This window comes from Pedobacter psychrodurus, assembly GCF_004331735.1.
In the GTDB taxonomy this organism is placed as follows: domain Bacteria; phylum Bacteroidota; class Bacteroidia; order Sphingobacteriales; family Sphingobacteriaceae; genus Pedobacter; species Pedobacter psychrodurus.
In genome coordinates this window covers 1-115,343 of the sequence record NZ_SJSO01000006.1, presented here as the reverse complement: position 1 = coordinate 115,343, position 115,343 = coordinate 1, and the positions used below count along the sequence as shown (strand labels likewise).

General features: G+C 37.5%; 84 protein-coding genes, 2 tRNA genes and 1 pseudogene (1 of these 87 running past the window's edge). 58 read left to right on the top strand and 29 right to left on the bottom strand.

Translation table 11 applies throughout. The annotated features are described in order from the left end of the window. The 16 genes from EZ456_RS08915 to EZ456_RS08840 form a co-directional block, all read left to right on the top strand. Window positions 1–155 carry the 3' portion of a cytochrome c oxidase subunit 3 gene (locus EZ456_RS08915; RefSeq protein WP_131529347.1) on the top strand. The gene continues 412 nt to the left of window position 1, outside the view, so only the last 155 of its 567 coding nucleotides appear in the window; the start codon falls outside the window, past its left edge; its stop codon occupies window positions 153–155. Window positions 156–186: 31 nt separating this feature from the next. Further along, window positions 187–921, top strand: a complete 735-nt coding sequence (locus EZ456_RS08910) for a cytochrome c oxidase subunit 3 (RefSeq protein ID WP_131529345.1) — start codon at window positions 187–189, stop codon at window positions 919–921. Between the two features lie 25 nt (window positions 922–946). Then, window positions 947–1,300, top strand: coding sequence for a cytochrome C oxidase subunit IV family protein (locus EZ456_RS08905; protein WP_131529343.1), 354 nt, complete (start codon window positions 947–949; stop codon window positions 1,298–1,300). Next, window positions 1,300–1,995, top strand: coding sequence for an SCO family protein (locus tag EZ456_RS08900; RefSeq protein WP_131529341.1), 696 nt, complete (start codon window positions 1,300–1,302; stop codon window positions 1,993–1,995). Before EZ456_RS08905 ends, EZ456_RS08900 begins: the two co-directional genes overlap by 1 nt. Window positions 1,996–2,074: 79 nt before the next feature. Continuing rightward, window positions 2,075–2,611: a DUF420 domain-containing protein gene (locus EZ456_RS08895; protein ID WP_131529339.1), complete on the top strand. Its 537-nt coding sequence runs from the start codon at window positions 2,075–2,077 to the stop codon at window positions 2,609–2,611. Between the two features lie 188 nt (window positions 2,612–2,799). Next, on the top strand, window positions 2,800–3,399 hold the full coding sequence (locus EZ456_RS08890; protein WP_131529337.1) for an RNA polymerase sigma-70 factor: 600 nt from the start codon (window positions 2,800–2,802) through the stop codon (window positions 3,397–3,399). Window positions 3,400–3,461: 62 nt separating this feature from the next. Next, window positions 3,462–4,622 carry a FecR family protein gene (locus EZ456_RS08885; RefSeq protein ID WP_131529335.1) on the top strand — a complete coding sequence of 387 codons (1,161 nt, stop codon included), beginning with the start codon at window positions 3,462–3,464 and terminating at the stop codon, window positions 4,620–4,622. 349 nt (window positions 4,623–4,971) lie between these two features. Next, on the top strand, window positions 4,972–8,574 hold the full coding sequence (locus EZ456_RS08880; RefSeq protein WP_131529333.1) for a SusC/RagA family TonB-linked outer membrane protein: 3,603 nt from the start codon (window positions 4,972–4,974) through the stop codon (window positions 8,572–8,574). A gap of 15 nt (window positions 8,575–8,589) precedes the next feature. After that, window positions 8,590–10,059 carry a RagB/SusD family nutrient uptake outer membrane protein gene (locus tag EZ456_RS08875; protein WP_131529331.1) on the top strand — a complete coding sequence of 490 codons (1,470 nt, stop codon included), beginning with the start codon at window positions 8,590–8,592 and terminating at the stop codon, window positions 10,057–10,059. A gap of 18 nt (window positions 10,060–10,077) precedes the next feature. Further along, window positions 10,078–11,538 (top strand): zinc-binding metallopeptidase, encoded by a 1,461-nt coding sequence (locus EZ456_RS08870; RefSeq protein ID WP_131529329.1) that lies wholly within the window; start codon window positions 10,078–10,080, stop codon window positions 11,536–11,538. Window positions 11,539–11,556: 18 nt separating this feature from the next. Then, window positions 11,557–12,867 (top strand): DUF4302 domain-containing protein, encoded by a 1,311-nt coding sequence (locus EZ456_RS08865; RefSeq protein WP_165501287.1) that lies wholly within the window; start codon window positions 11,557–11,559, stop codon window positions 12,865–12,867. A 363-nt stretch (window positions 12,868–13,230) separates the two neighbouring features. Continuing rightward, window positions 13,231–13,614 carry a hypothetical protein gene (locus EZ456_RS08860; RefSeq protein WP_131529325.1) on the top strand — a complete coding sequence of 128 codons (384 nt, stop codon included), beginning with the start codon at window positions 13,231–13,233 and terminating at the stop codon, window positions 13,612–13,614. Between the two features lie 101 nt (window positions 13,615–13,715). Next, window positions 13,716–13,988 carry a hypothetical protein gene (locus EZ456_RS08855; RefSeq protein WP_131529323.1) on the top strand — a complete coding sequence of 91 codons (273 nt, stop codon included), beginning with the start codon at window positions 13,716–13,718 and terminating at the stop codon, window positions 13,986–13,988. 4 nt (window positions 13,989–13,992) lie between these two features. Continuing rightward, the gene (locus EZ456_RS25085; protein ID WP_165501286.1) at window positions 13,993–14,391 is read left to right on the top strand and encodes a DUF983 domain-containing protein; all 399 of its coding nucleotides are present in this window, start codon (window positions 13,993–13,995) and stop codon (window positions 14,389–14,391) included. A gap of 129 nt (window positions 14,392–14,520) precedes the next feature. Beyond that, window positions 14,521–15,180: a DUF2461 domain-containing protein gene (locus EZ456_RS08845; protein ID WP_131529321.1), complete on the top strand. Its 660-nt coding sequence runs from the start codon at window positions 14,521–14,523 to the stop codon at window positions 15,178–15,180. A 97-nt stretch (window positions 15,181–15,277) separates the two neighbouring features. Continuing rightward, window positions 15,278–16,117, top strand: a complete 840-nt coding sequence (locus EZ456_RS08840) for an OmpA/MotB family protein (protein ID WP_131529319.1) — start codon at window positions 15,278–15,280, stop codon at window positions 16,115–16,117. An 857-nt stretch (window positions 16,118–16,974) separates the two neighbouring features. On the opposite strand, the gene EZ456_RS08835 is transcribed toward EZ456_RS08840, so the two are convergent. Continuing rightward, the gene (locus EZ456_RS08835; protein WP_131529317.1) at window positions 16,975–19,566 is read right to left on the bottom strand and encodes a hypothetical protein; all 2,592 of its coding nucleotides are present in this window, start codon (window positions 19,564–19,566) and stop codon (window positions 16,975–16,977) included. Window positions 19,567–19,806: 240 nt separating this feature from the next. On the opposite strand from EZ456_RS08835, the gene EZ456_RS08830 reads away from it, so the two are divergent. From EZ456_RS08830 to EZ456_RS08815, 4 genes are all read left to right on the top strand, one after another. Continuing rightward, window positions 19,807–33,270 (top strand): Ig-like domain-containing protein, encoded by a 13,464-nt coding sequence (locus EZ456_RS08830; RefSeq protein ID WP_131529315.1) that lies wholly within the window; start codon window positions 19,807–19,809, stop codon window positions 33,268–33,270. Window positions 33,271–33,307: 37 nt separating this feature from the next. Further along, window positions 33,308–34,309 (top strand): PorP/SprF family type IX secretion system membrane protein, encoded by a 1,002-nt coding sequence (locus EZ456_RS08825; RefSeq protein WP_131529313.1) that lies wholly within the window; start codon window positions 33,308–33,310, stop codon window positions 34,307–34,309. An 11-nt stretch (window positions 34,310–34,320) separates the two neighbouring features. Then, on the top strand, window positions 34,321–36,321 hold the full coding sequence (locus tag EZ456_RS08820; protein WP_131529311.1) for an OmpA family protein: 2,001 nt from the start codon (window positions 34,321–34,323) through the stop codon (window positions 36,319–36,321). A 449-nt stretch (window positions 36,322–36,770) separates the two neighbouring features. Continuing rightward, window positions 36,771–39,569 carry a lantibiotic dehydratase gene (locus tag EZ456_RS08815; RefSeq protein WP_131529309.1) on the top strand — a complete coding sequence of 933 codons (2,799 nt, stop codon included), beginning with the start codon at window positions 36,771–36,773 and terminating at the stop codon, window positions 39,567–39,569. Here the strand turns inward: EZ456_RS08815 and EZ456_RS08810 are convergent. After that, a complete protein-coding gene (locus tag EZ456_RS08810) occupies window positions 39,566–40,681 on the bottom strand; it encodes a sensor histidine kinase (RefSeq protein WP_131529307.1) in 1,116 nt (371 codons plus the stop codon). The genes EZ456_RS08815 and EZ456_RS08810 overlap by 4 nt on opposite strands. A gap of 146 nt (window positions 40,682–40,827) precedes the next feature. Between EZ456_RS08810 and EZ456_RS25080 the strand changes: the two genes are divergently transcribed. Both EZ456_RS25080 and EZ456_RS25075 read left to right on the top strand, forming a co-directional pair. Then, window positions 40,828–40,977 (top strand): hypothetical protein, encoded by a 150-nt coding sequence (locus EZ456_RS25080; protein ID WP_165501285.1) that lies wholly within the window; start codon window positions 40,828–40,830, stop codon window positions 40,975–40,977. A gap of 52 nt (window positions 40,978–41,029) precedes the next feature. Beyond that, window positions 41,030–41,170 (top strand): hypothetical protein, encoded by a 141-nt coding sequence (locus EZ456_RS25075; protein WP_165501284.1) that lies wholly within the window; start codon window positions 41,030–41,032, stop codon window positions 41,168–41,170. Between the two features lie 54 nt (window positions 41,171–41,224). Here EZ456_RS25075 and EZ456_RS08805 read toward each other — a convergent pair whose 3' ends face one another. Then, a complete protein-coding gene (locus EZ456_RS08805) occupies window positions 41,225–41,968 on the bottom strand; it encodes a LytR/AlgR family response regulator transcription factor (RefSeq protein ID WP_131529305.1) in 744 nt (247 codons plus the stop codon). Window positions 41,969–42,337: 369 nt separating this feature from the next. Between EZ456_RS08805 and EZ456_RS08800 the strand changes: the two genes are divergently transcribed. Both EZ456_RS08800 and EZ456_RS08795 read left to right on the top strand, forming a co-directional pair. Beyond that, the gene (locus EZ456_RS08800) at window positions 42,338–42,712 is read left to right on the top strand and encodes a hypothetical protein (protein ID WP_131529303.1); all 375 of its coding nucleotides are present in this window, start codon (window positions 42,338–42,340) and stop codon (window positions 42,710–42,712) included. Between the two features lie 21 nt (window positions 42,713–42,733). After that, window positions 42,734–43,228, top strand: a complete 495-nt coding sequence (locus EZ456_RS08795) for a type I restriction enzyme HsdR N-terminal domain-containing protein (RefSeq protein ID WP_131529301.1) — start codon at window positions 42,734–42,736, stop codon at window positions 43,226–43,228. Between the two features lie 144 nt (window positions 43,229–43,372). On the opposite strand, the gene htpG is transcribed toward EZ456_RS08795, so the two are convergent. The 10 genes from htpG to EZ456_RS08745 all read right to left on the bottom strand — a co-directional run bounded on the left by htpG (window position 43,373) and on the right by EZ456_RS08745 (window position 56,151). After that, window positions 43,373–45,259, bottom strand: a complete 1,887-nt coding sequence (gene htpG / locus EZ456_RS08790) for a molecular chaperone HtpG (protein ID WP_205945057.1) — start codon at window positions 45,257–45,259, stop codon at window positions 43,373–43,375. A 380-nt stretch (window positions 45,260–45,639) separates the two neighbouring features. Then, window positions 45,640–46,200, bottom strand: coding sequence for a hypothetical protein (locus tag EZ456_RS08785; protein ID WP_131529299.1), 561 nt, complete (start codon window positions 46,198–46,200; stop codon window positions 45,640–45,642). 177 nt (window positions 46,201–46,377) lie between these two features. Next, window positions 46,378–46,941 carry a hypothetical protein gene (locus tag EZ456_RS08780; protein WP_131529297.1) on the bottom strand — a complete coding sequence of 188 codons (564 nt, stop codon included), beginning with the start codon at window positions 46,939–46,941 and terminating at the stop codon, window positions 46,378–46,380. 150 nt (window positions 46,942–47,091) lie between these two features. Then, complete coding sequence (locus tag EZ456_RS08775; RefSeq protein ID WP_131529295.1) at window positions 47,092–47,655, bottom strand: hypothetical protein; 564 nt, start codon at window positions 47,653–47,655, stop codon at window positions 47,092–47,094. A gap of 1 nt (window position 47,656) precedes the next feature. Beyond that, window positions 47,657–49,069: a hypothetical protein gene (locus EZ456_RS08770; RefSeq protein WP_131529293.1), complete on the bottom strand. Its 1,413-nt coding sequence runs from the start codon at window positions 49,067–49,069 to the stop codon at window positions 47,657–47,659. 169 nt (window positions 49,070–49,238) lie between these two features. Next, entirely contained in the window at window positions 49,239–49,631 is a 393-nt protein-coding gene (locus tag EZ456_RS08765; protein ID WP_165501283.1) for a response regulator, read from the bottom strand. 116 nt (window positions 49,632–49,747) lie between these two features. Continuing rightward, a complete protein-coding gene (locus EZ456_RS08760; RefSeq protein WP_225876503.1) occupies window positions 49,748–50,611 on the bottom strand; it encodes an N-acetylglucosamine kinase in 864 nt (287 codons plus the stop codon). 17 nt (window positions 50,612–50,628) lie between these two features. Beyond that, a complete protein-coding gene (locus tag EZ456_RS08755; protein ID WP_131529289.1) occupies window positions 50,629–51,939 on the bottom strand; it encodes a TolC family protein in 1,311 nt (436 codons plus the stop codon). A gap of 1 nt (window position 51,940) precedes the next feature. Next, the gene (locus EZ456_RS08750) at window positions 51,941–55,051 is read right to left on the bottom strand and encodes an efflux RND transporter permease subunit (RefSeq protein WP_131529287.1); all 3,111 of its coding nucleotides are present in this window, start codon (window positions 55,049–55,051) and stop codon (window positions 51,941–51,943) included. A gap of 2 nt (window positions 55,052–55,053) precedes the next feature. Further along, on the bottom strand, window positions 55,054–56,151 hold the full coding sequence (locus EZ456_RS08745) for an efflux RND transporter periplasmic adaptor subunit (RefSeq protein WP_131529285.1): 1,098 nt from the start codon (window positions 56,149–56,151) through the stop codon (window positions 55,054–55,056). A 426-nt stretch (window positions 56,152–56,577) separates the two neighbouring features. On the opposite strand from EZ456_RS08745, the gene EZ456_RS08740 reads away from it, so the two are divergent. Beyond that, entirely contained in the window at window positions 56,578–58,356 is a 1,779-nt protein-coding gene (locus EZ456_RS08740; protein ID WP_225876502.1) for a M61 family metallopeptidase, read from the top strand. Between the two features lie 132 nt (window positions 58,357–58,488). Here EZ456_RS08740 and EZ456_RS08735 read toward each other — a convergent pair whose 3' ends face one another. Continuing rightward, window positions 58,489–58,953, bottom strand: coding sequence for a hypothetical protein (locus tag EZ456_RS08735; protein WP_131529281.1), 465 nt, complete (start codon window positions 58,951–58,953; stop codon window positions 58,489–58,491). Between the two features lie 252 nt (window positions 58,954–59,205). Here EZ456_RS08735 and EZ456_RS08730 point away from each other — a divergent pair, with 252 nt between their 5' ends. From EZ456_RS08730 to EZ456_RS08710, 5 genes are all read left to right on the top strand, one after another. After that, the gene (locus tag EZ456_RS08730) at window positions 59,206–60,981 is read left to right on the top strand and encodes an AMP-dependent synthetase/ligase (RefSeq protein WP_131529279.1); all 1,776 of its coding nucleotides are present in this window, start codon (window positions 59,206–59,208) and stop codon (window positions 60,979–60,981) included. Continuing rightward, window positions 60,953–62,674 carry a gamma-glutamyltransferase gene (ggt, locus tag EZ456_RS08725; protein WP_131529277.1) on the top strand — a complete coding sequence of 574 codons (1,722 nt, stop codon included), beginning with the start codon at window positions 60,953–60,955 and terminating at the stop codon, window positions 62,672–62,674. Before EZ456_RS08730 ends, ggt begins: the two co-directional genes overlap by 29 nt. 81 nt (window positions 62,675–62,755) lie before the next feature. Further along, entirely contained in the window at window positions 62,756–65,092 is a 2,337-nt protein-coding gene (locus EZ456_RS08720; RefSeq protein WP_131529275.1) for a GAF domain-containing protein, read from the top strand. 315 nt (window positions 65,093–65,407) lie between these two features. Then, window positions 65,408–67,117, top strand: a complete 1,710-nt coding sequence (locus EZ456_RS08715; protein ID WP_205945056.1) for a DUF885 family protein — start codon at window positions 65,408–65,410, stop codon at window positions 67,115–67,117. A 409-nt stretch (window positions 67,118–67,526) separates the two neighbouring features. Further along, complete coding sequence (locus EZ456_RS08710; RefSeq protein ID WP_131529273.1) at window positions 67,527–68,849, top strand: DUF6089 family protein; 1,323 nt, start codon at window positions 67,527–67,529, stop codon at window positions 68,847–68,849. Between the two features lie 247 nt (window positions 68,850–69,096). Here the strand turns inward: EZ456_RS08710 and EZ456_RS08705 are convergent, their stop codons facing one another. Further along, the gene (locus EZ456_RS08705) at window positions 69,097–70,074 is read right to left on the bottom strand and encodes a hypothetical protein (RefSeq protein ID WP_131529271.1); all 978 of its coding nucleotides are present in this window, start codon (window positions 70,072–70,074) and stop codon (window positions 69,097–69,099) included. A gap of 110 nt (window positions 70,075–70,184) precedes the next feature. Between EZ456_RS08705 and EZ456_RS08700 the strand changes: the two genes are divergently transcribed. The 8 genes from EZ456_RS08700 (at window position 70,185) to EZ456_RS08665 (ending at window position 79,143) form a co-directional block, all read left to right on the top strand. Next, entirely contained in the window at window positions 70,185–70,619 is a 435-nt protein-coding gene (locus EZ456_RS08700) for a MarR family winged helix-turn-helix transcriptional regulator (protein ID WP_055903221.1), read from the top strand. 76 nt (window positions 70,620–70,695) lie between these two features. Continuing rightward, complete coding sequence (locus tag EZ456_RS08695) at window positions 70,696–73,101, top strand: 3-hydroxyacyl-CoA dehydrogenase/enoyl-CoA hydratase family protein (RefSeq protein ID WP_205945055.1); 2,406 nt, start codon at window positions 70,696–70,698, stop codon at window positions 73,099–73,101. Window positions 73,102–73,170: 69 nt separating this feature from the next. Next, a complete protein-coding gene (locus tag EZ456_RS08690) occupies window positions 73,171–73,542 on the top strand; it encodes a four helix bundle protein (protein WP_131529268.1) in 372 nt (123 codons plus the stop codon). A gap of 143 nt (window positions 73,543–73,685) precedes the next feature. Beyond that, window positions 73,686–74,861 (top strand): acetyl-CoA C-acyltransferase, encoded by a 1,176-nt coding sequence (locus EZ456_RS08685; protein WP_131529266.1) that lies wholly within the window; start codon window positions 73,686–73,688, stop codon window positions 74,859–74,861. 69 nt (window positions 74,862–74,930) lie between these two features. Beyond that, window positions 74,931–75,302 (top strand): four helix bundle protein, encoded by a 372-nt coding sequence (locus EZ456_RS08680; RefSeq protein ID WP_131529264.1) that lies wholly within the window; start codon window positions 74,931–74,933, stop codon window positions 75,300–75,302. Window positions 75,303–75,491: 189 nt separating this feature from the next. Then, window positions 75,492–77,285 (top strand): acyl-CoA dehydrogenase family protein, encoded by a 1,794-nt coding sequence (locus EZ456_RS08675; RefSeq protein WP_131529262.1) that lies wholly within the window; start codon window positions 75,492–75,494, stop codon window positions 77,283–77,285. 379 nt (window positions 77,286–77,664) lie between these two features. After that, window positions 77,665–78,111 carry an FKBP-type peptidyl-prolyl cis-trans isomerase gene (locus EZ456_RS08670; protein ID WP_131529260.1) on the top strand — a complete coding sequence of 149 codons (447 nt, stop codon included), beginning with the start codon at window positions 77,665–77,667 and terminating at the stop codon, window positions 78,109–78,111. A gap of 162 nt (window positions 78,112–78,273) precedes the next feature. Further along, the gene (locus EZ456_RS08665) at window positions 78,274–79,143 is read left to right on the top strand and encodes an FKBP-type peptidyl-prolyl cis-trans isomerase (protein WP_131529258.1); all 870 of its coding nucleotides are present in this window, start codon (window positions 78,274–78,276) and stop codon (window positions 79,141–79,143) included. Here EZ456_RS08665 and EZ456_RS08660 read toward each other — a convergent pair. Both EZ456_RS08660 and EZ456_RS08655 read right to left on the bottom strand, forming a co-directional pair. Continuing rightward, window positions 79,133–80,473, bottom strand: coding sequence for a cryptochrome/photolyase family protein (locus tag EZ456_RS08660; protein ID WP_131529256.1), 1,341 nt, complete (start codon window positions 80,471–80,473; stop codon window positions 79,133–79,135). The two genes, EZ456_RS08665 and EZ456_RS08660, sit on opposite strands and share 11 nt — an antisense overlap. Window positions 80,474–80,536: 63 nt before the next feature. Continuing rightward, window positions 80,537–81,439 (bottom strand): TIGR01777 family oxidoreductase, encoded by a 903-nt coding sequence (locus tag EZ456_RS08655; protein ID WP_131529254.1) that lies wholly within the window; start codon window positions 81,437–81,439, stop codon window positions 80,537–80,539. Between the two features lie 170 nt (window positions 81,440–81,609). On the opposite strand from EZ456_RS08655, the gene EZ456_RS08650 reads away from it, so the two are divergent. From EZ456_RS08650 to EZ456_RS08635, 4 genes are all read left to right on the top strand, one after another. After that, window positions 81,610–82,884, top strand: coding sequence for a DASH family cryptochrome (locus EZ456_RS08650; RefSeq protein ID WP_131529252.1), 1,275 nt, complete (start codon window positions 81,610–81,612; stop codon window positions 82,882–82,884). 210 nt (window positions 82,885–83,094) lie between these two features. Continuing rightward, a complete protein-coding gene (locus tag EZ456_RS08645) occupies window positions 83,095–85,890 on the top strand; it encodes a 2-oxoglutarate dehydrogenase E1 component (RefSeq protein WP_131529250.1) in 2,796 nt (931 codons plus the stop codon). Between the two features lie 89 nt (window positions 85,891–85,979). Further along, window positions 85,980–87,221, top strand: coding sequence for a 2-oxoglutarate dehydrogenase complex dihydrolipoyllysine-residue succinyltransferase (odhB, locus tag EZ456_RS08640; protein WP_131529248.1), 1,242 nt, complete (start codon window positions 85,980–85,982; stop codon window positions 87,219–87,221). 103 nt (window positions 87,222–87,324) lie between these two features. Beyond that, window positions 87,325–87,684, top strand: coding sequence for a ribosomal maturation YjgA family protein (locus EZ456_RS08635; protein WP_131529245.1), 360 nt, complete (start codon window positions 87,325–87,327; stop codon window positions 87,682–87,684). A gap of 171 nt (window positions 87,685–87,855) precedes the next feature. Here EZ456_RS08635 and EZ456_RS08630 read toward each other — a convergent pair whose 3' ends face one another. The 6 genes from EZ456_RS08630 to ileS all read right to left on the bottom strand — a co-directional run bounded on the left by EZ456_RS08630 (window position 87,856) and on the right by ileS (window position 94,214). Beyond that, the gene (locus EZ456_RS08630; RefSeq protein WP_131529244.1) at window positions 87,856–88,536 is read right to left on the bottom strand and encodes a 3-keto-disaccharide hydrolase; all 681 of its coding nucleotides are present in this window, start codon (window positions 88,534–88,536) and stop codon (window positions 87,856–87,858) included. A 238-nt stretch (window positions 88,537–88,774) separates the two neighbouring features. Next, a complete protein-coding gene (locus EZ456_RS08625; RefSeq protein WP_225876501.1) occupies window positions 88,775–89,227 on the bottom strand; it encodes a DUF4269 domain-containing protein in 453 nt (150 codons plus the stop codon). Window positions 89,228–89,386: 159 nt separating this feature from the next. After that, the gene (locus EZ456_RS25305) at window positions 89,387–89,623 is read right to left on the bottom strand and encodes a hypothetical protein (RefSeq protein ID WP_131529240.1); all 237 of its coding nucleotides are present in this window, start codon (window positions 89,621–89,623) and stop codon (window positions 89,387–89,389) included. Between the two features lie 173 nt (window positions 89,624–89,796). Beyond that, on the bottom strand, window positions 89,797–90,399 hold the full coding sequence (locus tag EZ456_RS08615) for a lipoprotein signal peptidase (protein WP_131529238.1): 603 nt from the start codon (window positions 90,397–90,399) through the stop codon (window positions 89,797–89,799). After that, on the bottom strand, window positions 90,399–90,782 hold the full coding sequence (locus EZ456_RS08610; RefSeq protein WP_109930839.1) for a TraR/DksA family transcriptional regulator: 384 nt from the start codon (window positions 90,780–90,782) through the stop codon (window positions 90,399–90,401). Before EZ456_RS08610 ends, EZ456_RS08615 begins: the two co-directional genes overlap by 1 nt. A 30-nt stretch (window positions 90,783–90,812) precedes the next feature. Beyond that, the gene (gene ileS, locus EZ456_RS08605; protein WP_131529236.1) at window positions 90,813–94,214 is read right to left on the bottom strand and encodes an isoleucine--tRNA ligase; all 3,402 of its coding nucleotides are present in this window, start codon (window positions 94,212–94,214) and stop codon (window positions 90,813–90,815) included. A gap of 83 nt (window positions 94,215–94,297) precedes the next feature. Between ileS and EZ456_RS08600 the strand changes: the two genes are divergently transcribed. Then, window positions 94,298–94,486, top strand: coding sequence for a hypothetical protein (locus EZ456_RS08600; protein WP_131529234.1), 189 nt, complete (start codon window positions 94,298–94,300; stop codon window positions 94,484–94,486). Further along, entirely contained in the window at window positions 94,483–94,755 is a 273-nt protein-coding gene (locus tag EZ456_RS08595) for an isoleucyl-tRNA synthetase (RefSeq protein WP_131529232.1), read from the top strand. Before EZ456_RS08600 ends, EZ456_RS08595 begins: the two co-directional genes overlap by 4 nt. 171 nt (window positions 94,756–94,926) lie before the next feature. Here the strand turns inward: EZ456_RS08595 and EZ456_RS08590 are convergent, their stop codons facing one another. Next, window positions 94,927–96,462, bottom strand: a complete 1,536-nt coding sequence (locus EZ456_RS08590) for an IS1182 family transposase (RefSeq protein WP_131529230.1) — start codon at window positions 96,460–96,462, stop codon at window positions 94,927–94,929. A gap of 672 nt (window positions 96,463–97,134) precedes the next feature. Between EZ456_RS08590 and EZ456_RS08585 the strand changes: the two genes are divergently transcribed. From EZ456_RS08585 to EZ456_RS08560, 6 genes are all read left to right on the top strand, one after another. Beyond that, a complete protein-coding gene (locus tag EZ456_RS08585; RefSeq protein WP_131529228.1) occupies window positions 97,135–97,800 on the top strand; it encodes a DUF6134 family protein in 666 nt (221 codons plus the stop codon). A gap of 1 nt (window position 97,801) precedes the next feature. After that, on the top strand, window positions 97,802–98,806 hold the full coding sequence (locus EZ456_RS08580; protein ID WP_131529226.1) for an SDR family NAD(P)-dependent oxidoreductase: 1,005 nt from the start codon (window positions 97,802–97,804) through the stop codon (window positions 98,804–98,806). 123 nt (window positions 98,807–98,929) lie between these two features. Continuing rightward, window positions 98,930–99,721, top strand: a complete 792-nt coding sequence (locus EZ456_RS08575; protein WP_131529224.1) for an SDR family NAD(P)-dependent oxidoreductase — start codon at window positions 98,930–98,932, stop codon at window positions 99,719–99,721. 174 nt (window positions 99,722–99,895) lie between these two features. After that, window positions 99,896–100,462, top strand: coding sequence for an RNA polymerase sigma-70 factor (locus EZ456_RS08570; RefSeq protein WP_205945054.1), 567 nt, complete (start codon window positions 99,896–99,898; stop codon window positions 100,460–100,462). A gap of 4 nt (window positions 100,463–100,466) precedes the next feature. Then, complete coding sequence (locus tag EZ456_RS08565) at window positions 100,467–101,417, top strand: FecR family protein (protein WP_131529222.1); 951 nt, start codon at window positions 100,467–100,469, stop codon at window positions 101,415–101,417. Between the two features lie 6 nt (window positions 101,418–101,423). Beyond that, window positions 101,424–103,280 (top strand): LA_2272 family surface repeat-containing protein, encoded by a 1,857-nt coding sequence (locus EZ456_RS08560; RefSeq protein ID WP_131529220.1) that lies wholly within the window; start codon window positions 101,424–101,426, stop codon window positions 103,278–103,280. A 23-nt stretch (window positions 103,281–103,303) separates the two neighbouring features. Here EZ456_RS08560 and EZ456_RS08555 read toward each other — a convergent pair whose 3' ends face one another. Then, window positions 103,304–103,915: a hypothetical protein gene (locus EZ456_RS08555; protein ID WP_131529218.1), complete on the bottom strand. Its 612-nt coding sequence runs from the start codon at window positions 103,913–103,915 to the stop codon at window positions 103,304–103,306. 69 nt (window positions 103,916–103,984) lie between these two features. Further along, window positions 103,985–106,336: an efflux RND transporter permease subunit gene (locus EZ456_RS08550; RefSeq protein WP_225876500.1), complete on the bottom strand. Its 2,352-nt coding sequence runs from the start codon at window positions 106,334–106,336 to the stop codon at window positions 103,985–103,987. Window positions 106,337–106,459: 123 nt separating this feature from the next. Here EZ456_RS08550 and recO point away from each other — a divergent pair, with 123 nt between their 5' ends. The 8 genes from recO to EZ456_RS08510 all read left to right on the top strand — a co-directional run bounded on the left by recO (window position 106,460) and on the right by EZ456_RS08510 (window position 112,699). Then, a complete protein-coding gene (gene recO, locus EZ456_RS08545; RefSeq protein ID WP_131529216.1) occupies window positions 106,460–107,185 on the top strand; it encodes a DNA repair protein RecO in 726 nt (241 codons plus the stop codon). Window positions 107,186–107,280: 95 nt separating this feature from the next. Further along, window positions 107,281–107,358, top strand: a tRNA-Val gene (locus tag EZ456_RS08540). Window positions 107,359–107,599: 241 nt separating this feature from the next. Continuing rightward, a tRNA-Val gene (locus EZ456_RS08535) sits at window positions 107,600–107,674 on the top strand. Between the two features lie 112 nt (window positions 107,675–107,786). After that, entirely contained in the window at window positions 107,787–108,044 is a 258-nt protein-coding gene (locus tag EZ456_RS08530) for a GIY-YIG nuclease family protein (protein ID WP_131529214.1), read from the top strand. Between the two features lie 602 nt (window positions 108,045–108,646). After that, window positions 108,647–109,984, top strand: coding sequence for a DUF3472 domain-containing protein (locus EZ456_RS08525; protein ID WP_131529212.1), 1,338 nt, complete (start codon window positions 108,647–108,649; stop codon window positions 109,982–109,984). 121 nt (window positions 109,985–110,105) lie between these two features. Further along, window positions 110,106–111,017, top strand: coding sequence for a UbiA prenyltransferase family protein (locus EZ456_RS08520; RefSeq protein WP_131529210.1), 912 nt, complete (start codon window positions 110,106–110,108; stop codon window positions 111,015–111,017). Between the two features lie 84 nt (window positions 111,018–111,101). After that, window positions 111,102–111,728, top strand: a complete 627-nt coding sequence (locus tag EZ456_RS08515; RefSeq protein ID WP_131529209.1) for a class I SAM-dependent methyltransferase — start codon at window positions 111,102–111,104, stop codon at window positions 111,726–111,728. Window positions 111,729–111,802: 74 nt separating this feature from the next. Further along, complete coding sequence (locus EZ456_RS08510) at window positions 111,803–112,699, top strand: NAD(P)/FAD-dependent oxidoreductase (RefSeq protein WP_131529207.1); 897 nt, start codon at window positions 111,803–111,805, stop codon at window positions 112,697–112,699. A gap of 15 nt (window positions 112,700–112,714) precedes the next feature. Here EZ456_RS08510 and EZ456_RS25070 read toward each other — a convergent pair whose 3' ends face one another. The 3 genes and pseudogenes from EZ456_RS25070 to EZ456_RS08500 form a co-directional block, all read right to left on the bottom strand. Then, window positions 112,715–112,879 carry a hypothetical protein gene (locus EZ456_RS25070; RefSeq protein ID WP_165501282.1) on the bottom strand — a complete coding sequence of 55 codons (165 nt, stop codon included), beginning with the start codon at window positions 112,877–112,879 and terminating at the stop codon, window positions 112,715–112,717. Between the two features lie 210 nt (window positions 112,880–113,089). Continuing rightward, window positions 113,090–114,541 carry an amino acid permease gene (locus tag EZ456_RS08505; protein WP_131529205.1) on the bottom strand — a complete coding sequence of 484 codons (1,452 nt, stop codon included), beginning with the start codon at window positions 114,539–114,541 and terminating at the stop codon, window positions 113,090–113,092. Between the two features lie 528 nt (window positions 114,542–115,069). Further along, window positions 115,070–115,343, bottom strand: a pseudogene (locus EZ456_RS08500) (hypothetical protein); the annotation flags it as partial.

Genomic DNA, 115,343 nt, shown 5'->3' with positions numbered 1-115,343 from the left:
GCGGTGTTTGCCTTATTATTAATGCTTTAGCAGGAAGTTATAAAAGCCTGCCTGTTGCCAAAGTCCAGTACAGAATGGAAATTGCTTCTATTTTTTGGCATTTTATAGATATATTATGGATATATCTGTATGTTTTTTTACTTTTGAACCGTTAAATTTGTTAACAAACTATTATACTATTTCCAAATGAATGCAGTATCACAATTAGATCAAGTTAAAACCGGACCATGGAATGGTGGTCGTTCTCCGTGGTCGGTAGAATATGGTAAAATCATGATGTGGTTTTTCCTTTTGTCAGATGCTTTTACCTTTTCATCTTTATTGATCTACTACGGCGCTCAGCGTTTTTCTAAATTAACATGGCCGGCTCCGGATAAGGTTTTCCAATCTATCCCAGGTATTGCAGAACACGGTGCTCCATTAGTTTTCGTAGGTATCATGACCTTTATCTTAATCATGAGTTCGGTAACCATGGTTTTAGCTGTAGAGGCAGGTCACAGACGTTCTAAAAAAGAAGTTATCGGCTGGATGATTGCAACCATCATTGGTGGTTTCATGTTCTTAGGCTGTCAGGCAATTGAGTGGACTCACCTATTCCATGAAGGATTTAATTGGGGAGCTAATCCAGCCTCAGGAAAAACAGGACAAGCAGCTATTGCAGCCTTGCAGCCATTTTTTAAAGATGGGGAAGTTTCTATTGTTGCAGCACAACAATTTGCCAACTTATTTTTTACCATTACAGGTTTCCACGGTTTCCACGTATTTAGTGGGGTAATCATTAACATCATCATCTTAATCATGACGATTAATGGAACTTTCGAGAAGAGAGGACATTATTTAATGGTGGAGAAAGTGGGTTTATACTGGCACTTTGTTGATTTAGTTTGGGTGTTCGTATTTACATTCTTCTATTTGGTTTAATTTATCATATTATAAAAATATTTTTATGTCAGAGCACTCACATAGCACAGAAGGCCACGGCCACGATGACCATGCAGGTTTATCAAAAGGTAAAATCTGGAAAGTTTTCGGTATCCTTTTATTAATTACAGTTATAGAGTTTATTATCGCGTTGGTTTTTATTCCTAAAGGATATATGACCCAACATGTTGGTAATTATGTTTATATCGCATTAACACTGTTAAAAGCATTTTATATTGTAGCTTATTTTATGCACTTAAAATATGAGAAGCTAGGTTTACAGCTTGCATTAACGGTTTCATTTGTGTTCATTATTTACTTTATTGTTTTAATGTTAATAGAAGGTGGGTTTTTAAACATCCACATGATGAACCATTAATGAAAAGAAGTCCTATAAAAAAGGTAATAATCCTGGTAAGCATTTTAGCTATACCGGGATTTTTGTTTTTTTACTTATTGCCACAGTTTGCAAAGAACAGGTATAAGCGTTTACCCATCTTTGGGGACAAAGTGGTTGCATCAACTTTTCATAGCGTAAAAGGCAAAAAAATACCAGATACAATTTACCACCTGGTTCCTGACTTTAAACTCCTAAACCAGCATAATGATACCGTTACCTGGAAGTCGCTCAAGAACAAGATTGTGGTGTTGAATATGTTTTATACCAGTGCAAACAATCAAGGAGCAAGTAAGTATATTAAAAAGTTATCTGAAGGCTATGAGCAGAAACCTTTGGTTAAGTTTTTAAGCCTGTCTGTCGATCCACTCGATGGAAGTAAAATAAAAGATTTTGCCGAACAGTTTAAAGCGAAAGTTGGGAAATGGGATTTTCTGGTTGGCGATACGATTCAAACTTATCCGCTAATTAGAAAGGGTTTATTACTCGATGTAGTTGCAGATGAAAAGAATGAGAAAACCAATTTCATTTTTAGCAATAAAATAGTGCTTATCGATAATCTACACCGTATACGCGGTATTTATGAGGCCGATAATGCCGAAGCAAACGCCAGGTTAGAAGATGAAATAAAAGTACTTATCGCCGAGTATTTAAGAAACGTTAAAGACGGTAGGTAATTAGTCTGAAGTCATTAGTCGGGAGTCCGAAGTCGATAGTTGAATACAATAATAATATAAAGAGAATTATAAAATACTCATGGAAAATAGTCCGATCGAGAAAAAATATAGCAAGTGGATCATTATTCTTTCCATTTTAATACCGATAGTTGTAGCCTTTTTATTTGTAGTAAAATTAAAGGATCTGGGAGTTGATGCGCCAACTTTACCTTTTTTACCACCAATATACGCCACCATTAACGGAATAACAGCTATACTGTTGATTGTTGCGGTATGGGCCATAAAAAATGGCAAAATACAATTACATCAAAATCTAATGAAAGCCGCTATTGGCTGCTCCCTATTGTTTTTGGTCATGTACATAGCCTATCATATGACTACACCATCTACCAAATTTGGAGGTGAGGGTGCCGTTAAATATGTCTACTTCTTTATTTTGTTAACGCATATCCTATTGTCAATAGTCATTATTCCATTAGTATTGGTTACTTATGTAAGGGCATTGGCAGAACGTTTCGATCGTCACAGAAAAATTGCACGGATTACTTTTCCACTATGGCTGTATGTTGCCTTAACTGGAGTGGTAGTTTATTTGATGATTTCACCATATTATTAATATTAAACCTGTTGGTTAGAAGATATCAAGAAAGCCTTACACTAAAAATGTAAGGCTTTTTTAGTTATAGCTAGGTTTGATCTTGACAACCATTTGTTTTAACCCATTTTTTTGTCACTTTTATGTATATTATATCACACAAATAAACACTTATAAATTTGTAGGTGAGTAGGCAGATCGACTAATTTATGGCGCTAGGAAGGATAGAAGATGAACGTAAGCTTATAGAAAAAATCGTAGGAGGAGATGAGCAGGCTTTTTCTGTTCTTTTCTTCAAATATCTTCCTGTACTCCAAATTTTTGCCACTAAGTTTACAAAATCTGATGATGCGGCAGAAGAAATTATTCAAGATTCGTTTTTAAGGGTTTGGCTAAATCGTGATAAATTAGCAGAAGTAGATAATGTAAGAGCCTATCTATATAAATATGTTTCTAATGAATGTTTAAGCTACCTGCGTAAGAAATTAAAAGAAGATAGAGTTATTGATGCATTTACTGCCAAACAACAAAATAGCCATAACAATACTATAGAAACTATTAATTTAAACGAGGTAACGAAAATTATTGCTATTGCTGTCGATAAATTACCTGATCAGCGCAAAAATATATACCAATTGAGCAGACGCGATGGTAAAACCATACCTGAAATTGCAGAAATACTTAATATCTCGCCTAATACGGTTAAAAACGCCCTAGTAATTGCCTTAAAATCGATACGGATACAGCTCGATCAACACGGGATTGTGTTCTTTTTTCCAATTGTTTTTTTCTTTTTGAAAATAAAATAGAAAAAAATTAATATCCCGATAGTCCTAATTTTCTTTTGCTGCTTCTTAGTATCAGAATCTTTATGGAAGAACGTATACCTTATCTCTTACAACAGTTTACTGCTAAGACCTTAAGTCAGGCCGAAAGGGAAGAGCTTTTAGTTTTGGCAGAAAATAATACATCATTGCTTTCTGACGAAATCGTGAAAATGATTATCGCAGAAGAAGAGCATGCAGTTCATGTTGTGGAGGAAAAATGGAATCCAATTCTAAATAAAATTCTGGCGGTAGACAAACCAACCCGATCGCCTAGACGGATTTTAATGAATAGCTTAAAATGGGCTGCCGCTGCAGTTGTTTTTATTGTGTTTTCGGTAACAGCTTACATCTCTATACAGAAAAAGAAAGAGCACGTTTTTGCTACTGATGTGGCACCGGGAAAAAATAAAGCTATTCTCACCTTGGCCGACGGAAAGAAAATTTCACTTTCAGATGCGATAAAAGGTGATATAGCCAAAGAAGCGGGTTTCTCTATCACGAAAACTGCTGATGGCCAGTTGGTGTATAATGTAGTTGGATCAGAAAATGTAAATGATACCAGATTAAATACCATTTCGACGCCGAACGGTGGCGAGTGGCAAATCCAGTTACCTGATGGTTCTACTGTTTGGCTAAATGCAGCATCTTCTATCCAGTATTCGTTAAATATTGGAACCGCTAAACAGCGCTTGGTGAAATTAGATGGTGAAGCATATTTTGAAGTTGCTAAAAATGTAGCACATCCTTTTATTGTTGAAACCGATAAACAAGCTGTTGAGGTATTAGGTACGCACTTCAATATTAATAGCTATAAAGATGAAAGGGTAACTAAAACCACTTTGTTGGAAGGAAGTGTACGTGTTTCGCATAATACTACCAATGAGAGCGAGGTGCTTAAGCCTGGAGAACAATCGCTAGTATCTGTTTCGGGTATAGCTATAAAAGAAGTAGATGTAGATGAAGCAATAGCATGGAAAAACGGCTATTTTATGTTTAATAACGAAAGGCAGGAAAGCATTTTACGCAAAATTGCGCGTTGGTACAATGTTGAGATAGAATATGCCGATCAGGATGCAAAAGAGGTGATGTACTATGGTACGGTAAGTCGTTTTGAAAAAATTTCGAAAGTGCTAACCAAATTTGAGCAAACTGGTGAAGTACGTTTCGATATTAAAGGCAATAAAGTTATTGTCTATAAAGAATAACCGGAAAAAGATGAAGACGTAACTAACCTTTATCTCTAAAAAAAAAACTAATTAATCAACAATAACCTAAAAACCACTAACAACTAATGAATATACTTCGACAAAACTCCTGACGATTCAAAAGTTGAATAAATAAAAAAGGAGTGCTTGCAACACCCCCTTTATTATCTGTTTAGCTATTCCGTAAACCGGAATCGATTAAAATCAATTATTTCTTGGATAACCGCGAAACGCTTTTGGGCGTCTAAACTTTATTGCGCTTCGCACAAAAACAGACTATTAAATGTACAAAATTTATATTAGAATTTTATGTACGCATCGACGCTACATACCTAAATTGCTATTTATTATGAAGTTAGTTACGGTCATATTACTTGCCTCGCTAATACAGGTTAGTGCAGCTTCATTTGGCCAGCTGGTTACATTAAAAGAAAAGAATGTAACATTCGAAAAGGTTTTTAGAGAGATCAGAAAACAATCTGGTTATGATGTTCTTTTATCAACTAATAAAATTAAAACCTCAACTACTTTAAATGTAGATTTTAGTAATTCTACTGTTGAAGAGGTGATGGACAAAGTTGTTTCAGGTAGAGATTTAAGCTATACTGTAGAAGACAGAACAATTTTAATTAAATTAAAAGAAAAGTCTGTTTTTGATAAGGTATTAGGCTATTTTGTTGCAGTACAAGTAACGGGAAAGGTAAAAGATAAAAACGGAGCAGTACTTCCTGGTGTTAGTGTTAGAGAAAAAGGGGTAGCGAATGCTGTATCTACAAGTGCCAACGGAGATTATTCAATTTCGGTAAAAGAAGGTGCTACTTTAGTTTTTAGCTTTATTGGATATAAAACAATAGAGGTTGAAGTTGGATCTAAAACCTCTATAAATGTTGTATTAGAAGAAGATGCAAATGAACTCAAAGATGTAAATATTATTTCAACAGGTTATCAGAATTTAAACAAGAAATTATTTACTGGGGCTGCTACAGCATTAAAGGGAGCTGATGTTAAACAAGACGGTATTACTGACGTAAGTCGTATGCTCGAAGGTCGGGTAGCTGGGGTTTCAGTACAAAATGTTTCTGGTACTTTTGGTGCAGCACCAAAAATCCGTGTTCGCGGTGCAACCTCAATTACTGGAGATAATAAACCACTATGGGTAGTTGATGGTGTGATTTTGGAAGATGTTGTTAATATTTCCAATGAACAGTTATCATCAGGAGATGTAAGTACATTGATTGGATCTTCTGTAGCTGGTATAAATGCTGACGACATTGAATCATTTAATATCTTAAAAGATGCGGCTGCAACTGCACAATATGGTGCACGCGCAATGAACGGTGTTGTGGTTATAACAACAAAGAAAGGACGTATCGGTAAACCATTAATCTCTTATACAGGTAACTTTTCTACCTATTTAAAGCCTACGTACGACAGTTATAATATTATGAATTCTTCTGATCAAATGTCTGTTTACTCAGAGCTGGCTCGCAAAGGATGGCTAAATCATTCTAGTGCTTCGAGAGCAGCAGACGGAGGTGTTTTTACTAAAATGTATCAATTAATTAATACATACGATGCAAGTTCAGGTACATTCGGTCTAGCAAATACCCCCGAAGCAAGAAATTCATTCTTATCTCGCTATGCAACGGCAAATACAGATTGGTTTGATGTACTTTTCAAAAACTCTTTAATGCAAGAGCACGCCATTAGTGTTTCGTCAGGAACTGAAAAATCTCAACTATATTTTTCAACCAGTTATTTAAACGATAATGGTTGGGCTATTGGAAATGATGTAGAACGTTATACTGCAAATGTTAACGCTGTATTTAATCTTTCAGATAAACTTTCAGTTAATTTTATTACCACAGGATCAATCCGTAACCAAAAAGCACCAGGCACGGTGGGACGTGTTAGTAATCCTGTTGAAGGAACCTATTCTAGAGATTTTGATATTAATCCTTTTAGTTATGCCTTAAATACAAGTAGAACTCTAACTGCATTTGATCAAAACGGAAACAGGGAAAACTTTACAAGAAACTTTGCAAATTTTAATATCCTGAATGAGTTGGATAATAATTCGTTGGACTTAAGTATGTTGGATTTTAAACTCCAAGGTGGTTTGGGCTATAAATTTGTGAAGCACTTCAAGTACGATTTCTTAGCATCGATGCGATATGTAAAAAGTGGTAATGAGCATAAGGTAAAGGAAAACTCTAATATGGCAAACGCCTATAGAGCAAATGGTGATTCTTATATTCAAGACAATAATCGATTCTTGTTCCGTGATCCGGAACATCCGGAATTACAACCTGTTGTTGTACTTCCTTATGGTGGGTTTTATAATACAACTGATGATTTTCTTAAATCGTATATGGTTAGAAACTCTATAGAGTATGATAATACCATCAATGAAAAACACTTAATTAATGTTTATGCTTTTCAGGAAATGAGAATGGCTGATCGCCAAACGAGGAGCATGATAGGGTATGGTTATCAATACGATAAAGGTGGAGTTCCATTTATTGATCCAAATATAGTAAAACAGGCTACTTTGAATAATTTGAATTATTATTCGATGAATCATAGATACGACCGTTTCGCCGCATTTATGACAAGGGCGGCCTATTCTTATGATGGTAAATATTCGTTCAATGCTACTGGTAGATACGATGGTTCAAACCAGTTGGGAAGTTCGGCTACGGCTAGATGGTTACCTACCTGGAATATTTCTGGTGCCTGGAATATAGATAGAGAGAAATTTTTCGAAAATGAAAGACTGATGAAAATCTTAAACCGTGCTACCATTAGAGCGACGTATGGTTTAACAGCAAGTTTGGGTAGTGCTACCAACTCGGCATTGGTTTTAAGGAATGGAAGTGCTTTAAGGCCGTATACGAGTGAAACAGAATCTGTTATGAATATCGAGTATATAGAGAACAGTGATTTAACATGGGAAAAACAGTATGAGACTAACATCGGTCTTGATTTGGGCTTTTTTAAGGATAAGTTAAATATAACTGTTGATTTGTATAATAGGAACGGGTTCGATTTAATTAGCCCATTAAGAACTTCAGGGATTGGCGGACAGTATTTAACTACTGCAAATTATGCTGATATGAATACTAAAGGTATCGAGGTAACTTTGAGTGGACCAATTATTAAAACTGCTGAATGGAGCTGGAGAAGTAATTTTAACTTTGGCTATAACAAAAATAAGGTTACTAAACTTTCAAGCCCTCAAAGTATATTCAGTTTGGTAACTGCAGATGGTGGACCTCTGCAAGGCTTTCCATACCGTGGATTGTACTCTGTAGATTTTACTGGTTTAAATCATGATACGGGAATCCCTGAATTTATCAATGAAAAGGGTGAGAAAAGTGGTGATGTTTATATGCAAAGCCTTGAACCTAAATACCTAAAGTATGAAGGTCCAACAGACCCAAAATTGACGGGTGGTTTTTATAATAGTGTGAGTTATAAAGGATTTACTTTTGGCTCTTTATTTACTTTCTCTGCAGGAAATAAAATTAGGCTAAACCCTGTTTTTGCCACTTCTTATTCAGATTTAGATGCTTTACCTAATGAGTTTAAAGATAGATGGACCTTACCAGGTGATGAATTGAAGACAAATATCCCATCTATTCTTGATGTTGAAGCAGCAGCTAATATTGATGGAACATATCCTTATAATACCTATAACTACTCAACAGCTAGGGTGGCAGATGGAGGTTTTATTCGTTTAAAACAATTATCGCTGTCGTACGCATTGCCTGCAAGAATCCTAAAAACTATTGGCGCAAACAATGCATCAATAAGTGCAGTGGCGAATAATTTTTGGTTAATCTATTCTGATAAAAAACTTAAAGGACAGGATCCAGAATTTTTTGCGTCAGGTGGTGTAGCGTTACCAATTCCCAAACAGTATACGCTTTCTCTAAAAGTTGGATTCTAATTAAATTGAAAAGAAATGAAAAAGAATAAAATATTCATATATATCGCATGCTCAAGCTTACTGCTATCTTCGAGCTGTAAAAAATTTTTAGAGCATCAACCAGATGATCGAACTGAGTTAAACAGTTCTGTTAAAGTAGCCGAATTATTAGCCAACGCATATCCACATGGCAATTATCTTGCCTTTGCAGAGGCAATGAGCGACAATGCCGGTGATAAAGGTACAACAGGTAGAGATTTACCAAATTCTTCTCCATGGAATTATATAGATCAGATAGATGCTACATCGGAAGATACGCCGCCATTTTATTGGAATTCTTGTTATAAAGCTATTGCTGCTGCAAATTATGCATTGGAGGCCATTGATAAAGCTGGCAATACTGCAGAATATTCTGCAAGTAGAGGAGAGGCATTGGTTGCAAGGGCGTACGTACATTTTATGTTAGTAACCTTTTTTGCTAAAGCCTACGATCCAGTAACTGCAGCGTCTGATCCTGGAGTCCCATATGTAACATTGCCACAGAAAATAGTTGAAGGTAATTACACAAGGGGAACTGTTGCTAGCGTTTATGCTAATATAGAGAAGGATTTATTGGAGGGCTTACCTTTAATTAAAAACAATTCATATAGAGTTCCTAAGTATCACTTTACTACACAAGCAGCTCATGCATTTGCGACCCGGTTTTATTTATTTAAGAAAGATTACCAAAAAGTAATTGACCATGCAAATGCGGTTTTTCCGGGAACGACGATTGCGGACAATTTAAGAGCATGGAATACTGCCTATAATGTATTAGGATATTATGAATTACAAGCGCTATATACCAATTCTACGGAACCATCAAATTTATTATTACAAGAGGCTAATTCTTATTGGGGAAGAAACTATGCAGGCTACAATTTTGGATTAAGTTCTGGTGTAAGAGCAACGGTTTTTAATGCAGGTAATAATCCAACAGGAAAAGCCTTGGCCATGACGACTAAAATTTTTGGGGGTAATGAAACCGTTTATAATATTCCAAAATTTAGAGAGCATTTTGTAAAACAAACCATCAGTGCCAATTTTGGAGATGCTTATAACATGGTGCCTTTATTAACGGCAGAAGAAGTATTATTTAACAGAGCAGAGGCAAATATCATGTTAGGTAATAATAGTCAGGCAATTGCTGATCTTGATATTTATTTATCAAAACGAATTGTTGGTTATTCTGCTACCGCTGATAAATTCACCGAAAATAAAGCAACATCTTTCTTTCCAACTTTAACCGTAAAAGATGCATTGGTAGGTACTGTTCTGAATTTTAAACGCCAAGAATATATGCATGAGGGTTTAAGGTGGCTAGATATTGTAAGATTAAAAATTCCAATATCACATGTGTCGGCAAATGGTCAGACTACAATTTCATTAGGTGCAAATGATCCAAAAAGATTAATTCAAATTCCACAAGACGCGATAGCGGCTGGTTTAGCTGCTAATCCTCGTTAGTTATAATATAAGAATATTATGAAAAAGAAATTATTATTATCCATAGTTGCTTTGGCAACAATCTTTTTGGCAGGATGTAGCAAAAAAGACGATTTAAGCGCCAACCTAGTTGGCCTCGGAGGAGATACCTGGGCAAAGGGCCCAATAGATGAGTGGATCAGTACAAATTATACAACTCCTTATAATATTGAAGTTAAGTATAAGTGGGATCGATCTGAATTAGGTGAAATCTATAAAAATGTTGTTCCCGTTAAAGAGGAATTAGTAGTGCCTATAATGGATATCATAAAGAAAACTTGGATTGATCCCTATGTTGCAGTAAAAGGCGCAAACTTTATGAAAACTTATACGCAAAAACAGTTTTATTTAGCGGGGAGTCCATCTTACAATAGTAATGGGACAATTACTTTAGGAACAGCGGAAGCAGGCAGAAAAATTGTCTTACTTGATCTAAACACTTTTAACCCGGCGAATAAACCAGCAGTTAAACAAATTTTACATACTATGCACCATGAGTTTGGGCATATTTTAAATCAGAATATTGCTGTAACTCCTGATTATCAAAGAATAACGCCATCTGATTATACTGCTACATGGTTTAATATTTTTAGAGGTGCTTATTCATCTACAGCTGCATTAGATAAAATACTGTATGAAAATGATTTCTGGGGTAAGGGCTTTGTAACGCCATATTCAAGATCAAATAAAGATGATGATTTTGTTGAGACGCTATCAACATTACTGGAAGGTGGCGCTGCTAATTTTGATAATATTATTAACAATCTTTTTATTTACGACGGTTTGTATATTAAAAGGAATGGTAAAGGTGTTTATGAACAGAATACAGACGCTAGATCTAAGTTGCTAAGAAAAAAAGCTATCGTAATTTCTTATATGAAAGATAGTTGGGGTATAGATTTGACGGATTTACAGAATAGAACACAGGCTGCTATTGAGGCACAATCTCCAACTGCAGATTTTAATAACTTATTAGGCCCAGGAAAAACTTATGGTACAATTTCCATAAACCCTCAAAAATTAACAGGTTTGTCAGCCAAATTCTTAACAACTTATAATACTGCAAATACAACTTTACAGGCAGGTAATCCACAAACCAACAAAGGATATTACATAGATAATATTTCATTGATTTTTACTGCGGCTAATAAAGTTACCCTAAGAGTCAACTTTATGGATCCTACCGCAGCTTTGGGTGTTGGTTTTAATGGTGATTTTGATTATAACATAAACAATGTTAATGGAACTATAACAATGACTTATGCAAGCCTGCAACCAACTACAGTAACCTATGGTAATGCAAGAATTATAGAAACCTATATTCCAACTTTGTTGGCATATTTTAATAATCAACAATTTAACATTCGTTGGGTTGATGATATTATCCCGCAATCGAAAAGCATATTGGGCGGTCTTGTAAAAACAACAGATCCAACTTCTTACTTATTTGGAACATTGTAATAATTTAAAACAAAAATGATGAAAAAGAATCTATTATATATACTCTTATTTTCATTAGCCTTCGGCTCTTGTAAAAAAGATCCAACAGAGCCACTTATTGGAAATACGGATGAAAGACTATCTGCAACCTTAGCAGAATACCAGGCACAGTTAGTTAGTGCGCAATTTGGATGGAAAGGATATTTATTAACAGATAATAAAACGCCAGCTACCTTTCTATTTAATTTTAATGATAAGAACAGAATAACGATGACTGCAGACTACCGCACTACATCAGCTGAAAGTTCTTATCGTTTAAAGGCTTTGCAAAAACCAACATTATTATTTGATTCTTATTCTACCTTGCATTTAATTGCTGACCCAACTTCGAGCGTTTTTGGGGGTACAACTGCTGCGGGTTATTATTCAGATTTTGAATTTGCCTTCTTATCATCAAGTACAGATACTATAAAATTGGAAGGAACATTTAATAAAAGCAAACTCATTCTAATTAGGTCTAAATCCGCAGCAGAAAGTAGTGCAATATTTACTGTGCTTAATAATGTTGCAGCTACAGCTTCTAAAATTAGAACATATTTTAAAAGGACGACTATTGGGGGAATAGAATGTGAAGTGAAATGGGACCCCGCAGCGCAAATATTGGCTTTTTCTTATTTGGATAATGGAAGCCTTAAAACTGTAACCTCGAACTATTATGTTTCTGGCTCATTTGTTACGCTATATGAACCATTAGTAATTGGCACAACAACGGTTAAACAAATAAGTGATGTTGTATATGATGCAGCGGCATTAGCTGTAAATGGAAACATTAATGGTAGCGCTATTCAAATTAAAGAGGCCATCACACCTTTGAAACTTGACGTTGGCGCTGCACAAAGGTGGTACAATCAGATGTTCGCTAATTCTAATGGTACTTGGGTTTCTGATAAAGCTTTTCATGCAAACGGCCTTGATGATTTTTGTAATTTCAAAAATGTAGCAGGTTATCAAACTTTATGGTATGCTGGCCCAACGGTTTTTGGTGGAACAAGTGAGGGATTGATTGCTTTTGTTAACAATGCATTGGGAGCTCCTTATGCATTATCAAGAAATCCATTTGGTATCAATTCAGGAATAGCTAGGTTTACATTGGGTACCAACGCAGGTACGTTTACGGGAACTACTGCAATTGCTCAGGCAATGACGGCTGCAAGAGCGATTTTGTACGGTGGAGCAACGGTAGGTAGTGCTCAAGACTGGTATCTGATTCCTACATCTGATACTGGAAAAAACTATGATATGGTTAGGGTTTCAGATGCTCAAGCTTGGATTAGCTGGAGGCCAAGATAACTTAGCAATGATTTCTTAAAAAAAAATTAAATTGGAATCTCAAAATTGATTTTATATAAGTTGTGCCAATATTAATAGCCCGTTATTAGGAGGCTTCTACCGTACAGCAGACTTAAGCTCTTTCATATATGGAACGCTATAAATAATTAATATCTAATTTTAATCTTTCTCTCCCGTAACCCTCATCCTAAAAAGTGAGGGTTTTTTTTTGCCTTTATTTTTTTAAGGTAATCTGTTGTGCTTTTTTGCAATTGTTTCATCAACAATGATTTAACTTGGTGTAAATACTTGAATTATTATTGATTTACCAGGTAATTGTGTATGTTTAGTTGTAATTTTTTTTAAACCTAAAAATTTATATCTATGAAAAAACTATTATTATTTCTCGTATTGGGTGCATTTTCCATCTTTGGATTATCTTCTTTTCAGTCGCTCTCAAAGAAAACAGTTCAAAGTAACAATGACCCTGTCCTTATCGTTGTTAATGTTGATGGCTACTACGGTGAATTATACTTTGATGATGCGACTGATCAATTTTTAAGTGGAAGCGTCAGTAAAGAAATTCCTAATGGAGGCGGGGCTTATAGAATGTATACGATTAATTCAGTAAGTGGGAGTCTCTCTCGTTCATTAATTAACAACCAGGTTACCCATTTTGATGGCGATATTTATGGTACTTCTGGCACTAGTTTCGCTGTTACTTTAACTTTAAATTCGAGTAATAATGCCGCATTAACTGCGCAATAGAAATAATTATGCCCACTCAAACCCTCACCCTAAAAAGCGAGGGTTTTTTTATGACATAATTTTTAAACCCCTCCAAACGTTTATGCTTATATTTGTAACGAATGAAGAAGAAAGCAATTTTTATCCTGTTTGTATTGGCACTAACATTTGCAATAAGCACCAATGTTAATGCCCAATGTTCTATGTGTACCATTAATGCCGAGCAAGGTGTTAAAAATGGGAATACACAAACAGCAGGCTTAAATACCGGAGTATTATATCTTTTATCTCTTCCCTATTTAATGGCTGTTATTGTTGGTGTGGTTTGGTATAAAAAATACCGCAAAAAGAATATTCACCTCAACATGAAAAAAGAACCTTTTAATCTCAATTAAAAGCATGGCTGAGCAAACTACCTCAAAGCTTTATGCCATTGTACATTGTAAATGTCCGCATTGCCGCAGAGGAGATATTTTTACAGGCAGTATGTACGGCTGGAACATTCAGCATACCAAAGAAATCTGTGGGCATTGTGCACAACGTATAGAAATTGAACCTGGTTATTTCTATGCAGCCATGTATGTAAGTTATGCGATGAATGTAATCGAAATGCTTTTTGCCAGTTTTATTACCTATTTAATTTTCGGTCCGCTTACAGATGAAACTTTCTGGCCTTATCTGATTGTTATTTTTGCAGGCTGTTTTATCCTGTATCCGTTTAACTATCGATATTCGAGAATTATTCTACTCCATGTTTTATCGCCAAACATTAAGTATAAGCCATATTACGATAAATAAGTCGGGAGTCCGAAGTCCAAGGTCGGAAGCCAAGGAGTATAGGTTAACTGCTGGAACTGTTTGATAGCCATTTAGCCTATTGACCATGAACTATCAATCATTTTAAATATAATTTTTTAATTTTCAGGGATGTTAAAAAAAGAAACCCTTAGTTTTATAAAAGACGTAGCGGAGAATAATAACCGCGAATGGTTTGCCGCTAACAAAAACGTTTATGAAGATGCAAAAGCCAATGTACTGGCACTTGTAGCTGCCATTATCCCCGAATTGGCGAAAATAGATCCAATGCTTCCGGCAGAGATGGACCCAAAGAAGTGTCTTTTACGCATTTATCGCGATGTGCGTTTCAGCAAAAATAAAGATCCTTATAAAAATAACTTCGGCATTTGGTTCTCTACCAAAAAAGGAGGTAATGAGCCTGGTTATTATCTGCACATTCAACCTGAGAAAAGCTTTATTGCCGGTGGATACTGGATGCCAGATGCACCTCATTTAAAATTGATCAGACAAGAGATAGATTATAATATTGGCGATTTTAAAGAAATTATTGACAACGCAGCCTTTAAGAAAAACTTTAAATTAGGTGTAGATAACGCACTTAAAAATGCACCCAAAGGTTATGATCCGGCAGATCCAAACATCGAATTTTTAAAGTTGAAAAGCTTCGAGGCCACCACAAAAATCGATGATGAAGAATTTTTAAAACCAAACCTCGTTAATAAGTTGATAAGTTCTTTTAAAACAGTACAACCATTAGTTGCATTTTTACGGAACGCCATTGAGCAATAATCAACCGTTAATTCTCAATGACCAATAACCAACAATAATCAATGTTCAAACTATAAAAGGTCTTGATACCTGATACTCAAATCTTGATAATAAAAATATGAAAAATACCTTTCTTGCATTTGCTCTTCTCTTGTTTATCTCTTCAATAAGTTCATGTGTTGTTTTATCGCCTAAAAAGTACAAAGCCTTATTGGGCACTAAAGATTCGCTATATACGGCTTTTAACGAAGGCTTAATTAAGATCGAAAACCTAGAAAAAGAAGTAAATAAGCTAAAAAAGGATACCACCTTAATGGCTGAAGAACTTCGCGATCTGCAAAAGAATAACAATGAAATGGATGCGAGCTATAAAAAGCTTAAAAATAATGCGTCATCAGAAATTACCAAACTATCAGGCGATTTAGCTGCTCGCGAAAAACGTTTAAAGGAAGTAGAAGAAGTTTTGCGCAAACGTGATGAGGCAACCAATGCACTGAAAGAAAAACTTCAACAGGCTTTATTGGGTTTCACCAAGAGTGGTTTAACCGTAGAGATTAAAAATGGTAAAGTTTATGTTTCGCTAACCGATAAACTGTTGTTCCCTTCGGGAAGTATTATTATCGATGAAAAAGGGAAACAGGCCCTTACCCAATTGGCCAACGTATTAAAGCAACAACCGGAGATAAACATAGCTGTTGAAGGTCATACCGATAACCAGAAAATTAACAACCTGGGACAGATTAAAGATAACTGGGATTTAAGTGTGTTGAGGGCCACCTCTGTAGTCCGTTATTTAACGGAGAATGGGAAAGTAGAAAGCGTAAGGATGACAGCTACAGGCAAGGGCGAATTCCAGCCGTTGGGCACCAATGCAAATGCAGATGGAAGGAGCAAAAACCGAAGAATAGAGATTGTGCTTTCACCTAAATTGGATGAACTTTATAATCTGATTAAATAAAAAATACTTGCATAAGTGGGAGAGTCTTGTTATTATGTAATGGATAATCCTATCGGTTGGTGTCTCACCGACCTAAAATTAATGATTTTTTTTGTGATTGGAAAATGAAGGTGCAGTAGCTCTTGTAGACCTCTAGCCCCGCCATTCGCTAATTCCGATGAAGAATCGGAACCGCTCCTGTCGGGTTTAGAGACAAAGGTTTGTGCACGCAACAACCCCGAAAATGAAATGCTGCTTAGCCACCTAGCCCCGGTTGAAGTGTTACCCTGCAGCAACGAGGTACGAGGAAGCGAAGCGTAAAAGCGAAAAACGGGAGCACACTTCTTATTTTGCACAGGTTTTGCGCTCCAAATGGAATAGAAGTATTTAAGAATATGAAATGAGTGGCTTGCGGTTCTTGGAGGCTTTTAGCCCCGCCATTTGCTAATTCCGATGAAGAATCGGAACCGCTCCTGTCGGGTTTAGAGACAAAGGTTTGTGCACCCAACAACCCCGAAAATGAAATGCTGCTTTAGCCACCTAGCCCCGGTTGAAGTGTTACCCTGCAGCAACGAGGTACGAGGAAGCGAAGCGTAAAAGCGAAAAACGGGAGTACACTTCTTGTTTTGCACAGGCTTTGCACTCCAAATGGAATAAAAGTATATAAGATTAGGAAATGATTGGCTTGTGGTTTTTAGAGAAAAAGCCGTATCATAAATATAGATTGTCATCCTGTCCAAAGGACTCCTACGGAGAAGCTGTCGAAGGAATTGTTTAAATATCCAGAAAGGCGTTTCGACTACTTGTCCCGATTCATCGGGAAGCTCAATGTGACAAATTCGAATGGAATTACAAATATGAATGATACAGCCTGTTCTTTACAGGTTTTGGTGCCGGCGGTAAGATTTTAAAATCTTAAAGGTATGTTCGAACTCATGACTGCTTAGGTTAGAATAATCGGGCATAGAGAGCTTATGCACTGTTAAAAAATTTAGCAGTTCTTTAATTACGTTCGATACTTCTTCTGATTCTTCCGTATGTTTTAGGGTATCGATCTTACTTAATAACAGGGCAATCTCGAACATCTTAAAATCATTCTTTCCCGTAATATCCAAGCCAATATTAGTTTCTATAAGCGCTTGTTCGTAATTATGTGTGGCGTTGTAAAAATTGGCTTTAAAAACACTAAAGCTGGCCAAAATAAAATTAGTATAATAGGTATAATCGCTGCTGATGATTTTATCAACGAATTGTATAATGCGCTGTGCTTTTTTGAAATAGTTGAGCTTGATGTAGGTTTGACCTAAATGGAGCAATAAGAAAGGAGAGAAAACCGAATGTCTTACATAAAAAATATTGGGGTATTTAGTCAAAATGGCCATGATAAAGCGGTGGCATTCTGCATAGCTTTTCTGAGAGAATAAAGTAATCAATACCAATCGGTAGGAGAGTATTTCGGCAGAAGTAATCTCTTCATTTTTTTGTGGTTTACTCTGATCTATCTCCTGGCAAAGTTTTATTATTTTATCTTCGAGGGTTTTACTCTCGTTAGGCTTATTAACCAGGTTATTGTAGAAATAAAGAATTAAATCATAAGGATTAATTGGGAACAGTTCGCTTAATCTTTTGTAGTTCCGCTTTAACAGCTGCATGGTATTGGCTAAAGCTACTTTATCCACATCAATAAGATTAACGTTGCATTCTATTACATGCAGCATAATCTGAACGTCTTCATTTAGTACGTTCTCCGAAATGGTTTTGATGGTTTCCTTATACAGGTTGCTCATGGTCCGCCCTGTAGCCATAATGTCGATAAAATCGATCCCAATGCTTAACTTATTGAAGTTAGAATTGGGTTTGCAAAGTTCGTATTTAGACACATAACAGATAAAATCGAAAGCACTGTTTTTTTCACTGTTAGTAAATGGCAGCCTGAAAATGCTTTTCAAGGCTGCAATCTCATTCCGGGTGATGCAGAACCTGATTGCCCAGTTAAGTATGTGGTCTCTTCGGGAGGTTTGGCCAGGGAAACTGTTTAAGATATGCTCGAAAAATGATTTACAAGGCCTATATTCAAACTTATCAGTGATCTGTATAAATAGAAAATAGGTATAAATATCGTCGTTTAAAAAACGGACAATTTCTGTAGGAATGGTTGTACTTAACCTTTTTTCTTCAATGATAATCCCGGCGTGTAAAAGTTCTTCGTATGCATCGGGATAACAATTGATATAACTCAGGATTTTTTCTTTAGATACCCTTAATTTCTTATTTCCTTCTGAAATGCAATCGCTTATTTTTTTTAGGAGAAATACTTTTTCGGTGCTTTTTTTTGCCAGAAATACGCGCTTTTCTAAGAAATAGCTAATTAATTCGTAACATAATAAGGGATTACTCAGCTCAAGATGGTGGTTCTCATCCTTAAGCTTGAAATAAACCTGTAACCAGAATGGCGTTTTAAACTGAGTTAATAGGGGAGGACTTACGTCTGCCCGATTGATAATTTTGTTTTCTATATGGCTTAAGGTGTAGAGTACCTCGTCAGCATTTAGCGATGGCACATTACTTAGGGTTTCCTCATCATAAAATAAGCCCGTATACCAGGCTTTAGTTAAAGATGCAGAACCATAAATAGCGGGCTGAAGATTAATCCAACTATTCGTTCGCAGGCCAAATATGAGCTTAACAAAGTTGTTTTCTTCAATGCTATATAAAAAGTCGATAAACGTTTTAAAATAATTACTTCTTGCTAAATGTTCATCAATACCATCAACAATAATAATGAAACGGCCTTCTCTCTTTTCGGGATTTTTTTTAAAAAAACTGATTAACTCGGTAAGACTCCCGAATTTAAATTCTTTTAAAAACCAGTCTTTTAAAGTATCTCCATTTTGGATAATGGTATTAATACTGGTAGAGTTAACCAATAAAATGATATCGTTTTTGTAGAGTGCATTTTCTGATAAGAAAAAATACTCTACCATGTGTGCAAGCAGTATCGATTTTCCCTGACCTGGTTGAGCACTTATAGTTGTAAACTGATAATTGTTTTTTAAGAAATAATCAAAATCAGGATAAAAAAAACTTCTGTTAGCGGTAGCATTAAATGGAACGCCAGAATTATTTTTTTTGGCAATTAACGATATCTCTGTAATGGCATGTGCTTTTAGCTTTAAATCCTGCCAGATACTCTGTACAGAGGTAGTTTGATTTTCCTTGTCTTTACTAAATGAATCCCAGTCGTTATAGCCAATATATTGTGATAAGCTGTTTAAAGTAAATAAAGAGAATTTATGTAAGGTGTTCGCAAAGCCAAAGAATCGTTTGATGGTTGTTTCACTTACGTAGTTTTTGGTTTCTTGAAATACATACTCAGAAATAATCTTACAATGAGCTGGGTCGATATTTCTCAAACCAGATTTTATAAGGACAAACTTCCTGAGTTCGATAAGGAGATCGTTAGCATTCATTAATTAACAGATGGGATGACTACCGCTAATGTCATCATAATTTCACAATTGAAGAAATCTATTCACTAAGAAAGTCCTGTATGAATAAAATGAATGAAATGGGTTGCGTAAAAATGAATAGCAATGGATAGGGTTGGATACTATTCTAGATTTAGATTTGTCATAATTATATAATGCCCCTGAAAGCATTTACCAAACAGCAGCATTAGCACATAGTAAGTCTCCTAAATAACGCCTGACATGATGAAAACTCATACTTTCTCGTCCCGAATAGGGATAATCCGCAATACTTGTGTTGCAATCATCATTCTATTAACGCTCTTCTCAGCTAAATCGTATTCGCAAACTAAAATTTTTGCAAACAGTGTTACTAAGTCGGATAATGTAAGTAATGCAACAAATGCAACTTTAAACGACAACACTTTTGCCTCCGTTAATTCTTATGGCGGAGCTTTACTAGGTATAGGTGCGTTCAATGGCGAACTGGAATTAAAATATCCGGCTTCGGTTGCTGCGGGCGTTACATCTTATGTCAGAATAGAGTTTGATGGAGATATACTGAATAGGTTACTAGGCGGTAGTTTGGGTACCTTATTAGCCAATGTGGGCGGAACAGTAGTTCTTGGTAACCACTCTTTCCAGGTTGGGGCTAGAAACGGTGCTTCAGCGGTACCCCCTACCGGTGGTAATAGTGTAGATGGATTTTCTTCAGATAACCTTCGTTTGGTAAAAGATGCAAATGGTTTCTTTTACATTGCAATAACGCCTACACAGGCTTACGATAGGGTATTTGTAAAAGATGTAACCAATGCATTATTACTTGGAACTAATAATAGCACAAAGGTTTTCTACTCATTTTATACTTCGGGCAACGATCCTTGTGCACAGGCATTTACTACAGGTTTTGAAGGCACTGGCATTACGCTCGATGCATTGCAATTGGGTAGTTCGGGGGTAACCAATAGTGAAAGGGCAATTGATTCAGATCCAAATAATTTTTCTCAACTCAGTTTAGGTATACTTGGCGTGGGCTCATCCATTAGCCAAAATTTTTATTTTGCAACACCATCAAATCCAGGTGACGATATCAACCTAAGACTTAGTTCTACCCCTGCATTACTAACGGCAGGGCTTTTACAAAACATTTCAATAACAGCGTACAACGGCGGTACTCAGGTATATACCGGATCGGTTCCAACTACATTAAATCTAGACTTACTGGGCTTATTAAATAGTGGGCAACCAGTGTCAATACCTTTTTCTCCAGGGGCAAATGTGGTATACGACAGGGTGAAGGTAACACTAGGTTCGGTAGTAACGTTAAACCTTACACAAACCATTAATGTTTATGGTGTAATCCGCTCTGCGGGGCGGCCAACGCAAGCAAGTACTGCAATTGCTGCATGCTATAATAGTACGGTACCTTTAAACGCAACTACTCCAAATACCAATGAATTGAGATGGTATGAGGCAATAGAAGGAGGAGCAGCATTACAAACTGTTGCTTTTGACGGCACTTTTACTACGCCTCCATTAACCGCTACTAAAACTTATTATGTTGCTGCGAGAAGATTAGGCTGTACGGCAGAATCTACAAGGATTCCTGTTGTAATTACAGTAAACCCAGAAATTATTTTTAATGGGGCAACATTAACGAATGCTACGCCTGGCTTTGCTTATTCTAAGCAATTGGATGTGGCTACGGGCGGCACTGCAGGTTATACTTATGCTTTAGCAGCAGGAAGTACACTGCCAGCTGGTTTAACTTTATCATCAACCGGTGCAATTACCGGAACACCAACTGTAGCTAATGCTTATACTTTTTCAGTGGTTGCAACTGATGCTAAAGGCTGTACAGCAACTGCAACTTATAATTTAACGGTAACAGCCTCATTGGTGCTTACGCCAGGTGCACTGCCTGACGGTTTAACTGGAACGGTTTACCCAACGCAAACCATTCCGGCTGCTACTGGCGGAACAGGACCATATACTTATACTGCAACTGGTGTTCCTCCTGGCTTAACGTTTAATCCAGCAACAAGGGAAATTACTGGGACACCAACTCAACCTGGAATATATACCATACCAGTTACGGTTGTTGATGCGAATGGTAATACCATTACTTCGAATTATACTGTAAAAATTACTGATCCTTTATTATTACCTACAGCTACTTTAGCTGATGGTACAACTGGAACAGTTTATCCAACGCAGATTATTCCAAGTGCAACTGGTGGAACAACGCCTTATACTTATTCGGCAACGGGTCTTCCTCCAGGTTTAACTTTTAATCCATCAACCAAAGCCATTACTGGTACACCAACAACACCAGGAACTTATACCGTACCAGTTACAGTAACAGACGCTGATGGAAAAACGGCAACTACAAATTATAGCATTACTATAAATAGCCCATTGGTATTGCCAGCGGCAACTTTGCCAGATGGAACAGAGGGTGTGGCTTATGCTACACAAGTTCTCCCAGCTGCCACAGGCGGTGTTGGACCATATACTTATGTAGCTACTGATCTTCCTGCAGGATTAACGTTTAATCCAGCAACAAGAGAAGTTACTGGTACGCCAACCCAAGCCGGTAATTATGCAATAAATGTCACAGTTACCGATAGTCAGGGTAAAACAGCAAGCAACACCTATCCAATTAAAGTAATTGGAACTTTAACCCTGCCTACTAAAACTTTACCTAACGGAATTGTTGGTACTTCATACTTACCACAAACTTTACCTGCAGTAACAGGTGGTACTTCGCCATATACCTATGTAGCTACGAATCTTCCTCCGGGATTATCGTTCAACCCAACTACAAGAGAAATTACCGGAACGCCAACACAAGGAGGTACCTATAATATTTCTTTAACAGCTACTGATGTAAATAACAATAAAGCAACTACCGCTTATGCGATAACCGTAACGGTAAATGCTCCGGTTGTAGCTTCTGCTACTGTATGTACAGGTAGTACTGCAACTTTAACCGTTAGCAATCTTCAACCTGGTGTAACTTATAACTGGTATGCTTCTACCGGAAATACCCCATTGGTAACCGGTAACAACGGTACTTTTGTAACGCCTGTTGTAAATTCGGCAACAGTGTTTTATGTTGAGGCCGTTTCTGGAACAGCAATTAGTTCAAGAACATCGGTTTCGGTTTCGGTTAATCCGCCGGCAACTTTAGCTACGGTTACCACCAATAACCAGGTAATCAACTCTGGACAAACTACAACATTAACTGCAACTGCCGACGCTGGAAATACCATCGCATGGTTTGATGCACCATCAGCAGGAACACAGGTTGGAACCGGAACTTCGTTCGCAACGCCAGCCTTAACTGCAACAAAAATTTATTATATAGAAACCACAAGCAGCAATGGCTGTAAAAGTGCAAGCCGCGTTCCGGTTACCGTAACTGTAATTAACGGTGGCGGTGCAACGGCTTGTAATGCAGCTAATGGCCAGAATACAGGTATTAATGGCATCTGCTTATTATGTGCTGTAAATGGCGCAGGTAACTCAACCGATGCTGATGCCAACAACTTCACCAGAATTTCTCTAGCTGTAGGTGTTGCGGCAACAGGTTACCAACAATTAATTTTCCCATCAACAGGTGTTGCTACTGATAGCATCCGTTTAGATTTAGCTTTGCCAACTGGTTTAGCTGATGTTGGTCTTTTAAACAACGTAACCGTAACCGTATTGAATGGTACTACAGTTGTAAGAACAGTACAATTAAACGGTGGATTATTAAACCTTCAACTTTTATCGGGTAACCGCTTTGCTGCAACTGTTTTGGCAGGCGGTGCATACGATAGGGTTCAGGTAAGCTTTGGTGCATTAGTTTCGGCTTTAACCAGCTTAGATATTTATGGTGCAACTGTAGTTTATCCTAATCCTACATTTATTACTGGTGCCCAATCTATTTGTTCGGGCAGTACGGCAACATTAAGTGCAACCGCAAATGGTGGTACAACCTTAACTTGGTTCGATGCGCCTACAGGCGGAACGCAAGTAGGAACAGGAGCAAACTTTACTACTCCAGCTTTAACAACAACAACTACTTATTATGTTCAGGTAACTAAGGGAACCTGTTCAAATACCACAAGGGTTCCGGTAACTATTACGGTTAACCCAGCAATTGTATTTGCGGGTACAACGTTAACTAATGCAACAATTGCATCTCCTTATAGCAAACAACTTCCGGTAGCTACTGGCGGTACACCAGGTTACACTTACACCTTAGCTGCTGGCAGTACTTTACCTGCTGGTTTAACTTTATCGCCAAGTGGCTTGGTAAGTGGAACACCAACTGCAACTGGTAACCCTACTTTTGATGTTGTGGCAACCGATACCAAAGGCTGTAGCACAACTTCAACTTTTACTCTAACGGTAACACCAGCATTAGCTTTAGCTCCTGGAGCATTGCCTAATGGTGTAACAGGCACACCATATACTACAAACGGAATTCCAGCTGCAACGGGTGGAACAGGTCCATATACTTATTCGGCTACTGGTGTTCCTCCAGGATTAACCTTTAATCCGGCAACGAGAGAAATTACAGGTACGCCAACTCAAATCGGAACATTTACTATCCCGGTAACTGTAACAGATGCGAATGGCAATACCATTACGTCTAACTATACGCTTAAAGTAACCGATCCTTTGGTTTTACCTGCGGCAACTTTAGCCAATGGAACTACAGGAACTGTTTATCCTACACAAACTATTCCATCTGCAACAGGTGGAACAACACCTTATACGTATGCTGCAACTGGTCTTCCTCCGGGATTAACTTTTGATCCGGCAACAAGAGCAATTTCAGGAACGCCAACACAAGCTGGTACGTTCACTGTACCGGTAACGGTTACCGATGCTGATGGAAAAACAGCAACCAATAACTACACCATCGTTGTTGTTGATCCTTTAGTGTTACCAGCAGCAACTTTGCCTGATGGAACTGAAGGAACCGTTTATGCTACGCAAATCCTGCCTTCGGCAACTGGTGGTGTTGGTCCATATACTTATGTGGCAACTAATCTCCCAGCCGGATTAACTTTTAACCCAGCAACAAGAGAAGTTTCGGGTACACCTACACAAGCCGGAAATTATTCAATTGGCGTAACTGCAACTGATAGTGAAGGTAGAACAGCAAGTAATACTTATGCACTTAAAGTAATCGGTGTATTATCATTACCTGGTGCAACTTTACCAAACGGTATTGTAGGTACACCATACCCAACGCAAACTTTACCAGCGGTAACGGGTGGAACAGCTCCATATACTTATTTAGCAACAAACCTTCCTCCGGGATTAAGTTTTAATACGGCAACAAGAGAAATTACAGGAACACCAACTTTAGGTGGAACTTTTACCATCTCTTTAACCGCAACCGATGCAAACGGAAACAAAGCAACAACAGCCTATAGCTTAACTGTAACGGTTGATGCACCAGTGGTTGCCACAGCTACAGTATGCGCTGGAAGCCCAGCTACATTAGGTGTTAGTAATTTGCATGCTGGTGTAACTTATAACTGGTATGCTTCTACCGGAAGTACACCATTGGTTACTAATAATACAGGTGTTTTTGTTACACCTGCAATTACTGCTCCAACAGTATTTTATGTAGAGGCGGTATCAGGAACGGCAGTAAGTTCGAGAACTGCAGTTAATGTTTCGGTTAATCCACCAGCAACTGCGGCAACGGTAACGACCAACAACCAGGTAATTAACGCCGGGCAGTCTACTACTTTATTGGCAGCGGCTGATGCTGGAAATACCATTCAATGGTACGATGCTGCTACAGGTGGAACACAAGTAGGGGCAGGTACTTCATTTACTACGCCAACATTATCGGCTACTACTACTTATTATGTAGAAACTACAAATGCCAGCGGATGTAAAAGTGCAAGCCGCGTACCAGTAACCGTTACTGTATTAAATAACGGCGGTGGTACTGCATGTAACGCTGCTAATTCACAAAACTCGGGTATAAACGGAATTTGTTTATTGTGCGGTATAACTGGTGCAGGAAATTCTACTGATGCTGATCCAGCTAACTTTACCAGAATATCTCTTTCGGTAGGTGTAGGTGCATCGGGTTACCAACAATTAATTTTCCCTACAGTTGGAACGGCTACAGACAGTCTTCGTTTAGACTTAGCACTACCAACCGGTTTAGCCGATGTTGGTTTATTAAACAATGTAACTGTTACCGTATTAAATGGTACTACAGTTGTAAAAACAGTACAATTAAACGGCGGACTATTAAATCTCCAGCTGTTATCAGGTAACCGTTTCGCTGCAACCATATTGGCAGGCGGTGCTTACGATAGGGTACAGGTTAGCTTCGGTGCATTAGTTACGGCTTTAACCAGTTTAGATGTTTATGGTGCAACGGTAATTTATCCTAGCCCAACAGTAACAGCAGGCGCACAAACCATCTGTTCCGGAAGTACTGCAACTTTAACTGCAACAGCAAATGGTGGTACAACATTAGCTTGGTACGATGCTGCAACTGGCGGTACACAATTGGCCACTGGCGAAACATTTACTACACCAGCTTTAACCGCTACCACAACTTATTATATTCAAGTAAGCAAAGGCGGTTGTCCGAACGTAACAAGAGTTCCGGTAACTGTAACCGTTACACCAGCATTACCAACACCAGTATTGGCAACAATTGCCAATGTTTGCGAGGGATCATCAGCAACTTTATCGGTTGCTAACCCAGATGCTGCGGTAACTTATAAATGGTACGATGCTGCAGTAGGTGGAAACCTGGTTTTCACAGGCGCAGTATTCCCAACACCAGCATTAACCGCAGCTACTACTTATTATGTTGAGGCCGCTCAAGGAAACTGTACAAGTGCTGCACGTGCTGCCGCGGCTGTATCAGTAAATCCTCGTCCGGTTTTACCTGTAGTAACCGCTAGTTCTTCAACAGTGAGTGCAGGGCAAACGGCAATTTTAACAGCTAGTTCAGCAGATCCAACCAATACTTTCAATTGGTATACTTCTAATACTTCAACTACACCAGTTTATGTAGGTGCTACTTATGTTACACCACCACTATTGGCTACTACAACTTATTATGTAGAATCTGTTTCTACTAATGGTTGTACTTCGGCAAGCCGCGTTCAGGTTACCATCACAGTTGATGGAAATGGATCTCCAAATCCGGTACCATGCGAGGCGGCAACAACACAAGTTGGTGGCGTTACAGGTGTAGCTTTATTATCAGGCGTGTTTAATCCTGCATTAGCTATTGATAACGATACACAAACAGCATCTTCATTGGTAATGCCAGTTGGAGCACTTGGTGCATCAGTTTATCAAAGAGTTGGTTTTGGTTCGTTATCTAAAGTTGGCGATACGGTACGTGTTTTAGTATCATCACCAGGAAAACTATTATCACTTTCGTTATTAGGAAACGCTTCTATTGCTACCTATGTTGGAACCAATAGCAATGGTGATTCGAGATTGTTAAATGATAACTTAATCAATATTCAATTGTTAAGCGGCAATAGCCAGGCGCTGATCACTTTTGTACCAACGAATGTTTTCGATGGGGTAGAGGTAAGATTAAACTCTGGTTTATTATGTGCTTTAACATCAATCAATTTAAATTACGCACAACGTATTTTGGTAGCACCAACTGTAGCATCAGCAAATGTTACGGCTTGTGTGGGCCAAACTGCCCAGCTTGAGGTGAGCAATCCATCAGCAAGTTTAACTTACAGATGGTACGATGCCACCGGCACTTATTTAACAGGTAAAGACGGTATCATATTTACCACACCAGTGTTAACGGGCGATACTAAATTCTATGTTGCCGCAGTTTCTGCAACTGGTTGTGTGAGTTATAAAACAGTAGTTAATGTAACTACAAACCCAGCACCGGTAGCACCTGATCTATTATCAGCATCTGTTAATACTTGTCCGAATACATCTGTTACTTTCCAGGTTAAAAACCCAATTGCAGGCACAACCTATAACTGGTACGATGCTGCAACAGCTGGAAACTTAGTATTTACAGGTGATAACTTTACAACACCTCTAATTACTGCAAATACCAGTTATTTTGTAGCGGCTGTTAATGGCTGTGGTTCGTCATCAACCAGAACAGAAGGTAAAATTATATTAGGAACCATTGATGTCCCGGTAATTACGCCACCATCAATTACCATTAGTGAAGGTTCGGTTGCGGTATTAAAAGCAACGTCGAGTACAGCAGGTGCAACCATTAACTGGTATACTACTGCAAACGGAGTAGTTCCGGTATTTACTGGCGAAACCTATATAACACCACAGTTAAGTGCAACAACAACTTATTATGTAGAGGCTACCATACCTGGAGGATGTACTGCAACAAGCAGAGCAACAGTAACGGTTACTGTAATTCCTAATGGTACGCCAGTAACTACTCCTTGTGGAGCGGCTACCACAACTGTTGCCAGTGGCGTAACTGGGGTGGCTTTATTAGCTGGTGTTTTCAACCCAACTTTTGCAGTTGACAACGATATCAATACAGGATCTAGTTTGGTTATTCCAGTGGGATTATTAGGTGCATCTGTTTATCATCAGGTTGGTTTTACTGGATTATCAAATGTAGGCGATACCTTAAGAGTGAAAATTACCACTCCAGGTGCATTGCTATCAGTAGGGGTGTTAAATAACTTAACTGTAACTACTTTCCAGGGTACAACCAGTAATAACGATGCGGTTTCTATATCTAACCCATTAATCAGCTTAAAATTATTAACCGGCGGTACATCTGCTATATTAACTTTCGTTCCAACCAGTAAATTTGATGGAGCAGAATTGAGATTAAGCTCAGGTCTTTTAGGGGCGTTAACATCTGTTAATTTAGATTATGCTCAGCGTGTAATCACCACACCAACAGTTACAGCTGCTACAGCAAGTGCTTGCCAAGGTTCATCTGCAACCTTGAACGTGCAGAACCCACAAGCAGGTGTAGTGTACAAATGGTACTTAGGCTCAACTTATCAGGCAGGAAAAGATGGAACAACTTTCACAACAGATCCAACTTTAACTTCTGGTACTTATACATATTCAGTAACGGCAACAGCCAATGGTTGCGAGACTTTAGGAACCAAAGTTGTGGTAACAATTTTGCCTCCACCAGTAGCACCGATTCCATCAACTACTAATCCAGCTACAACTTGTATCGGCTCACCTGCTACATTAAGTGTACAGGCAGTGGCAGGTATTACTTATAACTGGTACGATGCTGCTACAGGCGGAAACATGTTGGTAACCAACAACAGTAGTTTTAATACGCCTGCATCGCTTGCAGTAGGACCACATGATTACTATGTGGAAGCCGTAAGTGGATCAAGTTGTTCAAACTCAACACGTACCAAGGTTTCTATTACTGTTAATCCAGCAGCAGTTGCTGCCGATGTAACGGTAACGGGAACAACATCATTATGTGCTTCTGGAACCGCAGTACTTACTGCAGCCAGCACAACAGTAACTAGTCCGGTATTTACCTGGTACAGCGATGCTGCATTAACACAGGTTGCTTTTGTTGGTGCAGTATTTAATACACCAGCCATAACCGTAACTACTAAATACTACGTTACCGTTAGCGGAACAAATAAATGTGCAAATACAGCAGGTAATGCTAAAGAGGTAACCGTAACTGTAAATCCAGTTGCTACCTCAGCTGATATTAATTTAGCAGGAACAAGCACCATTTGCGGTGGTTCTTCTGTTGCCTTAAATGCAACAAGCACAACAGTAACCAACCCAATATTTACCTGGTATAGTGATGCTACCTTAACTACAGTAGCGTTTACAGGAGCTAACTTTGTTACTCCGGTACTTACAGCAACAACCACTTATTATGTAACGGTTAAAGGCGATAATAAATGTGAGAATACAGCAGCGAGTGTAAAATCGATTACCATCACGGTTAATCCGGCTGCTACTGATTCAGATATTGCCATTAACGGCATTACTTCGATATGTAAAGGATCTACAGCGGCGCTGTCTGCTTCAACAACAACAGTAATTAATCCGGTATTTACCTGGTACAGCAATGCAGCTTTAACCACTGTAGCCCATGTAGGTGCTAGCTTTACTACACCTGCACTTAATGCCACCACTACTTACTATGTAACCGTAAGAGGTGATAATAAATGTGAGAGTTTAGCTGCAAACGCAAAAGTTGTTACCGTTACAGTTAAAGAGTTTGCAACTTCTGCAGATATTGCAGTAAGCAACGCTCAGATCTGTTCAGGTTCTACTGTAATGTTGATGGCTTCGAGTACAACGGTAACTCAACCAGTATTTACCTGGTATAGCGATGCCTCATTAACGAGTGTAGTATTTACTGGGCCTACATTTACGGTAACCGGATTAACGGCAACTACTACTTACTATGTAAGCGTTAAAGGTGCCAATAAATGTGAAAACACTGCGGCTGATGCTAAAGCTGTAACCGTAACGGTTAATCCATTGGCAACTACTACCGATATTATCCTTAGTGGAAGCACAACTGCTTGCGCAGGATCGTCGGCAGTATTAAGTGCAACATCTGCAACGGTAACTAACCCGGTATTTACCTGGTATAGTGATGCCGCATTAACCAATGTAAGTTTCATTGGCGCAACCTATACTACACCTGCACTTAATGCCACCACTACTTATTATGTAACTGTAAAAGGCGATAATAAATGTGAAAATGCGCCTGGTACAGCTAGGGTAATTACCATAACCGTTAACCCGGTTGCAACTGCTGCCGATATAACAGCTACCGATGCAACAATCTGCTCAGGATCTGGAACTACCTTGGTAGCAAGCACAGCTACAGTAACCAATCCAGCATTTACCTGGTACAACGATGCTGCTTTAACTTCGGTAGCTTATGTAGGTACATCATTCGTTACCCCTATATTAACTGCAACAACTAAATACTATGTTACGGTTAAAGGTGATAACAAATGTGAAAACTCAGGTATTACAGCTAAAGTGGTAACAGTTAATGTTAATCAAGGGGCAACAGCTGCCGATATTACCTTATCAACACCTACATTGGTATGCGGATCGGGTACAGCTGTGATCAATGCAAGCTCAATAACAGTAACCAGTCCAATATTTACCTGGTACAATGATGCTTCATTAACAAGTGTTGCCTTTACCGGACCAATATTCACCACACCAGTATTAACTACCACTACTACTTATTATGTAACAGTAAAAGGTGCTAACAAATGTGAAAACACTGCGGCTGCTGCAGCAGCAGTAACCATTATAGTTAACCCAATAGCAGTTGCAAGTGATATTGTTGTAAATGGATCAACAAATATTTGCGGAGGATCTGCAGCAGTACTAACGGCAAGTAGTACAACAGTTACTAACCCGGTATTTACGTGGTATACTAACGCAACCTTAACTGATGTAGCTTTTGTAGGTGCAGTATTTACTACGCCAACATTAACTGCCAACACTACTTATTATGTAACTGTAAAAGGCGATAACAAGTGCGAAAGCAGCGCTGCCACAGCTAAATCTGTTAACATTGTAGTTAACTCAGTAGCTACAGCAACTGATGTTACTGCAGCAGATACTAGCATTTGTGCAGGATCGTCAGCTAGCTTAGTGGCTAGTACTACAACGGTAACCAATCCAATATTTACCTGGTACAGCGATGCTGCTTTAACAACCCCAGTATTTACGGGAGCAACCTTTAACACACCAGCATTAACTGCAACAACTAAATATTACTTAACTGTAAAAGGTGATAACAGATGTGAGAGTTCTGCTGCAAATGCGAAAGAGGTTACCGTTAACGTAAATGCGGGTGCAACAGCTGCTGATATCACGTTGTCAACCCCAGTTAGAATATGTGGCTCTGGAACGGCAGTGATCAATGCAAGTTCTGCAACGGTTACCAGCCCAGTATTTACCTGGTACAATGATGCTTCATTAACAAGTGTGGCCTTTACTGGACCAATATTTACTACACCAGTATTAACCACAACCACTACTTATTATGTAACCGTGAAAGGTGCTAATAGATGTGAAAACACTGCAGCTAATGTAAAAACAGTAACAGTTACTGTTAATCCAGGTGCTGTTGCAACAGATATTACCGTAAATGGATCAACTTCAGTTTGTGCAAGTACAGCAGCAACATTAGCAGCAACTAGTACAACGGTTACCAATCCGGTATTTACCTGGTATAGCGATGCTACCTTAAATACAGTGGTATTTACTGGTCCAGTGTTTACTACGCCGGTATTAACGGCAAACGCAACATACTATGTAACGGTTAAAGGTGATAACAAATGTGAAAATACCGCTGCAACAGCAAGGGCAGTAGCCATTACTGTAAATGCATTACCAAACAATCCAGTGGTATCTGGTCTAAATGGAGGCATTTGTGCAGGAGATGGAGCAACACTAACCGTAACTAATGCACAAGCAGGAGTTACCTACGAATGGTATAATGCAGCAACTGCTGGTAATTTATTATTCACTGGTACAACCTTTAATACTACCGCTTTAAGTGCTTCAACAGATTACTATATTTTAGCTATCGGAACAGGAGGTTGTAACAACAACGGTGGCCGCGTTAAAGTAACGGTTACTGTTAATGCAAAACCAACAGTACCAACGGTAGCTTCAACATCGGTTAATGTTTGTACAGGAAGTCCAGCTGTATTAACGGTTACAAGTCCTCAAACGGGTGTAACATACAATTGGTATACTGCAGTAGTAGGCGGAACGTTAGCCGGAACAGGCGTAAACTTTACAACTCCTGGAGTTAACGCAAACACCACTTACTATGTTGAAGGAGCAAACGGAACTTGTATCTCATCATCTAGAACGCCAGTAAATGTAAATGCACTACCAGTACCAGTTGCACCAGCATCGGTAACAGCAGCAAATGGAACACTTTGCGCAGGTAGTTCAACAATATTAACGGTTAATAATCCAGTAACAGGATTAGTTTACAGATGGTATGCAGCAAGCTCTAGCGGCCCTGTACTAGCAGAAGGCATAACCTTTACTACACCAAACTTAACTGCTACCACAATCTATTATGTAGAAGCAATAGCCGTTGGTGGTTGCGCAAGTCCAACAAGAACAGGCGTTACGGTTAATGTATTGCCAGTATTAGAAAAACCAGTAGTAGTGGTGCAAAGCACAACAGCAAACAGTGTAAACTTTGCATGGGCTGCGGTTGCAGGTGCTACGGCTTACGAAGTTTCGTTAGATAATGGTTTAACCTGGATCAACCCAACAAGTGGATCAACCGGAACAACCTATTTAGCTACAGGCTTGAAACCAGATCAAAGTGTAACCATCATTGTACGGGCTAGAGGGCAGATTGAGTGCCAAACCAGTGCAAATTCTACTCCGGTAACTGGTAAAGCAGCTAATCCTTTTGGAGATCAGGTTTACATACCAAATGCATTTACACCAAATAACGACGGTAAAAACGATACATTCTTAATCTACGGTAACACCATATCAAGCGCCAAAATGAGCATTTACACACAATGGGGTCAATTGATATTCCAATCAGATAACGTAGCAAATGGATGGGATGGAACTTTCAAAGGAGTAAATCAACCGATCGGAGTTTATGTGTACATGGTTGATATTACATTCACCAATGGAACAACATCATTGAGAAAAGGTACAGTAACGCTGATTAGATAAGAAGAGGATTAATAATAAACAGATAAAATCAAAGACCATGAAAATACTATCGGCTTTAAAAATATATGTTGCAGTGCTAGGATTGCTGTTGTATACAGCTAAGTCCTTCGCACAAACTGATCCGCATTTTTCACAATATTATGCAAACCCCTTATACCTTAACCCGGCCTTAACGGGGGTAATAGACGGCGATTACCGTGCAACTGTAAACTTTAAACAACAATGGAGTGCGTTAAATAGTTCTTTCTTAACGGGTGGTGCATCTTTCGATCTTGCCCCTAAAAAGAACTTTGCATTTGGTGCAACCATTTTAAATCAAAGGGCAGGGGAGTTAGATTTTAACTACCTATCGGCCCTGGTATCGGGTTCATATCGTTTAAGGTTTGGTGCCGAAGGCTTGCAGATGGTGAGCTTTGGTTTACAGGCTGGGGTAATTAACCGCAGTTTCGATTTCTCTCAGGCCAGGTTTGGTAACCAGTTTAATCCAATTTCGGGTTATGATGGTGGTATGATGAGCGGCGAAACACTTTCATCTCAATCATCTTTGGTTCCTGATGTAAACGCAGGTATCATGTTTTTTGATGGTAACCCGAACAAGAGCGTAAACGTTTTCTTAGGTGCAAGTGCAGCACACTTAACCCGTCCTATGGATCGTTTCTCTGGTTCAAATTCACGTATTCCTGTTCGTTTTACTGCACATGGTGGTGCAAGAATCAAGGCCTCTCAATTATTGGATATTGTGCCTAATGCTTTGGTCATGTACCAGGGAAATACAAATGAAGTTTCGTTAGGTGCTTATGCACAGCTTAATGTTAATCCATCAGCAAACATTTTGTTTGGTGGTAATTACCGCGTTAAAGATGCCGCCATTGCCTTTGTTGGTTTACAGTTAAAGAACATGGTATTCGGGTTAAGTTATGATGTAAATACCTCTACTTTCAACCGTGCATCAAACAGTAACGGTGGTTTAGAGCTTTCAATTTCCTTAATTGGCCGTAACGGTATTATTGGTCCAAACTTCTTTTGTCCACGTTTATAATAGATATCCAAATGAAAAAAATATTACTCTTTTTGTTAGTGGCATTTGGCGGTTTTGCAAACGCACAGTATGTGGTAAATTATAAAAAGGTTGCAGATACTTATTTCGAAAATAAGGATTATTATGCCGCATCTACTTTTTATAAAAAAGCCTTAAAAATTACTGGCGATAGCTCCCAGGCCATTTTGCCGTACGGTAAGGAAAGGAAATCAGCGACTGATGATAAGGTGGTAGAAGATTATGAAGGATCAATTTATAACCTTGCAGAATCCAGTAGATTGTATAGGGAATTTAACGAGGCCGAAAAATATTATGCTATAGCGATAACCTTTACCAATACACGTTTTAGAAAGGCGCTATTTTATTATGCAGAAAGCTTAAGGGCAAATAAAAAATTTAACCTGGCTATTGATGCCTTTCAGCAGTTTATCCAAAAAAATCCTGGTGATGCTTTGGTAAAAGATGCTCAAAAGGAAATCGAATCATGCAAATTTGCGATCGAAGAAATGCGTTTTCCACGTATGGTTCAAGTCAAAAAAATGCCAGCTAACGTAAATGGGTTAGGATCTAATTACGCCCCTGTTAAAATTAATAACGAATTTTATTTCACCTCATCGCGCCCTGTTGCCGTAGGAGGTAAAAAAGATATGGTTAAAACTGATGCTGGAGAAGTTCAGGTGTCAACTAAAACCAATCCTTTTATTAATAACCTTTATTCAGCTAAAGGCGAATTGACTGCTACTGATGTTGCTGTAAAAAAGATCGATATTAATTTTCCTAAAAATATGGAGATTGCTGCGGCCAGCTTTACACCCGATGGAAATACGGTATACTTTACCACTTGGAGAGATAAAGAAAAATATGCTATTTATAGCTCGAAAAAAACTGGTGATAAATGGTCAGATCCACAACCTGTTGGTTTACAGGTGAACAGTAAAGACTTTAATTCTTCACAGCCTTTTGTTACCAATGATGGTAAATTCCTTCTTTTCTCCTCTGATAGAAGTGGTGGTTATGGTAAATTCGATCTTTGGTATTGTGCAGTACGCGAAGATGGTTCATTAGGTCAGGCGGTAAACTTTGGCCCGGCCATTAATACTGAAGATGATGAACGTGCACCATACTACAACCCCTTAACCAAAAAGTTATTGTTTAGTACCGACGGGCGAGTTGGTTTTGGTGGTCTTGATTTCTTTGAGTCAGAAGGCGATCTGGTAAATTGGTCTAGCCCTAAAAACCTAGGTTATCCATTCAACTCATCAAAAGATGATCTTTACTTTACTGCAACTGATGATAAAGGAACAAAAGGCTATATTAGTTCTGATCGCGAATCATCTTGCTGTTTAGAATTGTTTGAAGTGAAAAAAGAATCCCTTTCTATTGCGGGTCTTTTAACCGATTGTAAAACTAAATTGCCGTTAGCAGGTGCAAATGTAACCCTAACCAATGCAGAAGGTCCTCAGAAAATAACAACCGGTACCGATGGTATTTATAGGTTTAAGGTAGATTCGAAAAGGCCGATCAAGTTGCTTTTTGCAAAAGATAACTATTTCGCAATTACTAAAAACTATCCTTACGAAGAATTGGCGAAAGCAGATACCTTGATTTATAAAGATTATTGCTTAAGTCCTTTCAAATTAGGAATCCCAATGGCTTTGGATAACGTTTATTACGAATTTAACAGTGCCGAACTTACTGAGCCTTCTAAAAAAGTATTAGACTTCCTGATCCCGATTATGGAAGATAATCCTGAAATGGAAATCGAATTAGGTTCTCATACCGATAATATCGGAACAGATGAGTATAACTTAGATCTATCGAACAGAAGAGCGAAATCTTGTACCGATTATTTAGAAAGTAAAGGTATCGCTGCTGCAAGGTTAACCTCAAAAGGTTATGGAGAATCGATGCCGATTGCACCAAACGAAATCGTGGTGAAACGCAAGAAAAAAGATAATCCAGAAGGAAGAGCAAAAAACAGAAGAACTGAATTTAAAGTGACCAAAAAATAAAATACAATTAACATCCCGGTAAGCCATCTTCCTAAAAAGAAGATGGTTTTTTTGTTTTAAATTAAGTGGAGGATAGATTTTTAAATCGACTAAGCAAGGATTGAAAATCCTTAGTTCAAGAGACTGGATTACAAATCCCGACTAACGGAAGATATTATTGTTCGCCTTGGCCCGTGTCCTCACGGACCAAAGCACTAAATCACCATAGTTGGTCCGGATTTGTAATCCGGACCTATGTGCCTTGGATTTTTAATCCACTAAAGGATTGAAAATCCTTAATTCAGGAGACTGGATTACAAATCCCAACTAACGGAAAGAAGATGGCTTTTTAGTTTATACAGTAAATAGTTTTAAATGCGCAATTTGCAGGTAACTGAAAACTGGCAACTGAAAACTGATCGTCTGTTTTTAAATTAATCTTTGTATTTTTCGCCTATCATTTAAATTCAATGAAGCTTAATATCCAACCAACAATAATTTTTAGAACCCCTAAATTTTCATATCAATCTGAACTGGTAGATTGTTGGGAGGAATTAAAATTGGCCATTTCAATATCTTCCGCAGCTTTTTACGAAACCATAAAAGAAGTAAAAGCAAACGAATTAAAAGATCTTTCACCTAAAGTTTATTTTACCATCTGGAAATATTTTAACCGTGCGAAATTCCGGTCAACACCTTATGGCACTTTTGCTGGTTTTAGTTTGTTAAGTGATGCCATTAAGCCATCAGAAAGCAGAATAGTAGTTGAAGAAACCCAAAAGGTACGCGAGCTGGTCGATTGGCCTTATAAGAATAATATTCAATTGCCATTGGCAGAACTGTTACAAAAGAACTGCCTCATATTTAGTAACAGCAGTTATTATTTAACACCCAGCAGTATTCGTTACATAGCCTGCACCGATGGTGTTTTTGAGTTGGCTGAGTTAGATCAAGATGACTTTGTAAAACAAATATTAGCGGCTTGCTTAACGCCGGTTAGATTTAACGACCTGGCAAAACAATTAAATTTAAATGATACTGAAACCGAAAACCTGTTTGGTTTGCTGCAGGATATGCACGATTTACAGCTTATTTTTACCAACTACGATCCCAATATTATAGGAGATGATTATTTTGAACGTTTAGGGCTCACCGCTACGGCCGAGTTGCCAAAATATCTTATCGCGCAACGCACAGTACTATCAGGTGGTATTAATGAACGTTTGCTTCAGGCCATTCCAGGCTTGATCAATATACTCCATAGTATAATGCCCGCAAAAGATCGTGATGCCCTTAGCCAGTTTCAGGTCAGGTTTAAAAAGAAATTCGAAGATCAGGAAGTACCGCTTTTATTGGCACTAGATCCAGAAATGGGTGTAGGCTACGATGAGCTGGAGCAAGCCGGTCAAAACAGTGAGTTTATCACACACTTCAATAATAAACCGCCGAAAAAAGCGGAGATAGAAAATATTAAAACGGCATTAAAAACCTACCTGACTGAACAAAAATTCGAAAAAGGTAAAGCTGTTTATCTGAACAAACTTGCCTTGACGCCGAATCAGAAATTAGCCTCTTTACCCAATTCATTTAGCATGGTAATGTCTGTTCACGACGATTTGATTTTTATTGAACAGATAGGTGGAACAACATCAAATGCATTAAGTGGAAGATTTACAATGGCAGCTGATGATGTAGCACAGTATGCTAAAGACATTGCGGCCGCAGAACAACAAGCAAATCCCGAGGTGCTGTTTTTCGATGTGGCCTACATGGTAGAAGCCAATGTAGATAATGTAAACAGGCGAAAACTGATTTATGGACATCAATTATCAATCTTAAATTTTGACACCTCAGCATCGCCACTTGCCTTAAATGATATACAGATTTCGGTTCGCGGCACAGAGATTATTCTTCGATCTAAACGTTTAAATAAACGGCTGGTACCAAGAATGGCTTCTGCCTACAACTACATCCGTTCAGATCTTTCTATATTTAGGTTACTGTGCGATTTGCAACATCAGGGCTTACAAACAAATCTTTCCTTTCCACTCGATACTATTTTCCCTGATTTGGATTATTATCCAAGGTTACAATATCAAAATATAGTTTTAAGCAGTAATAAATGGAGAGTTAAAAAAGAAGCCCTTTTAGGAGCCGATCAAAAGTCGCTATCCATCGCCGACTGTCGATCATACCTGAGTAATTTAGGCGTTAGCGAATATTTTAAAGCAGGTATATCCGATCAAACTTTATGCTTTGCCCTACAAAACGACGATGATATAAATGCTTTTTTGCAATACCTGCAAAAACATGGCAGTACTTACATTGAAGAAATGTTACTGCCCCAAAACAGTATCGTGGTTGATGAAGCAACTAAGCCCTATTTAGCTCAGTTTGTTTTAAGTATAGGTCATGGCGAACAAATTTATCGTGGTTTGGCTAAAACATCCGCAAATGCCGGGGTAACGCGATTTTTCCTGCCAGGTAAAGAATGGTTGTATTTCGAAATTTATTGCCACCAGCAACGCAGTGATCAGATTTTGACGGAAGTAATTGCGCCCTTCCTAACCACTCATACAGATCAGGTCAAATCGTGGTTTTTTATCCGCTACAATGAAAATGGAAACCACATCAGGTTTAGGGTTCAACTAAATAATCCAAGGGATGGGCAGCTATTAACCTCAAAACTCATGGATGATCTGGAATTGTTTTTAAATGCAGGTTTGGTGTCCGATGTGCAGATTAAAACCTATAAGCGTGAGTTAGAGCGTTATGGCAGCAACATGATCGAAGATGTTGAGCAGCATTTTGCTATAGATAGCGCATTTGTATTATCGCTTTTAGAAGCCCAGACTGATGATTTCAACAAATATAAATTATGTAGTCTTTTGGTTTCAAAGATTATCGAATCTAACATTATAGATAAACAAGCCATCAATAAGATTGTGAGATTAATGTCTGATACTTTTAATGAAGAGCACCGCTTAGATGCTACTGATTTTAAAAAATTAAATAGTCATTATCAGGAGTTTCGTAAAGCAGAATGGACGGCACTAACATTGGAGCAGGAGCAAAAGTTCGAAGAGTTTTCAGATTCGTTTATCAAAATTCTTAAACAATGTACTTCCGAAAACGCATTAAAGCTATTGACCGATTTAATGCATATGCACGTAAACAGACTTTTCAGCAAAGATCAGCGAACACATGAAATGGTAATGTACTATTTTCTGCTAAAAGATATTCAGCGTCAAAATGCAATGAAAGCTTAACGGTTTAACCTGGCCAACGGGTTAACAACAGTTACATCTATTTCAGTAATATAGCGGTTAATCGGATCTTTGTAATACCTGAAAATATAATCATTACCATAAAAATTACTAAGGCGCTTGCCAATATTGTCAATTCCTACATGATGGCTTTCTGTCTGTTTGCCTTTATTATCATTAATCATGTTTATGGTGCTGATATTAAGGCTATTTTTTTCGTAAACGATTTTAATAAGCGCCGGTTGAGTAGAGTGCGAAACATTTCCGTGCTTAAATATGTTTTCAACCAAAGTTAATAAGATAAGCGGTGGAAATCTTAATCCGAACATATCGCCCGTCACTTCAAGTTCCAGATTAATTGTGTTAGCCGTTCGGAGTTTATGGAGATTGATCAGGTGTTCAATCTGCTCAATTTCTTCACTTAGTGGAACCATCTCTGATGCTTCAGGGCGTTTTAGGGCATAACGCATCATTTCAGCCAGATTCATAATTGCATCTGCTGCCATCGGTGCCTTTTTGCGGGCGTCGTTATAAATAAAATTTAAAGTATTAAATAAAAAGTGCGGATTGATTTGGCTGCGCAGATAATTATTTTGCGATTGAACCAGATCGTTCTCTAAAGCCTGTTTTTCTATTTGGGTAACCAGGTTCTGTCTTTCAAGCGCTTCTACCTTTTTTTGATCCTGAAATGATTTGATGATATAAACATAGCCCGTAGAATAACCAACAAATAATATTGAACGATAAATGCACGGTAATATAAACTCCCGATCAAAGGATCTTGATGGATTTGCTTCTATTAATCCTATTTTTTCAAATAAGATAATAAGAAGAAATGTAAATACTACGTATGCAAAAATAATAACAACAATGAGTACCGTAATCTTTAAAATTTTTATGGGATTAGATCCCGTTTTTATCATTTTTTTTAGTAAAAAACCATAGGTATAAAATGTTGAAATATTAACGATGTAAACAAGTACATAAGCTCCGGGTTCTCTGAAACTACGGGTTGTTAAACCAAGAATAAATACCTCATAAACGATGTAAAGACTCCATACCAATAAGTGAAACTTGTACTTTTCGTAGAATTTTTTTATATGTAAAAAGTTCATTTTTTTTCTTTTAATCTATTGAAATGGGGTTTTTATCTTCCAAAAGTAGGTGTTTGTGTAAAAAAGTGGTTGAGTCTAATTTTGACGTGCATCTTTACAGAAAATTAATAACAGCGATAACAATAAGAATTTAAATACAATATATTATGAAAACTCAACACACAAATACTTCAGCTAAACTTTCTAAAAAAACTGTTTTTGTTTATAAAAACATCAAAGCTCAAAGCAACTATCAAACTAATCCAACAGGAGATCAAAGTCACACAGTAATGACAAGTTTCATCATGGAATTTTAATTTCATAATTAACTTATTTTAATAATTTATCATCATATTTAATAATTATACCATGAAAACTCAAAATACTGCTAAACTTTCTAAAAAAACTGTTTTTGTTTATAAAAACATCAAAGCTCAAAACAACTATCAAACTAATCCAACAGGAGATCAAAGCCATACAGTAATGACAAGTTTCATCATGGAATTTTAGTCTCCAAACTAATCCACTATCTAAATAATGAGAGAAAGGCTGTGTTCATCTAATTTACTGGTTCCGGTTCGATTTAAGTAAACTGCTCTGTACATAGGTGAAGAAAGCTTCTTTATAACCTTCGCCAATTTGGATCATTTCGTTATTTACCAAACGGATTATATTTCCATCTACTTTTTTAATTGCGGCTTTAGCAACAATGTTTGATTTATTAACACGAATAAATGCGTGGTTTTCTAAGGCCTTTTCAATTTCCTTAAGTGTAAGGTAGGTAGTATGGGTTTCAGATTTAGTAATAATCTGTATATAATTCTGTAGCGCTTTGATGTAAAGTATTTCATCAATGGCGATGTTAGAAAAAGCATATTTATGGTCGCCTTTAATATAAAGGGCCGCTACCTGATCAGCTTCTTTCGTGCTAACTTTGGTATTATTTGCTTCCTTTTTTAAAATCCTATCAATACCTAATGCAAATTTGGCAAACGAAATAGGTTTTAATAAGTACTGATCTGATTGTACATCAAATGCTTGCAGGGCATAATCAGGATGAGCAGTAGTAAAAATCAAATATTTTGCTTTTTCTCTGATATTTTTAGCCAGTTCCAATCCATTTATTCCTGGCATATCAATATCCATAAACAATAAATCAATTTCGTCCGCAGTACTTATTTCAGTAAGTGCCTGGACAGGACTGGTAAAAGTTTTAAAAACTGTTAAACCAGGCATTTCCGCAATATGGTCAGTTAATACTTCAATTGCATGTTGCTCGTCGTCTATAACAACGCATTTTAGATTCATGAGTATAAATATGTTTGTTTATTTGATTTGAATGCAAGTTAAATAAAAATGAATTGAATTAACAAATGCACCAAAAAAAACTTATCTCAGGTTTCGTCTAAAAAAAACCTAGGTTTCGTGTAATATTCTGGGTGGTTGATGTAAAAAAATTATCCATACCCCTTCTTTTTATAATCTTTATACTGTTTGCCAAAAACAAAATAATTAGCAGTGAAAACTACTAATTGTAAAAAACATCTGCCTGCCCAATCTTGTGTAGCCTGTAGATAATACAATTAAAAACAGGCCATACAATACTGGGTTAAAGATTTATTAAAAACAAAAATACCGAAAAGCAAAAATATACCCCTACATCTACCAAGCCTCCACATGAAACACAACGAATACGAGTATTTACTTAATAAAATCTACTACAAGGGGATTCTAAAAAATCAAGGAATCAACTCAGATATGTACCAGAGAATGCAAAATGAATATAGCAATCTTGATGGGCAAAACCTTGTTAAGGGCCAATTAGATGGCGAATACGCATTCAGAAAATCTTTCCTGGTTGTACGTAACTACGTTCAGCAGGCGATAAAAGATGGGATGAAGAGTTTTCAGTTTACCATGCAGGCAACTGATATCAATAAACTAACCTACATGGTTGATATGTTGAACAGAAACTTTTTTGATAAACAAAGTCTAGATCAAATTATTATCACAGCAAATTCGGTATTTAACCAATACAATTTAAAAAACTAACTACCTATAATAGATCATAACATGGAATTGAAAGACGAAATCGGGCAGTTTGCCGTAAGAATTAAGAAAATGCTTCCACAAGTTCAATCTGAGGATTTAACAAGGAATGCGTTAGTAATGCCTTTTATCCAAATCTTAGGATTTGATCCTTCTGAGGTTCAATCTGAAGCTGTTCTAGACTTCGGAGTTAAAAAAAGTAAAAAAGTTGATTACACCATTATGAAAGATGGCGAACCAACAATTCTTGTTGAATGTAAACACCATAACGATAATTTAGATATTCACGATTCACGCCTATCTAAATACTTCCGTAAAACAAAAGCTAAATATGGTTTATTAACCAATGGTTTAGTATACCGCTTTTACACAGAGAAAATGGTGAGATCAAAGAAAAATCAAGAGCCATTATTCGAATTTAAAATAACCGATACCAAAGCTGCTACCATTGCTAAAATGATCGAAGATCACAAAGATTACTTCAATGTAGATCATAAAACTAATGTAGTAGCAAGCTAAAAAATATTAATTTTAATCTAAGAGTTCCCGAAAATTCTTACCTAAAAGTCTTGATTTAATCAGGGCTTTTTTTATGCCCGCTCACCAAATAAAAAGGGAGAAACCGATTCGATTTCTCCCTTTAACTATAACAGGATTTCCTGATTAAATTAATTCTACACTTCTGCTTACAAAGGCTGTTAATTCTGCACCAGTTAACATACCTTGTGCTAAAAGCGCTAAATCTACTGCTTGTTTAGCCAGGTTGCTTTGCTCTTCACCTTCAGCTTTTAAAATTTTACTTACCAATTTATGGTTTCCGTTAATGGCAACTTTGTAATTGTCGGGCATTTGGCCATAAAAGCCCATTCCACCACCCATTGCAGCCATATCTTTCATTCGGCGCATAAATTCATCCATGGTAATGGTAACTGGTAACTCTTCAGGGTGTAAAGCCACAATTTCTACATGCATACCTGGTTTGGTAATGGCTTTTTCAAAAATAGTGGTTACTTCTTTTACCTGATCTTCAGTTAAAACATGCTCGTTTTGTTCGTCTTTCTCAATTAATTTATCCGCAACACTAGAGTCAACACGTTTTATAGACGTTTTCTCCAGTTTTTGCTCCAATTGATTAATAAAGTGATTGTCGATTGGCGAATCAAGCACTAAAACATCATAATCTTTCTTATTGGCCGATTGGATAAATGCATCTTGTTTAGCAGCATCATTGGTATATAAATAAACCAATGTGCCGTTTTTATCCGTTTGCAAGGCTGTTACCTTCTCTTTATACTCAGGAAGTGTGAAAAGCTCGTTTTTAGTGTTGCCAACTAAAGCAAAGTCTTTGGCTTTATCGTAAAACTTCTCTTCACTGATCATACCGTATTTTACAAAAAGACCAATGTCTTTCCATTTATCTTCGTAAGCTTTACGGTCTTTAGCAAATAATTCGCCTAATTTATCAGCAACCTTTTTAGTAATGTAGTTATTGATCTTTTTAACGTTGCTGTCGGCCTGTAAGAAACTACGCGATACATTTAATGGAATATCAGGAGAATCGATTACACCGTGCAATAACATCAAAAACTCAGGAACAATATCCTTAACCTCGTCGGTAATAAATACCTGGCGAGAGTACAATTTAATTTTATTGCGCTGCATTTCGAAATCGTTTTTCAATTTAGGGAAATACAGTACGCCTGTTAAATTAAAAGGATAATCAACATTTAGGTGGATCCAGAATAATGGTTCTTCACTAAATGGATATAATTCGCGGTAAAAGTTTAAATAATCTTCATCTGACAAATCTGCAGGAGCTTTTGTCCAGATCGGGTTGGTGGTGTTGATAATGTTATCAACTTCAACATCGTTATACTTTGCTTTACCTTCTTCATCTACGCCATCTTCAACCGATTCTGTTTTAGTACCAAACTTAATTGGCACTGGTAAAAATTTAGCGTATTTATTAAGAATTTCCTGAAGTTTACTTTCCTCTAAAAACTCTTCCGAATCTTTGTTTACATGAAGGATAATATCAGTACCGCGTGTAGTTTTAGTGCCTTCAGTAATTTCAAATTCTGTACTGCCATCGCAAACCCAACGTGCAGGTTCAGCGTCATCTTGGTATGATAAAGTTTGAATCTCAACTAAATCTGCAACCATAAAGGCCGAGTAGAAACCCAAACCGAATTTACCGATGATTTCATTGGCATCTTTAGCATCTTTAAATTTCTCTACAAACTCACTTGCGCCAGAAAATGCAACTTGGTTAATGTATTTTTTAATCTCTTCGGCAGTCATCCCCAAGCCATTATCGCTAATGGTAATGGTTTTTGCATCCTTATCAACCGCAACTTGCACCAATGGTTGACCAACTTCGCCACTAAACTGACCTAATGAACCTAGTCTTTTAATTTTCTGGACTGCATCTACTGCGTTAGAAACCAACTCACGAAGAAAAATTTCGTTATCAGAGTATAAAAACTTCTTAATTATCGGGAAAATATTCTCAGTGTGTATGGAGATATTTCCTTTTTCTTGTATGCTCATATGTAAATAAATTGTTTAATCTATATCCTGCATAACAAGGGTTGTTCCAAAAGAATTTGTTTGCCAAAATGACAGATGAGCGAGTCGTCATTGCGAAGCCAATTCTTCATTGGCTTCGCAATCCAACTTGTAAATAATTTTCTCGTTATTCAAAATTACTAACTCGAATTACAGTCGAAATGAGATTGCCCCAAAAAATTGAAAAATCATTTTTTGCAATGACGAAAGTCTAGGGCTTGTTTATAAATAAAACTTAAGCCTGTGTTTTCACTTTTCCATAATCTCATTCAGTGTGAGGTATTTTTCCATAAAATAAAAGTATTGCCCGCCAAAAAACTATTTTAAACAAAAAAGGTTAGCTTTAACTAACCTTTAAATCCTTAATTATTTTGTTTTACTTTTAACATGTCCCTATACCTAATTGGTACATCAATATTAAAGTAATTTACACCACCAAAAAATTGTTCAATACCATCTTTAAAAACAACTTTAAAACTACTTTTTTTAATTGTATCTTCAATTTTTTGAATTTCCTCAGCGGTAATTAATGATGTGTTTCTTATAACAAACTCCATTTCAATTGGATCACCCGTCGGTGCAACCTTAAAATTAATACTTAACCAATCTCCATAGCCCATTGGCATTTTTTCAAGTGTACTTAACGGAATTATACTTGAACATATTTTAATTAGTAATTTTTCATCTAATTTCATGTTCTGAACTATGGAAATACCTTTTGGTAAGTTTGGTGCCACAGGTTTTAAGTTAGTAAGTTTATTGTTGGAATTTCTAACAACGATATATTTATTACCCTCTTTTTGGATTTTATAAGTTAAACTGGAAATTTTTATTTGATCATTATTTATTTTAGCTATTGGTTTTTGAGCGCTACAAGCAGTTGTCGAAATAATTATAATTATTATCAGGATTAAATTTTTCATTTTATTTACAGTTAGAAGTTGAAAATAAGTTAAGCAATGAGGTTGGTTTTAAATTGTAATCGATAGCGCCCATATTTGCATAGCCAGATATTGTTTAAATTTTTCATAAAATAAAAATATTGCCTGCCAAAAAACTGTTTTACACAAAAAGGTTAGCTTTCACTAACCTTTAAATCCTTAATTATTTTGTTTCGCCTTTAACATATCAATATATCTAATTGGTACATCAATATTAAAATAATTTACACCACCAAAAAATCGTTCGATGCCATTTGTGAATGTAAATTTAAATGTGCTATTCTTTATTGCCTTTTCAATTTTCTGAATTTCCTCTGCTGTAACCAGAGACGTATTTCTAATTAAAAATTCCATTTCAAGTGGTTCTCCCATACTACTTACTTTGAATCTTATTGATAGCCAATCTCCATAACCTACAGGTAAATCTTTGAGGGTATTTAATGGGATTATATTAGCACATATTTGGGTAAGTTGTTTTCTGCTGAATTTCATATTTTGAACCACAGAAATATCTTTTGGTAGATTTGGACTTAGAGGTTTTATCGCTGTTAATTTGTTATTTGAGTTAATGATTTCTGTGTAGGTATCTGTTGGCTTTTTTATATCGTAAGTTACATTAGATGTTTTAACTTGATTACTATTTATTTTTGCTACAGGCTTTTGTGCTTTACATGCAACTGATATTATTATACAGAAATATAGTATTGATATTAAATTTTTCATATTATTTGCAATTAGAAGTAGAAAATATATTTAGTAAAGAATTTGGTTTTAAATTGTAATCTATGTTACCCATATTGGCATAGCCAGAATATTGCCTTAAAAACTATTTTAAACAAAAAAAGTTAGCTTTCACTAACCTTTTGAATCAAACTAATTAGCTCTCTTAGCTTTCAACATATCACTATAGGATACAGGAATATCTAATTCAAAATAATTTATATCTTTCAAAAATCGTTCGACCCCTTGTTTAAAAGTAACTCTGAACTGACCATTTTTCAATTCTTTTTCTATTAGATTTAACTGGCTTGATGTAATTAGAGAAGTGTTTTTTACTAAAAATTCCATTTCAATCGGATAGCCTTTTTCACTCATTTTTAAGCTAATAAATAAATAGTCATTCATGCCATTGGGTAATTGTCTTAACGTTTCTAGTGGGATAACGTTCGCACAAATTTTGGTTATTAGGTTCACATCTATTTTCATGTAATCTTTTATTCTAATACCAACTGGCAAATTTGGTGCAATCAACTTCTTATTCGTAAAAATGTTTTTCGTATTTATTAATTGAGTGCGCTTATCATCAGGTTTTTCTACCAAATATTTCTCACCCGCAACCTTAATAGTTCCCTCTTTCACCTTTGAAATAGGTTGTTGTGCATTACAGGCAGTTATTAAGAAAATATAAGAAAGTAAAATTACTATTGAATTTTTCATATTATTTGCAATTAGAAGTTGAGAATAGGTTTAATAAAGAGTTAGGTTTTAAATTGTAATCGATAGCGCCCATATTTGCATAGCCAGAATATTGTTTAAATTTTTCCATAAAGTAATAATACTGTCCATCAAAATCGCTGAATGTTTTGGGATACTTGGTATTATTTGCGGTAATGCTATTCAACCAAACGACATATTCATCTTTTATAGGTTGTGGGACATTACTATTGTTTAATGCATCTTGGCTTATTCTATCTCTAATGATATCTCCATATAGAGCAGTTTCAAATTCAATATTTGGGTAACCATTGGGGTAATTTCCATTTGAACCAATAGCATATTGGTCTGTTCCGTTTGTTAAAAAATTATCCTGATAGGCATGAAAAAACTCGTGCTCAAACGTATTGGTTAAGCTTAGTGAAAAATCACTTTGAAAATTAAACGTATTATTGACAGTATTATAACTTTGTTGGGCAGACATGTTCGTATTGGTACAAAAACTAAACTTTGCGCCCTTACTAATCATCATATCGTATTGCTTTTTATGCAAACATGCCCATTCTGTATTTCCATCACCTGATATAAATCTACCAAAAAGCTCTGTTAAGCTACTCAGCTGTGGCCCACTTAGACAGTGATTTTTAATTATTTTACTTAAGCTGTCAAGCGTTGGATCTATATCGGATGGGGGACTGCCATCTTCAGGTGTTGGATATTGTTCTTCATGCTCACCACCACTACCACCTGCACAGCCAGTACTATACAGATATGTCCAAGTTTCACTCACCGCTATGCCATCTTGCCAATGTGTTTCTACCCAGAAATGATGAGTACATCCTGCGGTCATTATTAAGTTTTCTTTTAATTTACCTAAACTTTGCAGTTTGTTTAACTTTAAGCTTTTGTATTTTACTGAATCTTCATCATCAACAGTTATATTTTTGACCTTGGCTTCTGTATTTGCATTGTTATGTATTGCTGGGAATGCTATGTGATAAAGTTTTAGTGGTGATAATTTAACGGTGTCACTAACATTTTCTTTAAAATGGTTAAGCATTTTGAATTTTTTATCACTATCCTTGTAACTGATTACTAAATTTAGCTCGCCTTCTTTTTGAGATAATTCATAAAGATTGGTTTTTACAGGTATAACGATAGCTAAAGATTGATCTTCCAAGATCTCCGTTTGTATTTTATCCCATTCTGGCTCATTTTTAATTAAAATAGAATCTCCTTCATTTGTACTTAAATGATTTGAGGTATTTTTAGCTTGATTAATATACCAATTTTTTGCATCAGCTATTTTTTCTTGCAATGTTAGGCTTTTCAAATTATCCTTTTTACAGGAGTTTAAAAGAAGAATGAGTAGCATTAAAATTATTGGCGTGAGTATCCAATAGAAGTTTTTTTTCATGTTGTTAATTTAGATTATGCAAAAAGTTGAGAGATAATGACGTAAAAGTAATGATATTTAGTTATTTTATGATATTTATTGAGTAATTGATAAAATTCCCAATCTTGTAAATAAAAAAGCCAAGAAAATTTAAAATCCTCTTGGCTAAATATTTTAATGTTGGATTAACTTAATTTAAAAGAAAACTTGGTTTATCTTCTTCCAGTGAAAGAATTTTAGTGATCTTTTTAAGCAACACATCCATTTGGAATGGTTTTGATAAGAAATCGTCCTGGCCGTAGTTTAAGGTGGTAAAATCTTTCGGATCGTATAAACCAGAAATCAGTAAAATTGGAATTTTAGAAGTGCTTTCTATCGATTTTAACTGCTCACATAAAACACGCCCATCAATATGGCCAAGAGAAATATCCAGTAAGATTAAATCAGGGTTAAAATTTTCAATTCTGTTAAAAATTTCCTCGCCATCATTCAGTGCCGAAACTTTAAACCCTCCGATTTCCAGTATTAATTGTATGGTTTCTAAAACCTCAATATCGTCATCTACTACCAGTATTCTCTTCATATGTGTTAGCATTTATATGCCGTTAAAAAATATAACAAAAGTTTATGTTGTTATGTTTACAATCTTAAGAATATTTTAACAATAAATTTATAGTAACTAAAAAATAGACTTCGATTTTAACTTGCTTGTTGTACGATGCCTTCTTTATTTAAGATAAAATTAAATAACTCTTCAATAGGTTTCTGCAGTATTTTTCCAGGTTCAATGCCGTTTTCTAATAACACCGAAATTAATGTTTCCTGATAATAATAAGCTATTGAACCTACAAAATGGCATGGCACATTTTTATGTTTAGGATAATCTTTAACATTGGTATCAACAAACTCCTGAAAACCTGTTCTTAGAATATCCTGGATAAATGGATGGTCTTTATGGTTGGCCATGAAGCGGCTAAAACCAGCTAAATAAATGTTTGGAAAAGGCTTTTGGTAAACATTGGTAATAATCTGTTCCTTATCAGCCGGGAAAGTTGTTTTAAACTCTGCTGCTAAATTGGTAGGCATTTTATTGTAGAGGTAGCTTAATAGCACTTTTTTGCCGAAAAAGGTACCAGAACCTTCGTCACCCAGAACATAGCCCAAGCCATGATGACCGTCGTGAATTTTCTTTCCATCGAAATAACAGATATTCGATCCGGTGCCTAAAATACAGTTTAAGCCTTCGGCATTTCCGCAGGTGGCATATACCGAACCCAGAAGATCATGATCTACTGAAATAAAAGCATTACCAAAAACGGCTGACAGGCCATTTGAAACTACTTCATGTTTGTCGGGTGAAGAACAACCGGCTCCAAAAAAGTAAATTTCCTTTACCTCCTCCGCATATTGTAACAAGGATTCATTTTTAGAAATCAGCTTGGTAATTTCTTGCTCACTTAAGAAATAAGGGTTTATTCCAGGAGTGCTAAATTTAATGGTTTCGCCATTATGATAGCCCATCCAATCGGTTTTTGATGAGCCACTATCTGCAACAAGTATCATGGGACTAAATATAAAAATTAATTAGATAAATTTATATTCCCACTGATTTCTTTCAATGTAGTTTCGGCTATTTTAGCCTGATATTGCATTTCTATGAAACGGTTTTTTGCATCAATCGCGTTACGTTGTGCTTCTCTTAACTCTAAAGGGGCTATGCTACCTAGACGGTATTTTGCTAAAGTAATATCTAAGTTTTCTTTTGCAATATCTACATTTCGTTGCTCTAATTTGATCAGACCTAAATAGGTACTGTAATTTTCGTAGGCAGTAAGCAATTGCGAATTCACATCCAGCTTGGTTTTGTTCAGATTAAGGGTCGAATTATTGATCTCTATTTTTGCATTACGTTCTTGCTGACGCTGTAAAAAACCATTAAATAAATTTATACTCGCTGTAACGCCGTAAGTAAGTCCATTTGCAGCAAATTTTTGGTTAAAACCTGTAGGGCTGGTACTGTTTGCCCTGCTATAACCAGAATTTAGGCTAACTGATGGATACCGTGCTCCACGAATAGATTTTAAATTTAACGAAGCAATGCGTTGGTTAATAAAGGCATTCTGCACATTCGGATTCTGTTGTTCAGCCATTTCTGCCATTTTGCTAAACAGGATACCTTTATCTACGTCAATGTTATTTACAACAGAAAAAGGTGTGCCAATATCTCTAACCATTAATTGATTTAAACGAACTTTAGCTACCTGTAAGGCATTTTTGCTCTGTAGGTAATTTGAAGTATCGGTATTATAATCAACCTGTGCGGTTAATACATCCAGTTTAGAACCGCGGCCAAGCTGTAATTTTGTTTTGGCAATACTGGTACGCAATACCGAAACATCCATAGCACTATCAGCAGCTATAACCAATTGCTGTTGTCTTACAATATCATAATAAGCCGTAATTACATCCGCCACAGTGGTTAAAATGGTTAACCGTGAGTTTAGCTCACCCTGTTTTTGCAGTTCCTTTAAACGGTCGTAATTGGCGAACATGCTAAAGCCATCAAAAATGGTCCAGTTTAAATCGGCACCATAACTGTTATTCGTACTTTTTGCTCCTGTAATTACCCGATCAGGACCAGTTGCAGGGGTTTGCCGGGTGTTCTGGATACTCCCACCATTGGTATAACTTCCAGATAAGTTAGGTAACATACCAGCATTACCGATATTGGCATTGTTCTTTGCCATATCTACCTGGTTTTTACTGATTTTGATGTCGTAATTATTCTGTAAAGCAATGGTAATGGCTTCCTGCAAGCTCAGCTGTTCTTGTGCAAAGCCCGTAAGGGATAAGCTTAACAGTAGGATAAATATTTTTAATTTCTTGCTCATCTTATTCTTCTGTGTGTAAAGCTTCTTGTTCAAAACGATGGGCATCTTTTAATTCTTTATTCGGTTTGTATGGTTTAGCCCAGTAAGAATAAATTGCTGGGATTACAAATAAGGTTAAAACCAAGGAGAATAATGTCCCGCCTACAATTACGGTTCCCATACTCATTCTGCTTTTTGCTGCGGCACCTAAAGCCAATGCAATAGGTAAAGCACCAATAGCAATGGCCAAACTGGTCATTAAAATTGGGCGCAAACGCGAAACAGCAGCTTCACGTATGGCTTCGGGAATCGGAATGCCCTTTTCTTTTAACTGGTTGGCAAATTCAACAATTAAAATACCATTTTTAGTTACCAGACCAATAAGCATAATGGTACCGATCTGGCTGAAGATATTCCAGCTTTGACCGCATAACCATAGCGATAAAAATGCACCTGCAACGGCCATAGGTACGGTTAAAATAATAATAATCGGATCTTTAAAACTTTCAAACTGTGCCGAAAGAATTAAATAAACCAGTAGGAGCGCCAAGCCGAATGCAAAGAAGGTATTTGAAGAACTTTCTTTAAAATCACGCGATTCTCCGCTTAAATCGGTAGAGAAAGTTTCATCCAATACTTTTTTAGAAATGGCATCCATGGCATCTATACCTTCACCAATACTTTTCCCTGGTGCCAAACCTGCCGAAACAGTTGCTGCGATAAAACGGTTGTTCCTGTACAACTGTGGCGGGCTACTTTCTTCTTTTGCGGTAACCACATTGTCTAGCTGAACCAATTCGCCCTTATCATTACGTACGTAAACCGAGCTCAAATCTAATGGGTCTTTCCGATCTCCTCGATCGAACTGGCCAATTACCTGGTATTGTTTTCCATTCATGAAGAAATACGAAAACCTTTGACCGCTTAAACCTAAATTTAAGGTTTGGGCAATGGCAGATATAGAAACGCCTAAATTTTTTGCCTTATCTCTGTCGATGGTTAAGTTAATTTCAGGCTTGTTAAATTTCAGGTTCACATCCGAAACGGTGAATGTTGGGTCTTTTGATACCGCATCCATAAACAAAGGAATTTTCTCCCTTAATTTTTCAAAATTTTGTGCCTGGATGATGTAGCTAATTGGCAATCCACCGCGACGACCAACGGAGATGGTTGGCTGTTGGTTCACAATGGTTTTACCTTCGGTATATTTCTTTGTGATGCGTGTAAGCATATCGGCAATGTCTTTTTGCGAACGTGTACGCTCTTCAGGATCTACCAAACCCATCCTCACAAAACCAGAGTTTACAGCGCCCGAGCCGCCAAAACCAGGAGAGGTGATGGTAATGTTCACATTTTTTTCGGGAACAGAATCGAGAACCAATTGATTCAATTTCATAATAAACTGATCAGTATAGGTAAAAGATGCACCTTCTGGAGTAGTTGCATTAATGTTTATCGCACTTCTATCATCATAGGGAGCGGTTTCTTTTGGTAAAATCTTCCAGAATAAGAAAATTAAGCCCATACACACCAAAATAATCGGAACGGAAAGCCATCTTTTATCCAAAAATTTATTCAGATTCGATTCGTAGGCATCATTTAATTTCACAAAATAGGGTTCTGTCCAATTGTAAAACCTGGATGGTTTATGTCCACCCTTTTTCATCAGGTAGGCATTTAACATTGGTGTTAAGGTAAGTGATACAAAGGCGGAGATTAGTACCGCTGCCCCGATTACCACACCGAACTCTCTAAATAAGCGGCCAACAAATCCCTGTAAGAAAATTACCGGTAAAAATACGGCTGCTAGGGTAATGGAAATCGAAATTACGGCAAAAAAGATTTCATTTGATCCTTTAATGGCTGCCTCGAAAGGAGACATGCCCTCTTCAACCTTTTTAAAGATATTTTCGGTAACCACAATACCATCATCTACCACCAATCCTGTAGCCAGTACAATAGCCAATAAACTCAATACGTTTATTGAAAAGCCGAAGGCATACATGATAAAGAAAGTGAAAACCAGCGATACAGGGATATCGATCAATGGTCTGAAGGCAATGGCCCAATCTCTAAAGAAAAGGTAGATGATCAAAATTACCAGTACCAGCGATAGGCCAATGGTTTCGGCCACTTCGGTTACCGAACGTTTAATGAAAAGGGTATTATCTAATGCAACCTTCAGTTTAATATCTTGAGGGATATCGGCTTTTAACTTATCAAAACGTTTGTAAAACTCTTTACTGATGTCGAGGTAATTGGCTCCTGGCTGAGGGATAATAGCAATGGCCACCATCGGCCTGCCCGATTCACGCAGAATGGTTTCTTCGTTTTCAGGCCCTAAAACTGCATAACCTACATCTTTTAATTTAACTACCTGATTACTATCGGCTTTTAAGATTAAATTGTTAAACTGACTTTCGTTAGTAAGTTTACCTAAAGTTTTAACCGTTAATTCGGTAGTAGCTCCGGTAATTTTTCCTGATGGAAGCTCTACGTTTTCGTTGTCTAAGGCGGTAACAATATCCTGCGAAGTTAAACCATAAGCACTCAGTTTATTCGGGTCCATCCAAATACGCATGGCATATTTCCTTTGACCCTGGATTTGTACGCTACTAACCCCTGGAATAGTTTGGATACGGTCGGCAATTACGTTTTCGGCAAAATCACTTAGTTCAAGTGTATTGCGTTTATCGCTTTGGATCGTCAGTGATAAAATCGGATCAGAGTTGGCATCGGCCTTACTTACTACAGGTAAACCATCAATATCTTTAGGTAAGGTTCTTGCGGCTTGCGATACTTTATCACGCACATCGTTTGCTGCCTCTTCGATATTTTTATCGAGGTTAAATTCTATGGTAATGTTACTCGTTCCCTGGTTACTTGATGAAGAAATATTTCTGATTCCATCAATAGAGTTGATCGATTTTTCTAAAGGTTCGGTAATCTGCGATTCGATAATATCTGAGTTAGCCCCAGGATAGGAGGTTCTTACTGAAACTACGGTTGGGTCAATTGATGGGTATTCGCGAACACCCAAAAAGGTATAACCGATTATCCCGAATAGGACAATCAGTAAGTTCATCACAATGGCCAAAACTGGCCTTTTTATACTCGTGGTGGAGATACTCATAATTATTGTTTAACCAAATGAACTTTTACAGGAGCATCTTTTTTTAACGCCATCGATCCGGTAGTTAACACCGTGTCGCCAGCTTTTAATCCAGAAGTAATCACAATGTTTTCATCTGTACGGGTACCTGCTTCTACTTTAACTTCCTGCGCTTTTCCATCTTTCTGTATATAAACAATTTTGCCTTTTAATACAGGTATTACGGCTTCGTTAGGAATTAGAATTGCATTTTGTACCGTATTTAAAGCCAGTTTAATTTTGGCAAAAGAACCTGGTAATAAGGCATTGTCTGCATTAGGTGCCAAAGCCCTAATCTGTAATGTTCTGGTAGCGGCATTAATCCCTGGCTCTATTGCATAAACTTTACCTTTATTTTCTTTAGAAGAGCCATCGGTAGTGAATATAATTTCTGAATTCATTTTAATCTGCCCCGCATATTTCTCTGGAACAGAAAAAGTAACTTTAACCGGATTGGTACTTACCAGGTTGGCAATTACCGTTGCGGGTGTTAAATAGGTTCCTGCAGAAATGCTGCGCAAGCCAATTCTGCCCGTAAAAGGTGCCCTGATAGTGGTTTTTGCTAGTTGTGCCCTGATTAATTGTGCTTGCGCCTGTAAAGATTTTAAATCTGCCAAAGAAGTATCGTACTCTTCCTGGCTAATAGCCCCCTTTGCCAAAAGCTGTTTTGCCCTGTTTTCGTTAGTGCCCGAAAGTTTTTGCTTGGTTAGGGCATCCTGTAATTGTGCCTGTATATCTCTGTCGTTTACTTTTACCAATACGCTTCCTTTTGATACTGTTGTACCTTCCTGAAAATAAATTCCGGTAACCAAGCCGGATACTTCACTTTTCAACACAACCGATTCGTTTGCATCAATAGCGCCAGTTACTTCCAGGTCATTATCAAATGATATCGGTTTTACCACAATTCCATCAACTACCAATGGTGCAGAAGCACCTCCTTTACCGCCAGCTTTACCTTTTCCTGCCCCGGCAGATGCTCCACCTTTCCCTTCGAGTTTTTTATTTGCGTTAATTCTGTAATAGACCAAATAAGCCAAACCTATAGCTAAAACAGCATAGATAATATACCTTTTCTTCATGTTTTTTATTTGTGTTGTGCGTATTCCAACATTAAAATGAAATTAATGTTTAGAATTAGAGCGTAAAAATATTCAAATAGTTTAGTCCTAAATTTGTTGTATTAAGGATGTTACAGCCTTTTCAGTTTCGAGTTGGCAGTTTTCAGTTTAGAGTTAATTTGCCGATAGCACATTAATATACATGTTTACATCCTTTAATTAAGCCTCGCATGAGAAACGTGGTTTCGCTTTAAAGTTAAATTGGCAAAACAGCTATGAGCTATTGACGATGAACCAAACTAATGCTTCACAACTATTTTACATCACATTTAGCTATTTTGTTCTAAAACCCCATCAATAAATATAAATTTGCATCAAAACACAGTCAATATCAATATGTTTAACAAAAAATCAATTTTAAGTTTAGTTTTACTACTAACGTGTATTATGGCAGCGAAGGCGCAGGTAAAAATAGGCTTTGAGGTTTCTTTTAAAGAACCACAGGCACACTATGCTGAAGTTCAGATGAATATTTCTGGCTTGGCAAAAGATTATGTAGATGTAAAAATGCCCGTTTGGACACCAGGTTCTTACTTGGTTCGTGAGTTTGAAAAAAGTGTAGAAGAATTTAAGGCAACTGCGGCTGGTAAAACCGTTAAGGTAGAAAAAGTAAGAAAAAACACCTGGAGAATTTTCTCGGCAAAGGCTGCCAATATCCAGATCAATTACCGCGTTTATGCATTTGAAATTTCTGTGCGTACACCTTTTATCGACGAATCTCATGCATTTTTATCTCCAACAGGGATTTTCATGCATCCTGATGGCATGATCAAATCGCCAAGTACTGTAAAAATTATTCCTTTTAATACCTGGAGTAAAGTTTCTACTGGTTTAACACCTGTTGCCGGTGAGCAGTTTACCTATAAAGCTACCGATTTTGATATTCTTTACGATAGCCCTATTGAAGTAGGTAATCAGGATATTTTCGAATTTACAGCTGCTGGTGTTCGCCACGAAGTAGCCATGTACGGCGGTGGTAATTATGATAAAGAGAAACTAAAAGTAGATATGGCTAAAATTGTAGAGAAAGAAACTGCAGTTTATGGCGAAAACCCTAATAAATATTACCTCTTCATTGTTCATAATTTCTTAAAAGGTGGAGGGGGTTTAGAGCATTTAAACTCTACAACTTTAGGCGCTACAAGAAACGCTTATAATACAACCGAAGGTTATAAAGGCTTTTTAGGCCTGGTTGCACACGAGTATCACCACCTTTGGAATGTTAAGCGGTTACGTCCGGTAGCATTAGGGCCTTTTGATTACGATAATGAGAACTACACCACCAACCTTTGGGTGGCTGAAGGATTTACTTCTTATTACGAAAATAAATACTTGCATAGAGCTGGTTTTACTGATGTAAATGAATTTTTGAAAGATTTGGCTGGTGGCGTAGGTACCGTGTTAAATACACCTGGCGCTAAATATCAGTCGGCAGCCTCATCTAGTTATGATGCATGGATTATCGGTTACCGTCCGAATGAGAACTCAAAAAATAATTCCATCTCTTACTATAGTAAAGGAGAAGTGATCGGTATTTTAATGGATCTAGAAATCATCCATGCCACCAAAGGCACTAAAAGTTTAGATGATGTAATGAAAGCCATGTATTTGCAATGCAAAACCTTAAAGCGTGGTTATACTGATGCAGAATTTAAAGCAATGGTTGAGAAAATATCAGGAATTAGCTTTACTAACTTTTGGGCAAAGTATGTTAACGGTGTAGACGATGTAGATTATGTAAAATATTTCGCGTATGCAGGTGTTGATGTCGCTACAGAAAATGCTACCCCTGGTAAACCTGTTACTGGTACGGCCGTTCAATTGGCTAATAAGGGTTTAGAAGTAACTTCGGTTACCAGAAACTCTGCCGCTTGGATGAATGGCTTAAATGTAAACGATATTATTGTGGAGATTGGAGGATCCTCATTGAGTGATGTGTTGAAAAATGTGAAATTAAAAGAACCGAAATTTTCGTTAGATATTTTACCCATTATTACTGATAAAAAAATTGGCGATCAGCTCACGGTTAAAGTAATCCGCGATGGACTTGAAAAGGAATTTTCTTTAAGCTTAAAAGAAAATCCAAGTGTACGCTTAAAAGCAACCGTAAATGAAAAAGCAACACCAGCGCAAAAGACCGTGTTAAAAAAATGGACAGGCGTTTAGTTAGTTTGCAGTTTTAAGTTTTCAATTTATAGTTAACTCAAAATACCATAAAAAAATCCCATAAGATTAATTTCTTATGGGATTTTTTATGTCTTTTAATTTACGCTTCGCGCTCAGCGCCATGCGCTTTGCCTAGAAGGTATATCTAAAACCTAAGCCGAATCTTCCAGCGTTAAAATCGCTATCGTTGTCGCCTATGTAAAGTCTTGGTCTCCAGTCTAAAGCTAAGGCCAATGGTGCACCAGAGAATTTATAATCTAAACCAACCATCGGAACTAAGTAAAAACTAGAACCACCATCATACAATTGAACAGACGGACCACCACCTAAATACCAGTCTAAGCCTTTAGCACCAGGGATAGATGAATTATACTGAAGGAAACCTTGGATAATAGTCGAATTTCCACCAAATAAAACTTCACCTTGAACTGCGGCTTTGGAACTGAAATGATGTCTAAGCGACGGGCCAACCAATGTAGCACCATCACCAAAGTCGATGCCTAAACCTAGTCCGGTTTTATAGTTTTGGGCTTTAACGTTTGTCGTTGTAAGGGCAAACAATGCAATGCATCCTAAAATTGTAAATAACTTTTTCATAATTTAAATATTTTGTAAATAATTATCAGCCTAACAACTTTAATGCCGTTTCTGTTTTTTTGGTAAAAATCTGTAAGGATAAAAAACAATGCTTGCATAGTAATTTTGTAATCACTAAGTTTATTTAAATATTTTTTACGAAAAATAAATACAGCGTTTTATTAACAACGAGGTATTATTTTCATTAAAAAAGCATATAGATGTTAATCTTTATGTTTGATTTTTTAACTTAACCAAATAATAATAATTCATATGGCGGCAGAAATTAAACGGGTTTTTGATCTTTTGAAATATAGCCTCGAAAAACCTCAGCAAGAATTCATCAGCGGAAAAATTAATGGAAAATGGATAAATTATAGTACAGCTGATTTTTGTACTGCTGTAGATAACCTAAGCCGCGGATTAATTAAACAAGGCATAACTAAAGGTGGCAGGGTTGCTGTAATGTCGCATAACAGACCTGAATGGAATATTGCCGATTTTGCAGCGAACCAGATCGGCGCTTATCAGATTCCCTTATATCCAACCTTGGCCGAGCACGACATTCAGTTTATCTTAAAAGATGCAGATATTGCCATTATTTTTGTAGCTGATGAAGATTTGTATAAAAAAATTAAGCCTTGTGCCGATGCAATAAACCCAGCTATTAAGATTTATAGTTTTAATGAAATTGCAGCAGTCGAAAACTGGAATACGTTAATTGAACTAGGTAAAGCGAGTACAGATATTGATTTGGAAGAATATCGCGCTAATGTTGCACCCGAAGATGTATTAACCCTAATTTATACATCTGGTACGACGGGTACACCAAAAGGCGTAATGTTAACGCATAATAACTTGGTCGAAAATTTTGTTAACTCGGCTGTGGTGATACCCGAAGGGGTTAAAAAAGGCTTAAGTTTTCTGCCTTTATCGCACATTTTTGAGCGAATGATTATCTATTTATACCTGTTTAACTATACCTCAGTTTATTACGCCGAGAGCATGGAAACCATTGTCGCCGATATTCAGCATGTAAAACCCAATGTATTTTCTACTGTTCCAAGGCTTCTTGAAAAAGTTTACGATAAGATAATGGAGAAAGGGAAGGCATTAACGGGAGTTAAAAAAGGAATTTTCTTCTGGTCGGTAGCTTTAGCGGAAAAGTATACTATTGATGCGGGTGCCTGGTATAACTTTAAATTGGGGATTGCCCGTAAACTGGTTTTCAAAAAATGGCAGGAAGCATTGGGCGGCGAAATTGTAGTGATTGTTTCAGGTGGGGCCGCGCTAAATCCGCGTTTGGCCAAAATTTTCTGGGCGGCTGGTATGCCTGTTTTTGAAGGATATGGACTCACTGAAACCTCGCCTGTTATTACGGTTAACCACTTCGGAGGAACCATGTTCGGATCGGTTGGTGAGGTAATTAAAGGGGTAGAAGTTAAAATAGCGCAGGATGGTGAAGTTTTAACCCGTGGGCACCAGGTAATGAAAGGTTATTACAATCGACCTGATTTAACCGATGAAGCGATTGATCAGGAAGGATGGTTCCATACCGGAGATATTGGAGAACTTGTTAATGGTCGCTTTTTAAAAATTACCGACCGTAAAAAAGAAATGTTTAAAACAGCAGGTGGTAAATACGTTGCCCCACAAATGCTGGAAAATAAATATAAAGAATCGATTTTTATCGAACAGATTATGGTTTTAGGTGAAAATAGAAAATTCCCTTCTGCATTGATCGTTCCGAATTTCGAAACCTTAAAAACCTGGGCAGGAAGAAAAGGCATTACTTTTACCTCGAACGAAGAGATTATTAAAAACGAACAGGTACTCACTAAATATAATGAGGTTATTGAAGCGGCAAATGTAGGTTTTGGTAAATGGGAGCAGGTAAAAAGATTTGCCCTCTTACCTAAAGAGTGGAGCATAGATGGAGGAGAGCTTACGCCCAAATTAAGTTTGAAAAGAAAAGTGATTACCGAGAAAAACAACGAGGTAATAGAAAAAATATATAAAGATGCAGAAAACTATAAAGCCCCTCAGTAACATTAAAAAATCATTAGTATACCTATGTGTTGTTTTACTTTTGGCTGGTTGCGTAACCGGGCAATTGGGTAAAAACAACAGTGGCGAATATAAAAATGGAATGGTGGTTTCTGCGCATCCAGAAGCATCGCAAGTGGGTGTAGATATTTTAAAAAAGGGTGGGAATGCAGTTGATGCAGCCGTTGCGGTTCAGTTTGCACTTGCCGTGGTTTACCCAAACGCGGGGAACATTGGTGGGGGTGGTTTTATGGTATATCGCGGTGCAAACGGCGAAATAAATGCTTTAGATTTTAGAGAAAAAGCAGCTGCGGCAGCCAGTAGGGATATGTATCTCGATTCTATTGGCAACCCAATCGTAGATAAAAGCCTTTACGGCCAATTAGCTGCGGGCGTACCTGGGTCTGTAGATGGTATGGTAGAGGCACACAAAAAATATGGAAAGCTTTCTTGGGCACAGGTATTGCAGCCAGCGATAAATTTGGCACAAGATGGTTTCAAAATTACCAAGCGGCAAGCTGGTGAATTGAATGGTTTGCATAGAAAATTTATGGATTTTAATCCAGATGGAACGGCCTTCGTAAATTTGGAAAGTACCTGGCAGGAAAATGCTCTTTTGGTTCAAAAAGAACTAGCCAATACCCTAAAACTAATCCAGGAAAAAGGTAGGGCTGGTTTTTATGAAGGTGCTGTGGCCGATTCTGTTATAGCAGAAGTGCAGCGTGGCAAAGGTCTTATTACAAAAGAAGATTTAAAAAATTATCACGCCACCTGGCGTAAACCAATAATGGGTAACTATAGAGGCTATAAAATTATTACCATGCCACCAACTTCGAGTGGTGGCATTGCCCTAATCCAATTGCTTCAAAGTGTAGAAAAATTTCCGCTAAAAAAGTGGGGGCATAATGCCGATTCAACAGTTCAGGTAATTGTAGAAGCCGAAAGAAGAGTGTATGCCGATAGGGCAACACATTTGGGCGACCCTGATTTTTACGCTGTTCCACAACAACAAATGTTGAGTGCCGATTACAATAGAAACCGCATGGCAAACTTTAACTGGGCAACAGCAACACCGAGTAGTGTTGTTTTAGCTGGCGAAATAAAAGGAGCAGAGCACGAAGAAACTACTCATTTCTCTATTGTAGACCGCGATGGTAACGCTGTTTCGATTACAACAACCTTAAATGGTTCTTACGGATCGTTAGTAGCTGTAAAGGGAGCAGGGTTCCTGCTTAATAACGAAATGGATGATTTTTCTGTTAAACCGGGAGCACCCAATATGTATGGCTTAGTTGGTGGCGAAGCCAATGCAATTGCACCAAATAAACGAATGTTAAGCTCTATGACACCGAGTATTGTAGATAAAGATGGTAAATTATTTATGGTTGTAGGTACACCAGGCGGTTCAACCATCATAACATCCGTATTTCAAACCATTATAAATGTAATCGATTTTGACATGTCTATGCAGTCGGCTGTAGCGGCTAAAAAGTTTCATCACCAATGGTTGCCAGATGAGGTGTATGTAGAAAAAGATGCCATCGATAGCATATCAATAGAAAAATTAAAGGCAAAAGGCTATAAAATTGTGCCTAGAGGTCCAATTGGTAGGGTTGATGCCATCTTAAAAACTAAGTGGGGCAATTTTCAGGGTGGGGCCGACCCAAGGGGAGATGATAAGGCCATCGGCTGGTAGCAATTTCTCAATCTATTTTTTATCTTAGCGGTAGTCAATCTTTTGCAATTCAATTAGTTGTATGGTTTAAAGTTTAAAGAGATGAAGAAGCGCGTATTTAATCATGCCCGAAATTATCCAGATTTACCTGAGGTAGATTCGGCTATCTCTTTTGGCCCTTTTATCAAATACCTGCAGCGAAAAATCAAAGAAGAACAGACCGTAAAATCTACCCTTTATAGCAATGCCTTAAAAGAATTTAAAAAACAGGGAATTGATGAACAGGTTATCGCTATCGAAGATATTTATCAGCACGAATTACTGCTGGAGCATATGTATGCCTGTCTTTCTCCAACCCTTTTAACAGAGCATCATCAGGCTTGGGGGCTTTGTGCACCAATGCAGCCCATTACTTTTTATGGAACGGAGCTGATGTACGAACTGCTCGAACATGAAGAGAAAGATCAGAATAGTTTTGTTGGTTCAAAAACGCTTGAGCAACATGAGCATGATCGCCTGCATTTCATCTACTCCTTCATTCTTAACGAACTATACGCATTTCATGCGCCTTTAAAAGAAAAATACCATTCAGGCATCAATGCTGATACTGGTTTGCAAGGTTATTTCCATATTGGTATTAATGCCAGTTTTATCGAAGTAAAGGCTAAGCAGTCATTGCCCGATCTTAGCTACCGCGAGTTACAACAATATTTGAGCGAAGAATCTGGATTGCATAAACTACAGCAAGTGCTACCGTTAACACTTTTTGAGCTTAGAGGCATTTCGGTGCTTAACATTACCGATGTTACTGCCAAACAGGCCGTAGAAAATATTAAAAGTGTAAGGTTGAGCCGTGTGCCCGGTAGTGAGGGTGCAGCTTACGGAGAAGTGATACAATCGCTTAAAGTGCTGGTTCAAAATGCCAATATCCAATTCGACCTTTTCCCTTTCGTAAGGGTAAACAACAAAATGGTTTATGGCTACGTAAAAGGAGGTAGTGGCCTGCTGTTTTCGGTGTGGGGCGAAGAAACCTTAAGTCCTGAAGCTTTTCGGCAGATTGCGGAGGGCTACGCTGCGCATCCTAATTCTTTTTATTCGCCCGATATCTGGGCAGAAAGCAAAGAAATGTTTCCTTGGTTAGACAGGTTTAGGGAGCTAAATGTAAAATCGATGGCGCTCATACCTGTATTTCACAGCCAAATTTTGGTAGGCGTATTGGGGATGCATACCTGGGTTGGAGAAACTTTCGATGAAAAGAAAATCACCTTATTGGAGCCCGTCTTAGCACCTATTGCTCAACTCTTACAGGTCTATATCGACGAATTTAATCTCGAGATTGAAAACATTATCAAAGAAAAATATACCTCTATCCAGCCAGCTGTACAGTGGAAGTTTAATGAAGCAGCCTGGCATCACCTTTACAATAAGAAAAGGAATTTGCCACAGCGTAATGAGGATATTAGTTTTGCAGATGTTTACCCTTTTTATGGTGCAATAGATATTAGAAATTCTACTACTGAACGTAATATTGCCAGTAAGGCCGATCTGAGCCTGCACTTGAGTCTGTTTCGTGAAACGCTTGATCAGCTGAGTAAAACTTATAGCGATGCTTTACTGGTAGAAATTATCTTTAACTGCAATAAATGGAGTGATATTTTGCAGGGCGATGAGCTGAATACAACCGAAGAGAATAGCCTCAATATTTTCCTTAAAGAAGAAACCAGCGATTACCTAAAGCTCATTTCCCAATCGCATCCTAATACCCAAAAGGTAATCGATAAATATCTTGATCGCATTTCTGCGCCTCATGGTGAAGTGTATAAGTACCGCCAGGCTTTGGAAACATCGATGCAGCTGATCAATACAGCCATTAACGATTATTTTGAAACTGAACGCGAAAAACTGCAGAAATCTTATCCTTGTTACTTCGAAAAATTCAGGACGGATGGTGTTGAATACGACATTTATATCGGGCAGTCTATAGCACCCGATCGGATTTTTAATCACTTCCATCTTAAAAACTTAAGACTATGGCAACTATCGTCAATGGCTGAGATTGCCAAAATGGTACAATTGCTCCAGCCTGATATGCCCATTAAGCTGGCCACCACACAATTAATCTTTATCCATAACCATCCAATAGATATTAGCTTTAGGATCGACGAGCGGAAGTTCGATGTAGAAGGAGCTTATAACATCAGGTATCAAATGATTAAAAAAAGGATTGATAAGATCCTCATTCGCAATTCACAGGAGCGCCTTACCCAACCCGATAAACTGGCATTGATCTATTTCAACAAAAGAGATATAGATGATTATCTGCCATTCGTAAAATACCTGCAAGAAACAGGGGTACTGAAACCCGAAACTGAAGATCTTGATTTGGAAGATTTACAGGGATTAAGCGGATTAAAGGCATTGCGCTTAACTATTTTATAAGCATTCAATTGTAGATGGTCCCTGCTAATAATTTAGTACTATGTTCTGTTGCAATGACCCAAGTAAATAGCCCAAATTGAAGCGGCATCCTTTTTTGCCTTTAAGGCAAAAAAGATATAGCGGAAAGTTGGATTACCTTTAATCATCTCAAGGGAACTGCGCTCCAAAAAAACATTAAAATCTCTATTCTTGATTCGCATTTGCTAGCCTAGAGATCAAAAACCCAATATCTTCAATAAGTTACACAGGCACACTGCAGCAAATACTTCGCGGTTTAGCTATATTGCGTCAGCTAATCAAAATGCCCCAATCGCTATGCGTAAACTATTCTTTCTGTTTTTGTTTCTAACAGTTACAGTACAATTACAAGCTCAAACTAATGAAGCCAGCCTGGTAAGTCCGCTGATTAATCAATACCAATCAGACGAGATCATGCTTAATCGTAAATATACGCTCAAGCGATCTGAGGAATACTTTAATCGGATGGAGCGTTTTTATGCAGCTTGGCAAACACAATTAAAGGAATTGCCTTTTAACAAGCTAACTGTAAATGAAAGGGTAGATTATATTTTGCTTAAACGCGATATTCGATCAGATTCGGCAAATTTGCAACAGAACTATGCCGAGTATAAAGCCAGCATTTTTACGTTGCCTTTTGTCAAAACATTATTGGATTTTGAGGCAAAGCGAAGGATTGGCCAACAACAAGACGGTAAAACCACACAACAGCAATTCGAACAACTTAAAGAGGCTATTCAGAAAACAACAAAAGCAGTAGAAAACAAGGACTTGGCTGTTACGCCAATACAGGCTTCTTGGGCGCAGCAAACCGTTAATCAATACCTAGCTGTATTTACCGAAGCCTATAAATTTTATGATGGTTACGATCCGCAATTTACCAAAGCCACCAAAGCTATTTATCCTAAAGTAGTAGACGCATTAAAGGATTATGCTGCTGTATTGGGTAAAATAGCTAAACCATCAAATGCCAAAGACGATGGAAGCGGGATTATAGGTAATCCGATAGGGAGAACAACTTTATTAAGCAGCTTAAAGGATGAGATGATTGCCTATACACCTGAGCAGATTGAGGCCATTGCCATGAGGGAATTTGCCTGGTGTGATGCCGAAATGCTCAAAGCTTCGCAGCAAATGGGCTTTGGTAACGACTGGAAAAAAGCACTGGAAAAGGTAAAAACCGATTATCCAGCATTGGGAAAACAGCCCGAACTGGTTTATGAACTCGCTAATGAAGCCATAAACTTTGTAGAGAAAAACAAACTCATCGCCATTCCGGCCCTGGCCAAAGAAGGCTGGCGCATGCGAATGTTAAGTCCGCAGGAACAATTGTTTGCACCATTTTTTCTGGGTGGCGAATCGGTATTAATTGCCTATCCAACAGAAGACATGAGCGAAGATGTCAAAATGATGACCCTGAGAGGCAACAACAGGCATTTTTCTAGAGCTGTGGTTTTTCATGAGCTTATTCCAGGGCACAACCTCCAATATTTTATGCAAAGCCGTTACAAACCTTACCGCAAGGTATTTGGTACGCCTTTCTGGTCGGAAGGTTGGTCGCTGTATTGGGAGATGTTGCTGTGGGACCAGAATTTCGCAAAATCTCCGGAAGATAAAATTGGAATGCTTTTTTGGCGCATGCACCGCTGTGCGCGCATTATTTTTTCGATGAACTACCATTTAGGCAAATGGACACCTAAGCAGTGCATCGACTTTTTGGTAGATCGCGTGGGTTTTGAACGTGCCAATGCAGAAGCTGAGGTACGTAGATCGTTTACTGGAGGTTATGGACCGTTATATCAAATTGGCTACATGTTAGGTGGATTACAGTTTCGGGCATTGCACAAAGAACTGGTGCAAAGTGGTAAAATGACCAATATTCAGTTTCACAATCGCATACTGCACGAAAATAATATGCCGGTAGAAATGGTAAGAGCCTTGTTAACCAATCAGCAATTGCCTGAAAATTTCAGCACCCGATGGAAATTTGCCGGCGATATCAAATAGTGTACAATATTGTGGCTAATGCGCTTACAATATCAAGTACTAGATGATCAAAAAAAGGATTGATTAAATATTGATCTGCATTTCGCAGCTGCGACTTACCCAGCCTGATGAACTGACATTAATCTACTTTAACAAGAAGGATACTGGCGATTACCTGCCATTTGTAGAATAGCTACAGGAAATAGGGACATTGAAGCCAGAAGTTAAAGATTTTGATTTTAGAAGTGCTGCAAAGTCTAAGCAGATCGAAATTACTGCGCTTACCATTGAATAATGTGTTTTTTAGTTTATCCTTGTACTTCACTGGATATTGGTGTTGAAAAGTTGATAAGTATTTTTACACGCTTGTATTTTTGGTATGGCTATTGTAATGCTTCAGTAACGCTTATTCAACGTTAATAGAAAATTTATGAAATTACAACTATTCAAGACACTACCAGTTGCACTCGCTGGTTTATTCATCGGGTCAGTTGCTTCAGCTCAAGAAAGCCCTGCAACTTCAACAACAACATTCAGAACATGGTCTATCGGTGTAAACGCTGGTGTACTTACGCCACTATCACCATTGGGCGGAAAAAATGATTTCAGTAATAACAAATCAAGTTTAGGTTATGGCCTCTACATTAAAAAACAATTTACACCTTATTTCTCTCTTCGTTTAGATGGAGTTCGTGGTAAATTAAAAGGCGATAATACCGAACCTTACGAAAGTGGTTTGGTAAACAATTCTCCAGTAAGAGCATTCGACACCGAGTTATCTTATTCAGGAAGTTTAAATGCTGTTGTAAACATGTTTAATATTGATATGTTTAAAAAAGAGAACACTTTACAGCTTTATGCTTCTGCTGGTGCTGGTATTGCGGCTTACAAGCCTACTATTACTACAGCAGCAGGAACTTCGACACTTAATGGTGGCGATAACATCAATGAATTGATCATTCCTGTAGGGTTAGGAGCAAAATTTAAAATTTCTGATGCAGTTAACTTAGATTTAGGTTGGACTATCAACTTTGTTGATGGAGATAACTTAGATGGTTACTACAGAGGAGGTAATGATAAATACAACTATGCTTATGCTGGTTTAGAGTTTGCTTTAGGTAGCGGAAAACAATTGGCTTTCCACAACCCGGTAGCTTTAACTTATGATGAAGCTTTAAAAGCAAAACAAATTGCAGAAGGTTTGAAATCTGATTTAAATGCTCAAAAAGCTGAAAATGCAAAACTACGTTCAGAAATGAACGACATCTTGAAAGATACAGATGGCGATGGTGTTGCAGATAAATTAGATAAATGTCCTGATACACCAGCAGGTACTGTTGTTGATGGTTCTGGTTGTCCATTAAAAACTCCTGAAAAAGTTATAGAAAAAGTAATCGTAACAGAAGAAGATCGTAAAGTTGTTAATGAAGCAATTAAAAACTTAGAGTTCGATTTAGGTAAAGCTACCATCCGTTCTAAATCTTATGCTTCTTTAAATAGAGTTGCAGCATTGTTGATTCAGAAAAACTTTAGCTTAAAATTAGCTGGTCACACAGATAATACAGGTTCAAAAGAATTAAACTTGCGTTTATCAAAAGATAGAGCAGAATCTGTAAAAGCTTATTTAGTTTCTCAAGGTGCAAATGCATCACGTATTGAGGCTACGGGTTATGGCATGGGCCAACCAATTGCCACTAATAAAACAGCAGCTGGTCGTCAACAAAACCGTCGTGTAGAGTTTACACTTTACTAGTCTGTTTTTTTAACACATACATTAAAGCGCCTCGATTTATCGGGGCGCTTTTTTTATATCCCAAAACCACCTGACTCTAGTCGTCTAGGCTGCGAGGATTCGTTATTCCCAACTTGATTGAGAATCTTAATGCAATAAGCTTTAAGATTCCCGCCTGCGCGGGGATGACGACTGCCCGGATGGAATCTATTAATAGTAACGGAGCGCAATGAAGTCGAGATGGTTCCCCTCTTGTAAAAAAAAATCCTTATTTAAGCGAAATAATTACTTTTTTAATTTCACTTAAATCATTCATTTCAAAATTTGTCGATTGCGGATAGAAGTGTTGATAAATGATTTTATCATCTTTGCTATCGTAAACACTGATTATTTTGTCGTTAGACCGCTGCGTGTACACCACGTACTTAATTTTGGTTTCTTTGCTCAAAATTAAACTATCGAGCATTTTGTATGATACAAATTTGAGTTTGTAGTTATAAGGTTCAGAAATTATGCCCGATTGTGGTAAAAGCACTAATCTTGATGAAAACACCTCCTTAATATATTCGGGTATGTAAAGTGTTTCTTTTGCCAGTTCTGGTAAACGTACCTTATTGTAAAACTGATAATCTAAATTGCAATTCTCGTTTGCGAGCAATCCATCATTAATCCGTTTTAAATAACCCGTTAGAAATCCTGGCGACCAATTGAGAAAATTCGATTTGTTGTAAAGATTTGATAAGATATTATTTTTTATACTTCTTTTTGATCCATATTGCTGATCTTGTGTTTCAACTAGCAGATTGGTGTTCCGGTCGGGAAAAAGTGTAACCGTTGCAAGTATACTTTCTTCCTTTACCTTGGGTTTTTTAGATGGCGTTATTAATTTTAGTGCATAGACCACATTTACGTTTGTTGTACTATCTAACTGCTCTGCATAACCATCGAAATAAAAAAAAGAATAATTCGAAAGCGTATCATAACGGGCAAGCTCTTCGGGCTTAATAATTTTATAAGGGGTAATTGTCCAGTTTTTTTTAATGGCCCGATCAAATTTTTCCAGCTCAGCATAATCAGCATACTGTAAAGTAAACAAGGTTGTTGTTTTTTTAAAAGCCTCTAATTTTTGACTGTTTAAAAGAGCAGCTCCGAAATAAGATACCTGACTTTTACCGATTGTAGCCCATAAAATAAATAAGCTAAATAGGAGAATTCCTCTAACTTTTAACATATTAAGTGTTTTCATTTTGTGTGTGACTATGATAAGAAAAATTTGACAATTATTTTGAATTTTTCTATTGCATTAACAAAATACATTCATTAGCTTTGTTATGCAAGCATAATAAATTAGCAAAAATGAAACAACAACAAACCATAGATTACCACGTTAAGTTTGCCTGGCAAAATATGTTTAATAAGTACAATCAAATGGCATCCAGTTTTGGAATTACCCAGGCCATTGGTTATATGCTTATTAATATAGATGATGCTGAGGGCACAGCTGTTTCAAATTTAGCTGGCTTGCTTGGGGTTAAAGCAACCAGTTTGTCTCGTATGTTAAATAATATGGAAGAGGCCAATCTCATTTACCGTGAAACATCTGCTGGCGATAAACGTTCGGTAAAGGTTTTTCTGACCGATTTTGGTAAAGAGAAAAAACAATTGGCCAAAGGTGTTGTTCGAAAATTTAATGAATATCTCGATGAGCATTTCTCGAAAAAGGAGAAAGAGACTTTTATTAATCTATTGATAAAACTAAATGATATCACGGTAGCCTATACCGTTGATTAAGAAATATAATAATCAAATCTGTTTGGTAGGTTACTACATAAATGGCTCTATCAGACTAATGAAAAGCAAATAGATAATGAAACGAAGCATTAATAAAGTTGCAGTTTTAGGTTCGGGTATTATGGGATCGCGTATTGCATGCCACTTCGCCAATATTGGTATAGAGGTTTTGCTGTTAGATATTGCCCCCAAAGAACTGAGCCCCGAAGAGCAGGCAAAAGGATTAACACTGGATAACCCAGCTGTAAAAAACCGGATTGTAAATACAGCTTTGCAAACGGCAGTAAAAACAAACCCATCGCCAGTTTATACCAAAAAAGCATTAAATAAGATCAAAACTGGGAATTTCGACGATGATATGTCGAAAATTGCCGGTTACGACTGGGTAATTGAAGTGGTGGTCGAAAATCTTGATATCAAGAAAAAAGTTTTCGAACAGGTAGAGCAATTTCGGAAGCCTGGCACATTGATTACCTCGAATACTTCTGGTATTCCGATCCATTTAATGGCCGAAGGAAGAAGTGAAGATTTTAAATCACATTTCTGTGGTACACACTTCTTTAACCCACCTCGCTATTTAAAATTATTAGAAGTTATTCCTACACCGCACACACAACCTGAAATTGTTGATTTCCTGATGCATTATGGTGACAAATTTTTAGGAAAAACTACTGTTTTATGTAAAGATACTCCAGCCTTTATTGCCAATCGGGTAGGCGTTTATTCGATTATGGCACTTCTGCACTTAGTCGAAAAATTAGATTTAACAGTAGAAGAGGTTGATAAATTTACAGGGCCAGCATTGGGTAGGCCAAAATCGGCTACTTTCCGTACATCGGATGTGGTAGGTTTAGATACCATGATTAAAGTGGCAAAAGGACTTTATGATAACTGTCCGGATGATAAAGCACATGATTTGTTTAAACTTCCTGCATATGTGCAAAAAATGGAAGAGAACAAATGGCTTGGAGATAAAACCCAACAAGGTTTCTATAAAAAAACGAAATCTGCTGATGGTAAAACAGAAATCCTTGCGCTTGATTTAAAAACATTAGAGTATAAACCTCAGCAAAAAGTAAAATCGGCTACCTTAGAAATGACCAAGCCGATAGAAAATCTGCGTGAGCGCATGAAGATTTTTGCCAAAGGAAAAGATAAAGCAGCCGAATTGTTCCGTCATTCCTCTTTTGGTTTGTTCGAATACGTATCGGACAGAATTCCTGAAATTTCTGATGAATTATACCGTATTGATGATGCGATGCGGGCAGGCTTCGGTTGGGAACTTGGTCCCTTCGAACTTTGGGACGCCGTTGGCATAAAAGAATCCATAGAAGGAATGGAGCAATATGGCAATAAAGCTGCGGTTTGGGTGCAAGAAATGCTCGACGCCGGAAATACTTCATTTTATAAAGTAGAAAACGGCGTTAAAAAATATTACGATATCCCTTCTAAAAGTTATAAAGCATTACCCGGAACAGATGAGTTTATCATTTTAGATAACCTTCGGGAAAATAAAACGCTGTGGAAAAATTCGGGTGTTTCGATTATCGATCTCGGCGACGGCATTCTGAATGTAGAATTCCACACCAAAATGAATACCATTGGCGGTGATGTCATTTCGGGAATTAACAAAGCCATTGATATGGCCGAGAAAGATTACCGCGGTTTGGTGATCGGCAACGATGGAGCAAACTTCTCTGCTGGTGCTAATGTGGGGATGATTTTTATGATGGCGGTAGAGCAGGAGTGGGATGAATTGAACATGGCGATCAGAATGTTCCAGAATACTTCGATGCGGATCCGTTATTCTTCTATTCCTGTTGTTGTTGCCCCACATAATTTAACCTTGGGCGGAGGCTGCGAATTCAGTTTACATGCCGATCACGTTCAGCTTTCTGCCGAAACTTACATGGGCTTGGTTGAGTTTGGTGTGGGCGTTATCCCTGGTGGTGGCGGAACGAAAGAATTTGCTTTACGTGCTTCTGATGAGTACAAAGATGATCAGATTGTTCAAAATGCTTTGAAAGACCGTTTCTTAACTATTGGAATGGCAAAAGTTTCTACTTCGGGTTACGAGGCTTACGAACTGGGTTATCTGCAAAAGGATAAATTCTCGATCTCGATGAACCGGAACCGCTTATTGGCCGATGCAAAAGCTAAAGCAATAGAACTGGCTGATGCCGGATACACCAAGCCAGTGCAGCGGAACGATATTAAAGTATTAGGAAAGCAAGGGCTAGGGATTGTTTATGCAGGTGCAAATAGCATGTATGCCGGGCATTTCATTTCCGAACACGATAAAAAAATCTCTGAAAAATTAGGTTATGTAATGTGTGGCGGCGATTTATCCGCTCCAACAGAAGTAACTGAGCAATATTTATTGGATCTGGAAAGAGAAGCATTTTTATCACTTGCAGGTGAGCGGAAGAGTTTAGAAAGGATTCAAAGTATTATTACGAAGGGGAAACCGTTGCGTAACTAGATGTGAGATAGGAGACAATAGATTTGAGACAGGCTGCGTCGTTCATAGCATAGCGTTAGAATAATAGACATGAATAATTTAAGAGAGTTAAAGATTTGGAGTAAAGCTATTGTTTTAGCGGTTGATGTTTACAAAGCAACTTCAACTTTTCCAACTGACGAACGTTTTGGTTTGATAAGTCAAGCTAGAAGAGCAGCTGTTTCAATTCCATCTAATATTGCTGAAGGTGCTGGAAGAAACTCAGTTAAAGAATTTAATAACTTTTTAGGGATTGCCAATGGTTCTTCTTACGAACTGCAAACTCAATTGATAATCGCTAATAAACTCGCAATTCTTGAATCTGAAATTTTAGATCCTTTACTCACTCAGATTGATGAGTTACAAAAAATGACTTATAGTTTCCAGCAGATGCTGGAGAAGAAAATTAATATTAAAAGATAAAAGATTTGAGACGCTAGATTTAAGAAAGTAATTGGTCTCACATCTAACGTCTCAAATCTCATATCTAAAAGAACAATAATCGATCTGAAGTTTGAATTTGGGCAGGTCTCAAATCTCAAATCTCAGATCTCAAATCTTAAACAATGGAAGCATATATTATAGCCGGATATCGTACAGCAGTGGGCAAAGCACCCCGTGGCGTATTCCGTTTTACAAGAGCTGATGATTTAGCCGCAGAAGTAATTAGGGCTTTAGTGGCATCGGTTCCGAATTTAGATAACGAACAGATTGACGATGTAATTGTGGGGAATGCTACACCCGAAGCAGAGCAGGGCTTAAATATTGGCCGTATGATTTCGCTAATGGGTTTGGATACCGATAAAGTTCCTGGCGTTACTGTAAACCGTTATTGTGCATCGGGTTTAGATACCATTGCCACTGCTGTAGCTAAAATTAAAGCAGGCATGGCTGATTGTATTATTGCGGGTGGTGTAGAAGTAATGAGCGGAATGCCTTTTGGTGGGTGGAAATTGGTTCCAAACGCCGAGGTGGCAAAAAACAATCCAGACTGGTATTGGGGAATGGGTTTAACCGCCGAAGCGGTAGCTAAAGAATATAATGTTAGCCGTGAAGATCAGGATGCTTTTTCGTTAAAATCTCATGAGAAAGCCATTCACGCTATAAAAAACGGTCATTTAAAAGATGGGGTTCTGCCAATCACGGTAAACGAAAATTACCTCGATGCAAACCTTAAAAAGAAAACGCGTTCTTACGTAGTTGATACAGATGAAGGTCCACGTGCAGATACTACCTTAGATAAGTTGGCGAAACTAAAACCCGTATTTGATGCGGTTGGAAGTGTAACCGCAGGTAATTCATCGCAAACATCTGACGGGGCAGCTTTTGTTTTAGTGGTGTCTGAAAAGAAAATGAAAGAATTAAATGCAGAACCGATTGCCAGGTTGGTAAGTTACGGGATCGCAGGAGTTCCACCACGCATTATGGGGATTGGTCCAATTGAGGCGATTCCAAAAGCACTGAAACAAGCCGGATTGAAAAAAGAGGATCTCGATTTAATCGAGCTGAACGAAGCTTTTGCTTCTCAATCTTTAGCGGTAATCAGAACATTAGATTTAAATCCTGATGTAATTAATGTAAATGGTGGCGCAATTGCGCTTGGGCACCCGCTGGGCTGTACCGGAGCGAAACTTACCGTTCAGATCATGAATGAGCTAAAAAGGCAAAACAAGAAATACGGAATGGTAACCATGTGCGTAGGAACTGGGCAAGGTGCTGCGGGGATATTTGAACTTTTTTAGACTTGAGAAGCTAGATATGAGATTTGAGACATAACATCCGCTTATGTTATTCCTATAAATAAAATATAAATGAATAATTTAAAAGAACTAAAGATTTGGAATAAGGCTATTGACTTAGCTGTTGATGTGTATAAGGCAACCTCGACATTTCCATCTGATGAACGTTTTGGACTGATTAGCCAATCTCGAAGGGCAGCTGTCTCAATTCCATCTAATATTGCCGAAGGTGCCGGAAGGAACTCCGTTAAAGAATTTAATAACTTTTTAGGAATAGCCAACGGATCTTCTTATGAATTACAAACTCAATTGGTAATTGCTAATAAACTCGCAATTCTTGAATCTGAAATTTTAGACCCATTACTTACTCAGATTGATGAGTTACAAAAAATGACTTATGGTTTTCAGCAAATGCTGGAAAAGAAAATTAATGTTAAAAGATAGGAGGCAATAGATTTGAGAAGGTGTTCGGTCTCAAATCTCATATCTAGCATCTCAAAAAGAAACAATAATCGATTTGAGATTGGAATTTGAGTAGGTCTCAAATCTAATATCTCATGAAACAATAAACGATTTGAGTTTGAATTTGAGCAGGTCTCAAATCTCAAATCTCATTTCTCAAATCTCATAACAATGGAAACAACTGAAAAAAAGACAATTAAAGGTGGCGAATTTTTAATTAAAGATACCACTTATCAGGAGGTATTTATCCCTGAAGAATTTGATGAAGAGCAGCAGATGATTGCGCAAACCTGTCGCGATTTTTTGGCCACAGAAGTTTATCCCAATTTAGATAAAATTGATAAACAGGAAGACCCTGAGTTAATGCCGACACTTTTAACCAAAGCTGGCGAACTGGGTATTTTAGGCGTTTCGGTACCAGAAGAGTACGGAGGTTTCGGTAAAAACTTCAACACTTCAATGCTAGTTGCAGATGTGGTGGGTGCTGGCCACTCTTTTGCTGTTGCACTTTCTGCGCATACCGGAATTGGTACGCTACCGATTTTATATTATGGTAATGAAGAGCAAAAAGCAAAATATATTCCAAAACTAGGTTCTGGCGAATGGAAAGCAGCATATTGCTTAACCGAGCCAAACTCAGGTTCGGATGCAAACTCTGGTAAAACGAAAGCTCAGTTGAGCGAAGATGGTAAACATTACATCATTACTGGTCAGAAAATGTGGATCACTAATGGTGGTTTTGCTGATATTTTTATTGTTTTCGCGAAAATTGACGATGATAAAAACTTAACTGCATTTATTGTGGAGAAGGATTTCGGTGGCATCACCATGAATCCTGAAGAACATAAAATGGGTATTAAAGGTTCTTCAACCCGTCAGGTTTTCTTTAACGACTGCCAGGTACCTGTTGAGAATATGTTGAGTGATAGAGAAAATGGTTTCAAAATCGCAGTAAACATTTTAAATATCGGCCGTATCAAATTATCAGCTGCGGCTATAGGGGCTTCAAAAGCAACTTTAAATACTGCAATTAATTATTCGAATGAGCGGATCCAGTTTGGACGCCCGATTTCGAAGTATGGGGCTATCCGTTTTAAAATTGCAGAAATCGCTTCAAAGTTATATGCTGTTGATGCTGCGAACTATCGTGCCGGTCAGAATATTGATGATACTTACGACCAATTGGTTGCAGGTGGAATGGAATCTGGTAAAGCAAGACTGAAATCTGTTGAGCAATTTGCAGTAGAGTGTGCCATTTTAAAAGTTTGGGGCTCTGAAGCGTTAGATTATACAGTAGATGAAGGCGTACAGATTTATGGCGGTATGGGTTTCTCTGCTGATGCACCAATGGACAGGGCTTATCGTGATGCACGTATTAACAGGATTTTTGAAGGTACAAATGAAATTAACCGCTTGTTAACCGTTGATATGATGCTGAAACGTGCCATGAAAGGTGAATTGGACTTAATGACACCCGCCACAGCCGTAGCAGCCGAACTGATGAGCATCCCTGATTTTGGTGAAGAAGATACCACTCTGTTTGCTGCAGAGAAAAAGGTATTATCGAATTTGAAGAAGGCAACCTTAATGGTGGCTGGTGCTGCCGTTCAAAAGTTAATGATGACTTTAAGTAAAGAGCAGGAAATTTTAATGAACATTGCCGACATGGCCGGTTATGTTTATGTGCTCGAATCGGCTTTATTGAGAACAGAAAAATTGGCAAGTACCCGCGGCGAAGAAGCAGTTGCGGGTCAATTAGACCTATTAAGAATTTATTTAGTAGAAGCGGTTGATGGTACTGCCAAAGCAGGTAAAGAAGCACTTTGGGCTTTTGCTGATGGTGATGAGCAACGTATGATGTTGGTTGGTTTACGCCGTTTTACAAAAGTAGAGCCGTTTAATGTTAAAGATGCACGCCAAAGAGTTGCACAACAGCTTATTGAGGCAAATAAATATATTTTTTAAAAGGCTAAAGGTGTAGGGTTTAAGGTTTAGGGCCTGGGTGCATTAACCCAGACACTAAACCTTTTTTTATGTGCTTATAATCTATAAGTTGTATCCTAAAGGTAGTTCTCATCCTAGTTTGTCATATTGAGCCTGTCGAAACACTTTAAGCTGGATTTTACAAATCTTTCGACAGGCTACCATAGAAAGATTTCAGTAGGAAGGTCGTCATTCCCGCGCAGGCGGGAATCTTAAAGCTAATAGTATTACGATTCCCAATCAACCCGATAGCTATCGGGTTGGGAATGACGATTCCTCTTGGTTTTTTCTTGTAGTAGTCCATAAGAAATTCAAAAATCATAACGCCTAGCTTTATGTTATTAAAATCCTATTTTCGCGCATGGTTAAATTTAGATTTCTTACGATACTTCTTTTATGTGTAGCTGTGGTTTCATCTTGCAAAAAAGATGAAGATGCTGAAAAACAGATTACAGATTTTATCAAAAAAAATAATATTAATGCGGTTAGAGACGACTCTGGCTTATATTATCAAGTGATTAAACCTGGTTCGGGTTCGTTCACTTATCCAAATAATACCAAAATAACCATTAAATATGAAGGAAGGTTATTAAACGGAAATGTATTTGATAATGGTGGGGGTAAAGAGCAGACCTTTAACCTTGCCGAGCTAATATCAGGTTGGAGAATCGGTATCCCTAAAATTCAAAAAGGCGGCGAAATCAGATTAATTGTTCCACCAAGTTTAGGTTATGGAAGCGGAGCCGTAGGTTCTATTCCAGGTAATTCGGTATTGGATTTTACAATTCAGCTTTCGAACACACAATAGGTTTATTCTTCAGTGTTAACAATAGGCTTATTTGTTAAAATAGGTTAAAAATTGTAGCATCCATATTAAAAGCTTATTTTTGCGATTGATAGTTAAGTTTAAACGTATTATTCTATTGATATGCTACATTTAACAATAACACTTACAGACGTACAATAATAAATGAACAAATTTACTAAACTTAGCCTATTCGCACTTTTACTGGCTACTACAATCTTCAGCTCATGTAAAAAGGAATATGAGTCTATTGAAGTTGTAGATGATGCCGCTATTCAAGCGTACCTTAAAAAGAATAACCTTAGCTTCGATAAGGATACAAAAGGCTATTATTATAAAGTTACGACACCAGGTACTGGTGATGTTGTTAAAAACCAAGATTCGGTTTATTATTCTTATACGTTTAAAACTTTATCTGGACAGGTACTAAATCAAACATCTGATTTAATGATTCCAGGTACTTTTTTGGGCTATACAGATCGATTTACAATTAATAGTGTATCGTATGTATTTACGCCAATCAGAGAAGTGTTAACCAAATTAAAAAGAGGCGGCAAAGCAACTTTAATTATGCCTTCTAGCATGGCTTTTGGTAAAAACGGGGTAAGTTTTTTGAATATTGGATCAAATGAAAATATTCTTGTCGATTTGGGTATTTATCCTGAATCGAAAAGACATGAAATAGATGAATTTGAAATCAATAAACTCATTGCCAATAATAATTTAACACTGATTAAAGATCCTTCTAGAGCCCGCTATAGCATTACTACACCTGGAACGGGAACAGATGTAATTAATGTGAACTCTACAATCGTTGCTAATTACACTGTGCGTTATTTGGATGGAACAGTTTTGCAAAGTAGTACCGATGGAACATTTACTGATGTTTTGAGTAATCTATATAAAGGTTGGCAGTTAATATTACCAGGAAAAGTAACTGCTGGCGGAAAGCTTCGTTTGATTATCCCTTCTGATTTAGCGAATGGAGTATCTCCTTTAGATTTTGATATTGAAATTGTAAAGGTTACGAATTAGATAAAGCTTCTTTAAAAGTTTTTAAAACCCTTTCTCTTGCAAATGTATGCTCAACTATTGGTTGGGCATATTTTTTTGTCCCAAATTCTGGCACCCATTTTTTAATATATTCGAACTTAGGGTCGAATTTTTTGGTTTGGAGTTCAGGATTAAAAACCCTAAAATAAGGTGCGGCATCATTTCCCGATCCTGCAGCCCATTGCCAGCCTCCCACATTGCTTGCCATTTCATAATCCAATAACTTTTCGGCAAAATAGGCTTCTCCCCATCGCCAGTCTATTAGTAAATGTTTGGCTAAAAAACTACCCACAACCATTCGTACGCGGTTGTGCATCCAGCCGGTTTGGTTAAGCTGCCTCATCCCTGCATCTACAATCGGATAACCTGTATTGCCCTCGCACCAGGCTTTAAATTCAGCCTCGTTGTTGCGCCACTTAATTTTATCGTACTGTTTTTTAAACGAATCGAAAGCTGAGTAGGGGAAATGCCAAAGTATAGTCATATAAAATTCTCGCCATGCCAATTCAGAAAGCCAGACATTCGATTTCGTTTCCAATGCATCCTTAACTGCTTTCCGGATGCTCAACGTTCCAAAACGCAAATGCAGGCCGATGTGTGTGGTGCCATCAAGCGCAGGGAAATCACGCTCTTTTGCGTAATCATCGAGTTTGTTTGTATAACTGATTTTCGGAAAATCCAGCTTGCTCTTTTCAAAGCCCATTTCATTTAAACCTGGGTGGGGCAGATGTTTGCTTTGTAATAGATTTTTAAGGTATTTTTTGGTAGGATAAGCTTTTACATAAAAATCGTTCAGCTTGGCATGCCATTGTTTGTAGAAAGGTGTAAAGACGGTATAAGGTGTTTTGTCTGCTTTTAGGATTTCATTTTTTTCAAAGATAACCTGATCCTTATACGTTTTAAATACGATTTTTTCGCTGGTTAAAAATTCGGCCATGTTATCATCACGTTCACGAGCATAAGGCTCATAGTCATGATTGCTGTATACGCCCTTAACATCATATTCCTTTAAAATTTCTGGCCATATTTTTTCGGGTTTGCCGTATTTTACCAATAAATCTGATCCATATTGCTGAAGTTCTTTTTTTAAATCTTCAATGGTTTGATAAATGAAGGTTACCCGGGCATCGTTTTTTGGAAGTTTATCTAATATGTTTTGATCAAAAATAAACAATGGTAAAACCGGATAACCGCTTTTAAGGGCATGATATAAAGCGGCATTATCTGCTAAGCGTAAATCCCGGCGGAACCAAAAGACCCCCACCCCCCCTACAGGGGACTTTGCCTTTCGATCGTTTATATTGTTTTGCATAAATTAGATTAGTCTTACTGAGTTTTTTGCTCTTGAATTATATACTCGCTTCTCCTTTAGGGGCTAGGGGTACAGATCCTTCAAAGCATCATTCAAATGTGTGAATTTAAATTTGAATCCTGCATCTAGAATTTTTTGTGCTGAGGTGTTGTTGCTCATTAAAACGGCTTCAACACGCTCTCCCAATAGCAATTCCAACGCCTTTTTGGGAACCTTGATCGGCCAAACAGGACGATGCAGCTGTCTAGCAATGGCTTTGGTTAACGCTTTATTAGTGACAGGAAAAGGAGCACAAGCATTATAACAATTCTCCATTTTAAGATTTTCTAGGGCCTCAATGTACATTTCTACCATGTCATCAATATGCAGCCAGGGAGTCCATTGTTTGCCGGTGCCTAAAGCTGCTCCGGCAAATAACTTTATCGGTTTATCGAGTTGTGGTAAAGCCCCTCCATGATTACTTAAAACGATTCCGGTACGGAGTTTTACAATCCGGAGGCTTAGTTTTTTGCCTTGGTCTACAGCATCTTCCCAAAATTTACAGCATTCAGCTAAAAAACCGTAACCATTTGGGCTTTCTTCTGTTAAAATTTCATCACCACAATCGCCATAAAAACCAACTGCTGAAGCAGAAATGAAGGATTTTACCTGATGGTTGGGTAGAGATTTAATGGCTTTAAAGAGTAATTCTGTTGATTTAACGCGACTATCGATGATCTGTTTTTTGCGTTCATCGGTCCATTTTTTATCGGCTACTGGCTCTCCTGCTAAATGAATAATGGCATTTACACCATCCAAACAATCAGCATCAATAGTTCCTTCGTAAACATCCCATACAAAATTATTCGGATCGTTGTCTTTCTTTCGGGTAAGCGTATTCACCTCGTAACCCTTGCTTAGCAAGTGCTTTTTCAGCTCAGTACCCACAAGTCCTGTAGCCCCGGTAATCAGAATCTTCTCTGCCATCTTTTTAAAACAATAAAGATACAAAAGGGTTTTTAGGGCATCACTTAAAACGATATTAATTTAGTTCTAATTCTTTTGTTACCTATTTGTAAAGAATTATTTAGGGGTTTGATGAAGAGGAAAAATAAGATAAATTTGTAAACGCGTTCTTACACCCTTTTCAATAAAAGATGTCCAAAAAAATTTTAGTCTGGTTTAGAAATGATCTTCGCTTGCATGATAACGAAATGCTGGTCGAGGCGATTGCTAAATCTGATGCGATTTTGCCTGTTTACATTCTCGATCGTCGTTCTTTTGGCGAAACAAAATACGGTACATTAAAAACAGGTAATATTAGAGCGCAATTTATTTTAGAAAGTGTTTTAGGTTTACGCAATTCTTTAAAAAAAATTGGTGGTAACTTGCTTATCGCTGAAGGTAACCCCGAAGATATTATTCCTCAACTTGCTCAGGAATATGAGATTACCGAAGTTTACCATCACCGCGAAGTTGCGAGGGAGGAAACGCATGTTTCAACTTTGGTAGAAAACGCACTTTGGAAATTACGCATTAACCTTAAACATTTTATCGGTCATACCCTATATAATAAGGAAGATTTACCTTTTCCCATTAAGGATATTCCTGATGCTTTTAACCAGTTTAAAAAGAAAATTGAACGCGATTCGATTATTAAGCCATGTTTTTTAGCACCTGATCGGATTAACGTTGCCGAAGTGATTGATTGGGGTGTATTATCATCGTTAGAAGACCTTAATCTTTTGCCACAGCAAAAAGACCAGCGTTCTGATTTTGAATTTGTTGGTGGCGAGGCCGAAGGTTTGGCTCATCTCCAAAAAGTGATTGTGGCGATGCAACAGGCCGCAACAACCAAGAATTTAATTCTGGCTTCAAAATTATCGGCGTGGTTGGCCATGGGCAGTTTATCACCACGAAAAGTTTACTGGGAAATCAAAAAGATGGAAGGTGTGCCCAATACCAAAGCCATGTTCAATCATATTTTATTGGGACTGCTTTGGAGAGATTATTTCCGTTTCATGTTTAAGAAATACGGCAATACATTTTTTAGTCCGGATGGGTTTGGCAGCCAGGGGCTAATTGACATTGCGAATGAGCAGGATAATTTCAATAAATGGAAGAATGCACAAACAGGTTTTGCTGTGGTAGATGCGGTGATGACGGAGCTAAATCAAACCGGTTTTATCTCGAATATTGCCAGGCAAACTGCCGCTTTATATCTGATTAATAATTTAGAAGTAAGCTGGATTTTTGGCGCAGCATATTTTGAAGAAAAACTGATCGATTACAATCCCGCAAGTAATTGGGGTAACTGGGCTAATATAGCCGGTGTAGGTAACGATCAGAAATCAAAAAGTGTTTTCGACCTAGATAAAAATATCAAAAACCTCGATCCGAAAGGCAATTACTCCTTAACTTGGGCATCTTAATTGTAGTGATTGAATTATAGAATGATTGAGTGTTGAATGAATGGGTTTTGAATGATTGAATTTGAAATTTGATCGATAATACGCTTTGTATTTTTATCATTCTATCATTCAATAATTTTGTTATTCAATAATTCTCATTTTAATCGAGATTTTTGCCATTTATATAAGGTAAAATTCTAATTTTGTAATGCTTATAGTAAACAGTTAATAATGGATAAATTATCTTATCTTAATGGCGCAAACGCCGAATATATAGAGTCTTTATATCAGTCGTATCAACAAGATCCCGAGTCTGTTGAGTTTGGTTGGCAGAAATTTTTCGAAGGTTTCGATTTTGGAAGAGGATCAGAAGCTCCAGCAGTAACCGCAGAAACTCCTGAACAATTTTTAAAAGAGGTTAATGTTTTAAACCTGATTGATGGCTATCGTAGCCGCGGTCACTTGTTTACGCACACCAATCCGGTACGCGAAAGACGTAAACATTTGCCAACATTAGATCTTGCAAATTTTGGATTGTCGGATGCAGATTTAGAAACCGTTTTCAACTCTGGTGTAGAGATTGGTATCGGTGCCGCAAAATTGAAAGATATTGTAGCTTTTTTAAAACAAACCTACGCACACTCAATTGGTGCAGAATATAAATTTTTACGTACACCTGAAGTGTTGAACTGGATTCAACAAAAAATGGAAAGTGCGCGTAATACCCCTAATTTCTCAATCGATGAGAAAAAACGTATTCTCCGGAAATTAAACGAGGCAGTAAGTTTTGAGAATTTCTTGGGCACAAAATTCTTAGGCCAAAAACGTTTTTCATTAGAAGGCGCAGAAGCTTTAATTCCTGCTTTAGATTCAGTAATTGAAAAAGGTGCTGAACTGGGAATTGAAGAATTTGTAATTGGTATGGCACACCGCGGTCGTTTGAACGTATTGGCCAATATCATGCAAAAAACGTATAAAGATATTTTTGCTGAGTTTGAAGGTAAAAGCTACAATCCAGATACTCCATTTGGTGGCGACGTAAAATACCACTTAGGTTATTCTACAGATGTGACTACGGTTTCGGGCAAAAGCGTTCACCTAAGTTTATGCCCTAACCCATCGCACTTAGAAACGGTTGATGGTGTGGTAGAAGGCATGAGCCGCTCGAAAATTGATTTCAAATATGGTGGCGATAACAGTCGTTTAGCACCAATTTTGATTCATGGTGATGCATCAGTTGCTGGACAAGGTATTGTTTACGAAGTGATTCAGATGGCAGGTCTTGAAGGTTATAAAACCGGTGGAACAATCCATTTGGTGATTAATAACCAGATTGGTTTTACCACCAATTATAAAGATGCCCGTACCAGTACCTATTGTACTGATATTGCTAAAGTAACTTTATCTCCGGTTTTCCACGTAAATGGTGATGATCCTGAAGCTTTGGTTTATGCGATTAACCTGGCCATGGAATACCGTCAGAAATATAAAAACGATGTTTTTATTGATATCCTTTGCTACCGTCGTTTCGGTCACAATGAGTCTGATGAGCCTAAATTCACGCAGCCATTGTTGTACAAAACAATTGAAAAACACCCTAATCCAAGGGAAATTTATATTGAGCAATTAACCAAAGAAGGTAAGTTAGAGGCTGGTTTAGCGAAAGAAATGGAAAAAGATTTCCGTGGTATTTTGCAGGAACGCTTAAACGAAGCTAAAGAATTTGTTGCTGGCAGTACTGAAGTTAAATTTGGTGGTGCATGGGCGGATTTGCGTATGGCAACACCTAAAGATTTCGAAACTTCACCAGTTACTGCGGTTAAAAAATCTACTTTATTGGAAATTGGCAAGCGCATTACTGCTTTGCCATCCAATAAAAAGTTTTTCAAAAAAATCGAAAAACTATTTGCTGAACGCGGCAAAATGGTTAACGAAACCAATGTTTTCGACTGGGCAATGGGCGAGCAGCTGGCTTATGGTACTTTGTTATCAGAAGGTAAACGCGTTCGTTTAAGCGGCCAGGATGTAGAAAGAGGAACATTCTCTCACCGTCATGCGGTGTTAACCCTTGAGGATAGTGAGGAAGAATATGTACCATTGGCTAACATTTCAGATCAACAGGCACCATTTGATATTTACAATTCGCACTTATCAGAATATGGCGTTTTAGGTTTCGAGTATGGTTATGCCATGGCAAATCCAAATGCATTAACCATTTGGGAAGCACAATTTGGCGATTTCTTTAACGGCGCACAAATTGTTATCGATCAATATATTGCAAGTGCCGAAACCAAATGGCAACGCGAAAACGGTTTGGTCATGTTATTGCCTCACGGTTACGAAGGTCAAGGGCCAGAGCACTCATCAGCACGTATTGAGCGTTTTATGGAACTTTGTGCCGATTATAACATGCAGGTAACAAATTGTACCACTCCGGCAAACTTCTTCCACGTTTTACGCCGTCAGTTTAAACGCGATTTCCGTAAGCCATTGGTTGTATTTACACCTAAAAGTTTATTGCGCCACCCGGCTTGTGTTTCTAAATTAGAAGAATTTACTGAAGGTGGTTTTAAAGAAGTAATTGACGATGTAAATGTTAAAGTTGCAGATGTAACGCGTATTGTTTTCTGTAGCGGTAAAATTTACTACGAGTTATTGGAGAAACAACAGGCTGATAAATTGAAACATGTAGCCTTGGTTCGCGTAGAGCAGTTGTACCCAACTCCAGTTGATCAGATGGAAGCCATCCAGAAGAAATATAAAAATGCTAAAGAAGTTTTCTGGGTACAAGAAGAACCAGAAAATATGGGCGCATGGCCATATTTATTCCGAAGGTTGTACAAAACAGCGTTGAAAGGCATTGATGTAATCTCAAGGAGAGAGAGCAGCAGTACTGCAACAGGTTTTGCAAAACAACATGCTAACCAACAGGCTTATATTTTAGCAAAAGCTTTAGAAATTGCGGTAACGGAAGATGTAAAGGATATTGCTAAAAAAGCAACAAAAAAATTAGTTCAGATCGATTAAGAGCATGAGGCCATGCGTTTGGAGCATAGCGTTTGATAATTGATTATTGAAATTTGATCATTAGAAGATTATAAGATATATATTACATTATGAGTTTAGAGATAAAAGTTCCACCTGTTGGTGAGTCTATAACCGAAGTTGTTTTATCACGTTGGATAAAAAACGATGGCGATGTTGTTGAAATGGATGAAGTTATTGCCGAATTAGAATCGGATAAAGCAACATTCGAATTAACCGCAGAACAAGCTGGAACTTTAAAAACCATAGCAGCCGAAGGCGATACCCTAGCCATTGGTGCAGTAGTTTGTAAAATTGAAGATGGTGGTGCAGCTGCTAGTCCAAAGTCAGAAGTCGAAAGTCCTAAGTCTGATGCACAAGCTCCGACGGCGGTAGCTGAGGCCCCAAAGACTCAGGATTCAGGACTTGTGACTAAAGACTCATATGCTACAGGAACTCCTTCTCCTGCGGCTGGTAAAATTCTTGCAGAAAAAGGAATTGATGCTGGTGCGGTAAAAGGTACTGGAGTTGATGGCCGTATTACTAAAGATGATGCTGTTAAAGCTGAAGCGGGTAAAAAGCCAGAAGCACCAAAAGCAAGTGCTCCTGTTGTAGCTGCTGCTCCTGCAGGTAGCCGTGGCGAACGTCGTGAGAAAATGTCTCCACTACGTAGAACCGTTGCAAAACGTTTAGTTGCCGTTAAAAATGAAACCGCAATGTTAACTACTTTTAACGAAGTTAACATGAAGCCAATTATGGATTTACGCGGAAAATATAAAGACCAGTTTAAAGAAAAATATGGTGTTGGTTTAGGTTTCATGAGCTTTTTCACTAAAGCAGTTACCGAAGCTTTAAAAGATTTCCCAGCAGTTAACGGCCGTATTGAAGGCGAAGAATTGGTTTACAACGATTTCGCTGATATTTCGATTGCGGTTTCTGCACCAAAAGGTTTAGTGGTTCCGGTAATCCGCAATGCAGAAAGCATGACTTTAGCGCAGATCGAAAAATCGGTTTTAGAATTGGCTTTAAAAGCTCGCGATAGCAAATTAACATTAGAAGAAATGACTGGTGGAACTTTTACCATTACCAACGGTGGTGTATTTGGTTCAATGATGTCGACTCCTATTATTAATGCGCCACAATCAGCTATTTTAGGTATGCACAACATTGTTGAGCGCCCGGTAGCTGAAAAAGGTGAAGTGGTAATCCGTCCGATGATGTACGTTGCTTTATCTTACGATCACAGAATTATCGACGGACGTGAATCAGTTGGTTTCTTGGTTCGTGTGAAACAATTGTTAGAAGATCCGGCTAGATTGTTATTAGGCATCTAGGTCCTTAAATCCCGATAAATCGGGACTTTATATGTTTAGAAAGAAGTCAAGTTTTAATGGCCAATGTGCTATAAAAACTTGACTTCTTTTTTATACCCGATACATGAAATTAACGTTCAACTCAAAATTTCTTTTTATTTTTCTGGCCATCTTCGTAATTGAAGTCTTGATCGGGAAATGTCTCCATGACGCATTTATTCGTCCGTTTGGTGGCGATGTATTGGTTATTATCTTGATTTACGCATTCTTTAGGATTTTTCTTAAAACCAATAATAAGAAGTTAGCCTTAGGTATTTTAATTTTTTCTTTTATCATTGAGTTTTTGCAAAAAGTAAATTACGTTACCTGGCTGGGCCTAGAGCATAATAAGTTGATGAGTATTGTTTTAGGAACTTCCTTTAGTTATTACGATTTACTGGCATACTTTGTAGGTTATTTGATTTGTTTGTTATTTAAGGATTGACTTAACGTGTCAGTTAGGATTTGCGGGACCTATTGTTCTTTAGATTTGCAATCTATTTTAACAGTTATATTAATGAATCCATTTACCAAGGATTAAAAATCCTTAGCTCAAAAAACGGGATTGCAAATCCCGACTAACGATTTCTTTTTATACTACGCCAAAGTGCTCATTTTATTTTGTTAATGCTTTAATTGGTTTTAAATCCAATTGTTTAAATTCTACTTCACTACCTTCTGCTTGTAATGCAATCTGGCCGCTAGCTACAGTACAGTTTGAGCCATAATTGACCAAAGTATCGTTTACCCAAACTTTAACTTCGTTATTCAAACATTGGATAACCATGGTATTCCATTCGCCAAGAGGTTTTTCACTGCCATCTGTTAAATTTTTAATCCGACGGAGTTTATTCCCATTTACTCCCCAGTTTTCCTTAGGTCCACGTCTGCTAACCATATCTGGAACTGTAATATCTTCTTCTATACACCAAAAATCGCCTGCATCTTTATGTTGCATCTGAACTTCCAGCGATTTCGGAAACATACCGTACAATGCCCTTGGGGTTGAGGCATGCACCAAAACGCCACAGTTACCAGGTTTGCCGGCAAAGCGATATTGTACCGTTAACTGGTAATTTTTATAAATTTTATCGGTTATTAAATGCCCGCCTGGCGTTCCTAAACTTACGAGCATCCCATTGCGGATAATAAATGGATTAATGGTATCTGGCTTTTTGTCCATTGCGGGTACATCTACATGCCAACCGTTTAGGTTTTTTCCGTTAAAAAGGCTTTTTTGTGCAAATGATGAGTTGCTAATAACAAATAGTAGTAAAAAGGCGTAGTAGAATTTCATGATATATTTGGTTTTTGTATTCCAAATATAATATTATTCAGTAATTATAAAAGTACGGCAGTCATTCGTGCGGAGGCCAATCGTATGGGTACATCTTTTGCAATAGCTTTAACAATGATCGTCATTGCCAGCTTGACTGGCAATCCTAATGAAATAGAAAGATTAAAGAGCCATGTATGAAGCTTTAAGATTCCCAATCAAGTTGGGAATGACGATACCCCTCATGACCTTGGTCTCGCTAATATCCTAATTTCAGCAATGCCTCATAAGCATCTCCCTCGATCCCCAATAATCTTGCGAAAGCTGGTTCAGTTTTATAACCTTGATTTTTTAAATCAATGATTTCTTGTCTAAATTTCTCGCCTTTTTCTAAAAGTAATTTGTATTCAATAAGCATGTGCCGATAAGCATTTTGTTGTATGGTTGGAATATTTTGTCCGAATATTTCTATCTCAAATCCGCCCATCAAAAAGGTGGCTTTGGTTGCATTGAATTTAGGACTTTCAGAAATAGCGAAATCTTTTTCATGTTCAAATAATTTATTTAATTGACCGATAAATTCATCTTTATGCAGTACTTCACAAATGATATCCAAATCACTGTTTTCGATATCGACATTGATTGGAATGGTTCCAACCAGAATTGGATAATAGGGAGAAAGCTTTTCTAAAATTCCATTATCAATTAGCACCTGATAAGCCCTCTGTTGCCTTTCATTACCTAACTGTAGATAAGATATATTAAGGAAGTTGATCATTTGTTATTGGCAGTGGTTTTCAATCTTTGTTTCTTGCAGTACCCAAAGTTACTAAACCCGATAGTATGAATGCCAATGCTTTTTAATTCTGTCTCAGTTTTTTTGATAAAACCGCGTTAGCGCACAAGCTGCATTGGCAGAAAGGATAGCGGGAACAGGCTTTGATATTTGCTGCTGTACCTGCTTTCCAAAAATCTTATTACCGTCGTCATTGAGGGGAGGAACGATGAAGCAATCTTTCATACTTGCGAGTCTTGCAATAAAAATTGCTTCCCCGAAAATCGGGGCAGGCTTTCGGCTGAAAAAGCCTTCTCGCAATGACGAATTCATTATTTTATTGGTCGGTGTGACACCAACCAATAGGATTTATAGATAAAAAAGCCCACCTCAGTTAAGAAATGGGCTTTTTGTATTTTCGTCACCCTGATCCGATAGCTATCGGATTTATTTCAGGGTCTTCCTAGATAGATGCTGAAATAAGTTCAGCAAGACGAGTTACTTTATTAATCTTCTACAATCTCGCTGTTGATGCTCACATCATCCTTTACATCTTCTTTAAAGTAGTTTTTCTGGAAGATTAGGATCAGTATCACGCCAACTGAAATGGCAGCATCTGCGAGGTTAAAAACAGGTCTGAAGAAAACAAACTCTTCGCCTCCCCAAATTGGAATCCAGGTAGGGAAGTGACCTTCTGCAATTGGAAAGTAAAACATATCTACCACACGACCGTGAAACCAGCTTTCGTAACCATAAATCTTTCCGTAAAATACAGAATCGATAATGTTTCCTAATGCGCCAGAAAAAATCAGCGCAACATTTAAGATTAAACCGCGATGATATTTATGTTTAATTAGATAATGTAAGCCATAACCAATTCCTGCAACAGCGGCAATACGGAAAAGTGATAGGGCTAATTTGCCAAATTCACCACCAAATTCCATTCCAAAAGCCATCCCATTATTTTCGGTAAAATGTATAATACACCATTTCCCAATAATATGGAACTCCTGACCAAGGTACATGTGCGTTTTAACCCAGGTTTTAACCAGCTGGTCGGCCATTAAAACCAAAAATATTATAATTAAAGGTTTTGTATAGCCTTTCATTAACTCTGCTTTAATTTAGCTTCCATGCTTAAAGTTGCATGAGGTACAGCACGTAAACGTTCTTTTGGAATTAACTTACCTGTTTCGCGGCAAATACCATAAGTTTTGTTCTCGATACGCACCAATGCGTTCTCCAGATTATCAATAAATTTTTTCTGACGGGCAGCCAATTGATTGATCTGCTCTTTTTCCATTGTTGCAGAACCATCTTCCAGTGTTTTATAAGCACCTGAAGTATCTTCTGTTCCGTTTGCGTTCGGGTTACTTAAAGAAGTTGTTAATGAATTAAGTTCTTCTTTAGAACTGCGTAATTTATCTTGAATTAATTCTTTAAATTCTTGTAATTCACTGTCTGAGTAGCGTGTTTTGTTGCTGTTTTCCATGTTCTTTATCTAATTTTCTAATATATGGATTTATATTTTAGTTACTGAAATGCTTAATTCAACATCATCGATAACGATTTTGTTTGCATTATTTACAGTATCTGTTAATTCAAATTCATCGGCCAATATTTCCGCGCAAATGTAATCCTTGTTTTTGGCAACTGCGCTGGCTACCAAGTTATCATTTTGTAACGAAACTTTAATCCTATCGGTTACTTCAAAGTTTAATTCTTTTCGTAAATTTTGGATACGGTTAACCAGCTCGCGCGAAATACCTTCTTGTTTCAACTCTTCAGAGATGGTAACATCCAAAGCAACCGTTAAGCTACCCAGATTGGTAACCTGCCATCCCGGAATATCTTCAGCAAAAACCTCCACGTCATCATTTAAATTGATGGTAAATTCTTCTCCGCTGCTTCCAACTACGATAATGAAACCATCATTTTCTAAACGTTGAATATCATCTTGATTGGAATTTTCTAAAGCCTGTTTAACCAGACCCATATCTTTACCCACTTTTTTACCTAAAGATTTAAAATTAGGTTTAAGCTTTTTCTTAACAATGCCATGCGTATCGGTAATGAATTCGATATTTTTAACATTCGTTTCTGAAAGGATATAATCAGCTACTTTCGATATTTTTTGTTCGAAATCGCCGCTTAACGATGGGATTAAGATTTTCTCTAGAGGCTGGCGAACATTAATACTCGATTTTTTACGCAGTGATAAAACCATTGATGAAATATCCTGAGCGTAAACCATACGCTCATTCAAATCGGTATCGATCAAACTTTGATCAGCCTCTTTCCATAAAGTTAAGTGGACAGACTGCTCTGCATGTGCATCGGTAACCGTTAAGTTTCTGTATAACCAATCAGCAAAGAAAGGTGCAACCGGGCTCATCAACTGTGCTAATGTTTCTAAACAGGTATAAAGTGTTTCGTAAGCTGCACGTTTATCATCGGTCATTTCGCCTTTCCAGAAACGGCGGCGACTTAACCTGATGTACCAATTACTCAAATGTTCATCAACAAAAGACTGAATAGCACGGGTTGCTTTCGTTGGCTCGTATGTATTATAACTTTCATCCACTTCGTTGATTAAGGTTTGCAACAACGATAAAATCCAACGGTCTAACTCTGTTCTATCTTCAACTTTGCTTAGATTATTTTTATCGATTTCGAACTTATCGATGTTAGCATATAAAGCAAAGAAAGCGTAGGTGTTGTATAGGGTTCCGAAGAATTTACGACGAACTTCAGCAATTCCATCAATGTCAAATTTTAGGTTATCCCAAGGATTTGCATTAGAAATCATATACCAACGTGTAGCATCGGCACCATATTCATTAATGGTTTGGAATGGATCAGCAGCATTGCCCAAACGTTTAGACATTTTTTGTCCATTTTTGTCTAATACCAGTCCATTCGAAACTACATTCTTGTACGCTACTTTATCAAAAACTAATGTAGAGATCGCATGCAGGGTATAAAACCAGCCACGGGTTTGGTCTACACCTTCGGCAATAAAATCTGCAGGGAAATCTTCATTTCCATCAATGGTTTCTTTGTTTTCAAAAGGGTAGTGCCACTGCGCATAAGGCATAGCACCAGAGTCGAACCAAACATCAATTAAATCACTTTCGCGGCTCATTGGTTTACCTGATGGAGATACTAAAATAATCTTATCGACAACATTTTTATGTAAGTCGATCAAATCATAGTTCTCTTCAGACATGTTCCCGATTTCGAATCCTTTAAAAGGATTTTCTTTTTGGAAACCAGCTGCTATAGATTTTTCAATGGCATTATAAAGTTCCTCAACAGAACCAATTAACACTTCTTCTTTTTTATCTTCCGTTCTCCAGATTGGCAAAGGAATTCCCCAGTATCTCGAACGTGATAAATTCCAATCGTTGGCGTTTTTTAGCCAGTTTCCAAACCGACCCTCGCCAGTCGATTTTGGTTTCCAGTTAATGGTTTCATTAAGGTCGAACATTCTGTCTTTAACATCTGTAACTTTAATAAACCATGAATCTAAGGGATAATATAAAAGTGGCTCATCCGTTCTCCAACTGTGTGGGTAACTGTGAACATATTTTTCTACTTTAAAAGCTTTATTTTCTTCTTTTAATAAAATAGCGATTTCTACATCAACCGATTTTTCAGGTGCTTCGCCGACATTGTAATATTCGTTCTTTACATATTTGCCTCCAAAAGGGCCAACATGTTTGGTAAATTTACCCTGTAAATCCACTAATGGAACGGGCGTATCATTCTCGTCTAATACCAACATTGGCGGTACTTCCGGAATGGCTTCTTTAGCTACTTTAGCATCATCTGCACCAAAAGTAGGGGCAGTGTGAACAATGCCAGTACCATCTTCAGTAGTTACGAAATCTCCTGAAATTACTCTAAATGCATTTTCAGGATTTTGGTACGGCAATGCGTAAGTTAAAAGTTGTTCATATCTAATGCCAACCAACTCACTTCCTTTGCATTCGGCAAGTATTTGATAAGGGATTTTTTTGTCGCCAGCTTTAAAATTTGTAAAATCTTCTGCTTCGTTACTTTCGAAGAAAATTTTACTAAACTGCTTTCCAACCAGGTTTTTTGCCAAAATTACATTTGTTGGCAAGAATGTATATTGGTTAAAAGTTTTGACTAAAACATAGTCGATTTTTGGTCCAACCGTTAAAGCAGTATTTGATGGTAAAGTCCATGGAGTAGTTGTCCATGCCATCAAATAAATATCGCCAAATGCTTGTAAAAATGGCGGTAATGTGCCAGCTATAGCCTTAAATTGAGCAACAATTGTGGTGTCGGTAACATCTCTGTAAGCTCCAGGCTGATTTACCTCATGCGAACTCAATCCTGTACCAGCTTTTGGAGAATAGGGTTGAATAGTATAACCTTTATAGATTAATCCTTTATCGTAAATCTGCTTCAAAAGCCACCATACCGATTCCATGTATTTCGACTTATAGGTAATGTATGGATCATCCATATCTACCCAATAGCCCATTTTTTCAGTCAGGTCGTTCCACACATCAGTGTAGCGCATCACTGTTTTTTTACAGGCTTCATTATAGTCTTCAATAGAAATAGTTTTACCAATATCCTCTTTAGTAATCCCTAATTCCTTTTCAGTTCCAAGCTCAACAGGTAGACCATGCGTATCCCAACCAGCTTTTCTTTTAACCTGATAACCTTTAATTGTTTTGTAGCGGCAAAAAATATCCTTAATTGCACGCGCCATTACGTGGTGGATTCCCGGCATGCCATTGGCAGACGGTGGCCCTTCGTAAAAAGTAAACGGATTAGATTTAGGACGGGAAGAAATACTTTTTTCAAAGATATTTTCCTTTTTCCAAAAATCCAGTATTTCTTGCCCTATTTTGGCAAGTTCCAATTGTTTAAATTCGCTATACATCAATCAAGTACCTCAAAAAATTAAGGTTGCAAAGTTAACAGAATTGACTGAATTTTGGTAGTTTTGATGTAAATACTTTTAACGTGAAATTATTTAATATCGGGCTTACACTGATGATTGTTGCCGTAATTGCCTTGCCAATTGTTGCGGTTATAAATCCGTCAGACCGGGATTTTGTACTTTATGCTTTTTATTTCTGCGGCTTGCTCGAACTAATTGGGCTTATTTTTGTTTTAATCCATATTGTAACACTAAAAAGAAAGAATTCATGATCAAGCTCTTAAAATTGCAAAAAGCTGTTTTTATCCTCATTGCTGGCGTACTTTCTTTTATCGCCTACAAAATTTTGGATGCATACGAGGTAAAAGGAAGTATCTATTTTCAAATGCTGGCTGGAGTGCTAGTCATTATTGGCGCGTTATGGTTGTTATATCCAATTTTATTTGCCAAAAAAGATAATGATGGTAATGCCGAAATCATTACCGATCCAACGGTTGAGGTTCCTGTAGATGAAGAGGAGAAAAAGCCTGCGACTGAATAACCTCACGCTGTTAACGTTTTTACTTTATCCTCTGCCTGTTCAGGAGGCTGTCTCAAAATAAATGAGGCAGCTTTTTTGTATTTAAATAAATCCTATGTGTTATTTCTTTGTTGCTGGCTAGAAATGTTTATTTATCCAGCATTTTGTTAAAAAGAGCAAAAGCAAGCCTTTTTAGGCTGCTTTTTTTCTAACATTTTGTGCAATTGCCAATAATCCCCATTCTATTGCCACTTTTTCTTTCCCTCGGAGCATGAAGCGGCGGAACCCATGGTTCTGTTTAATATTCCCGAACACTGGTTCAACATCATGACACCTTTGCTTTCGTTTTTCAACTCCCTTTTCACTGTTGAGTAGCTGATATGCTTTTGCTTTATGTCGCCTCAGATTTTCGTTAACCTCTATAATCCTATTTCCCTGAGATTTGTGGCAGACCCCATTGAGTGGGCAGTTAGCGCAATTCTTTGCCTGGTACCGTTTGCTGGTCTGCTCAAACCCGGTATTTGCTTTTCGTTTGCTATCGCCGATATAATCCATTTTTTGACCCATTGGACATATATAGCAGTCCTGCTCCTGATTGTAGAATAGTCTGTCCTGGGCAAATGGTTTCTTCTTGTTGTGAGTTTCACTTTGCTCCTTATTGAACATGCCATATTTTACGTAAGCTTCAATCTCGCGAGCTTCCATGATCTCATAATTTTCCTCACTTCCATATCCTGCATCTGCGGTAATGAGTTTAAGGGTTTTGCCAAAACTGGCCTGATGTTGCTCGATATGTTCTTTTAAAGTAGTGGTATCAGTGGGGTTCGGGTGTATGGTGTAGTTTACGATGAACTGGTTTGAGGTTGATATCTGTACATTGTAACCTGGCTTGAGCTGACCATTTTGCATGTGGTCTTCCTTCATGCGCATGAAAGTCGCATCGGTATCGGTTTTACTAAAGCTGTTCCGTTCCCCCAGAATTGCTTCTTTACGCTCATATTCTGCTATCTTTTCTGGATATTCCCTGGTTACATACCTCAGCTTCGCTTTGACTTTTTTGTCCAGATCCGTTTTTTCTGCCAACACTGCATTGAGCGTATCCACAGTCTGCTGTACCTTTTCGGTATCGATATCGGTAAAATTCGGCGGTTCAGGCAAGCCATCTTCTACTTTGGCAACACTTTGGGCATATTGCCAGATTTCACTCAAGGCTTTCTTCATCTTTTCCTTATTGGTCTGGATGGCTTTTTTCCACACAAAGGTATACTTGTTCGCATTGGCCTCTATCTTGGTACCATCAGTATAAACTTCTTCAATGCTCAACAGGCCTTCTGCAGCCAAAAGTTTTACCACTTCCTCAAATACACTGCGAAGTGCATCCTTAAGCCGCACGCCACGAAAACGGTTGATGGTATTGTGATCAGGATAACTCATCCCACTGAGCCACATGAAGTTGATGTTCTCTCTGCAGGCTACCTCCAGCTTTCTGCTACTGTAGACATTGCTAACATACCCATATACCAAAACCTTTAACAGCATTTGTGGATGGTAGCTTGAAGTGCCCTTAATCTTGTAAGCATCCAACAGCCCCTGGATATTGATTCGGTTAATGACATCGTTCACGATGCGGACAGGATGGCCTTTTGCCACAAGTTCATCCAGAGTGGGCGGAATAGCCATGATCTGGTCCTGATAGTAGGGCTTGAAAACTGGTTTCTGGACTGGCATAAATTTCAATTATTTATACTTAAATATCTGAAATTCAGATAAATAAACCAAATTTGAAAAGGTGAAAATTAATTTTTTTTCCACAAAAAAGAGACTGCCTTTTTGAGACAGCCTCAACAATAGTGACTGCTTTTAACATTAATACTTAGGTAGGGTTTTGAAAAGCAATACCAGTATTTCATTTTAATGTTCGTCCTGCTGTACGCTTGTCCCGATGAAAAATCGGGATCGCTACCATCAGGTTTAGGTAACTTGGCCCTGAGTAAGAAATAAATAGTGCTTGCCTACCGCAGTCAATCCTACGTTTTACGTCCTGCTGAACTTGTTTCAGCATCTATTTTGCTGTATGGTACTTCGACTCCACTGCCATTATAAAATCCAATAGAAAGATCGTCATCTCGACCGAAGCAACGCGTAGTGGAGAGATCTTTGAACTATGTTATTGAAATCAAATTTAAAGATTTCCCCACTGCGGTCGAAATGATGATACTTCTTAATCGACTCCCCTCTTTTAAATTCTCCAGTCATTCATATTGATTTTATGCAATAAATTATCCCTCAGGATGGCAACTGTTGATTGTACTTTTGAAAATTTTCAAAAAAAATAAACACCTACGTAGGGGTAAATTTCCTGTGAGTTGTATTAGCTCTAAATAACAAATAGAGATAAATATGATTCCTGCATTAATTATTTGGCTCTGCAAGAAATACCTTGCTCCAAAAACTTACAAAAAATTTTCATCCAAAAGTCCGATCAATCCAAAAGGTGTTGCTTCGGTGCTCTTTCTCATCTGTTCATTTTCATCGGCTTTTGCACAACAAAGTAAATTTAACATCAAGCGTAATGGCGAGGTAATCGGTCAGATGCATTTTCAGCAAAAAGATGAAGGCGATAATATTTATCTAAAAATAACTTCGAAGGTACAAACCCGTTTTGTTTTCAAAATCGATGTAGAAACGGAGGATATAGCGCATTTTAAAAATGGGAAGCTGCTCACTTCAAATGTAAATAGAGTGGTAAATGGCAATGCCAAAGAAGCTAAGAAAACAAGCTGGATCAATAATGTCTATCAAGTTAAAATTGGCAATAAAACCAGTACGATAAACCAGCCGATCAGTTATAACATGATGCTCTTATATACCAAAGAGCCTGTTAATATCCCCGAAATATATTCCGATAACTTTCAGTGTTTTATACCAATTCAAAAAAGTGGCGCACATCAGTACAGGATCAATCTTCCCGATGGAAATTATAACGATTACCATTTCGAAAACGGAATATGTAAGCTGGTGGTTGTAAATCACTCATTGTACACCATTAGAATGGAGAGGGTTTAATATGGAAACGGTAGCAAATAAATACCTGAGGGTTTTAGTTACGGGTGCATCAGGCTTTATCGGCCGGAAATTAAGTTTTGCATTGGCAGAGATGGGTTACGATGTAGTGGCACTTTGCAGAAATGTAGATCATCCTTTTCTTATTCAGCACCGAAATATCCAGGTAGTAAAAGGCGATGTTTTGGATCCTGAAAGTTTGGAAAATGCAATGAAAGAATGTTATCAGGTTTACCATACCGCGGCAATGGCCAAAATGTGGTGCCGGAATGAGCAGGATTTTTACGATGTAAATGTAATCGGGACCAGAAATGTGCTCAGCTGCGCATTAAAACTAGGCGTAGAAAAGGTAGTACATACTTCGACCTGTGGGGTTTGGGGGCCAACATTAAATTTGCCGGTTTCGGAGAACGACCCGAGGGCCGTTGGTTTTTCGATTAGTTATGAACGTACAAAATATCTGGCTGAATTAGAAGTTAAGGAATTTGTTAAAAAAGGATTGGAAGTGGTGATTGTAAATCCATCAAGGGTATATGGCGATGGGCCAATAACTGATAGTAATACGGTAAGTAAAATGGTTACGGGTTATATAAAAGGTACCTGGCATTTTATTCCCGGAGATGGGCAAGCAATAGCCAACTATGCCTTTGTAGATGATGTGGTGGATGGGCATATTGCAGCCATGCAAAGCGGTAGGAATGGCGAACGGTATATTTTGGGTGGGGTTGATGTGTCATTTAATGGATTTTTCGGTACACTAAGGCAAATCACAGGTAAAAAAAGAAGGCTGTATAAAATCCCGGTAGGCATTATTAAAACTTACAGTTTACTAGAATCTTTAAAATCGAAGCTTTTTAACCTTAGCCCATTTTTTCTGCCTGAGTTTGCCGACAGGTTAAAATGCAACCAGCAATATTCGAGCAATAAAGCCATTACCGAATTGAATTACCGTATAACGCCTTTTGCAGTTGGATTATTGAAGACCGTGAACCACTTTGAATATAATTAAAATAATATATCAGCCACAGATGAGAAGGATGCACACAGATAAGGTTATTAAAGCCAGGCCACTAAATCTGTGTTTATCTGTGTAAATCTGTGGTTAAAATACGGCTATTAAATATCTGAAATAATGAAACAATTAACAGTATTAATTACAGGTGCAAGTGAAGGTTTGGGCAAATCTTTCGCCATCGAATCGGCCAAACGTGGGTTAGATTTGGTGTTGGTTTCCTTGCCAAATAGCGGCCTGGAGCATTTAGCCAATTATTTGCGTGTAAACTTTAATACTAAGGTATTCTGTATCGAAATAGATTTAACTAAAAGTACTGCCGCAAACGAAATTTTCGAAAAACTAAGGACGAATAAGATCGAGGTTAATGTTTTGATCAACAATGCTGGTTTAGGGAACTGGAGTTGGTTTGAAGATAAAAATGTTGATTTTTACAGAACACAGATCGACCTTAACATTACCAATACGGTTTTGCTTACGCGACTATTTTTAAACCACATTGATAAAAGTACGGCAAGCTATATTTTAAATGTGGGTAGTTTGGGTGGACATTTTATTGTTCCAAAAAAACAGGTTTATGGGGCAACCAAATCTTTTATCGGTTATTTTACCCGTTGTTTGCAACTCGAATTGAGCGGTACAAATGTGCATATTAGTTTGCTCAGTCCTGGCGGCATTAATACGAAACCCGAGCTGTTGGTGATGAATAATGAGTTAAAAGGCTTCGCCAAGGCTACTATCTTAGAGGCAGATTATGTTGCCAAAACAGCCTTGGATGGTATGCTGAAAGGAAAGAAAGAAATTATACCAGGTTTTGCTAACCGTTTTTTGGTGGTGTTGGATAAAATTATACCTGGCTTTTTAAAAGAAATTATAATTAGGCGTAAATTGAAATCGATTTTAGCAACATAAAATATAACCACAGATAGCGTTTTTGTCTAAAAGCCGTAGGCTTAAGCAAAGCATTGGTCAGTCTGAGCGTAGTTGAAGACTTTTCCGTTGAGTTATTAAATTGACTAACCCGCATCCGTGTTTATCTGTGTCGATCTGTGGTTAAAATATAAGATAGAAACATCATTAACAAGTTTGGAAAGTAACGATACCAATCTTATCGGATTAATTAAAAGCGGCAATAAGCAGGCTTTCGACGAAGTGTTTTTAAAACATTTTAAGAGTTTGCATGCCTATGCTTTTACCATAATTAAAGAAAAAGATGATGCCGAAGAAATTGTTCAGAATGTGTTTGTACGCATTTGGACGAAAAGGGAGCAGCTAAAAACAGATGGGTTTTTAAAATCATTTCTCTATCGTTCGGTACACAACGAAAGTCTAAATTATTTAAAACATCAAAAAGTGAGATCGAATTTTAATATTCATTATGCAGATGCTGTAAAAAACGATACAGGAAACTTAAATACAGAGATCATGGCAACAGAACTGGAAAAGAATATCCATTCGGCAATAAACGAACTGCCCGAAAAATGCAGAAATGTATTTCAGTTGAGCAGGTTCGACCAAATGAAATATCAGGAAATTGCTGATGCTTTAAATATTTCTATCAAAACGGTAGAAAACCAGATGGGGAAAGCGTTAAAGATTTTACGCCTTAGGGTGGTAGATTTTTTAATCCTCATTTTTATTTTACTGAAATAAGCTTATGGATAAAAACTATACACATATTAACGATGATTTGCTTGCAAAATATTTGCTTGGAGAGACTACTGTGCCCGAAAGTGAGCAGGTTGAAGTATGGGCAACATCAAATCCTGATCACCTTAAACAGTTAGAAGATTTCAGGACGATACTGGAGAAAAGTAAACTGCAAATTGATCCCGAAATTGATGAACTTCAGGCTTTAGAAAGGTTAAATGTCCGTTTGCAGCGCGAGAAGAAAACACTCAGCTATAAATCCGTTTTACGTTGGGTAGCCATTGTTGCCATTGTTTTTAGTGCGGGTTTATTCTTTTACAATAATTTAATTGGCAATAAGATAAATGTAAATAGTGGTAAAAACACTTTAACACAAACGCTGCCTGATGGTTCTACTGCAATTCTGAATAAACAATCTGAACTCTATTTCGTAGGAGGATTTTTTAATAAAACCCGCAATGTTAAACTAAAGGGTGAAGCCTTTTTTAAAGTCAGCGCCAATAAGTCGAAACCATTTATCATTAGTGTTAACGATGTTCAGGTAACTGTTGTGGGTACAGCGTTTAATGTGAAAAGTGATGGGGCAGCTGTTGTTGTAATTGTAGAAAGTGGAATCGTTAAGGTAAACAATCGAAATGATAGCGTACGTTTAACTGCTGGAGAGAAAGTAGAAGTAAGCCAAAATCAGCCCCTGTTATCCAAGGGAGAAAATCAGGGTAAGCTGTACAATTACTATTATACCAATGAGTTGGTGTGCGATGGGACACCGCTTAGCGATCTCGTGCTTGTGCTTAATGAAAAATTTAAATCCAATATCATTATTGTAAACCCCGCATTAAAGGCGCTCCCAATCAGCACAACCTTTAAAAACGAATCGCTTAAAGAAATCCTGACTGTGATTACTGAAACTTTTAAAATAAGAGTTGAGTATGGGCAGGATATGATCAAACTTAAATAAGAACTAATGCGTACGCTCAAAATTACTGTTCTCTTTCTCTTTATTTTCTGTTTCTTAGTAAAGGCTCAATCGAATTTATCCAGAAATATCAGCCTCAATATCGAGCGACAAAAGTTAAGTGCTGTATTGGCAATGATAGAACAGAAAGGTGGCTTCAGGTTTTCTTATAACAGCAATATATTACCGGTTGATAGTTTGATCAGTATCCACGAAGATAACCTGAATATTGCCGAAACGCTTGATAAACTGTTGAATCATCGTTTTGAATATCGCCAATCGGGTAATTTTGTAATTATCAGGTATGCGCCGCTCGAATTGGTTTTGTTGATTAACGAATCGGTTGGTAATCCCGAGCTTTATACCATTACCGGACAGGTGGTTGATAAACGGACCAATAAACCTATTCAAGACGCCAGTATTTATGAAAGAAATCTGTTGGTTTCCGAAATATCAGATGGAAACGGTTATTTTTCGATGCGGTTAAAAAATATTACACAACCCATTTCATTAACGGTAAGTAAAGAAAATTATAAATCTACGGTTACTCATTTTCTGGCAGAGGTGAACATTACCAATAGAAAGGAAAACCCAACTGAAAGGTTTATCAGCGGAAATTTGGATAATGTAGAAAATACCTGGCTCGGTAATGCATTGGTTACTGCACAACAAAAAATCCAGTCGATTAATATTGGTGGTTTTATTTCTAAAGCTCCATTTCAGTTTTCACTGATCCCGAGTTTAAACTCACATGGCTCATTAAGCGGTCAGGTGGTGAATAAATTTTCGCTTAATGTTATTGGTGCTTATAGTGCTGGGGTAGATGGAGGTGAAATTGGCTTTGTTTTCAATATAAACAAAAGCAACATGCAGTATTTTCAGTTTGGTGGAGCCTTTAATTTAGTAGGGGGAGATGTTCGCGGAATGCAGATCGCAGGCCTTTTTAATTATGTAATCGGCGATGTTAGGGCGGCACAGATTGCTTTAGCTTATAACCGTGTTGGTAAGAGTTTCGAAGGTTTTCAACTTGGTGGAATTTATAACCGCGTTAATGAGGATGTAAAAGGCCTGCAACTTTCCTTAGGCCTTAATACCATTGGCGGAACCTTAAAAGGCTTTCAGATTGGCGCCTTAAACCTGGTTAGCAAAGATACAAAAGGCATTCAAATTGGAGTTGGTGGTAACATCGTAAGCGGTAGAACAAGTGGAATACAGATTGGTGGCATTGCCAACGTCAACAAAGAAAGCAGCGGGATAAATCTTGCAGTGCTTACCAATTTTACCGGACAAACTGCTAGTGGATTGCAAATTGGCGCAATTAATTATGCTAAAAATTTAAAAGGTGTCCAATTGGGCGTTTTAAATGTTTCCGATCAAAACGATGGTTATTCAATTGGGCTGATCAATATTGCATTAAAAGGTTATCATAAATTTAGTTTCAGTACAAATGAAAGCACTACTTTAAATGTGGCTTATAAAGGTGGTAGCAAACGTTTATACAATATGCTCATGTTCGGCACAAATAAAAAATCAGCCGAAAAAATATACACTGGTGGATTGGGTTTCGGAAAGGAGATGAAATTGTTTAAAAGCGTTTCTCTAAATCCTGAAATATGTAGCCAATATGTTTACCAGGGGAGCTGGGATTACCTTAACCTGCTGAATAAATTTGAGCTGCCCATAAACATCCGGTTAAATAAATGGCTGGCCGTACAAGGCGGTCCATCTGTTAATATTTATTACACTAAACAAAACACCAAAATGGGCGAATTTGGGTTGTTGCAAGAAAAGCATAAAGATTTCTCTTTTAACAATTCGAGATATACAGGTTGGTTGGGTTGGAATGTAGGGGTGGTGATTTTGTAAATCCTAAAAGACCTATAAGGTTTTTAAAACCTTATAGGTCTAAATCTATAATCCTTTCTTTTTTCTTTTTGATGAAAGGCGATAAATTCTTCAATTCCCCCAAACCAATCAAAAAGAACATTTCGTTCTAGTTTTGAAGTTTTATTGACCGAAATTATTGAATTGTAAGAAGAATACTCCCAGTCTGTTACAGATTTGCAAAAACCATGATGTATTGGATTTTGATGGATGTAGCTAATCAACTTAGAGAAATAAAATTCATCCTTAATCTCTTTTCTTCGAGTGAAATCTAAAAATAAAGCTCCTCTTCTATTGTGTTGTTTGTTGAACGCTTTGGCATAACTATTTAAGAAATTGCTGAGTTGTTGCATAATGAATTTATGGAAGTCAAATTCATCATCATAATTTTTTGATAATAATCTAATTGCCTTTTCATCCCTCACTTGTATTAATACATGAAAATGATTAGGCATTAAACAATAGCTAAATGTTTTAGCAATAGGGGATATGTATTTATCGTATCTGTTTAAGAAAAAAATAAAATTATCATGCTTCCTAAACAGATTCTCGTTTCCTACAGCGTGATTATAAATATGGTAAAAATTGTCGGGATGAAATTTATCGAAATATTTCATGGCAATTTTTTTTATAAATATAACAATCCTATAAGGTTTTGAAAACCTTATAGGATTTAAAATCGACGCCTAATGGTCAAACTCACCTGCATTTTTTGCTGATTCTTCATCAGATATCAGTTTCCTTACTTTCTTTTTATCTAACCATAATACCAGCGCTGGCAATAAAGTTAAATTGAAAATTAAAGCCACAAATAAGGTTATGGATAGGAGCAGGCCCAACACCACCGTTCCGCCGAAAGTAGAGGCTGTAAAAATTCCGAAGCCAAAGAATAAGATCAATGCGATGTGTGTCATACTTACACCAGTTTCGGTAATTGTATCGGTAATGACTTTAGGTACACTGAAATTGGTCAGGTTTAATTCCTGTTGATAACGCGTTAAGAAATAAATGGTCTGATCGGAAGCTAAACCAAAGGCAATTGTAAAAATTAAAATGGTAGAAGGTTTTAGGGAAATTCCAAAATAACCCATAATTCCTGCCGTAATAATTAAAGGAACAATGTTGGGCAACAGCGAAATAAACATAATGCCTAAACTCTTAAACTGTGCCAGCCTTAAAAGCGAGATCAATACAATGGCAAGTGCAATACTTTCGATCAAATGCTTTAACATATAATCTGTCCCTTTAGAAAAGATAATACTCGATCCGGTAAGCTCTACATCAAACTTAGATGGGGGCAAAATACTATCGATACGCGGTTTTAATTCGGCCATAATGGCATCTAAACGTTTAGAGCCAACATCAGCCATTTGAAAACTGATCCTTGTGCTCTGATTTCCCTTGCTGATAAAGTTGGTTAACAGACTTGCGTTTCCTTTGCCACCGTTGGCAATGTAGGCCAGAATAAAATTCTTTTCTAAATTATCAGGTAGACGGAAAAAGGTAGAGTCGTTATTGTAGAAGGCTTGAGTAGCATATTTTAAGCCCATATTTACTGAAATAGAGCGTGAAAACTCCGGATACGAAGAAATCATCTTCTCCAATTTTTCCATTCTTTTCAGGTTGGTTAAATTGAAAACACCATTCTTTTTCTTGGTATCTACGCTTACTTCCAAAGGTAAAATGCCTTCGAAATTTTTCTCAAAGAACTTTAAATCAGTTAAAATTTCAGAATTTTTAGGCAGGTCATCAACTACATATCCATTTACGTTAATTTTCATTACCCCAATAAAGGCAATGATGGAGATGATAATAGTTCCGATATAAATCAAACCGCTTTTGTTTTGAACAAGTGTATCGGTTTTAACCAATAACTTGTGTAGAAAACCTTCTTCCACATGGTTTTGCGCCTTGAGTTTTGGCGCTGGCAAATAACTGAAGATAATCGGGATTAAACATAAACACATTAACCAGGTAATCATAACGTTTATAGACGCTACACTACCAAATTGCATCAATAACTCACTTCCTGTAAAATACAATACGCCAAATCCAATGGCTGCGGTAATGTTCGCAATTAGCGTGGTAATGGCAATTCTTTCTATGGTTACGCTTAAGGCACGCTGTTTATCGCCGTCTTTTCTAAGTTCATTTTGGTATTTATTTAACAATAAAATACTGTTTGGAATACCAATAATTACAATAAGCGGTGGAATCAATCCTGTTAAAATGGTCAGTTCGAAACCAAATAATACCAATGTGCCGATACTCCAGATAACCCCCATCACAACCACTAAAATAGGGAAGAATACGGCATAAAATTTCTTGAAGAAAAACAACAAGATTAGTGCGGAAACCAAAATAGATAAGCCCAAAAACAATACAAATTCATTGCTCACCAATTTACTTACTGCGGTACGGATATAAGGCAAGCCCGAAATATGCACCTGAATTTTAGTTGCTGTTTGGAAAGCTTTTGCCTTGGCTTCAATTTCTTTTAAAATAGGGTTACGTTCTGCAGTATTTAAGATTTTAGTGTCGAAAGTGATGGCCATTAAAGTGGCATTCTGGCGGTTGTAAACCAATCCGTCGAAAAATGGATTGCTATAAATGGTATTCTTGATCGAATCCATCTCAGCATCGGTTTTAACCAAACCAGCAGGTAGTGGCTTTAAAACGAATTTTTGGTTTGCAGTATCTTTTTCCAGTTGAAAAATCCTTCCTGAAGATAATACCTGCTTAATGCCTTTTAATTTCTGGATATCATTAGAAAGCTGGATCCATTGGTTGTAAATTTCCTTTTTAAAAATGTCGGGCGATTGTATACCCACAACCATCACACTTCCATCTTCTCCGAAAGTCTTTTTAAAGGCATTATATTTTACGAATGCGCTATCGGTAACAGGTAGGATTTTGCTTCCGGTGTACGAAAGTTTTACATTTTTAGCCTGATAAGCCATAAAAATGGTTCCTAATACAAAAAATACGATGATTGCGATACGGTTCTGAAGAATAAATCTCGATAGCTTAACCCACATGTGCAGCTTAGTTTTTAATAATAATATTAACGGCAAAACTAATCTTATTTGTAAAACGTGATTACTTTTTACACAATTAAATTTGCACAAATAACATACTTTTGAAAAAATTGTTTTAGTCGCATGTTGCACAAAGTTAGAGGCATTGTTTTAAAGACCACCAATTACAGCGAAAGCAGTGTGGTAGTGCAGGTGCTCACCGATAAATTTGGCATGCAATCTTACCTCATCAATGGTGTTAAAAAGCCAAAGGCGAAGATTAAAATGAATATGCTGCAATCGCTCCATTTGCTGGATATGGTGGTTTATCATAAAACAAATACCAATATTCAAAGGGTATCGGAAGTTCGGCAAACGCCCGTTTTTAAAAGTATCCCTTATGATATGATTAAAACCAGTATCGTTATTTTTTTAAATGAGGTGCTGTACAAAAGCATCAGGCAACAATCGGCTGATGAGAGTTTGTTTGATTATATTTTTAATTCGATCGCCTGGTTTGATGAAATTGAAGAGATCAATCCAAATTTTCATTTGTCATTTTTATTAAAACTCACTCGTTTTTTAGGTTTTTCGCCAAATGAGAAAAGAAGAAACGACCAGATTTATTTCGACCTGCAGGAAGGAGAGTTTACTTCCAGACTACCCATCCACTCCAATTATCTCCAATTAGAAGATGCCGTTGGGTTTATTTCGCTCTTTAATACACCCCTCGAAAAAATTTCTGAAATAAAGATGAGTAATTCACAGCGACGGTTTTTGTTAGATAAGATATTGGTTTTCTATACCTTACATACAGCGTCGTTCGGAGTAGTACAATCGCATAAAATCCTCGAAACTTTGTTAAGTTGAAAAAAAAGAAAAAAAGATTTGCAGAACAGTTTTATAGCGCTATATTTGCATTCCCAAACGGAGGATGGGGCATTAAGTTTGACAAAATATAAAAAGGGAAATTAGCTCAGCTGGTTCAGAGCACCTCGTTTACACCGAGGGGGTCGGGGGTTCGAACCCCTCATTTCCCACCAAGCCTTTCAGCCCAACTGGAAGGCTTTTTTATAAAAATTTGAAATACACCCAAAAGGGAAATTAGCTCAGCTGGTTCAGAGCATCCCGACATTATCAGTCGGGAGGGCGGATCTAAAGATAGAAGTTAGTTTTAAAACATTACCAAAAGGGAAATTAGCTCAGCTGGTTCAGAGCATCCCGACATTATCAGTCGGGAGGGCGGATCTAAAGATAGAAGTTAGTTTTAAAACATTACCAAAAGGGAAATTAGCTCAGCTGGTTCAGAGCACCTCGTTTACACCGAGGGGGTCGGGGGTTCGAACCCCTCATTTCCCACGACTAAAGGTCTTCGATAATATCGAAGACCTTTTTTAATTCACATAGATCACCATTCTATTAAGATTTCTAAAAACAGTTGACATCCCGAAATAAATGATAATTATTAAAGATGTTTTATACTTATATTCTTTTCTCCAAAATCCGCGATAAATATTATATCGGTTCTACTGTTAACCTAACGGAGCGGTTAAAGAAACACAATACAAACCATTCGGGCTTTACCGGACATACTGGTGATTGGTGTATTGTATGGTTTGAGACTTTTGACAATCTAAGAGATGCTAGGCTTAAAGAAAGACAGATCAAAAACTGGAAAAGTAGAGTAATGATAGAAAAATTGATTTCATCAGCTGGTTGCGCTAAATAATTTGGAAGGTCGTCATTCCCAACTTGATTGGGAATCTTTAATAATGTACATAAAGATTCCCGCATACGCGAGAATGACGTCAACGCGAAAATTAACCAGGTTCACATAACTCATCTTATTACTCTCCGCATCCATTATATGGATAAATTTCCCATAATCGTAAGTTGCATTTCTAGTTAGCTGATTGCTAGTACTGTTACAATCTATATCACTATTGTTGGTCTTTTTTGTTGGTTTCAAGAGCGCAGAAAATCACTTCTCATCAAGTATATTTTTCTCCACACAAACGATTGATCATGAGTTTAAATGGAATGTAATTTATGTTTTATTTCGGCTTATTGATACGTTTAAATCGAGCTAACAACGGCATAAAATAATCCAATTCAGATTATGCTTTACTTGTAGTATTAATACTTCTTTACTTCGGTTATTTAGTTGATTTCATAGAAAATGTAAGTGGTTTAAAAACAAACGTTTGCGTAGTGTTTTGTCATAAATTATGATTGAAATGCTCAATCACTACATTAAATTAGAGAAAGCAAGTCCATACCGTAAGTCACTGTTTGATACATCATTACTAACCATAAATCTCAACCAAATCAATGAAAAAATCTATCAAATCAATTTCAAGCCTGGCTATATTAGGGTTTGTATTATTTACCAGTTCTTGCAAAAAGCAAGAAAACTTAATGGATGCAAATGGAGCATCTTTAGATCAGAATGAAAAGCTTGCCCTTGTAGGTACCCAATCACTAGGAGGTACATCATTAACGGTTTCGATGGGGGGAAATGCTTATGTAACCACTTTAGCATCTGGAGGCGCAGAAACGGTAACCTCAACAAAGTTGGCAAACTGGACGAATGCTAACAGTATTTTCAGTTCTTATTTCAGGATCGGAAATACAGGTGCATTAACGGTAGCAGTAAAAGCATCGGTACCTAGTGGTACAAGTGTTTTAAAAATCACCATAAACGGAACACCATTTAACGTAACGGCAACAGGCGCAACTAATACTACTTACACAGTTGGTACGGTAAATATTACTACTCCGGGTTATGTAACCGTACAGTTTCAGGGGGTAAGTAAAACGGGCTCTTACTTTGCCGATGTTTCTGATCTTGTTATCAGTGGAGCAGCCGTGGCATCGAATGTGTATTATGCGAATGATCCAGCTAATTATTACTGGTCTAGAAGAGGCCCTTCGGTTCACTTAGGTTTTTCAAGCCCAGCAAATACAGAGTGGTTTTACAGTGAAATTACTGTTCCAGCAGGAGAAGATAAAATCGGAAGTTATTACATGGCCAATGGTTTTAATGGTGGCTATTTCGGCATGCAGGTTAACTCGGCAACCGAGCGTAGGATGCTCTTTTCGGTATGGAATCCTACTGGTGGAACCACAACCTGGACCAGAAAAGGTACTAATGTTGTTGCAACTAATTTTACAGGAGAGGGTGAAGGCGGACAGTCTTACCTGATTTACAATTGGGTTACTGGAAATACCTATAAGTTTTTAACACAGGCTAAGCCAGATGGATTGGGAAATACTGTTTATTCATCATGGTTTTATGCACCAGAACTAGGTGTCTGGTCTTTTATGGCGTCATGGAAAAAACCGAATACCAATAGTTATTTAACAGGGTTATATTCTTTCTTAGAAAACTTTAATGATAAGAACGGTTATCTGGGCAGAAAAGCGGAGTACAATAACCAATGGATTCGCAATACTGCGGGTACCTGGACAGAGATTACCACAGCCAATTTTACGGTTGATGCAACAGGTACCAACCAACAAAGGATGGATTTTGCAGGTGGTGTATCGGGTGGTAAATTTTATTTGCGGAACGGTGGTTTTTTTGCCAGTTACGTTACGCCTAACCAGTCATTCACCAGAACAGCTACAGGCACAGCGCCAACAGTTAACTTAACTACGCTTCCATAGCTTCCAATAAATTTTAAGCGCAAAGCAGGTTGATGTATGCTGCTTTGCGCTCATTAATCTTTACAATTATTTACCTTATTCAATTATATATCCGAAATTGCCTGTCGATAAACAGTGGTAAATGTTCGGTAAAATTATCAGGTTCATTTTTTTCGGAAACTACTTCGTGGGTATTTTGGCTGTTGCCCTTACACTCGAAGCCACCTTCCAACTAAGGCTGCCGCTTAACTCTTTAAATTATTACCTGCTGTTGTTTCTGGCACCAACCATCTATTATACCTACGCTTATAACAAGGTTTCTACCAAACCATCGGCAACTAACCCACGCAATCAATGGTATTTCAAGCATAAAACATTCATTAACTGGAGTCAAGCTATACTTTTTATTATTTGTATGCTGTTGGCTATAAACCTGCTCTATCAAAATTTTCAGCATATTCTGGCCCTGCCCATCAGTTATTGGGTAGCTATATTGATTATCATCATTGCAGGCGGATTATATTATGGTTTATTGCCCATATCTTTCCTCAACTTTAATCTGCGGAACACAGGCTGGTTAAAAGCTTTTGTAATCGGTTTTGTGTGGGCCTGCTGTGCCAATGTGCTGCCTTTGATTATGCTTAAAATTGAAACAGGGGTTGGCTACCACGATTCTGTATTGTGGACTTGGCTATTTATTAAAAATTGGATGTTCTGCACGGTAAATGCAATCATTTTTGATATTAAAGATTACCCAACCGATGCCAATAAACATTTAAGAACATTTGTAGTGCGTTATGGTCTGCGCAGAACAATTTTCAGTATCCTGATTCCATTGCTGATAATAGGTTTAATTTCTTTAGGCATATTTGCGGGTTACAAAGGTTTTGGATTGCCACAGGTTTTATTTAATGTGCTGCCTTTTATTCTCACCATTTACGTGGCCTATTCCATGCACCGAAGAAAAAATATTCTTTATTATCTGATGGTAATTGATGGACTCATCCTATTTAAGGCAATATGCGGAATAATAGGGATGCAATTTGTTCATTAAGCTTAAAGACTAAAGCTTAAAGACCAAAGCATATATTACATTTGGGAGGCCTATCTTGATACTTGATTCTCAATACTTGATACTATGAACAACAACTACGATAAAATAGCTAATCATTACGATGCTTTAAGCCGTTTGGTGTTTTTTAAATCGCAGGTTAATGCGCAAATCAATCAACTTCGATATATTCAGGAGAATAGCCATGTATTAATTGTAGGTGGGGGAACCGGCTGGATCCTGGAAGAACTCGCGAAGATTTATGCTGCTGGATTAAAGATCGTTTACGTAGAAATATCTGCTAAAATGATTGCGCTTTCTCAAAAACGTAACTATAAAAATAACCAAGTCGAATTTGTAAACCTAGGTATTGAAGATTTTAAAACTGATTTATTATTTGATGTAATTTTAACGCCTTTTCTATTTGATAACTTTGCTGAGCAACGCGCTGCAAAAGTGTTCGGGCAGTTAAATGAGTATTTAAAGACAGATGGATTATGGTTTCTGGTCGATTTTTCACTCCACAAAAAGAATGGAAGATGGTGGAAATCGTTGCTGCTCAGTTCAATGTATAGCTTTTTTAAATTATTGGGTATTGTAGAAGCAGATAAGCTCATCGATATGGCCTCTTACTTTTTAAAAGCCAATTATCTGACTGTTGAGGAGCGGTTATATTATGGTGGCTTTATCAAGGCGACAATCTTCAAAAAGTAAAAATGACATTAATTTAATGCATCTGTGTTGCGTTTGTTGATTTGTTTCAGACCTTTGTATCAAAAGATTTAAATATGGATTTTGATGTAATCATAATTGGTGGCAGTTACGCTGGTTTATCAGCTGCTTTAACTTTGGGTAGGGCAACCAGGAATGTTTTGGTAATCGATGCCGGTAAACCGTGCAACAGACAAACCCCACATTCACATAATTTTTTAACGCACGACGGTGATAAACCTGCAGCTATTTCTAAAGCTGCGAAGGCCGAAGTACTGAAATATCCAACAGTCAGGTTTTTAGAAAGGAAAGCTATTACGACCAAGCAAATAGATGGAGGCTTTAGCATTGGCGTTGAAAGTGCCGAAAGTTTTACGGCACGGAAAATATTGTTAGCTATGGGCTTAAAAGATGTACTACCTGATATTAAAGGTTTAGCTGAATGCTGGGCCATTTCTGCTGTACACTGCCCTTATTGCCACGGTTACGAGATCAGGAACGAAAAAATTGGGCTGTTAATGAATGGCGAGCACGCATTTGAGATGGCCAAAAACCTACACCTTTGGAATAAAGATTTAACCATTTTAACCAACGGTAAATCGCTGCTAACCGCCGAACAGACTGAAAAATTAAAGGCTAAATCAATCACGATTATAGAAGATGAAATTATTGAGCTGGTGCACGTTAATGGCTATCTTGAAGATGTTGTTTTTAAGAACGGCGAAAAATTGGCTTTGAAAGCCATATATGTAAAATCTGATGTTGAACAACATGTTAACTTCGATGAGCAACTCGGTTTTGAATTAACAGATCTAAAAACAATAAAAGTAGATGGGCAGCAGCAAAGCACTGCTAAAGGCGTTTATGCCGCAGGAGATTGTGCTACCTTGTTCAGGTCGCTATCTATCATTACAGCTGCGGGAACAATGGCCGCAGTGGCGATGAACAAAGAAATAATTTCTGAAGATTTTTGATCAACCATCAGGAATTTAGAATAAAATAGCGCCAACAATTGTTGCAATAAATATTGCTGATATCACGATTCTATCGGCAATGATCCATTGATCTCTTGTAAGTGGTGTAACACTTTTTTTTGCGGTTTCTGCTTTGTGCCTGGAAAGCCTGAAAACGGATGTGTCTAATTTAATAAGCATAGGAATGAGTTTAATAGGTTAATTTTCCTAAGGCAAATCCCAAGCCAAAAATCAAGAAAAATGTTGAATTGTTAATAACTTATATTTTTTTTGTTATTCAACTGATATTTATGCGTTTATCAATACAATTAGGAGGGTAAATGGCTGATTAAGCTGTCTAGAAAATGAAACAGCTTAATCAGACTATGTGTATAATAATGAGTTTATTACCTATTGTTCTGTTTTGTCTTCTTGCGCTTTTAATTTGCTATTCTTTTTGCCGTACCAGAAGTAAATAACTAAGCCAATAATTAACCAAACCGCTAACCTAACCCAGGTTTCCCAAGGTAAAAATACCATCATGGCGATACAGGTTAAAATGCCTAAAATAGGGATTAATGGTACAAATGGAACTTTAAACGGACGTTTAGCTTCGGGATTTGTTTTTCTTAAGATCAAGATGCCAACACAAACCATTAAAAAGGCCAGTAAGGTACCAATGCTCGTCATTTCGCCTACCACATTCATGGGGACAAATGCAGCAAAAAGTCCGATAAATACACACAGTATAATGTTCGATTTGTACGGTGTTTTAAATTTAGCATGTACATCAGAAAACATCTTTGGCAATAATCCATCCTTGCTAATGGAATAGAACATCCGCGATTGTGCCATTAAATCGATTAAGATTACCGAAGTATAACCGATCAAAATAGCCAAAATAATAGCTTGACTTAGCCATGCATAAGGCGTTTTTTCGATGGCAATGGCTACTGGAGCACCACTGTTGGCAAATTCTTTATAATTGGCCAGGCCTGTCATTACGTGCCCGAACAAACCAAATAAAACAGTACAAACCACCAACGATCCAATAATACCGATTGGTAAATCTCTGGCAGGGTTTTTTGTTTCCTGTGCCGAAGCTGCAACGGCATCGAAGCCGATAAATACAAAAAATACTAAGCCGGCGCCACGTAAAACACCGCTCCAGCCAAACTGACCAAATGTTCCGGTATTTTCGGGGATATATGGATGATAGTTTGCGGGATCGATATATTGCCAGCCCAGCGCGATGAAAACCAATACCACCCCAACTTTAAGAAACACAATTATCCCGTTTACAATGGCAGAGCCTTTGGTGCCGCGGATTAATATGGCTGTCATTAGTACCACCACCAATGCTGCTGGGATGTTAATAATGCCATTAACGGTAGAGCCATTGGCCAGTTTTGCGGTTTCGAAAGGGGATAAAGTTAACTGCGGAGGGAGATAAATATGCAAGCTGGCTAAAAACCTGGTTAGATACTGCGACCAGCTAATGGCCACGGTAGCACAGCCAACAGAGTATTCCAATACCAGATCCCAACCAATAATCCAGGCGAAAAGTTCGCCCATGGTAGCGTAAGAATAGGTATAGGCACTACCCGCAACAGGAATCATGGATGCAAACTCAGCGTAACATAAAGCTGCAAAACCACAACCCAATGCTGCAATAACAAAAGATAGCGTAACTGCTGGTCCGGAGTGATTGGCTGCTGCCAAACCTGTAATCGAAAATAAACCTGCACCAAGCGTTAAGCCTACGCCAATTAAAATAAGGTTGATGGGGCCTAAGGTCCTTTTGAGCGTTCCTTCGCCGCTTTCGTTCGCCTCAGCAACAATGCTGGCAATAGATTTTTTCATGAAAATAAGTTAAGACGTTGCAAAATTATTAAAATATATTAAATCTATAGTATTTATATATATTATTCGTGTGTTGCCTACGAAGTTTAAAAGGGCAGGTATACGGGCAGACTTTGGAACTCTAAGGCAGTTAGAATGAATTTCTTCTTTTGGAAAATTTGCGTGCCGCTTTTCATAGGGGCCTGCAGTCCCGCCATCGCTTGTAGTCCTCTCCCGATGAAAAATCGGGATGCGGGCTACCCGCTCTGTCGGGTTTATTTACAAGGGACTGTTCTAGCATTATCCCAAAAACCATTAATACATTAATAGTAACACCAGCCCTATCCACCTTAAACCTGATAGAACCAAATAGCTCCCGATTTATCGAATTTTTTATATTTAAAAGCGTATCTCAATCGGGACTATAGGTAACAGCAGGACTGCAAGAGGCGAAGAACTACTGAACTCGATTTAAAAAAACACTTATACCAATTAATTTTTCTTGTCCTGGCCGGACGGGCTTCTTTCTTTTACTATATAACAAAAAGATCAAGCCACCTGTAACTTTAATGCATTGAGTGCTTTTTCCAGTGCTGCAATCCGTACTTTTTTCTGCTTTTGTAGATGTTCTTCATTGTTTAATGGATTGAATGACTGCTTCTCAGTAACCATTTTATAATAGATGCATGCTAGTTTTCGTGCTGTGGCTACTATGGCATATTTATAGCCGCCTTTACTTTTCATTTTTCTAAAAAAATGTCCTAGTAAATGGTTGCTATTCTGAACTCCACCAGCGGCCATCCGGAAAGCCTGAGCTGCCGCG

What these genes read in the sequence shown, in the direction of transcription:
- EZ456_RS25305 (WP_131529240.1), bottom strand. Translation starts at nt 89,623, where the DNA reads ATGAATTCGTCATTGCGAGAAGGCTTTTTCAGCCGAAAGCCTGCCCCG.
- EZ456_RS08815 (WP_131529309.1), top strand. Translation starts at nt 36,771, where the DNA reads ATGAAGCTTAATATCCAACCAACAATAATTTTTAGAACCCCTAAATTT.
- EZ456_RS08780 (WP_131529297.1), bottom strand. Translation starts at nt 46,941, where the DNA reads ATGAAAAATTTAATATCAATACTATATTTCTGTATAATAATATCAGTT.
- EZ456_RS08745 (WP_131529285.1), bottom strand. Translation starts at nt 56,151, where the DNA reads ATGAAGAAAAGGTATATTATCTATGCTGTTTTAGCTATAGGTTTGGCT.
- EZ456_RS08870 (WP_131529329.1), top strand. Translation starts at nt 10,078, where the DNA reads ATGAAAAAGAAATTATTATTATCCATAGTTGCTTTGGCAACAATCTTT.
- EZ456_RS08675 (WP_131529262.1), top strand. Translation starts at nt 75,492, where the DNA reads ATGGAAACAACTGAAAAAAAGACAATTAAAGGTGGCGAATTTTTAATT.
- EZ456_RS08705 (WP_131529271.1), bottom strand. Translation starts at nt 70,074, where the DNA reads ATGAAAACACTTAATATGTTAAAAGTTAGAGGAATTCTCCTATTTAGC.
- EZ456_RS08735 (WP_131529281.1), bottom strand. Translation starts at nt 58,953, where the DNA reads ATGAAAAAGTTATTTACAATTTTAGGATGCATTGCATTGTTTGCCCTT.
- EZ456_RS08700 (WP_055903221.1), top strand. Translation starts at nt 70,185, where the DNA reads ATGAAACAACAACAAACCATAGATTACCACGTTAAGTTTGCCTGGCAA.
- EZ456_RS08590 (WP_131529230.1), bottom strand. Translation starts at nt 96,462, where the DNA reads ATGCCAGTCCAGAAACCAGTTTTCAAGCCCTACTATCAGGACCAGATC.
- EZ456_RS08810 (WP_131529307.1), bottom strand. Translation starts at nt 40,681, where the DNA reads ATGAACTTTTTACATATAAAAAAATTCTACGAAAAGTACAAGTTTCAC.
- EZ456_RS08575 (WP_131529224.1), top strand. Translation starts at nt 98,930, where the DNA reads ATGAAACAATTAACAGTATTAATTACAGGTGCAAGTGAAGGTTTGGGC.
- EZ456_RS08645 (WP_131529250.1), top strand. Translation starts at nt 83,095, where the DNA reads ATGGATAAATTATCTTATCTTAATGGCGCAAACGCCGAATATATAGAG.
- EZ456_RS08615 (WP_131529238.1), bottom strand. Translation starts at nt 90,399, where the DNA reads ATGAAAGGCTATACAAAACCTTTAATTATAATATTTTTGGTTTTAATG.
- EZ456_RS08560 (WP_131529220.1), top strand. Translation starts at nt 101,424, where the DNA reads ATGCGTACGCTCAAAATTACTGTTCTCTTTCTCTTTATTTTCTGTTTC.
- EZ456_RS08685 (WP_131529266.1), top strand. Translation starts at nt 73,686, where the DNA reads ATGGAAGCATATATTATAGCCGGATATCGTACAGCAGTGGGCAAAGCA.
- EZ456_RS08730 (WP_131529279.1), top strand. Translation starts at nt 59,206, where the DNA reads ATGGCGGCAGAAATTAAACGGGTTTTTGATCTTTTGAAATATAGCCTC.
- EZ456_RS08630 (WP_131529244.1), bottom strand. Translation starts at nt 88,536, where the DNA reads ATGAAATTCTACTACGCCTTTTTACTACTATTTGTTATTAGCAACTCA.
- EZ456_RS08505 (WP_131529205.1), bottom strand. Translation starts at nt 114,541, where the DNA reads ATGAAAAAATCTATTGCCAGCATTGTTGCTGAGGCGAACGAAAGCGGC.
- EZ456_RS08670 (WP_131529260.1), top strand. Translation starts at nt 77,665, where the DNA reads ATGGTTAAATTTAGATTTCTTACGATACTTCTTTTATGTGTAGCTGTG.
- EZ456_RS08515 (WP_131529209.1), top strand. Translation starts at nt 111,102, where the DNA reads ATGAACAACAACTACGATAAAATAGCTAATCATTACGATGCTTTAAGC.
- EZ456_RS08860 (WP_131529325.1), top strand. Translation starts at nt 13,231, where the DNA reads ATGAAAAAACTATTATTATTTCTCGTATTGGGTGCATTTTCCATCTTT.
- EZ456_RS08635 (WP_131529245.1), top strand. Translation starts at nt 87,325, where the DNA reads ATGAAATTAACGTTCAACTCAAAATTTCTTTTTATTTTTCTGGCCATC.
- EZ456_RS08895 (WP_131529339.1), top strand. Translation starts at nt 2,075, where the DNA reads ATGGAAAATAGTCCGATCGAGAAAAAATATAGCAAGTGGATCATTATT.
- ggt (WP_131529277.1), top strand. Translation starts at nt 60,953, where the DNA reads ATGCAGAAAACTATAAAGCCCCTCAGTAACATTAAAAAATCATTAGTA.
- EZ456_RS25085 (WP_165501286.1), top strand. Translation starts at nt 13,993, where the DNA reads ATGGCTGAGCAAACTACCTCAAAGCTTTATGCCATTGTACATTGTAAA.
- EZ456_RS08520 (WP_131529210.1), top strand. Translation starts at nt 110,106, where the DNA reads ATGTTCGGTAAAATTATCAGGTTCATTTTTTTCGGAAACTACTTCGTG.
- EZ456_RS08885 (WP_131529335.1), top strand. Translation starts at nt 3,462, where the DNA reads ATGGAAGAACGTATACCTTATCTCTTACAACAGTTTACTGCTAAGACC.
- EZ456_RS08650 (WP_131529252.1), top strand. Translation starts at nt 81,610, where the DNA reads ATGTCCAAAAAAATTTTAGTCTGGTTTAGAAATGATCTTCGCTTGCAT.
- EZ456_RS08665 (WP_131529258.1), top strand. Translation starts at nt 78,274, where the DNA reads ATGAACAAATTTACTAAACTTAGCCTATTCGCACTTTTACTGGCTACT.
- recO (WP_131529216.1), top strand. Translation starts at nt 106,460, where the DNA reads ATGTTGCACAAAGTTAGAGGCATTGTTTTAAAGACCACCAATTACAGC.
- EZ456_RS08680 (WP_131529264.1), top strand. Translation starts at nt 74,931, where the DNA reads ATGAATAATTTAAAAGAACTAAAGATTTGGAATAAGGCTATTGACTTA.
- EZ456_RS08720 (WP_131529275.1), top strand. Translation starts at nt 62,756, where the DNA reads ATGAAGAAGCGCGTATTTAATCATGCCCGAAATTATCCAGATTTACCT.
- EZ456_RS08880 (WP_131529333.1), top strand. Translation starts at nt 4,972, where the DNA reads ATGAAGTTAGTTACGGTCATATTACTTGCCTCGCTAATACAGGTTAGT.
- EZ456_RS25070 (WP_165501282.1), bottom strand. Translation starts at nt 112,879, where the DNA reads ATGCTTATTAAATTAGACACATCCGTTTTCAGGCTTTCCAGGCACAAA.
- EZ456_RS08820 (WP_131529311.1), top strand. Translation starts at nt 34,321, where the DNA reads ATGAAAAAAATATTACTCTTTTTGTTAGTGGCATTTGGCGGTTTTGCA.
- EZ456_RS08785 (WP_131529299.1), bottom strand. Translation starts at nt 46,200, where the DNA reads ATGAAAAATTTAATCCTGATAATAATTATAATTATTTCGACAACTGCT.
- EZ456_RS08710 (WP_131529273.1), top strand. Translation starts at nt 67,527, where the DNA reads ATGAAATTACAACTATTCAAGACACTACCAGTTGCACTCGCTGGTTTA.
- EZ456_RS08890 (WP_131529337.1), top strand. Translation starts at nt 2,800, where the DNA reads ATGGCGCTAGGAAGGATAGAAGATGAACGTAAGCTTATAGAAAAAATC.
- EZ456_RS08805 (WP_131529305.1), bottom strand. Translation starts at nt 41,968, where the DNA reads ATGAATCTAAAATGCGTTGTTATAGACGACGAGCAACATGCAATTGAA.
- EZ456_RS08715 (WP_205945056.1), top strand. Translation starts at nt 65,408, where the DNA reads ATGCGTAAACTATTCTTTCTGTTTTTGTTTCTAACAGTTACAGTACAA.
- EZ456_RS08760 (WP_225876503.1), bottom strand. Translation starts at nt 50,611, where the DNA reads ATGATACTTGTTGCAGATAGTGGCTCATCAAAAACCGATTGGATGGGC.
- EZ456_RS08750 (WP_131529287.1), bottom strand. Translation starts at nt 55,051, where the DNA reads ATGAGTATCTCCACCACGAGTATAAAAAGGCCAGTTTTGGCCATTGTG.
- EZ456_RS08875 (WP_131529331.1), top strand. Translation starts at nt 8,590, where the DNA reads ATGAAAAAGAATAAAATATTCATATATATCGCATGCTCAAGCTTACTG.
- EZ456_RS08740 (WP_225876502.1), top strand. Translation starts at nt 56,578, where the DNA reads ATGGCAGCGAAGGCGCAGGTAAAAATAGGCTTTGAGGTTTCTTTTAAA.
- EZ456_RS08905 (WP_131529343.1), top strand. Translation starts at nt 947, where the DNA reads ATGTCAGAGCACTCACATAGCACAGAAGGCCACGGCCACGATGACCAT.
- EZ456_RS08610 (WP_109930839.1), bottom strand. Translation starts at nt 90,782, where the DNA reads ATGGAAAACAGCAACAAAACACGCTACTCAGACAGTGAATTACAAGAA.
- EZ456_RS25080 (WP_165501285.1), top strand. Translation starts at nt 40,828, where the DNA reads ATGAAAACTCAACACACAAATACTTCAGCTAAACTTTCTAAAAAAACT.
- EZ456_RS08525 (WP_131529212.1), top strand. Translation starts at nt 108,647, where the DNA reads ATGAAAAAATCTATCAAATCAATTTCAAGCCTGGCTATATTAGGGTTT.
- EZ456_RS08555 (WP_131529218.1), bottom strand. Translation starts at nt 103,915, where the DNA reads ATGAAATATTTCGATAAATTTCATCCCGACAATTTTTACCATATTTAT.
- EZ456_RS08795 (WP_131529301.1), top strand. Translation starts at nt 42,734, where the DNA reads ATGGAATTGAAAGACGAAATCGGGCAGTTTGCCGTAAGAATTAAGAAA.
- EZ456_RS08845 (WP_131529321.1), top strand. Translation starts at nt 14,521, where the DNA reads ATGTTAAAAAAAGAAACCCTTAGTTTTATAAAAGACGTAGCGGAGAAT.
- EZ456_RS08550 (WP_225876500.1), bottom strand. Translation starts at nt 106,336, where the DNA reads ATGTGGGTTAAGCTATCGAGATTTATTCTTCAGAACCGTATCGCAATC.
- EZ456_RS25075 (WP_165501284.1), top strand. Translation starts at nt 41,030, where the DNA reads ATGAAAACTCAAAATACTGCTAAACTTTCTAAAAAAACTGTTTTTGTT.
- EZ456_RS08855 (WP_131529323.1), top strand. Translation starts at nt 13,716, where the DNA reads ATGAAGAAGAAAGCAATTTTTATCCTGTTTGTATTGGCACTAACATTT.
- EZ456_RS08835 (WP_131529317.1), bottom strand. Translation starts at nt 19,566, where the DNA reads ATGAATGCTAACGATCTCCTTATCGAACTCAGGAAGTTTGTCCTTATA.
- EZ456_RS08840 (WP_131529319.1), top strand. Translation starts at nt 15,278, where the DNA reads ATGAAAAATACCTTTCTTGCATTTGCTCTTCTCTTGTTTATCTCTTCA.
- EZ456_RS08755 (WP_131529289.1), bottom strand. Translation starts at nt 51,939, where the DNA reads ATGAGCAAGAAATTAAAAATATTTATCCTACTGTTAAGCTTATCCCTT.
- EZ456_RS08825 (WP_131529313.1), top strand. Translation starts at nt 33,308, where the DNA reads ATGAAAATACTATCGGCTTTAAAAATATATGTTGCAGTGCTAGGATTG.
- EZ456_RS08595 (WP_131529232.1), top strand. Translation starts at nt 94,483, where the DNA reads ATGATCAAGCTCTTAAAATTGCAAAAAGCTGTTTTTATCCTCATTGCT.
- EZ456_RS08910 (WP_131529345.1), top strand. Translation starts at nt 187, where the DNA reads ATGAATGCAGTATCACAATTAGATCAAGTTAAAACCGGACCATGGAAT.
- EZ456_RS08830 (WP_131529315.1), top strand. Translation starts at nt 19,807, where the DNA reads ATGATGAAAACTCATACTTTCTCGTCCCGAATAGGGATAATCCGCAAT.
- EZ456_RS08900 (WP_131529341.1), top strand. Translation starts at nt 1,300, where the DNA reads ATGAAAAGAAGTCCTATAAAAAAGGTAATAATCCTGGTAAGCATTTTA.
- EZ456_RS08775 (WP_131529295.1), bottom strand. Translation starts at nt 47,655, where the DNA reads ATGAAAAATTCAATAGTAATTTTACTTTCTTATATTTTCTTAATAACT.
- odhB (WP_131529248.1), top strand. Translation starts at nt 85,980, where the DNA reads ATGAGTTTAGAGATAAAAGTTCCACCTGTTGGTGAGTCTATAACCGAA.
- htpG (WP_205945057.1), bottom strand. Translation starts at nt 45,259, where the DNA reads ATGAGCATACAAGAAAAAGGAAATATCTCCATACACACTGAGAATATT.
- EZ456_RS08865 (WP_165501287.1), top strand. Translation starts at nt 11,557, where the DNA reads ATGAAAAAGAATCTATTATATATACTCTTATTTTCATTAGCCTTCGGC.
- EZ456_RS08660 (WP_131529256.1), bottom strand. Translation starts at nt 80,473, where the DNA reads ATGCAAAACAATATAAACGATCGAAAGGCAAAGTCCCCTGTAGGGGGG.
- EZ456_RS08530 (WP_131529214.1), top strand. Translation starts at nt 107,787, where the DNA reads ATGTTTTATACTTATATTCTTTTCTCCAAAATCCGCGATAAATATTAT.
- EZ456_RS08565 (WP_131529222.1), top strand. Translation starts at nt 100,467, where the DNA reads ATGGATAAAAACTATACACATATTAACGATGATTTGCTTGCAAAATAT.
- EZ456_RS08765 (WP_165501283.1), bottom strand. Translation starts at nt 49,631, where the DNA reads ATGAAGAGAATACTGGTAGTAGATGACGATATTGAGGTTTTAGAAACC.
- EZ456_RS08655 (WP_131529254.1), bottom strand. Translation starts at nt 81,439, where the DNA reads ATGGCAGAGAAGATTCTGATTACCGGGGCTACAGGACTTGTGGGTACT.
- EZ456_RS08580 (WP_131529226.1), top strand. Translation starts at nt 97,802, where the DNA reads ATGGAAACGGTAGCAAATAAATACCTGAGGGTTTTAGTTACGGGTGCA.
- ileS (WP_131529236.1), bottom strand. Translation starts at nt 94,214, where the DNA reads ATGTATAGCGAATTTAAACAATTGGAACTTGCCAAAATAGGGCAAGAA.
- EZ456_RS08690 (WP_131529268.1), top strand. Translation starts at nt 73,171, where the DNA reads ATGAATAATTTAAGAGAGTTAAAGATTTGGAGTAAAGCTATTGTTTTA.
- EZ456_RS08510 (WP_131529207.1), top strand. Translation starts at nt 111,803, where the DNA reads ATGGATTTTGATGTAATCATAATTGGTGGCAGTTACGCTGGTTTATCA.
- EZ456_RS08800 (WP_131529303.1), top strand. Translation starts at nt 42,338, where the DNA reads ATGAAACACAACGAATACGAGTATTTACTTAATAAAATCTACTACAAG.
- EZ456_RS08585 (WP_131529228.1), top strand. Translation starts at nt 97,135, where the DNA reads ATGATTCCTGCATTAATTATTTGGCTCTGCAAGAAATACCTTGCTCCA.
- EZ456_RS08770 (WP_131529293.1), bottom strand. Translation starts at nt 49,069, where the DNA reads ATGAAAAAAAACTTCTATTGGATACTCACGCCAATAATTTTAATGCTA.
- EZ456_RS08695 (WP_205945055.1), top strand. Translation starts at nt 70,696, where the DNA reads ATGAAACGAAGCATTAATAAAGTTGCAGTTTTAGGTTCGGGTATTATG.